This window comes from Microbacterium testaceum (genome assembly GCF_003075375.1).
GTDB classification, from domain to species: domain Bacteria; phylum Actinomycetota; class Actinomycetes; order Actinomycetales; family Microbacteriaceae; genus Microbacterium; species Microbacterium testaceum_E.
On record NZ_QDFT01000005.1, the window covers coordinates 1 to 112,431 of the forward strand.

Sequence of the window (112,431 nt, forward strand, 5' to 3'; positions counted from 1 at the left end):
GATCGCCGCGCTGCGCGGCCAGTCGGGCCGCCTCGGTCTCGAGCGCGCGGCGCAGTTCGAACAGTGCGCCGATGTCGTCGGCGTCGATGCCGGCGACCACGGTGACGCGCGCCGAGGCCTGGGCGACCAGTCCGTCCGAGGCGAGCCGACGCAGCGCCTCGCGCAGCGGCGTGCGACTGACGCCGAGACGCGAGGACTGCTCGACCTCGCCGAGGACGGTGCCGGGTGCGAGGGCGCCGCTCTGGATCTCGTCGAGAAGGGTCGCGTACGCGCGTTCACTCGCTCGCATGCGTCCCCCTCGTCATCACCCGACCAGTGTATGCACTGCGGCGCCGGAATGCGACGGATCGGTCGGAAAGACGCGCGTGGGTATACACAGCCCCCACCCGCTCGCCGAGACTGCATGTTGCTGACAACTCGGCGACATCCTGCAACCGAGTTGTCAGGCGGCAGCTGTCTCGTCGTTATCGCCGCACGCATCCTCGCGCGGCGACAGTCCGCCTCAGGCCGCGGTGCGTCCCCAGGACTCCAGCGTCGTCGGAACGGATGCCAGGGTCGCCAGCGCCGCGTCGCGGTCGGCGCGGGCGAGGGTCAGGCCGGCCACCACGAGCGAGGCGCACACCGCGGCGAGGGCGTCGACGGCATCCGGGGTCAGATCGGGCCGGCGGTCGCCGACGGCGGCGCGGATCGCGGCCCGCATCTCGGCCGCGTAGTCCGAGACGAGCGTGCGCACCTCGGCGTCCTCGCTGGCGAGCGGCGACGAGCCGGCGTTCAGCAGCAGACAGCCCAACCGGGCGCGGGGCGCGTCGGCGGCGATCGCCGCACTCATGTCGTCGACGTAGGCCTCGAGTGCACCGGGGTCTCCCCCTCCGAGAGGACGCAAGCGCGTGCGCACGACGCCGTCGAGGTAGGCGGACAGCACCGCGTCGAACAGGCCGCGCTTGCTGCCGAAGGCGTGGTAGATGCTCGAGCGCATGAGTCCGGTGGCCTCTTCGAGCTCGGCGATGCCCGCCTCGGCGTAGCCGCGCCGCCAGAAGACGTCACGCGCGGCGTCGACGACGGCGGAGCGGTCGAAGCTCGGCATCCTGCCCATGTTGTCTCCTCGGACTGACTCGTGACGTCGCGACCCTGCGTCGGGCGCGGAATCCTCGGGGGCGAGAGGCCGAGCCCGCCGACCCTGTTGCATCCGCGGCGTCGAGGTCTATATTAGACCGGTCGTTACAAAATAACCACGGAGGCATTCCATGCGCGCAGTCATCCACCACGAGTTCGGCGAGCCCGCCGACGTCCTCGGCGTCGAAGAGGTCGAGACCCCGACCCCCGGCCCCGGCGAGGTCCGCCTGCGCATCCTGCTCTCACCCATCCACAACCACGACCTGTGGACCATCCGCGGCACCTACGGCTTCAAGCCCGAGCTGCCGGCGCGTGCCGGAACCGAGGCGGTCGGCGTGATCGAAGAGCTCGGCGAGGGCGTCGAGGGCCTCACCGTCGGCCAGCGCGTTGCCACCGGCGGCACCTTCGGCGTCTGGGCCGAGCAGGTCGTCACCAAGGCCGCCGGCCTCATCCCGGTCGCTGACGGGCTGTCCGACGAGGTCGCCTCGCAGCTCGTGTCGATGCCCTTCAGCGCCATCAGCCTGCTGCACTCGCTCGACCTGAAGGCCGGCGACTGGATCGTGCAGAACACCGCCAACGGAGCCGTCGGACGCATGGTCGCGCAGATCGCGAAGGCCCGCGGCATCCACGTCATCGGTCTCGTCCGCCGCCAGAGCGCGGTCGCCGAACTGGCCGAGCAGGGCATCGACAACGTCGTGTCGACCGACGCCGAGGGCTGGCGCGACGCCGCCCTGGCGCTCGCCGACGGGGCGCGGATCGTCGCCGGCGTCGACTCGGTCGGCGGTTCGGCCAGCAACGACGTGCTGTCGCTGCTGAGCGAGAACGGCACCCTCGTCATCTTCGGCTCGATGGGCGCGGGCAAGCTCGAGCTGTCGGCGGGCGACATCATCTTCCGTCAGGCGACGGTCAAGGGCTTCTGGGGCAGCGTCGTCAGCAAGACGATGGATGCCGAGACCCGCGGCGCCCTCTTCGGCGAGCTGTCGCGCTACCTCGCCGACGGCACGCTGACCCTTCCGGTCGCGGCCACCTTCGGCCTCGAGGACGCCCGCGAGGCCGCCCGCGCGAGCGACTCGCCCCGCGTCGGCAAGGTCCTGCTGCGCCCGTGAGCTGAGCGTCCCCGCCGCTCGGTTCCCGCCCGCTCGGGCCCCGCCCGCTCGGTCGAGCGTCCACGACGCGCCGCCTCCCCGCCCCGCGGGACGGCGTGTTGTGGACGCTCGACGTCGCGTGCGCGGGGCGCCGCGGCGCCCGCGGCGCCCGCGGGGCTCCGCGGGGCGCCGCGGCGCCCGCGGCGCCCGCGGGGCTCCTCCGCGTCGCTCCTCGCGTCGCTCTCAGGCCGAGTGTCCAAAACACCCGGACGATCTCTCGAGACGTCCGGGTGTTTTGGACACTCGGTGTGTGCGGGGCGGGCGGGTGGTCGGGGCGGGCGCGGGGCGCCGGGGCGGGCGCGGGGCGCCGGGGCACGCGGCCACCCACCGTTGAGTGTCCAGGACATGCCGCGCGCAGGCAGGACCTTGCGGCGTGTCCTGGACACTCGACGTCGTTGTCGCAGCCGCGCGAGCGCGGACGCCGGTCAGCGGGACAGCCCGGCGAGCGCCTTCTCGAGCGCGTCGATCGCGGGACGCTGGCCCTTCACGAGCGCGTCGCGCGCGGCATCCAAGTCCATCCATTCCGCGCGATCGACCTCGGGGAACGACTGCGCCCGCCCCGACCGCGGCGGCCACTCCATCTCGAAGGTCCCGAACGCGAAGGCGGATGCCGAGAACCCCGCGCCGTCGCCGGCGAAGACGACCACTTTCTTGCCGGACGAGTACGCGAACGTGCCCAGTTCCGCCCATGCCACTTCGGGCGGCTCGACGCCGAGCTCTTCGCGGAACTCGCGGCGGGCGGCATCCAGCGCCCCCTCGCCGTCGGGGTCGAACTCGCCCTTGGGGATCGACCACGCGCCGGCGTCCTTCTTGGCCCAGAACGGCCCGCCCATGTGCGCGACGAAGACCTGCGGCACCGGCGTCAACCGGTACAGCAGCAGCCCCGCGCTCCAGACGGCCATCAGGAGACGGTCGCGGGCACGCGGTTCGCCTCGTCGGCGATGATGTCGGCGCGCTTGCGGAACGTCCGGGCCGAGACGCGGTCGAGGGCGATCTGCCCGCGCATCTTCTCGGCCTTCTCGTACAGCGAGGGCCCGCCGAAGCCGGTCAGCACCTTCACCAGCACCGGCAGCAGCTCGATCATGAAGAACAGCGCGGCGATCAGGTAGTGCGCCCAGCGGAGCACCGGTTCGCGGTCCGACAGGCGTTCGAGCGCGGTGATCTGGCTGAGCAGTCCCACCGCCCCGGCATTGCCGTCGGCGACCGACGAGGCGCGCGCGTTGTACGCGGCGAGAGCCGATTCGTACTGCGCGCGAGCCGCCGGGAGCTGGTCCTCGGCCTGCTGCTTGTTCGCGTCGGCGGAGGATGCCGCGGCCGCGGCCCCCGCGTTGTTGGCCGACGCGAGGGTGGACTGCGCCTGCTGCAGCTGCGCCGACAGCGAGTCGTAGCCCGACTGCGCCTGCTGCAGCTGCGCCTGCGCGGCGTCGGAGCTCGCACCGTCACCGGCGACACCCGTGCAGCCGGGGACCGTGCCCGCGCCCTGGCCGGTCAGCTCGCACTGGTACACCGCGCGGGCCTGGTCGATGACCGTCTGCTGCGCGGCGAGCTGCTGGGTGAGCTGGTCCACGGTCTGCTGCGCCGCGGCCGCCTCGGCCGAGGTCGACGAGGTGCCCGCGACGATGCCGGTCGCCGCCTGGTTTTCGAGCGCCGAGACCTGGGCGGTCGCGGCGTCGAGGGCCTGCTTCTCGGGGCCGTTGGTGACGGCATCCTGATCGGTCAGGGCCTGGGTGACGTTCGTGGAGTTGACCTCGCGGTTGATGTCGTTCTGGAAGATCTGCAGCACGAGCGGCTCGGCGACCACGATGCCGATCAGCGCGGCCATGATGACGCGCGGTAGCGCGAGGCCCAGCAGACGGAAGAGGTTCTTGGTCGAGCGCATCGTCGAGGTGAGGAAGCGGTCGAGGTTGAAGATGATGAGACCCCACACGATCGCCAGCGGGACCGCGAGCAGGATGCTCACGCGAACGCCCGTGAGCAGGGCGAACATCATCGACAGGGCCGAGACGAGGGCGGTCCCGGCGAGCACGAGGAACATCTGCACGAAGCGGGGCACCTCTTCGGGCACCTCGTCGAGCACGTCGTTGTCGGCACCGCCGAGGACGGCCATGCGACGGATGAGCGAGAGCTTGGGCCGACGGGGGTCGGAGCGGCGCAGGCGCGGCGGGCGCGGCTCGGCCAGGACGGGGACGGATGCCACAGCGGGGGCCGCGAGCGGCTGCTCGGGCTGCGGCGGGGTGTCGTCGGCGCGGGCCTCGCGGTCGATCACGACGGTGTCGTGCTCGTCCGCGGGGTCGGCGCGGGGGTCGTCTTCGCGGGGGTCTTCGTCGCGGGGGTCGTCGACGAACGGGTCGTCGACGAACGGGTCGAGCGGCTCGTCGTCGGCGGGCGGCGCGCCCCAGGGCTCGGACGTGCCGTCGTGGCGGTCGGGCGCGTCCGGCGGGGTCGGTTCTGACGCGTCGGTGTCGGACGCGTCGCGTTCGGCGAGGAACTCGTCGAGGTAGCGCTCGCGTTCCTGCTCCGTCGTGAACTCGATTCGACCGTCGGAACCGAAACGGCCGGGTCGGTGAGCGGAAAAGGACATCCGCACAGGGTACGACGCGTTTCCTGCCGGCTCCTGAGCGGGGCCTGAGGCCCGGCTGGGGGCGTACGCCCGGCGAGGGCCCGCGCGGAGGGTGCCGTGCCGGCGCCGCCGACGCGTGAGATCACGCGATCCGCGCGAGAGCACACCCCCTTGCGTGTGACCTCGCCCACATCACGTGATCTCGCGCGCGGAACCACGCCCTGGTCCGACGAACGTCCAGGCGCGGGACAGCGGGCCGGGGCGCGAACGCCCGGCCCGCTGAACGGACCGCGTCAGACCAGGCGCTTCTTGGGCGAGACCTCGTAGGTGTTCTCGGCGTCGGCGAACACCGCGTCGCCCAGCGCCGTGTCGATCGCGGCGAGCGCCTCGGCATCCAGGGTCACCCCCGACGCCTTCACGGTGTCGTGCAGCTGCTCGGGACGCGAAGCCCCCACGAGCGCCGCGGCGACGTTGGGGTTCTGCAGCACCCAGGCGATCGCGAGCTGGGGCATGGTGAGCCCGGCCCCGTCGGCGATGGGCTTGAGCCGCTGGACGGCCTCGAGCGTGTCGTCGTTCAGGAAACGCTTGATGAAGTTGGCGCCGCTCTTCTCGTCGGTGGCGCGCGAGCCCTCGGGCACGGGCTGGCCGGGCAGGTACTTGCCGCTGAGCACGCCCTGCGCCATGGGAGACCAGACGATCTGCGAGATCCCCAGCTCCTCGCTGGCGGGCACGACCTTGCCTTCGATCACGCGCCACAGCATCGAGTACTGCGGCTGGTTCGAGATGAGCTGGATGCCGAGCTGCTTCGCCAGCGCGTGTCCGTCGCGCAGCTGCTCGGCGGTCCACTCGGAGACGCCGATGTACAGCGCCTTGCCCTGGCGGACGATGTCCGCAAACGCCTGGAACGTCTCTTCGAGGGGCGTCTCGTAGTCGAAGCGGTGCGCCTGGTAGAGGTCGACGTAGTCGGTGCCGAGACGCTTCAGCGAACCGTTGATGGAGTCCATGATGTGCTTGCGGCTGAGCCCGGTGTCGTTGGGGCCGCCGGGACCGGTCGGGAAGTACACCTTGGTGAAGATCTCGAGCGACTCGCGACGCTGACCCTCGAGGGCCTTGCCGAGCACGGTCTCGGCCGCCGTGTTCGCGTACGTGTCGGCCGTGTCGAACGTCGTGATGCCCGCGTCGAGCGCGGCGTGCACGGTGGCGACGGCCGCGTCGTCACCGACCTGCGAGCCGTGGGTCACCCAGTTGCCGAGGGTGATCTCGGAGATCTTGAATCCACTGTTGCCGAGGTAGCGATAACCAACCATTCCTCCACGCTAGTCCCGGCCTCCGACACCGGGGCCGCGGCATCCCTCCCTCCCTCGATAAACGCGATCCATGCTGAGAAACGCGCACGGGACGCGTTTCTGGACACCGGGAGCGTTTATCGAGCGCGGGGCGAGCGGGGGCGAGCGGGGCGAGCGCGGGGCGGGCGGGGGCGAGCGGGGCGAGCGCGGGGCGGGGCGAGCGGGGGCGGGGGCGCGGGGCGGCCGGGGCCGCGGCATCCCTCCCTCTCTCGCGATAAACGCGATCCGTGCCGAGAAACACGCACAGGACGCGTTTCTCGACACGGGGAGCGTTTATCGCGCTGGGCGCGGGGCGCGCGGGGCGGGGCGCGGGGCGCGGGGCGGGCGGGGGTTCCGGCGCGCGGCGGGCAGGGGTGCCGGGACGGGGGCCGGCGCGGCGCCTCACGCGTCCTTGCGGATCCAGCGGAACGTCGCTCGAACCACAGCGAGACCCACCACCAACCACAGCAGCGTCACGAGCAGGATCAGCGGGTGGTCCCACGACCCCGACGGCTCTCCCGCCGCGAAGCTCTCGGGCAGGAACACCGACCGGAAGCCCTGCGCGAGCCACTTCAGCGGGAACACGCTCGCGACGTTCTGCAGCCACTCCGGCAGCGCGGCAAAGTTGATGTAGACGCCCGAGATGAACTGCAGCAGCAGCACGATCGGGATGACGACGCCGGTGGCGCTGCGCCCGGTGCGCGGCAGGGCCGACAGGCCGATGCCGAGGATCGCGCAGGTCGTGACCCCCAGCAGGAACACCCACGCGAAGGTCAGCCACCGCTCCGGGTCGGTCGGCAGCGGCACGCCGAAGAACACCGCCGCCACGACGATCAGCAGCACCGACTGCAGGAACCCGGTCACCAGCACCTGGCCGAGCTTGCCGATGAAGTACGACACCGGGCTCAGCGGGGTGCCGCCGAGACGTTTGAGGGTGCCGTCGCTGCGCTCCATCGCGATGTCGATCGACATGTTCTGCAACCCCGACAACAGCACGCCCGCGGCCAGCATCGCGGGTAGGTAGAACTGCGCGGCATCCACTTCGTCTCCGGGAGGGCCGAAGGTCTGGGCGTCGAACGCGACCGCGAAGATCAGCAGGATCATGACGGGGAACAGGAACGTGAAGAACACCGAGTCGCCCTGACGGAAGTACGAGCGCACCTCGAACGCGATCCGCGCGGCGCCCAGGCGCAGCACCCGGCTCACGCGAGGCCTCCCGCCGCGGTCGTGCGCCGCGCCTCGTCGCCCAGGAACGACAGGTAGACGTCCTCGAGGCTCGGCCGAACGACTTCGAGACGGTCGGGTTCGCCCAGCCGCGCGTGCAGCGCCGCCACCACCCCGCCGGGGTCCTGCGTGCGTTCCTCGCGCACGACGCCGTCCTCGCGCCAGCGCACGAGGGGCACGCGCGCCTCGGGGCCGCCCAGGTCGTCGATCCGACCGACGGATGCCATGAGCCCCCCGACGATGATCGCCGCGCGCTCCGCCAGCTCGGCGGCCTCGTCGAGGTAGTGGGTGGTCAACAGGATCGTCGTCCCCTCGCGCTGCAGGCTGCGGATGAGGTCCCAGAAATGCCGGCGGACCTCGGGGTCGAAGCCCGTCGTGGGCTCGTCGAGGAAGAGCAGCTCGGGCCGGCCGATGATGCCGAGGGCGACGTCGACGCGGCGGCGCTGCCCGCCCGAGAGCTTGCGGACGCTGATCTTGGCCTTGTCGGTGAGACCGACCGCGGCGATGGTCTCGTCGACGTCGCGCGGCCGCGGGTAGAACGAGGCGAAGTGGGCGAGCAGCTCGCGGACGGTGGCGGTGGGCGCCTCGCCCGTATTCTGCAGCACGATGCCCAGGCGCGCCTTCCAGTCCAGGCCGCCGCGATGCGGATCGACACCGAGCACGCGGACGTCGCCGCTCGTGCGATCGCGGTATCCCTCGAGGATCTCGATGACGGTGCTCTTGCCGGCGCCGTTGGGTCCGAGCAGGGCGAAGGTCTCGCCTCGCCCGATGTCGAACGACACGCCGCGCAGCGCCTCGAGCCCGCCCCGGTAGGTCTTCCGCAGGTTGTCGACGCGCACGACGGTTTCGCTCATGAGCCCAGTCTGGCGGCGCCGCGGGCGCCGCGGAACGGCTTACTGCAGCGGCATCCGCATGCATCGGCGGCCCGACGAGGCAACGTGGGAGTGACCGCAAAGCTCCCTGGCAAAACCCTGACCGCTCCAAACCATCCCCCCACCTCGCCCCGGATGACCCCCGTGCGCTGATCCCCCGCCCTCTCTCCGCACCTCCCCCTTACCGCCCTCGAACCGTCCACGTGGACGCTGGAGGTTTTTTTGTCGTTCCCGCTGACCCCCCGGTCCGTCGCCGCCCCCGACCCGACGCCCGAACCGCTCCTCACGCCCGTCGCGCCCGCCCCCGGTCAGGGGTCGACCGGCGTGACCGACGTCCCCGTCCCCGCCCAGCCCGGAACCACCGTGTCGGGCGGCTTCCTGCCCGACTGGTCGATCGGCGAGTGGCTCGGCTACAGCGGCGTCATCGTCCTGGCGCTCGCCCTGACCGTCGTCGCGACGACGACGCTGTGGTGGATGCTCCACGCCTGGCGTTCCGCCGACGATCTGCGCGCCACGCAGTTCAGCTCCTCGCCGCGCCCCGCGCGGCACCGCTTCACGCTGCTCGTGCCCGGGCGGCACGAAGAAGAGGTGATGGGCCAGACGCTCGACCGCCTCGCGCAGCAGGATCACCCCGATTTCGAGATCATCGCCATCGTCGGCCACGACGACCCCGGCACCGAGCTGGTGGTGCGTCAGGCCGCCGCACGGCATCCCGATCTCATCAAGGTCGTCGTGGACGACAGCGTCCCCAAGAACAAGCCCAAGGCGCTCAACCGCGCCCTGCAGATCGCGACCGGCGACATCGTCGGCGTGTTCGACGCCGAGGACGAGGTGCACCCCGGCCTGCTGACGGTCGTGGACTCCAAGTTCCAAGAGACCGGTGCCGACGTCGTGCAGGGCGGCGTGCAGCTGATGAACTTCGAGACCAGCTGGTGGTCGCTGCGCAACGTCCTGGAGTACTACTTCTGGTTCCGCTCGCGCCTGCACTTCCACGCCCGCTCCAAGTTCATCCCCCTCGGCGGCAACACCGTGTTCGTCACCCGCGACCGCCTCGCGTGGTCGAAGGGGTGGGACGACCAGTGCCTCGCCGAGGACTGCGAGCTCGGCGTGCGGCTGTCGAGCGACGGCGCGAAGGTCGTCGTCGCCTACAACCCCGAGTACGTCACGCGCGAAGAGACCCCGCCGACCCTGAAGTCGCTCTACAAGCAGCGCACGCGCTGGAACCAGGGCTTCCTGCAGGTCCTCGGCAAGGGCGAGTGGAAGGCGCTGCCGACGCTGCGCCAGCGCATGTACGCCCGCTATCTGCTGAACATGCCGTTCCTTCAGGCGGCGACCGGACTGCTCATCCCCATCTCGCTCGTGTTCATCCTGCTCGTGAAGGTGCCGACCCCGGTGGCGCTGCTGACCTTCCTGCCCCTCGTGCCCACGATCATCACCCTCGTCGCCGAGGCGGCGGGACTGACCGAGTTCGGGCGCGTCTACGGCAAGAAGGTGCGCGTGCGCGACTACGTGCGCCTGGTGCTGGGACTCGTGCCTTACCAGGTGTTCCTCGCCGCCGCCGCCGTGCGCAGCGTCGTGCGTCAGCTGCGCGGCGACGGCAGCTGGGAGAAGACCGAGCACACCGGCGCCCACCGCGACGCCGCACCCGCGACCCCATCCGCCGAGCCCACCCTCGTGGGCGCCGGCTCGGAGGTGACCCGATGACCTCGACGATCGACCGCGTCCCCACCGGGACCATCCCCTCCGGTCCCCCGGCGGGCCTGCGCCGCCGCGTCTCGCCCTGGCGCGCCCGGCTCGGCGACGCACTGTGGCTGCTTCCCCCCCTCGTCCTCGGCCTGGTGGTCAACGCCCTGAACCTCGGCGGCTCCCCGCAGCGCATCGACGACGAGGGCACGTACACCGCACAGGCGTGGAGCATCGGCAACCTCGGCGAGCTCACGCACTACACGTACTGGTACGACCACCCGCCCCTCGGGTGGATGCAGATCGCGGCCTGGGTCGGTCTGACCGACGGCTGGAACCGCTACGACGTCGCCGTGATCGCCGCCCGCGAGGCGATGCTCGCGGCCACCGCAGCGGCCGCCGTTCTGCTGTGGTTCGTCGTGCGCCGCATCGGCTTCGCCCGGTTCACGGCATCCGCGGCGGTCGCGCTGTTCCTGCTGTCGCCGCTCGCGGTGCAGTTCCACCGGCAGGTGTACCTCGACAACATCGCCACCGCGTGGCTGCTCGCCGCGCTGCTGCTGGCGATGAGCCGCCGCGCCCAGCTCGCCGGGTACATCGGCGCCGCGGCCGCGTTCGGCATCGCCGTCCTCACGAAAGAGACGTACCTGCTCGCGCTGCCGCTCGTGGCGTGGTTCATGTGGCGCGGCGCGGACCGCACCACGCGCCGGTACACCCTGTCGGTCGCCTCGGCCGTGCTGGGACTGATCGGCCTCGCCTACGTCGCCTTCGCCCTGGTCAAGGGCGAGGTCGCTCCCGCTCCCGGGCGCGTGAGCCTGTGGGACGGTCTCGCGTTCCAGCTGGCCTCGCGCGAGGGCAGCGGATCGCTGTTCGACCCCGAGAGCCTCATGTCGCGCACCGTCGGACTGTGGTGGCAGCTCGACGCCGTCCTCATCGTCACGGCGCTCGCGGCCGCCGTCGCGGCGCTGTTCGTGCGTCGCCTGCGCCCCTGGGCGATCGCCCTGCTGGCCCTGACGGCGTTCATGTTCCGCGGCGGGTACCTGCCCGTGCCGTACGTCATCATGCTGCTGCCGTTCGCGGCCGTGGTCGTCGCCGGAATGGGCCAGGTGGCCGTCGAGGCCCTGCGCTCCCACGGCGCCCTGCGACGCATCGGCGGCGTCGCCACCGCCGTCGGACTCATCGTCGCCGTGCTGGCCGCGGGTCCGCTGTGGGCCGCGCAGCTGCGCGGATTCCTGCTCGCCGACCTCGACCGTCCGCTGCGCGACGCCGAGGCGTGGATGTCGCAGAACGCCCCCGCCGACTCGCGCATGCTCGTGGACGACGCGATGTGGGTCGACCTGGTGCGCGCCGGCTTCGAGCGCGAGAACGTCGTCTGGTACTACAAGGCCGACACCGACACCGACGTGCAGCAGCTCGCCCCCGACGGGTGGCGCGACTACGACTACGTCATCACGACGGACTCCATGCGCACCTTCCCGACCGAGTTCCCGACCGTGCGCCAGGCGATCGAGAACAGCGCCGTCGTGGCGTCGTTCGGCGAGGGCGCGCAGAAGGTCGACGTGCGCCTGGTCGACACCGCGCAGGCGGCGCTCGCGCAGGCCGCCGACGACGGCCTCTACGCCGCCCGATCGGTGGCCGGGCAGCAGGTGCTGCAGAACCCCGACGTCGGCGTCCCCGGCGAGGAGCAGGACCTGCTCACCTCGGGCGTCGTCGACGGACGCATCCTGCTGACCCTCGGCCAGCTCTCGTCGCAGGGCCGGATCGACGTGGCCGACATCACGCAGCTCGAGGGCGACCCCTCGGGCGTGCACCGTCAGCTCATCGTCAGCTCGTTCGCGGGTCAGGACGCCCGGGGGGATGCCGCCGGGGCCGACGCCCTGCTGCGCTTCTACGAGTCGCTGACCGGCCCCCTGCGCCCGGTCTCGGTCGAACGCGGTGACGCGGGCGTGGTCATCACGTTCTCGCCCGACGAGCCGGTCGACCTGCTCCCCCGTCCCACCTCCTGATCCTCTCCTCCCCCCAACGAAAGGACCGCCATGTTCCGTTCCACCCCCTCCCGTCGTCCCGCTCGGCTCGCCGCGATCGGCGCCGCCGCTCTGCTCACCGCCGGAATCGGCGTCGCCACCGCCCCCGCCGCCTCCGCGGCCACCACCGCCCCCGGCGGGTGGGCGCGCGTGGCGCACCTCTCCCCCGACACGAAGTCCGTCGACGTGCAGCTGACGGCGCTCGCCGGCGGGGCCGTGGTGTACGAGCTCGACGACGTCGCCTACGGTGCGGTGAGCCCCTACATCCCCCTCGCCGACGGCACGTACGTCGTGTCGATGGTGCCCTCGGATGCCACCGACGGCACGCAGCCGGTCGTGCAGCAGTCGATCGACATCGCCGAGGGCGAGCCGCTCACGGTCGCCGCGTACGGCCGCAACGCCGACCTGAAGACCACGGTCTTCGAGGACGACCTCTCGGCCCCCGCCGCCGGCCAGGCGCGGGTGCGCGTCGTGCAGGCCTCGACGGTCGAGCCGACGGTGAACGTCGACACCGCCCAGGGTCGTCCGATCGCCCGCGACGTGCCCGCGGGCTCGGCGACGGACTACGCCGCGGTCCCGGCGGGTTCGTGGGACCTCGAGCTGACGGGAGCGGACGAGTCCGCGACCTCGGCCGTCGATCTGCCGGCGGGGTCGGTCTCGACCCTCTTCGTGCTCGATGACGCCCAGGGCGCGCTGACGGCGCAGACCATCACCGACTCGGCGACCCTCGCCGACATGCCGGTCGGCGGCATCCACACCGGTGGCGGCGGAACCGCCGCCGCCACGACCGCGCCCTCGGGTGCCGTTGCGGCGGGCGCCGGTGCGGCGGCGGTGGCGCTGGGCGCGGTCGCGCTGATCGCGGTGCGCCGACACCGCCGGGGCGAGGCGGGCGCGTGACGTTCGCACGTCGAGCGTCGACGGTCGGCGCGGTCGCGACCGTCGTCGCCCTGACGATGGCGGCGTGCAGCACCGCGACCGAGCCCGAACCCGACACCGCCGACCGCACCACCGCGACGGCCGAGGCCTTCCTCGACACGTACGTCGACGCCGGTCGCGTGGTGCGCACGGACCAGGGCGGCGACACCGTCAGCGAGGGGCAGGCGTACGGCCTGCTCCTCGCCGTGGCCGCCGACGACCCGTCGCGCTTCGACAGCATCTGGGAGTGGACCACCGCGAACCTGCAGCGCGACGACGGTCTGCTGGCGTGGCAGTGGAAGGACGGCGCCGTCGTCGACGAGCAACCCGCCTCGGACGCCGACCTCGACGCGGCGCGCGCCCTGGTGCTCGCGGGCGACGCCTTCGACCGCGATGATCTCCGCGAGCAGGGCGTGGCCCTGGGCGCGGCCGTCCTCGACGAGATGACGGCCGAGACCGCGCTCGGACGCATCCTGCTGCCGGGGCCGTGGGCGACGGCATCCCCCCACGCCTACAACCCCTCGTACGCGTCGCCGGCCGCGTTCGACGTGCTCTCGCGCGCGTCGGGCGACCCCCGGTGGGAGGAACTGGCCGCGGGCAGTCGAGCGGTGACGAGTGCCCTGATGGATGCCAACACCCTGCCGACCAACTGGGCCACGGTCGCCGACGACGGCGCCGTCGCGCTCGCGGGTTCCGCGGGCGGCGGGGGCGAGCCGGCGTACGGCTACGACGCCGCGCGCACGACCATCCGGTTCGCCGAGTCGTGCCGGGACGACGACCGCGCCCTCGCCGCGCGGGTGGCGGCGGTGCTCCCGGGCGGCGACGAGCTGCCCGCCGAGCTCGACGCGGGGGCGGGCGCCCTCACGTCGGATCGGCATCCGGTCGCCTACGCCGCGCGAGCGGCTGCGCTCGCGGCGAGCGGGAGCGACGACGAGGCGCGAGCCGACCTGCAGCGCATGGCCGACACCGCGGCATCCACCCCCACCTATTACGGTGCCGCGTGGACGGCGCTCGCGACGGCGATGCTCACCGACGACGTGCTCGACGGCTGCCCCGCGCTCGCGGGTGACGCGGCCGCGGACGACGCGGCCCCGGCCGGCGCGGCGGGCGCCGCGGCGACGACGGCGCCGGGCGTCGGCGCGGCGAGCGGGTTCCAGGACCCGGTGGCCCCCGCGGCGGCCAACACCGCCGCGCCCGTCCACATCTCGATCCCGGCGATCGGGGTGGACTCGGACCTCATCGGGCTCGACCGCGGGGCCGACGGGTGGATCCAGTCCCCTCAGGACTACGACGCGGTCGGTTGGTACGAGAAGGGCGTCCTGCCCGGAGAGATCGGTCCCGCGGTCATCGCGGGCCACGTCGACTCCCCCACGGGTCCGGCGGTGTTCTACGACCTGCCGCGGCTGACGCCCGGCGACACGGTGTCGGTCCGCCGCGCGGACGGGTCGACCGCCGACTTCGTGGTGACCGGGCTGCAGACCGTCGAGAAGAACAGCTTCCCGACCGAGTCGGTCTATGCGCCGACGCCGACGCCGCAGTTGCGGCTGGTCACGTGCGCCGGTGCGTGGGATCCGGACAGCGGCCACTACGTCGACAATCTCGTCGTGACGGCCGTCGCCGTCTGACAGTCGCCCCGGCCGCGTGCGGGTGGTACGCCACCCGCACGCGGGGATGCTCACGGACATCGCTCGCGAGCTCAGGCCCGCTGCTCACCCAGGCGTTCGAGCACCCGACGGGACGCGTCCGACATCTCGGACGCGACGCCCAGCGAGCCCAGGTAGTCCACGACCGACTCCATCTCGTGCGCGCGGCGCACCGCGTGCTTGCGGCTGCCCGTCTCGTAGCGGTCCATCTTGGCCTCGGCGTCGCCCGACAGCTGCGCGGCGATCTGAGCGCGCACCCACGGCTCGCATCCCGCCGCGCGGCCGGCCTCGAGCGCCTCGATGACGATGGCGGCGAGGCTCTTCATCAGCACGCTGCGCAGCAGCTTGCGCGACGTCGCCGCCCCGGCCGGCCCCTCGATGACCTCGACGTCGGCGCCGAAGCGTCGCAGCACCTCGGCGACGTCGCCCGCGGCGGTCCCGCTGACGATCGTCTCGGTCGCGGCGCCCTTCGTCGGCACCGGCCCGAGGATGGCGACGTCGGCGAACCGCGCCCCGGCCTTCTCGACGAGCGCGGCGACGTCGACCATCACGTCGGGCGAGGCCGTGGTGAAGTCGGCGTAGACCGCACCCGCGCGCAGGTGGGGGGCGGCGTCGGCGGCGATCCGCGCACTCAGAGCGGCGCCGGTGAGCACGATGACGAGGTCGCTCGCGGCCACGAGGTCGGCGAGCGACGCGGCGCGCTGCACTCCCTCGGGCGTCGGGGTGGGAGCGGGGTCGAACCCGCGCACCTCGTAGCCCGCCTCGACCGCGCCGCGCGCGTAGAGCGAGCCCGCCTCGCCGAGTCCGATGATGCCGATCACGCGCATGATGTTCCTTTCGAGATGCGCGGATCGAGACCCGCGCTAGCGACCGACGGCCGCTGCCGCCCGTCGGAGTTCCGGAGCCCAGTCGGGCAGGGTGTCGGGGTCGGTCGACTCGACCGGTCCCGAGGCGGAGAGGGAGGCGATGATCTCCCCCGCCGATGAGAAGACGGGCACGCTGATGGATGCCACCGCGGTGTCGCGTTCGGCCACCGAGACGTGGAATCCGTTGCGGCGGACGGCGGCGAGCTCGGCATCCAATCCCTCGGTCGAGACCGTGAGCCCGCCCGCGGTGCGCGTCTCGCCGAGGCCGCCGAGGATACGCGCGACCTCGTCGGCCGGCAGGTGCGCGAGGATCGGCTTGCCCGCGCCGAGGTGCAGGGCGAGCCGGCGGCCGAGCGGCAGCTGATAGCGCAGGGGGTGCTGTCCGTCGACGCGGACGGCGAGGATGCGCTCGTCGCCGCTGCGCACGTACAGCGAACTCGTGAGCCGGGTGGTCTCGGCGAGCTGCTGCAGGTGCGGCCGCGCCCGGTTGCTGAGCGCGTCGGTCGAGATGTACCCGTGCGCCATGCCGAGGGTCGCCACCCCCAGGCGGTATTCGCCGCCGCTGTTCGAGACCAGATCGCGTCGCTGGAGCACGCCGAGCAGGCGGAGCGTCGTGGCGGTCGAGAGTCCCGTCCCGCGGCCGAGGTCGACGAGTCGTAGCGGCCGGTCGGCGCGCTCGAGCAGCTCGAGCAGGTCGAGCGCGCGTTCGACGCTGCGGACCGTGGGCTGACCGGAGGTGTCTTCACGACTCGAGCTCATCCATCTAGTGTGTCGGATCGCTCAGGAGGCCAGGATGCCGCGCCGCGTCTCGGCCTCGTCTTCGTTCTTGCGACGGGCGCGCTCCAGCACGGCCTCGGCCTCGGCGGCGGGGACGACGGCGAGGCCGTCGCGGTCGCCGACCACGATGTCGCCCGGGCTGACGACGACCCCGCCGAGCGCGATGGGCACGCCCACGCGGAAGGGACCGTTCTTGTACGGTCCGGCGGGGCTGCTCGAGCGCGCGAAGACGGGGAAGCCCATCTCTTCGAGGTCTCCCACGTCGCGCACCGCGCCGTCGACGACGAAGCCGATGCAGCCGACCTTGCGCAGACGCTCGGCGATCAGCTCGCCGATGAGCGCGCGGTCGGTCACGCCGTGGCCGTTGACGACCAGCACCGCGCCGGCGGGGACCTGCGAGATGGCCTCGTGGATGCCGGCGTTGTCGCCGCCGGCGACCTCGACGGTGAAGGCCGGGCCGGCGAGGGCGGCTCCGTCCCAGACGGCGTGGATGCCGGCATCCACGACACCCAGTCGGTCCATGGAGTCGCCGATGTTGGCGACGGGCAGGGCCGCGAGACCCTCCACGACCCGACGGTCGACCGTAGCGATAGCAGTCATGTCACTCATCCGTTCTCGAGGGCCGACGTCAGTCGGCGGGCTTCCATCCGTGGGCATACGACAGCAGCAGGGTCCAGATGCCCAGGGCACCGCCGATCCCGAAGGCCCAGGGGTTCAGGGCATCGGCGACGCCGGTGACGAACGAACCGTTCCCGATCAGCAGCCCGGCGATTTGCAGCAGCACCAGCACGGTGCCGACGAGGAGCATGGATGCCAGCAGCACGACGAACACGGGGGTCATCAGCGCGATCGCACGGCGACGGGCGGGCCCGTGCGGGTTTTCGGCGGGGGTCTTTTCTTCGGACATGATCTTCTCCGTTGAGGACGCGGGCTAGAACGACACCGGCAGCCAGCCGGGACCGATGAGGGCGGCGATGGCGAGGATCGGCAGCACGTACCAGACGATCAGGGGGACGAAGGTCTTCACCGGGTTCACCTGGGCGATACCGGTGGCGATGTAGATCGCCGACGCGCCGGGAGGAGAGGCCCCCTCGGTCGAGGCGGCGACGAGGACGACGCACGCGGCGAGGATCGGGTCGACGCCCGACACCATCAGCACGCTGAAGCCGATGCCGCCGATCGTGGCGATCGTCGCGGTCGAGCTGAGCGGACCGGCGACCAGCACGACCATGACGGCGACGATGATCGACATGATCACGGGCGAGGCGTTCAGTCCGTTCAGCACCGAGGACAGCTGGTCGGCCAGGCCCAGCTCGGTGAGCACGGCGCCGCCGGCGAAGGCGAAGACGAGCGTCGCGCCGATGTCGCGGTAGCGCGGGGCCGTCTTGGCGATGAAGTCGTACCAGGCGCGGCCCCCGCGGGGCAGACCCTTCCAGCCCAGGATGACGGCGAAGATCATCAGCAGCACGGGGATCCACACGATCACGCTGACGGCGTCCATCGTGTCCTCGCCCAGGGCGGCGACGAGGGCGTCGCCGGTGGGCCCGAGGGTCACGGCCACGGGGATGACGATGCCCAGGAACACCAGCAGCGAGGTCCAGCCCTGCCGGAACGAACGTCCGAAGGGCAGGATGTCGGCGGCGGCGACCCGGTCGATCTTGTGACGGCGCACGAAGATGAAGATCACGATCAGGCGCCACAGCACGCACCAGCCGGCCGCGGCGAACATCGCCAGCAGCAGCTTGTCGATCGTGACGTAGGGCGCGACGGTCGCGGTGCCGATGAGGATGAAGAACGACGCGCTCGGCGGGATGACGGTGCCGTTGCCCGCGTTTCCGGCGATCACGGTGGCCGAGACGTGCGCCGGCCAGTTCGAGCGCTTCATCCAGGGGATCGCGACGGAGCCCATGGTGGCGGCGTTCGCCGAACCCGAGTGCGCCACCGAGCCGAACAGGGCCGAACCGACGGTCGCGACGTAGCCCGCGCCACCGCGCAGGCGACCGAGCATCGAATTGAGGATGTCGACCTGCTTGTCGATGACACCCGTGGATGCCAGGAGGAAGCCGATGAACGTGAACGCCAGCGCGGCGAAGACGATCTCCTGCGTGAAGGCCGCTTCGAGGCCCACGGCCAGCAGCCGCAGAACATCCGCGCCGCCGAACGCGCAGACCACGACGAAGCCGACGACCATCGCCTCTCCGATACCGCGCTTGACCAGCACGCTCCAGATGACGATCACGCCGATGTAGGCGATCAGCGCCCAGACAGCCAAGCCCATAGTGCTCTCCATTGAGGTGGGGGGTTCATCAGATGAACTAAACGTTCACTTAGTGAAACCGTAACCCGACTCGGGACGGTCCGTCAACACGCGTCACGTCCCCGTCGCCGGGAACGACGAATGCCCCCGGCCACTCGGGCCGGGGGCATTCGTTCGAGAAGAGGTCAGCCGACGGGGGTCGCCTCGGCGGCCGCCTCGTCCTCTTCGGTGGCGACGAGCTGGCCGCACGCCCCGTCGATCTCTTTGCCGCGGGTGTCGCGCAGGGTCGTCGGGATGCCCGCGTCATTGAGGCGGCGGACGAACTCGTTCTGCACCGGCACCTCGGATGCCGTCCAGATCGACCCCGGCGTCGGGTTCAGCGGGATGGGGTTCACGTGCACCCATCCCCGGCCGCGGGCGTTGAGCTTGTCGGCCAGCAGGTCGGCGCGCCAGGCGTGATCGTTCATGTCCTTGATCAGGGCGTACTCGATCGACACGCGGCGCCCGGTCTTGTCGAAGTAGGCGCGCGCGGCATCCAGGGCCTCGTCGACCTTCCAGCGCGAGTTCACCGGGATGAGCTCGTCGCGCAGGCCGTCGTCGGGCGCGTGCAGCGACAGGGCGAAGGTCACCGGGATGTCCTCGTCGGCGAGCTTCTTGATCGCGGGCACGAGACCCACCGTCGACACGGTGATTCCGCGCGCGCTCATGCCGAGCCCGTGCTCCTTGTCGACCATGACGCGCACGGCCTGCATCACGCGGGCGTAGTTGGCCAGCGGCTCGCCCATGCCCATGAAGACGATGTTCGAGACGCGGTCCAGCGAGTGGTCGTCGCGCTTCTTCCCGCCCAGGCCGCCGGCGGCGATAAGGGAGTTGGCGCGCACGATCTGCTCGACGATCTCGGCGGCCGACATGTTGCGGGTGAGCCCCGCCTGACCGGTCGCGCAGAACGGGCAGTTCATGCCGCAGCCCGCCTGCGAAGACACGCACAGCGTGATGCGGCCGGGGTAGCGCATGAGCACCGACTCGACGAGCGCGCCGTCGTGCAGCTTCCACAGGAACTTGATCGTGTCGCCGCGGTCGGTCTCGAGGCGGCGCACCTCGGTCAGCAGCGGCGGCAGCATCCCCGCGACGAGTTCTTCGCGGCCCGCCGCCGGCAGGTCGGTCATGTCGGCGGGGTCCGAGGTGTAGTGCGTGAAGTAGTGCTTCTCGAGCTGCTTCGCGCGGAAGCCGGGCAGGCCCAGCTCCTTCACCTTCGCGACGCGCTCGTCCGCGGTCAGGTCGGCGAGGTGCACGGGGGGCTTGCCGCGCTTGGGGCTGGCGAACTGCAGCAGCGGGCGGCCGGTGTCGTCCTTGGCCTGCTGCCAGCCCTCGGTCTTCGGCCGCACCTGGCGGACGCCGGTGTTCTTCGGCCGCGTCTCGCGGACGGCGGTGTCGGCCGGGGCCCCCGCGGGGCGCACCGGCGGCGTGGTCGTGCGCGCGGGGGGCTGTTCGGTCATGGTTTCCAGGGTACCGGGCGCGTCTGCGCCGCGGCTGGGCGCGCACCTCCATCGCGTGAGGGGCCGGGAATCGCCGCCTCGCGGGGCCGCAGGCGACGGTTTCCGACCCCTCACCCGAGCCGGCACGTCGGTGCCGGGCCGCAGGGTGCACGTGAGGGGCCGGGATGCCGGGCGTCGGGGGGTACACCCGGCGCGGCCCCTCACGCGATCGGGTCAGGCGGCGTCGAGATCCTGCTCGAGCAGCGCCTGAAGTTCGTCGGCCACGCGGTCGGCCTCGGGACCGTCGACCTCGAGGGCCACCTCATCGCCCGTCTTCACGCCGAGCTGCAGCAGCGCGAGGATGCTGCGCGCGTCGACGGAGGTATCGCCGGCGGCGAGGGTCACGGAGTGCTGGGATGCCGCCGCCGCGCGGGCGAAGCTGGCGGCGGGACGGGAGTGCAGGCCGGAGGAGGAGCCGAAGACGGCGGTGCGCTGTGCCATGGGGGACCTTTCGGGTGTTCAGCTCGACTGAGCGCGAGCGATGTGCAGGGCGAGGTAGCCCACCTCTTCATCGGAGATGGCGACCTCGTGCTCAGCGAGGACGAACGCGCGGATGCGTTCGGCCGTCGCGACGGCGCGCGGGTGCTTAGCCGTCATGGTCGCGAAGAGAAGGTCTTCGTCCTGCCCGGCGAGGCGGTCGCTGAACAATCTCTCCGCGAAGAACTGCAGATGCGTGAGGAACCGACGGGTGTGCAGGTCATCGGCATCCAGGGTCACTCCCCCGGCGTGCGTGACGATCGTCGTGATGTCCGACACGAGCCCGACCACCCGCATCGAGTCGACGGACGGGCGCCCCACCTCCGAATTCACCAGGTGGAAGGCGATATTGGCCGCCTCTTCGTCGGGGAGCGCCACCCCCGTTCGGTCGCGGAGCAGTCCGAGGGCGCGCAGACCCACCTCGTATTCGCGCGGGTAGACGGTGCGCACCTCCCACGCCAGGCGGTTGGTGACCTGCAGGCCCCGCCGTTGGCGCTCCACCGCGAAGTGCAGGTGATCGGTGAGCGTGAGATAGATGTGCGCGTCGAGTTCGATGCCCGCCTTCTCGGCATCCATCACGATCGCCCTGGTGAGTTCGACGAAGCCTCCGGGGATCTGAGCGAGCAACTCGACGAGGTTCCGCTGGTCGGCGTCATCGAGCGCGACGAACACCCGGTCGGTCGAACCCGGGGCGACCTGATCTCCCGGACGCGCCGCGAAGCCGATGCCCTTGCCCAACAGCACGCGCTCCACGCCGCGCTCGTCCTCGACGAGCACGACACTGGAGTTCAGAACCTTCTTGATGATCTGCATGGGTGTCTCCGTCGACCCCGGCGGACGCGCAGCGAGTGCGGTCGTCACGCCAGGTCGGCCCCGTTCGAGGCGATGACCTTCTGGTACCAGAAGAACGAGTCCTTACGACGTCGTTCGCCGGTGCCGTTGCCGAGGTCGTCCTGGTCGACGTGGATGAAACCGTACCTCTTCGAGATCTGCGACGACGACGCACTGATGATGTCGATCGGCGCCCAGCTCGTGTAGCCGCGCAATTCCACCCCCTCGTCGACCGCGCGGATCATCTCCGCGAAGTGCGACCGGAAGTAGTCGATGCGGTACGGATCGTGGATGCGGCCGTCCTCGGTCAGCTCGTCGCGCATGCCCAGACCGTTCTCGACGATGAACAGCGGCTTGCCGTAGCGGTCGTAGAGGTCGATCAGGGAGATCCGCAGGCCCACGGGATCGATCTGCCAGCCCCACTCGCTCGACGGCAGGAACGGGTTCTTCACGCCCAGCACCGTATTGCCCGGGGTCCGCTCGGCATCCGGTCGTACCGACTCGGTGAGGGTCATGTAATACGAGAACGAGATGTAGTCGACCGGGTGCTCGCGCAGCAGCTCGACGTCGCCGTCGACGAAGGGGATCGCGATGCCCTTGACCTCGAGCGCTTTCAGCGCCAGCCGCGGGTACGCCCCTCCGGCCTGCACGTCGGTGCACAGGTACAGCAGTCGTTCCTTCGCCTGGGTCGCGGCGACGTCGTCGGGGTGGCACGTGTTCGGGTAGGTGGTGAGCATCGTCAGCATGCACCCCATCTCCGACTCCGGCCACATCTCGTGCAGCATCCTCGTCACCGACGCGGAAGCCACGAACTGGTGGTGCAGTGCCGTGTAGCAGGCCTGTTCCAGCGAGCCCTCGACGGTCTCGTCGATGATGCCGCCCGAGGTGAAGGGGTGCCGGATGATGCCGTCGATCTCGTTGAACGACAACCACAGGTCGACGAGGTGGCCGAAGCGCTCGAAGCACGTGCGCGAGAAACGTTCGAAGAGGGCGATGGTCCCACGGTCGACCCAGGCGTTGTTCTTCAGCGCGAGCGCGAGCGGCGGGTCGTAGTGCGACAGCGTCACCAGCGGGCGGATGCCGAGGCGGCGCATCTCGCTGAAGAGGTCGAGGTAGAAGGCGATGCCCTCTTCGTTCGGCTCGAGCTCCTCACCGGTCGGGTAGAGGCGCGACCACGCGATGGACACGCGCAGCACCGAGAAGCCCATCTCGGCGAACAGCGCGAGGTCTTCGCGGTAGCGGTGGTAGAAGTCGATCCCGCGCCGCTTGGGGTAGTACGCGATGTCGTCGTCGGCCATCGCGGCAGCGATGGACTCCAGCGTGTGCTGGTGGTGCACCGCGTACTCGCGCGGGTCGACGTGCGGGCGGTACTTCGCGACGTCCGAGACCGCGGGACCGCGCCCCCCTTCGTTCCAGGCACCCTCGGCCTGGTTGGCGGCGAGCGCACCGCCCCAGAGGAATCCGTCAGGCAATCCCATTCGCGGTCTCCTTCGCATCGGTCGACAGCAGAGCGGCGCCCGCGGCGACGCGTCCGGTGACGAGGGGGGCGACGTCGTAGGCGTCGCCGTTGAGCACCACGACGGGCGTCGTGATGTCGAGTCCGGCGGCCTCGATCGCCGCCAGGTCGGCGGTCAGCACGTGCTGGCCGGCTTCGACGCGGTCGCCCTGGGCGACGTGCGCGGTGAAAGGTGCCCCCTCGAGGCGGACGGTGTCGAGGCCCACGTGCACGAGCACTTCGAGGCCGTCGTCGCCCAGGATGCCGAGGGCGTGACGCGAGGGGAGCAGGCTCGACACGGTGCCACTGATGGGGGCCCGGACCTCACCATCGGTGGGGCGGATGGCGACGCCGGGTCCGAGGATGCCTCCCGAGAACACCGGGTCGTCCACCTTCTCGAGGGCGAGCACCTCGCCCGTCATGGGGGCGACGATCCCGCCGGCGGCGGCGGGGGTCGCCGTCCCCGCCTGCTGCTCGAGCAGACGCACGGTGGCCGAGTCGGAGTCCTTCCAGATCACCAGCGACACGATGAACGAGGTGACCATGGCGACGAGGGCGCCGATGACCGCGTGCAGCAGATTCCACGGGTTCGCCATGTCGATGAACATCGAGATGGATGCCGCACCCGGGCTGACGAGCGCGAAGGCCGAGATCGCCGCGATGCCGAGGTACGAACCACCCACGAATGCGCCGATGACGACCGAGACGATCGCACGACGGTTCTGCAGCGTCACGCCGTACAGGGCCGGCTCGGTGATCCCGAAGAAGGCCGAGATGCCCGACGAGATCGCGGTGCCGCGCAGCGTCTTGTTCTTGGTGCGCACCGCGATGGCGAGGCTCGATCCCGCCTCGGCGAGGTTGTGGGCGAGAGAGGCGACGAGGTAGAAGCTCTCCTTGCCCGCGGAGGCCATGGTCGCCACCGTCGGCGGAATGAACGCCTTGTGCATGCCGACCGAGACGATGAAGGGCAGGGCGGCGGCCATCAGCGCCACAGCGATCCAGCCCAGCGTGCCGTAGAGCCACAGCATCGCGCCGGTCAGCAAGGTGCCGAGGAAGAAGCCGAGCGGACCGAGCAGGAAGATCGTGGCGGGCGCCACGACGACGAAGCAGATCAGGGGCACGAGGAAGGTGCTGATGACGCTCGGGCTGATGCGGCGGGCGAAGCGCTCGACGACGGCGAGCAGCAGCACGGCGAGGATCGGGGGGAACACCTGCGCGTTGTAGGCGATCGCGGGCACCGTCAGTCCGAACAGTGCGACGCCGCCTTCCTGGGTGAGAAGACCCGCGAAGGTCGGGAACACCAGCAGGCCGACGATGCCGAGCGCGAGCGGGATGTTCACGTCGAGCTTCTTCGCGGCGGTGTAGGTCACCAGCAGCGGAAGGAAGAAGAAGACCGCGTCGGGGATCGCGGTGAGCACCTGATAGGTCTGGTCGGTCGTCTGCAGCCAGCCGAGCGCGACGGCGAGGATGAGGAACGACTTGAAGATTCCTGCGCCGGCGACGGCGGGGATGATCGGGGTGAAGACGCCGACGACGAAGTCCATGAACACCGACCCGGCGCGCTTGAGGGTCAGCTTCGGTGTGGCGGAGTCGACGCGCGCCGCGGCGCGCGTGCCGCTCCCGGTGCGGATCTTCTCGATCTCGCGGAAGTAGTCGTTGACACCCGAGCCCACGATGACCTGGGTCTGGGTGCCCAGCACCACGCCGATGACGCCGGGCGTGGCCTTGAGGGCGGCCTCATCGGCCTGCGAGTCATCGGCGAGAGTGAAGCGGAGGCGGGTCGAGCAGTGGTGGAGCGAAGCCACGTTGGCCGCCCCTCCGACGTGCTCGAGGATCGCGCGGGCGCTGTCCTGAGTGGTCATCGAAGTCCTTCCTTGGATCGAAGGACACGCGTCGCGACGTCGACTGCGATGCCGCCCGGGCGAACAAAAAAGGACCCGAAGGCGGCGCTCTCGCACTGCGTTCGGATCCTGCCTGCATGACCAGTCACATGTCCGTCGGCGACTCTACACGACGATTCCCGGATGTCGAATCGCGGCGTCGAACGCGCGGACCGGACGAGTAGCGTGACGGTGTCGTCGGTTCTCCCGAGACCGGGAACGATGGCCATCGACGTGGCACCCGCCGCCGATCCCCCGACCTGATCCGCGCTCCGGCGCCGCTCGCCCTGGAGGGCACATGACCCGCATCGCCTTCCTCGACGTCGACGGCACGATCCTCGAGCACGGCTCGGCGATCGCCCCGTCGACGGTGACCGCCGTGCGGAAGGCCCGCGAGAACGGCCACCTCGTGTGGCTGTGCACCGGGCGTTCGGCGGGCGACATCCATCCCGACGTGCGGGCGATCGGCTTCGACGGGGCGATCACCAACGGCGGCGCCTACGCCGATCGCGACGGCGAGCTGGTCGTCGAGCACCCCATGCCGCGCGCCGACGTCGAGACCCTCGAGCGGTACTTCGAGGGGCACGGCATCCACTACTTCCTGCAGACGCACGACGCGGTGTTCGCGTCCGCGGGGATGGATGCCGTCATGCGCGACTTCCGCCGCGCCCGCGCCGAGTGGCGGGCGGCGGAGCTCCGCGAGCGCGGACTGCCCGCCGAGGAGCCGCTGTGGCGCGAGCCGCGCCCCGTGTCCGAGGTCGATCGCGACGTCGTCGCCAAGGCCGTGTTCGTCAGCTCCGCCGACGACACCGTCGCGCACGCCGCCGCGACCCTGGGCGAGGGGTTCTTCGTCATCCCGGGCTCGATGCCGTTGCCCGGTGGGTCCAACGGCGAGATCGGTCAGGCGGGCGTCGACAAGGGCTCGGCGATCCTCGAGGTGCTCGCTCTGCTCGGGCGCGATCCCGCGGATGCCATCGGCATCGGCGACAGCTGGAACGACGTCGAGATGTTCGAGGTGGTGGGCACCCCGGTCGCGATGGGCAACGCCATGCCCGAACTGCAGCGTCTCGCCGGTCGCGTCACGACCGCCGTGCTCGACGACGGCGTGCACAACGCGTTCGCGGAGCTCGGCCTGATCTGAGCCCCGGCCCCCGCCCCCGGCTCCCGGCACCCGCACCCGGCTCCGGCTCCGGCTCCGGCTCCGGCTCCGATAAACGCTGATCCTGCCGAGACACGCGGCTGCGTGGCGTGTCTCGGCAGGCGCAGCGTTTATCGAGGCGCGGGAGGCGAGGGGCGTCACCGCCGCCCGGACCCGCCCCTCAGTCCAAGAAGATGTCCGGGTACATCGCCTCGTCGGGCGTGCCCGGCACCGCGGCGTACCCCGAGAAGTCGGTGACTCCGGCCGCGCGCAGCACGTCCTCCACGATCAGCGTCTCCCCGGTGCGCTCGCGCGACGGCGCGGTCAGCACCTCGTACGCGGCATCCGCGTAGATCTCGGGCGTCCGCGAGACGCGCATGAGCCGGTCGCCACCGATGACGTTCTGCACGGCCGCGGTCGCGATCGTCGTCCGCGGCCACAGGGTGTTCGCCGCGATCCCGGCGTCGGCGAACTCCGCCGCCAGCCCCAGCGTCGCCATGGTCATCCCGAACTTGGCCAGGCTGTAACCCGTGTGCGCCCCGAGCCACTTCGGCGTGACGTTCAGCGGGGGCGACAGCGAGAGGATGTGCGGGTTCGACGCCTCGCGCAGGTGCGGCACGGCCGCGCGCGAGAGCAGGAAGGTGCCGCGCACGTTGACGTCCTGCATGAGGTCGTACTTCTTCGTGGCGAGCTCGAGCGAGCCCGACAGGTCGATGACGCTGGCGTTGTTGACCACGATGTCGATCCCCCCGAACTCCGCGACCGTGCGGCGGACGGCCTCGGCGATGGAGTCCTCGTCGCGCACGTCGCCCACGATCGGCAACGCCCGTCCGCCGGCCGCGCGGATCGCGTCGGCGGCGGTGTGCACCGTCCCCTCGAGCTTCGGGTGGGGCGTGTCGGTCTTGGCGAGCATCGCGATGTTCGCGCCGTCGCGTGCGGCGCGCAGCGCGATGGCGAGGCCGATGCCGCGGCTGCCGCCCGACATCAGGATGGTCTTCGCAGAGAGCGTCATGAGCGGCGTCCTTTCGCGGAGGCGGCGGCGAAGGCCGCGACCCGGGCCTTCGCGTCGGGGGTCTCGAAGGCGGCGCCGATCGTGGCGGCCTCGTCGTCGAGGTTCTCGGCCAGGGTCCGTCCGGCTCCCAGGCGCACGAGGCGCGTGGCCTGTCCGAACGCGGCGGTCGCCCCCTCCAGCCAGAAGGACGCGATCTGCTCGACGCGCGCCGAAAGATCCGCGGATGCCACGACCTCGGCGACCAGTCCCCACTCGAGCGCCTCGGCGGCATCCAGCATCCGGTCCTGCAGCAGCAGCTGCAGTGCGCGGCGCTGCCCGATCGCCGCCGGGAGCAGGGTGGAGACGCCCAGGTCGGGGGTGAGCCCGACGTTGGCGTACCGGCTGACGAAGCGGGCGTTCTCGCTCGCAACGACGTAGTCGGCGGTCAGCATGAGACCGAGTCCTCCGCCCGCGACCGCGCCCTGGACGGCGGCGACGATCGGCAGGGGCGCCTCGGCGAAGGTGCGGATGCCGTCGTGGATCGCCGCGGCGGTCTGGGTGACCTCGGCGCCCGTCGCGCCGGTCGTCGCCATCGCCACGACGTCGCCGCCCGCGCAGAAGGCGGGGCCGTTGGCATCCAGGATCACCGCTCCGACGGACGCGTCGGACGTCACCTCGTGCGCGACATCGCGCCAGCGGCGGGCCATGGGGAAGTCCATCGCGTTGAGCGAGGCGGGCCGGTCGAAGGTGACCCGGGCCAGCCCGTCCCGGATCGAGAGCAGGATGCCGTCGGTCATTTCGGCGCCATCCGGATCGCGCCGTCGAGGCGGATCGTCTCGCCGTTGAGGTAGCCGTTGTCGACGATCGCGAGGACGAGCCGCGCGTACTCGTCGGGGGCGCCCAGACGCGAGGGGTACGGCACCTGCTGTCCGAGGGAGTCCTGGGCGGCCTGCGGCAGCCCCTTGAGCATGGGCGTCTCCATGATGCCGGGGGCGATGGTGGCGACGCGGATGCCGTGGCGGGCGAGCTCGCGGGCGATCGGAAGGGTCATCGCGTGCACGCCGCCCTTGCTCGCCGAGTAGGCGGGCTGGCCGATCTGCCCGTCGAAGGCCGCGACGCTCGCGGTGTTGACGATGACACCGCGGTCGCCGCCCTCGGTGGGATCGGTCTGCGCCATGACGGCGGACGTCTGCGCGATGACGTTGTACGTGCCGATGAGGTTGACGCGGACCACCCTCTCGAAGTCGGCGAGCGACGAGGGGGTGCCGTCGCGCTCGAGCACCTTGGCGGGAGGGGCGATCCCGGCGCAGTTCACGACCACGCGCAGGGGACCCGCCTCGGCGGCGCGGGCGGCTGCGGCGGCGATCTGCTCGGCATCCGTCACATCCGCGGCGACGAACGAGCCGCCCAGCTCCTCGGCGATCGACGCTCCCGCGGAGGAGGGCAGGTCGACGATCGTGACGTGCGCCCCGGTATTCACGAGGCGGCGCGCGGTGGCCAGGCCCAGTCCCGAGGCGCCCCCGGTGACGAGGGCCGAGGCTCCGGTGATGTCCATGCGTTCTCCTTCGAAGCTGAAACCGGGTCCCACCCTAGCCGAGACTCAGACTCGTGCGCGGCGGCGCAGACGCCGCTGCCAGACCCGCACCGGGTGCGTGCGGATCGCGGCCGTCGCGGCGCCGTCGACCAGCAGGATGACCTCTTCGGGCTTCCACCGGTAGGCCGCGGCGAGGTGCTGCCCCACCGCGTCGAGGGCGTCGGGGATCGACAGCTCCGCACCCCGCGGCACGTCGACGGCGTCGGGGTCGAGGTCGCGGGCGGCTGCGCGCAGCTCGGTGACGAGCCCCCGCAGGCGCTCGGGACCGTAGGCCGCCGAGGCGAGGTCCCAGTCGCCGACGACGACCGCGGACCCGGCCGGGCACACGAGCGGCGACGGAGGCGAGGGGGCGGCGAAACGCAGACGAATCACGGCCGCCCCGACGACGATGACGGCCACCCCTCCCAGCACCGTCGCGGGTGCGAACGAGAAACCGGCGCGGAACAGCCCCGAGTCCCATCCGGCCGCGAGTCCCACGGCGACCCGGGCCACGCAGTACAGCGCGAACACCGCCGTGGTGATCCCGATCACGCGCAGCGGGCCGTAGGGCTCGATGCGCGCGCGGGCGCACGCCCACGCGCAGGCCCCCGAGGTCACGGCGAGAGCCAGCGCCTTCACCGCGAGCGACGCGGGCAGCGGCACGGTCGCCGTCACGATCGCGACGATCAGGGTCACCGCCAGCACGGCCGCTGAGGTCACGCGGGCGCGGCGGCCGTCGAGGACGGCGACCGCCACCGCGAGCAGCGCGGGCGAGAGCACCATCGCGACGTCGCCGAGAACCAGGGGCAGGATGCCGCCCCCGGCCGTGTAGATGAAGTACATCGCGCTGGAGCCGACGGCCGTCACCCCCGACACCGCCACGAATCGCAGGAAGAGGATCATCGGCGCGGGCGTGCCGATGCGCGGCAGGGCCACGAACGACACCACCGATGCGACGCCGGCGCAGACCGCCAACAGCCCCCATGACAACTCCATCGCACCTCCCCTCCGCTCATTCTGCCCCCGGCCGGCACCGGTCGGGGACGGCGGGGCGCACGTAGGCTCGGAGAGTGATCACAACCGGCTACCGGATCGAGAGCGTGCAGGTCGACGACCCCCGCGCGGTGCAGCTGCGCAGCATGCTGGATGCCGACCTCGACGAGCGCTACCGCGACGCCGACGCCGACGACACCCCGGCGTTCGCCGCGAAGCGCGCGGCCGCTCTGGCGGTGCATCCCGAGCAGATCGTCGCCACGCTGCTCGCGGTCGACGACGACGGCACTCCGCTCGGCCATGTGATGCTGCGCCGGCTCGGCGCGGAGTGGGAGCTCAAACGCCTCATCGTCGTACCCGCGGCCCGGCGCCGGGGCGTCGGTCGGGCGCTGACGGCCGAGGTCGTCGACCGCGCCCGCCGCGGCGGAGCCGCACGCGTGATCCTGCAGAGCGGGCGCATGCAGCCCGAGTCGCTGCGCATGTACGCGGCATCGGGTTTCACGCCCATCCCCGTCTACGAGCCCTACGTCGAGACGATGCCGCGCTCGCTCTGCTTCGAGTACGTGTTCTGACCCGGGCGCCCGCCCGGCGCCCGCCCGGCGCCGAGACCGCAGCCTTTCGCCGAGACCGTGGGGCTATGGCGCCGAAGAGAAGCGGGCTCGACGATCACGTGCGGTCTCGACGGCCACCTCAACGGGGTCGGGCGAGGCGGGGCGTCACGTCCCGACGATGCGGAACGCCCCCGTCGCCACCGCGGCGCCGAGTGCCACGGCGACGAGCACCGCCGCCCCGGCGAGGGCCACGGCATCCCGCGTCGACACGGTCGACGGGCGCGCCCACGTGCGCTCGACGTCCGCACCGAAGCCGCGGGCCTCCATCGCCGTGGCGAGCGCGGTGCCGCGACGCACGGCGAACACGAGCAGCACGAAGGCCATGCCGAAGAAGCGGCGGATCGCACCGCGGTCGCCGAGCCCGCGCGCGCGGCGGGCGAGGGCCATCGTGCGCCAGTCGTCGACGAAGAGCCCCACCGTCCGCGCCCCCGCGAGGACCCCCAGCACGAACCGGCTCGGCAGCTTCGCGACCTGCGCCAGGGCGTCGGCGAGCTCGGTCGGGTCGGTGCGGGCGAACAGCAGGATGAGCGGGAGCGCCAGGGCCACCACGCGCAGCATCACCGCGAGCGACAGGGCGATCGAGTCATCGCTCACCGTCGCGAACAGGAAGGTGCCGTAGACGGTCCCCCCGGGGCGGGCGTACAGCAGCATGCTCAGGCCGGCGACGGGGGCGAACACCAGCACCGGCACCAGGCGCTTCAGCACGGTGGCGGCCGCGACGCCGGTGAGCGGCACGCACAGCAGCTCGAGCGCGATCGCCGCTCCGGCGCTGACCGCGTCGAGCGACACGAGCAGCGGGACGGCCAGCACCAGCACCATCGCGACCTTGGTCACCGGGTTGACCCCGTCGAGCCACGCGCGCGCGGTGGGCGCGGGGGCGGTCAGCCGTGTCGCGCCGCTCACGCGGCATCCCCCATCTCGATCCGATGCTGGCCGAGGTGACGGATCACGTCGGCGTCGTGCGTGACCGCGACGATCGTGCGTCCGCGCGCGACCTCGCGCTGCAGCAGGGCGACGAGCTCGCGCCAGCCGCGGCGATCCTGCCCGAAGGTCGGTTCGTCGAGGACGATCACCGCGGGCGAGGCGGCGAGGACCGTCGCCACCGACAGGCGGCGCTTCTGTCCCCCCGAGAGCGTGAAGGGGTTGGCGAGGGCGAGGGATGCCAGATCCAACCGTTGGAGCAGCTCGTCGACGATCTCGTCGACCTGCGCCGCCGACATCTTCAGCGCCCGCGGGCCGACGGCGAGTTCGTCGCGCAGGGTCGCCGCGAGGAACTGGTGCTCGGGCTCCTGGAAGACGGTGCCGATACGCGTGAGCAGCTCGGTGGAGCGCCACCGCGAGGGGCGGGTGCCCCCGCGCGCGGCGAGCATCGGGCCGGCGACGACCTCGCCCGCCAGCTCGGGGAGCAGTCCCGCGAGAGTGAGGGCCAGGGTCGACTTGCCCGCGCCGTTGGGTCCGGTGACGACGGTCCCCGCCCCGGCGGGCACGGTCAGGTCGAGGCCCGCCGCGACCACCGTGCGCCGCTCGCGGCCGATCGCCAGCGACGTCGTCGAGAGGGCGGCATCCATCGATCCGTGCTCCGGCGGCAGGGCGAGATCGACGGGCCGCCCCGGCACCCAGACGCCGGCCTCGGCGAGCGCGTCGCCGTGCTCGCCGAACACCCGCGCGGGCGGTCCGTCGGCGAGGACTCCCCCGCCGGGCGCCAGCACGATCACGCGCGTCATCAGGTCGGCCCAGACCGCGGTGCGGTGCTCGATCAGCACCAGGGTCGTGCCCTCGCGGGCGAGGACCGCCTCGACGGCGGCGCGCACCTCGGCGACGCCCTCGGGGTCGAGGTTGGCGGTCGGTTCGTCCAGCAGCAGCAGTCCCGGGCGCATCGCGAGCACCCCGGCCAGGGCCAGCCGCTGCTTCTGACCGCCCGACAGGGCCTTGGTGGCGCGGTCGGGGGGCACGGACAGACCCACGGATGCCACGGCCTCGGCGACCCGGGCGGGGATCTGCGCCGCCGGGACGCCGAGGTTCTCGCACCCGAAGGCGACGTCGTCGCCCACCTTCGACAGCACGATCCCGGCCTCGGGGTCCTGCAGCACCAGCCCGATGCGACCGCGCTGGGCTTCGGGCGCCTCGCCGTCGACTAGGATGCGGCCGCTGCGCTCACCCTCGTCGCTGCCGCCGAGAAGACCGGCGAGGCCCGCGAGCAGTGTCGACTTGCCGGCGCCGGACGCGCCCAGCAGCAGGACGCGCTCGCCCGGTTCGATCCTCAGCGAGACGTCACGCGTCGCGGGCAGCTTGCGGCCGGCGTAGCGCCATCCCCATCCCTCGACGTCGACGCGCGCGGGGCCCGCCATCAGACGTCGCGGCGCGCGTCCCGCCCGGAGGCGAAGCGGCTGAGCGCCCCCGTCGCGGCGAGCGCGCGTACCAGCAGCCAGCCGACGAGGCCGGCGAGAAGGGCACCCGAGACGATCAGGCTGCCGAGGTAGATGAGGTTGAACTCGACCGTCTTGGCGAGGTTGGGGGTGAGGAACAGCTCCAGCACCCATGCGCCGATGCCCGCGCCGGCGCCCGCGAGCATCGCGACGGGCAGGGTGAAGCGCAGGTAGAGGAAGGCGAGGAAGATCAGCTCGGCGCCCAGGCCCTGGGCCAGGCCCGAGAAGATCGTCGTCACACCCCAGACGTTTCCGATGAGGGCCGAGACGATCGCGGCGATCAGCTCGACCAGCAGAGCCGCGCCGGGCTTGCGGATGACGAGGCCGCCGACGACGCCGCCGAGCAGCCAGATACCGACGGCGAGGCCGCCGAGGCCCGGCGTGAGGCCGTCCATCGCGACGAACCAGAGGCCGCCGACGGTGTTCCAGCCCCAGAAGACGAGGCCGATCGCGACGCCGAGGACCGCGGCGACGACGATGTCGACGACGCGCCAGCGGAAGCGGTCCCCGGGGTGCACGGCCGAAGCGGCGGTCGCGCGGGCAGACGTGGACGTGTGCATGTGTTCTCCTCCCTGCGCCGGCATGATCCGGATCAGGTTCGACGGTCGAAGCGTGGATTCGCTTCCTCTCAGCCCGGTTCACCGGACTCCCGTGGGTGGTGCTGATGAGTATAGACACCAGAGCCGGGGTAGCGTGGGCGGGTGCACGAGCAGAACCCGGCCACGCGGCGCGCGCGACGCCTCCGGAACGCTGCGACCCCCGGCGAACCGCCGCGGGATGCACCCGACGCCCAGCCCCTCGGGCCCGCACTGTCGCTCGACCCGGCGCTTCCGCTGGGGCCCGCGCTGTCGACGTCGGGCGATCTGAGCGCGGTCCGAGAGCCGCGGGATGCCATGGCCCCGGCCGTGCGCGAGGACGCGGGCGCATCGAACGGCACGTCCTCGGCGGGCGACGCCCCGGCGGATCCGGCCGCGCCCGTCGTGATCGGCGCGCTCGCCTGGGTCGACCCCGAGGACGCCGGAGGACCCCGCCCCGCCCCCGCGTTCGTCGTGTCGGGCGCCACGGCCCGCCAGGCCGATCTGCTCGCGGGCGCGCGGCGCCGGCGACTGCGCCCCGCGACCGTCATCCCGCCCGTCCTGCTCGTGCTGCTGCTGGCCGCCTACGCCGCGACGACCCTGCTGTGGCCGCTGAACGCCGTCGCCCCGCAGGCGCGCGCGGTGGTCGTGCAACCGGCGGTCGCGCCCGCAGCGCAACCCGCGTGGCCCGCCCAAGGCGAGGCGGCGATCGCGATCGACGGCGTGACCGGAACCCTGTCGTCCTCCGCCAGCGCGCCCGAGTCCATCGCGAGCATCACCAAGGTCGTCACGGCCCTGGTCGTGCTCGACCGCCTCCCCCTCGCCCCCGGCGAGCAGGGCAAGTCCTACGCGTTCACCCAGGCCGACAGCGCCGACTACTGGCAGTATCGCGCCCGCGGGGAATCCTCTCTCGACGTCCCCGTCGACGGCAGCCTGACCCAGCTGCAGATGCTGCAGGGCATGCTCATCGCCTCGGCGAACAACTACGCCCAGCGGTTGGCATCCGATCTCTTCCCCTCGGATGCCGAGTTCTCGGCCGCCGCGAACGCCTACCTGGCGGAGCGCGGGATCGAGGGCATCACGATCGTCAACCCGACGGGCATCGAAGCGGGCAACACCGCCACCCCCTCGGCCCTGATCGCCCTGGCCGAACGGGCCCTCGCCAACCCCGTGATCGCCGAGATCGTGCGCACACCCGAGCTCACCCTGCCGGGGGCGGGAACGTTCTCGAACGGCAACGCCCTGCTGTCCGATCCGGGCGTGATCGGGGTCAAGACCGGCACGCTCGACGCCTGGAACCTGCTCACCGCCAAGGACATCACCGTCGGCGATGCCACGATCCGCGCCTACGCGGCGGTGCTCGGCCAGCCCGGTCCCGATTCGCGCAACCAGGCCGCGCGCGACCTGTTCTCGCGCCTCGAGCAGGAACTGCAGCCCCGCCCGTCGGTGACGGCGGGCACCGTCGTCGGCAAGGTCGAGACGCTGTGGGGCGACGACATCGACATCGTCACGGCATCCGACGCCACCGTGGTGCTGTGGAACGGCGGCAGCGCGAACACCTCGACGCGCTTCGACCTGGGCGATCGCACGCAGCCCGGCGACACCGTCGGCACGCTCACCGCGACGGGCCCCGTCGACGCCGCGACCGTCGACGCGCAGCTCGTGGGCGAGATCGAACCGCCCGATCCGTGGTGGCGCCTCACCCACCCCCTCGATCTGTTCGGTCTGAACGACTGAGGGTGTGATGGATCTCTCCCTGGATGCCGCCTCCCCCACGCCGCCCTTCGAGCAGGTGCGGGCGCAGATCATCGCCCGGATCGACGACGGGTCGCTCGTGGTCGGCACGCGCCTGCCGCCCGTGCGCGCCCTGGCGACGCAGCTCGAGCTGGCCGCCAACACCGTGGCGCGGGCGTACAAGGAGCTCGAAGAGGCGGGCTACGTCGAGACGCGGGGTCGCGCCGGCACGTTCGTGAAGGGCGTCGATGCGGCATCCGCTCGGGCCGCCGGGGCCGCGCGCGCGTACGTCGACACCGTTCGTCGGCTCGGGGTCTCGACCGAGGACGCCGTCGAGCTCGTCCGGGCGGCGCTGCGCGACCGGTGACGCTCGCGGGGCGCGCCCCCTCGCGCACCCACGCGGCGGGGTCCGTCGAAGCCGCCGGCCCCGCGGGCCAACTGGCCCCACTTAAGGCCGCCGCGCGACATCGCTCCTCCCCACCCCTCTGACCTAGAAGGTCATCCCCACCTCACCCCCACCGTTCTGACCCGACGCCCGGCGCTCGACCGCGCCCGAATCCCGGCCGTCCGCGCACCCCGAACTCAACCCGCTCACCCACGCGCGCTGGCCCGCGCCCGTATCCCGACCCACCGCGCACCCCCACCGCAGCCGCTCACCCATCCACATCGACCCGCGCGCCGGTCCCCACCGCGGTCCGCGCCGTACGCTCGACCTCATGCCCCTCGCTCTCGTCACCGGCGCCGCGCGCCCCGACAGCATCGCCGCGCGCATCGTCCCCCGCCTCCGCGCGGACGGCTGGCTCGTCGTGACCAGCGACCTCGCCGCCGGCGACTATCCCTGCGACCTGGCCGATCCCCACACCCCCGGCGAGCTGATCGACAGGGTCCGCGCCGACCACGGACCGGTGCACGCCCTCGTCCTGAGTCACGCGCACGGCGTCGAGTCCGGCATCCTCGACACCACCGCCGAGAGCTTCGACCGCCACGTCGCCGTCAACGCGCGCGCGAGTTTGCTGATGATCGCGGCCTTCGCGCGCCAGGTCGACGAGACGGGCGGCGCCATCCTCGCCTTCACCAGCGATCACACGAACGGAAATCTCCCGTACGGCGCCTCCAAGGGAGCCCTCGACCGCATCGTCATCTCGGCGGCGCGCGAACTGGGCCCGAAGAACATCTCGGCGAACGTCGTGAACCCCGGCCCGATCGACACCGGATGGATGGATGCCGAGACCCGCACCGCCCTGACGGCCCACCAGCCGCTCGGCCGCCTCGGGACGCCGCAGGACATCGCCGACATCACGGCCTTCCTGCTCTCCGACGCCGGCCGCTGGATCAGCGGGCAGCTCCTGCACACCGACGGCGGCTTCTCGGCCTGACCACGACCGTCGCGACACGCGCGTGCCATATGCGGCCGTCGTCCGTAGACGCCCGGGGCACCCTCCCGGAATGAGGACGCACCCGTCGAACCCCGATGCGCTTGCACGAGCGAGGGGATGTCGCGACTACCTGTTCGCACGTCGTCATCCCGTCCGCCCCCACGCGTGCGTTTGGAGCGCTCCGCCAGGCACCGCCGCTCGAGCAGGCGTTCTTCGAGGCGCCGCTGGGCGTCCCCCGCCCGGCGTGAACCGCGCGGGGGACGAGGGACTCAGCCGCTCTTGCGGCGGAACTCCCGCTTGGTGACGGCGCCGTGCGTGCCCTGGACGGCGGAGTGGCCGTCGAGGTGCGCCTGACCCGACCGCTGCTGACCGTTCTTCTTCTCGAGTGCTTCTTTGAACTTGCGCTTCATGTCGTCCGACGCCGAAGCGCCCGGGGTGTCGTCGGTACTCATGGCCCCACCCTAGGCACGTCGGACGCGCGAGCGCGAGCGCTCAAACGTGGCGGACGCGCTGCTGCAGGCGGGTGCGGATGTCGAACAGCTCGGTGCCGCCGACCTCGCGACCGCCCGTGATCCCGCGACGCAGCAGCGTCGTCAGGGCGCTGCGCGTGACCAGGGCGACGGGGGTACCGCGCACCTTGCCGAGCTCGGTGATGGCGTCGAGCACGTCGTCGTCGGGGAGCACGACCAGCGCCCCGCTGAAGCGCACCCCGGCCGCGCGGGCGATCACGCGGGCGCGCGACACGAGCTCGGTCACGGGAGATCCGATGACGTTCGGGCCGCTGATCTCGCCGCGACGCACACCGACGGGACCGCCGAAGTCCTCGCTCAGCAGCGCGTAAAGGCCGCTCGGCCCGAGGACGAGGTGATCGATCTTCTGCTCGGGGTCGATGCCGTCGCGGTCGGCGAGCACGTCGTGCCACACGGTGTATCCCATGCCGAGCTCCGAGACGAGGCGTGCGGTCTCCTCCTCGGCGAGCGCGTCGGCCAGGATGTGACGGATCTCGGGGGGCGCCGACCGGACGAGTGCCGGGTCGTACGGGTCGGCGATCTCGACTCCGCGGCCCACCCATTCGCGGATCAGGCCGAGGTAGCGCTCGCGGCGCCACCCGCCGGGCTGTCCGTGCGATCGCGCGCGCGGCCGGGTGTCGGTCTGCCGAGGAGCGGGGGATGCCGCCGACGCGCCGCCCCACTCGGGTGACGACGACCCGCGGCCCCGGTCGTAGGCGCTGCGCGCCTCGGGCGTTCCGACGAGCTCCCACGCGCGCTGCACCTGGACGAACTGCGCGGCGTCGCCGCCCGTGTCGGGGTGCGTCTCGCGCAGGCGCACCCGGTAGGCGCGGCGCAGACTCTCGTCGTCGGCGTCGGCGGCCACGCGGAGCACCTCGTACGCCGATGACGACATGGGGCTGTCGAACACGTCCGTTCATCCGTTCTGCCGCGATCTGGTGCGGGCGCGGCGTCTTTCAGGCTAACGCGGCGCGCCGGGGGGCAGTCCCGCGCGTCGCTGGGAACGCGCCGAGCGCCCCGCGCGCTCGCGCCGTCGCCCGTGCCGCGCGCGCGGCCGGCGAGCGTAGGCCGCGGCATCCCTGCTCGACAGCGCGAGCAGCACCAGGATGTCGAGCGCCAGGGTGGTCAGCGTCGTGCGGATCGAGATCTCCTGCCCGAACTCCCACCACCCCACGAAACTCGCCGAGATCGACGCCACCGAGATCAGCATGACGAACACGCGCGACCGGTTTCCGCCGAACAGGATCCGGATGCCGAGCACCACCTGCACCGCGCAGACGCTGCCGAGAATGGCGAGGAACACGGCCGTCCCCACGCCGAGGTCCGACGCGCTGACGTCCGGGGCCTCGCTGGCGTCACCGCTCCAGGCCCCGGCGACATCGCGGAGCCAGGGCGGTAGCGCGAAGGCGACGCTGACGGCCCACAGCGCTCCGGCCGCGGCCCGCAGCAGGACCAGCACGGCTCCGGCGACGATCGCGAGGGGGCGATGATGCGCGGCCTCCGCGGGGGCGGGCTCGAGCGGGGGCTCGAAGGCGACGCGCTTGCGGGGCACGCGTTCGCGCCGGGAATCCGCCCGGCTCATCGTGGCGTCTCCGGGCCGCGGGTGACGGGAGCAGCAGCGTCCACGCCCCGCACGTCGATGATGGGCAGATCGCCGTCGGTCGAGATGCTGTCGCCACCGCCGTTGCGCGAGTGGTACCCGGTCGCGAAGTCGCGGATGACGTCGACGGCGACCCCCGGCATCCCCTCGATCGTTCCGACGATGTGATCGCGTTCGATGTCGGTGTCGGCGTCGATGCGGTGGGTCACCTGCAGAGTGAACAACGACAGGCCGACCGCCCGGTCGAAGGTGCCCGCGGCGAGCCAGTCGACCCGTCGCCCTCCGGGCAGCAGCCAGCCGTCGGGGCACCGCCACAGACGCACGTGGTGGCGCTGCGCGGGAGAGCCGGCGACCTCCTGCTGGTAGGCGAGGTCCTGCATCCGACCGAAGAGGAACAGCGGGCTCACAGGAGCGCGCGGATAGCTGCGGCGACGGAGCGTCGACGACACGATCCGCCAGGACGAGCGCAGGCTCACCGGGTCCGCCGGGATCCACCCCGCGGCCGCCATCACCGCCTCCACCTGCGCGCGCTCGCCGAGAAGCGCGAGGTTGACGGGGTCGCCGAGCAACCCGTCCGAGGTGCGCGTGCGCCCCATGAAGTAGTCGGGCACGTAGATCGCGGTGAGGATGCGATGCAGCCGCGGCAGCACCAGATAGGCCAGCAGCACCCAGAACGCGACCGCCATGAGCACCCCGGCCCAGCCGAGCGAGAACGACTGCGTCAGGCTCAGGTAGGCGAGCCAGACCGCGGCGAGACCGGCGAAGACGAAGAAGAACCCGTCGAGGGCCCTGCCGAACGACCAGCGGCGCCGCCGTGCGGTCATGGCCGGCTCGAACGCCCGGGCGTCACCACAGCGCCGGCTCCGGTGCGAAGGCGAAGGCCTCGGCGACCCGGTCCTCGGGCAGATCGGCCAGACGCTCGGGCGACCAGCGCGGCGAGCGGTCCTTGTCGACGACCTGCGCGCGGATGCCCTCGACGAGGTCGGGTTGGGTGAGGGCGAACCACAGCACCAGCCCGTATTCCTGGGCGAGCGCCGCCCGCAACGACGGCAGGCCGCGAGCGCGCCGCACGGCCGCGAGCGTCACGGCGAGCGCGGTCGGGGCGGAGGCTGCCAGCAGCTCGGCGGTCTCGACCGCGTCGGGCTCGGGCCGCGCCCGCAACCGGTCGATGATGCCCGCGACGTCGCTCGCGGCGAACGCGTCGTCGATCCAGGCGCGCTTCTCGATCAGGCGCGAGGGCTCCGGGCTCTCGTCGAAGAGCAGCACCAGCTCGGTGGGGCTCGACGGATCGGCGCGGTTCTCGAGCGCCTCGTACAGTGCCTCGAGGTGGGCGGTGGGCACCATGTGGTCGGCGAACCCGGCGTACAGCGCGTCCGCGGCATCCATCTCTCCGCCCGTCAGGGCCAGGTACTCGCCCAGGCGACCGGGAGCACGGGCCAGCAGCCACGAGCCGCCGACATCCGGGGTGAAACCGATGCGCGTCTCGGGCATGGCCAGGCGCGAGCGCTCCGTCACGATGCGGATGGCCGCGTGCCCGGCCAGACCGATGCCGCCACCCATGCACACGCCGTCGGCGATCGCGATCACCGGCTTGGCCGAGGTCGAGATCGCGTGGTCGAGCGCGTACTCCTCGCGGAAGAAGGCGTGCACCTCGTCCACCCGACCGGCGGTGACCATGCCGTGCAGCGCCCGGATGTCGCCGCCCGCGCAGAACCCCCGCTCGCCCGCGCCGTCGAGCAGCACCACGTCGACGTCGGCGTCGCGCTGCCAGCGGTCCAGCGTCACGTGCAGCGCGCGGATCATGTCCAGGTCGAGCGCGTTGATCGCGCGAGGGCGGTTCAGCGTCAGGTGGCCGAGGCCGCGGCGGCTCGAGACCAGGACGCTGTCGGCGTCGGAGTGGGGGGCGTGCACGGTGCCACGTTACACACGGGCGGCGGGGTCGCCGAGATGCGTTTTCACCCCCGGATCGGGGAAGATGGAGAGAACGCCCGCCCAACGAAAGGTGCCGTATGCCCGACGGACAGGTGATCGAGCTCGCCGGACTCACCAAGCGCTTCGGGGCGGTGGCGGCGGTCGACGACCTCACGGCGCGCATCGAACCCGGTCGGGTGACCGGCTTCCTCGGCCCCAACGGCGCGGGCAAGACCACGTCGCTGCGCATGCTGCTCGGGCTCGTCCGCCCCACCTCGGGTACCGCGACGATCGGCGGGCGCCGCTTCACCGACCTGACGTCGCCGCTGCAGACGGTGGGCGCGGCCCTCGAGGCCTCGAGCTTCCACCCCGGGCGTTCGGCCGCCAACCATCTCAAGGTCTCGGCGCGCGCGGCGCGCATCCCGACGACGCGCATCGACGAGGTGCTCGGCCTGGTCGGTCTCGCCGATGTCGCCGGACGCCGCGTGGGAGGCTTCTCACTCGGCATGCGGCAGCGTCTGGGCCTGGCGACCGCCCTTCTGGGCGACCCCGGCGTGCTCGTGCTCGACGAGCCGACCAACGGCCTCGATCCCGAGGGCATCCGCTGGATGCGCTCGCTGCTGCGCCACCTGGCCGAAGAGGGACGCACCGTCCTCATCTCCTCGCACCTGCTCGCCGAGGTGCAGCAGACGGTCGACGCTCTGCTGATCATCTCGGGCGGCCGACTGGTCTTCCAGGGCGGCATCGAAGACCTCGCCGACCCCGACGAATTCGCCACCGTCGTCGACTCCCCCGATCGTGCCGCCCTGTCCCGCGTGCTCGACGAGCGGGGCATCGACTACCAGTTGCTGCGCAACGGCTTCACGATCCGTCACCACGAGCCGGTCGAGATCGGCGGCCTGGCCGCGGCGTCCGGCATCGCCCTGTCGCACCTGCAGAGCAAGGGCGCGAGCCTCGAGGACATCTTCCTCGAGCTGGTCAGCGGCGTGCGCGTGCACGCGAGCGCGGGGGGAGGGACGGTTCCGGATGCCGGGTCCCCCGCCGCGGACGCCACCCCGGCCGCCGCGTCGACGGGCGACCCCGACCACGCTCCCGCGTTCTCGGCCGAACCCGCCCTGCGGACGCCGTCCTCGGCGGGCGCACCCGATCTCACCGAGCCGGCGCTGAGCGAGGAGCCGCAGCCGTCCACAGCGCTGGTCGCGGTCGTCACCCCGGCCCGGAACCGCCCCGCCGCCTCAGAAGCCGCTGCCCCCTCGCCCGACGCGCCGCGGCAGTCCTATGCGGTCGCCTCGACGGGCGTCATCGACATCGTTCCTCCCGCGCACCGGATCGACGGGCCTGCCGTCCGTCCCGCGGGCGATCTCGACGACACCTCCCCCGGCGTCCCCGCCTCGGGTTCCGTCCCCGCACAGTCCAGCCCGGAGGTTCCGCGATGACGCTCCTCGCCGCCACGCGGTCCGAGTACACCAAGCAGTTCTCCACCGCCGGCTGGTGGGTCCTGGGGATCGTGCTCGTGGTGTACGTCGCCTTCACGGCCGGCGTCCTGGCGTTCGTGTTCGGCGGAGTGGCATCCGGTCGTCTCACCGGCGCCAGCGGACCCGCCCCCGCCACCGACGGCATCCCCGAGCTCGTGTACAGCTCGGCCACCGCCGTGGGCTACGTCTTCCCCCTGCTCATCGGCACGCTCATGGTCACGACGGAGTTCCGTCACAAGACCCTGACGCCGACGTTCCTCGCCACCCCCCGTCGCGGCGTCGTCCTGGTCGGCAAGTTCGTCGTCGGCATCCTGATCGGCCTTCTCTACGGCGTCCTGGGTTCGGCGGCCTCGATTGCCGCGGGGGCCGGGGTCCTGGGCTTCTTCGGGATCGACACCGCCCTGGACTCCCCCGACACGTGGACCCTCGTGGGTCGCATGCTGCTCGCCTACGCGCTGTGGGCGCTGGTCGGCATCGGCGTCGGCACCGTCGTGCGCAATCAGGTCGCCGCGATCGTCATCGTGCTCGCCGTCACGCTCTTCGTCGAGCCGATCGTGCGCACGGTCGGCGGCGTCGTCGAGGGGTTCGCGGACGTCGTCACGTGGTTCCCGAGTGCGGCGAGCGACGCCCTCGTGGGGCAGACGATCTTCGGTGCGATCGGCTCGGGCGGCGGAGGGACCCTCGAGTGGTGGGCCGGCGGTCTGGTGCTGCTCGGCTACGCGGTGGTGCTGCTCGTGATCGGGCTGTTCACCACCTGGCGTCGCGACATCGACTGAACGCCCCGCGGGGGCGAAGCGCAGCCGCATTTGGCCCGCCCGCGCCGACCGGCGAGAATCAACCGTGCTCGATGGACCGGTGATCGCCGAGTGGCTGCCCGTGTCGGTGTCGGCGCTCCTGCTGCTGCTCGTGGCCGCCGGCGTGGCCGGGTGGGTGGACGCGGTGGTCGGCGGCGGCGGGCTCATCCAACTGCCGGCGCTCGTGATCGCCGTCCCCAAGGACGTCGCGACGCCGTTCATCCTGGGCACCAACAAGCTCTCGTCGTTCTTCGGCACGCTCTCGGCGAGCGGGGTGTACCTCCGCAGGATCCGGGTGCAGCTCATCCTGCTGATCCCCCTCGTGGCCGGGGCGTTCGGCGGGTCCACGGTCGGGGCGGCGCTGTCGCGCTTCGTCCCGCGCGAGGTGCTCACCCCGATCGTGCTGGTCGCCGTCGTGGCCGTCGGCGTCTACACGCTGATCAAGCCCAAGATGGGCCTGCACCACGAACCGCGTCACGACCGCCCCGCCGCGGTCGCCTGGCGGGCGGGGGCGATCGGTCTGCTCGTGGGGTTCTACGACGGCATCCTGGGTCCGGGAACGGGCTCGTTCTTCGTGATCCTCATCGTGGGCGTGCTGGGGTACGGCTTCCTGCAGGCGAGCGTCAACGCCAAGATCGCCAACCTCACCACGAACCTCGCGGCGCTGATCGTGTACGGGGTGCACGGCGAGGTCATCCTCGTGCTGGGCCTGGCGATGGCGGTGCTCAACATCACCGGCGGCTTCATCGGCGCCCACATGGCGACGCGGCGCGGCAGCGGCTTCGTGCGGATCGTGTTCCTCGTCACGCTGTCGCTGCTGGTCGTCAAGCTCGCGTGGGACACCGTGGCGCAGTTCGCGGGCTGAGCGCGTCGTCCGCACACCCGGTCGCGGCGCACGCTCGAGTGTCCAGAACACCCGGACGGCGCCGAGAAACGTCCGGGTGTTCCGGACACTCGAGAGGCGCAGGCCGGCCGGGGCCGACCCCCGCAGCCGCGCTCAGGCGACGATGTCGGCGACGTCCTCGGGTTCGGATGCCACGTCCAGCCGCAGCGCCTTGAGCAGCGCGACGCCGTGCTTGGTGGTCAGCACCAGACGCTCGAACTCGTCGTGGCCCGCCAGGTCGATCACGACGCTGGGCTTGCGGCCGCGGATGATGACGAAGTCATCGCCGCCCGCGGACTTCCACGTCCCGGCGCCGACCACGACCGGCAGGTTGATACCGGGGTTGGGCACGCCGCGGATCCACGTCCAGGCGTCGTCCGTCAGCTGCACGCGGTCGATGTGCTCACGGGGGACGACGATGTTGCTCTTGCGGAAGGACAGCGCACGCTCGGTCGGCGAGAGCACGACCTCGAGCTGCGTCGAATCGAGCAGCAGGGTCACCATGTCCTCCATCCTGCCAGCGTCCGCGACACCCCATCCGCCCCGCACCTCACAGGACGGCAACGATCGGCTCCCCGCCTCGGCCCGGGGCAACCCGGCCCCGATGTCGGAGCCGAGGGATAGCCTGGAGCGATGAGCACGGGCAGCGCTGCGCCGAGAGTCGCACCGGCCCGAGGCATCGACATCCACGACCTGGTCGCACGCGTCCGGGCGGGACTCCGCCCCGACGTCGACCAGACCGAGGCCCTGCTGGGCGCGCCCCTCGACGTGCTCCTGCCCGCCGCGTCGGCTTTGCGCGACGAGGGCCTCGCGCTCGCGGGCCGCCCGGGCGTCATCACCTACTCGCGCAAGGTGTTCGTGCCGCTCACGACGCTCTGCCGCGATCGCTGCCACTACTGCGTCTTCGTCGACACCCCCGGCCAGCTCGCCCTGCTGCGCAAGCCCGCGTACATGAGCCCCGAACAGGTGCTCACCGTCGTCCGACAGGGCCAGGCCCTCGGCTGCAAAGAGGCCCTGCTGACCCTGGGCGACCGCCCCGAGGAGCGCTGGCCCGAGGCGCGCGCGTGGCTCGACGAGCACGGATTCGCGTCGACCATCGACTACGTCGCGCACATCGCCCGGCTGATCACCGCCGAGACCGGCATGCTCGTGCACGCCAACCCCGGCGTGATGCACCCCGACGAACTCGCCGCGCTCCGGCCCGTCTCGCCCTCGATGGGCATGATGCTCGAGACGACGTCGCGGCGCCTGTACGAAGAGCCCGGCCAGGTGCACTTCGGTTCGCCCGACAAAGACCCCGCGCTGCGCCTGAGGGTGATCGACGACGCCGGGGCGGCCGGCATCCCGTTCACCACCGGGATCCTCGTGGGCATCGGCGAGACGGTGCGCGACCGCGCCGAGTCGCTCGTCGCCCTGCGCGACATCGACGAACGGCACGGTCACGTGCAAGAGGTGATCGTGCAGAACTTCCGCGCGAAGCCCCGCACCGCCATGCAGGGTGCGCCGGATGCCGACATGACCGAGTACCTCGCCGCGGTCGCCGTCGCGCGCCTGGTGTTCGGCCCCGACATGCGCATCCAGGTGCCGCCCAACCTGTCCGACCCCCGCGAGCTCGGGCTGCTGGTCGCGGCGGGTATCGACGACTGGGGCGGGGTGTCGCCCCTCACGGCCGACCACGTCAATCCCGAGCGCCCGTGGCCGCAGATCGACGATCTCGCCGCCCACACGTCCGCGCACGGCTACACGTTGCGCGAGCGCCTGACCGCGCACCCGGAGTACGTGGCAGCGGCCGCGCGCTGGATCGACCCGGCGTTGCACGCTCCCCTGACGGCTCTGGCGGATGCCGAGGGCCTGGCGGCCGACGTCTCGCCCGCCGGGGCGCACGCGGCGCCTGCGCGCCGGAGCGCCGCCCCCGGCGCGAGCGACCCCGGCGTCCGCCGCCTCGCCGAGAGCGCCGCCGCCGACCCCCTGGCGCTCGACGACGCCGACTGGGAGCGCCTCCTGCGCGCGAGCGGGGCCGAGCTCGACGACCTCGCCGCCGCCGCCGACGACGCCCGGCGGTACACGGTCGGCGAGCCCGTCACCCTGGTGCAGAACCGCAACCTCACCTCGAGCGGGTTCCGACGCGCCGGTCGCGCCGCCCCCGGAGAGTTCGATCTCGACGACGCCACCGCCATCGCCGCGGATGCCGCCGAGCTCGGCGCGACCGAGATCTGCATCCAGGGCGCGCTCGACGCCGCCGAAGACCCGGCCTCGTATCTCGACCTCGTGCGGGCCGTGAAGCGCGGGGCCCCCGGCATCCACATCCACGCGTATCGCCCCCTCGACGTGCACGACCTGGCCGACCGCGGCGGCCTCGGCCTCGAGGGAGCCCTCGCCGCGATGCGCGACGCGGGCGTCGACACGGTGCCGGGCACGGGCGTCAAGATCCTCAGCGAGCGCGTACGCGCCCTCGTCGCCCCCGGCGACCTCCAGATCGATCGCTGGGTCGAGGGCATCACCGCCGCCCACCGCGCCGGGTTCCGCTCGACGTCGGTGCTGTTCTACGGTCACGTCGAGACCGCCGCCGAGCGCATCGCGCACCTGCGCCGCCTCCGGGCGATCCAGGACGACACGGGCGGTTTCGCCGAGTTCGTCCCGATCCCCCTGCCCGGCGGCGACGTGCCACTGGTCGCGGAGCGGGCTCCCCTCGACGAGCATCGCGCGATGGTCGCGGTGTCGCGGCTGCTGCTGTCCGGCAGCATCCCGCACGTGCAGATCCCCTGGACCCGGGTCGGACGCGAGAGCGCCGCGGTGCTGCTGCGCGCGGGCGGAGACGACCTGGGCGGAACGCTCTACGACGGCCGCGTCCTACCCGACACGGGCATCGAGCACGGGCAGGAGCTCCCGGTCGACGCGGCCGAGCGCATCGCGCGCAGCCTGATGCGCCCGTTCCGTCTGCGCACGACGGACTACCGCGTGGCACCGACGCCTCTGACACGGGGATCCCGATGACCGCGCGCATCGTCGACGTGGTCGTCGTCGGCGCGGGCTTCGCGGGGCTGGCGATGGCCGGCGCTCTGCGCCGAGCGGGACGCGACGACATCCTCGTCCTCGAGCGCGCCGGCGACGTCGGCGGCACGTGGCGCGACAACACCTACCCCGGCGTCGCGTGCGACGTGCCGGCGCACCTCTACAGTCTCGCGGCGCACCCGAACCCCGACTGGTCGCGCACCTTCGCCTCGGGGAGCGAGATCCAGGGGTACCTGCGCGACGTCGCGGCCCGCGAAGGCCTCGGCGACCGTCTGCGCCTGCGCACGCCCCTCCTCGGAGCGCGGTGGGATGCCGACGACTCCGTCTGGCGCATCGACACCGGCGCCGAGCCGGTCGTCGCCCGCTCGCTGGTCCTCGCGTGCGGCCGCCTCACCGAACCGCACGTCCCCGCGATCTCGGGGCTCGAGTCCTTCGACGGGCCGTTGTTCCACTCCGCACGTTGGGACCACGACGTCGACCTCACCGGAAAGCGGGTCGCCGTCGTCGGCACCGGGGCGAGCGCCGTGCAGCTCGTCCCCGAGCTCGCCCGCCGGGCCGCCCACGTCACCCTCTTCCAGCGGACGCCCGCGTGGATCGTCCCGCGCGGCGGCGGCGCCATCGCGCCGGCCGAGCGCGAACGCCTCGCCGCGCACCCGGGAGAGCTGGCGCGCCTGCGCGCCGACCTGTACGCCGAGGGAGAGCAGCGCTTCGCCTCGCGTTCGGGGGATGCCGTGGCATCCGCCGCCGCCCGCGACGCCGCGCTGCGGCACCTGCACGCGCAGGTCGCCGACCCGGCGCTGCGCCGGGCGCTCACCCCCGACTACGCGTTCGGATGCAAGCGCGTCCTGCTGTCGGACGCGTTCTATCCCGCCGTCGCCTCGGACGCGGTGTCGCTCGAGCCCACGGCCCTCACCACCGTCGAGGGCTCGACCCTCACCGCCGCGAGCGGCGCCCGCCATCGGGCCGACGTCCTCGTGCTCGCCACCGGCTTCGCCGCGGCCGAGCAGCCCTACGCCGATCTCGTCCACGGCGAGAGCGACACCCTCGCCGCGCACTGGTCGCGGGGCATGACGTCGTTCGGCTCGACCGTGGTCGCGGGCTTCCCCAACCTGTTCGTCCTGAACGGCCCCAACGCCAGCCTCGGCCACAATTCCGCCGTCCTCATGGCCGAGGAGCAGGCGGCCTACGTCGTGCGCACGCTCGCCGAACGCGACCGGCGGCCCTCGCGCGTGCTGCGCGTGCGGCCCGAAGCCGAGGCGGCGTACACCGAAGAGATCGCCGCGGCCGCGGCATCCACCCCCTGGCTGACCGGGGGATGCCGCAACTGGTACGTCGACGCGCGCTCGGGGCGGCTCACGCTGCTGTGGCCGGGCACCGTCCAGGCGTTCCGCGAGCGACTGACCGGCGCCGACGGAGCCGAGTTCGAACCCGCGCACACCCCCGTGCGCGGCTGTGAGGTTGGAGGAGAGAGATGAGCGTTCCCCTGCGTTTCGGCTACAAGGCCTCGAGCGAGCAGTTCGGGCCGAACGAGCTGCTGGAGTTCGGCGTGCTCGCCGAAGAGGTCGGCTTCGATTCGGTCTTCCTCTCCGACCACCTGCAGCCGTGGATGCACGACGGCGGGCACGCCCCCAACGCCCTGCCGTGGCTGGGTGCCCTCGGCGCCCGCACCTCGCGCGTCATCATCGGCACGAGCGTGCTCACCCCCACGTTCCGCTACCACCCCGGTGTCATCGCGCAGGTGTTCGCCACCCTCGGCGTGATGTACCCCGGCCGCGTCGTCCTGGGCGTCGGGACGGGCGAGGCGCTCAACGAGGTCACCCTCGGGCTGGACTGGCCCGAGCCGCCCGAGCGCTTCCAGCGCCTCAAAGAGGCCATCACCATCATCAACGAGCTGTGGGCCGACGAGCGCGTCACCTACGAGGGCACGTACTACTCGGTGAAGGATGCCACCATCTACGACCGCCCCGCGCAGAAGGTGCCGATCTACATCGGCGCCTCGGGGCCGGCCGCCACGCGCCTGGCCGGCCGCATCGCCGAGGGCTACATCACCACGAGCGGCAAGGACCCCGAGCTCTACACCGACAAGCTGCTGCCCGCCCTCGACGACGGACTCTCCAAGGCCGGGCGCACGCGCGACGACGTCGACACGCTCATGGAGGTCAAGGTCTCGTACCACCCCGACCACGACACCGCCCTCGAGAAGACGCGCTTCTGGGCCCCGCTCGCCCTCACGGCCGAAGAGAAGATGAGCGTGCACGACCCCATCGAGATGCAGCGGCTCGCGAACGAGCTGCCGATCGAGCGCGCGGCATCCCGCTTCATCGTGTCGACCGATCCCGACGAGCACGTCGAACGCATCGCGCGCTACGTCGACCTGGGGTTCCGGCACCTGGTGTTCCACGACCCCGGCCACGACCAGCGCGAGTTCCTGCACATGTACGGCGAAGAGATCCTGCCGCGCCTGCGCAAGCGCTTCGGCTGACGCGGGGCGCGGCGCCGACATGCACACCGTCCGGCGCCGCGCCACCCCCATCCGCTGATGTCGGCGGTTCGACGCACAATGGAGACGATGAGAACCCCTGACACCTCCGGCTGGACGATCATCGTCCCGGTCAAACCCGCCGCCGTCGGCAAGTCGCGCCTGATCGACGTGGGCACCGACCGCGAGGCGCTCGCCCGCGCGATCGCGCTCGACACGATCACCGCCGCGGCGGCCGCCGACCGTGTGACCCGGGTGATCGTCGTCACCGACGACGCCGGGGTCCGCGCCGAGCTCCGGCGCGTGCGCTCCGTCGACGTCGTCCCCGAGGGCGACACCCGCGGACTCGACGCCGCGATCGCCCTGGGCGCCGACGCCGCGGGTCTCGGTGTGCCGCGCGCCGCGCTGCTGGGCGATGTCCCGGCCCTCCGTCCCGCCGATCTCGACGCCGCGCTCGCGCTCGCGGCATCCGTCGAACGGGGTCTGGTTCCGGATGCCGAGGGCACCGGCTCCACCTTCATCACCGCCCGCGCGGGAGCCGTCTGGGTCTCGGCCTTCGGCGAGGACTCCGCCGCGCGCCACCGCCTGCTCGGCTGCACCGACCTCGCGGTCGAGCGCGGCTCGACGCTGCACCGCGACGTCGACACCGCCGCACAGCTGTCGGAGGCCGTGGCCCTGGGGGTCGGGCGGCACACGTCCGCGGTGCTGGCCTCGGCCGCCGCCTGACGCGTCGCGGCGGCGGGGGCTTGCCGCGCCTTCGCGCGGGTGGCGGCGGGTGGCGTTGCCGCGGCCCCGGCCGCTGGCGGTGGTCGACTGCCGACCTTTGCGCGGGCCTCGCCGAAAGCCCGGGCATCCGCCGACGCCACCGAGCTCGGAGAAACGCGCGAAACTCGGACATTCTCGCGCGCAACATCCGAGTTTCGCGCGAAAGTCCGAGCCGACGACCGCCAGCCCGGGACCGCGCCCCCCGCGCCGGCCGACGCTCCGGCGCTCCGGCGCTCCGGCGCGGGCGCACCCCACACCCCACCACCGAGCTCGGAGAAACGCGCGAAACTCGGACATTCTCGCGCGCAACATCCGAGTTCCGCGCGAAAGTCCGAGCCGGTGACGCCGAGCGCCCGCACACGACGCCCCCGCGCGCGGCGCCCCGCAGCGTGTCCCGGCGCCTACGCCCGCAGCGCCGCCTCGGCGATCGCCGCGGACGTCTCTTCGTCGCGCATCCACAGCGGCGCCACCACGGCGCGCACCCCCGCCGCCTCGACCTCGGCCGCCGCGTCCGCGTCCTCCTCGGCGAGCAGCCACGCGTCGAGCACCCCGTCCGCCGATCGCGCGCCGTAGTGCCGCGCCACGGCCGCGGCCGAGGTATCCACGCCGATCGCCGTCAGACACACGTCCGCCATGCCGCGCACCACGCGGCCGCCGATGATCGGCGAGACGCCCACCACCCGGGCCGCCGTCGCCCGCAGCGCTTCGCGCACGCCCGGCACCGCCAGGATCGGGCCGATCGACACGACCGGATTCGAGGGGGCGAGCAGCACGACGTCGGCCGAGGCGATGGCCTCCTGCACACCGGGCGCCGGCTCGGCATCCGTGATTCCCGGGTTCTCGAACGCCCGGGGAGTCAGCTGCGCGCGATGGCGCGTCCACCACTCCTGGAAGTGCATCCGCCGACCGTCCTCCAGCAGCACGTGCGTGTCGACCTCGCTGTCGGTCATCGGCAGCAGATGGATGCCGAGCCCCCACCGCTCCCCCATGCGGGCGATCACGTGGGTCGGCGTCAGCCCCTCGCGCAGCCAGCCGGTGCGGGCGAGGTGGGTGCCCAGGTCGAGGTCGCCGAGCGTGAACCACGGCCAGCCGGCGCCCCACGCCTGAAGTTCCTCGTTGACGCGTTCGGTGTCGCCCGCGCGGCCCCACCCGCGCTCGGTGTCGTTCACCCCGGCGAGGGCGTAGGTGATCGAGTCGACGTCGGGTTGCAGACGAACCCCGGAGAGCCACAGGTCGTCGCCGGTGTTGACGACGACGGTCGCCTCGGGCGCGCCGAGCCGGCGCAGCGCGGCGCGAACGCCGAGAGTGAACTTCGACCCCCCGACTCCACCGGCGAGAACCACGACACGGGGCTGAGGAGGACGCATTGGTTCAGTCTTTCACCCTGTGGAGGGACGTGAGAATGTTCACATCTTCCCTCCGACGGAGGGGAGCGCGACTGCCATCACCCGAGTGACAGATCTCTTCTCCTCTCGTGAAGCCGAGGCGGCGATCGCCCGTATCGAGCAGCAGGTCGCTGAGGCGCAGGTGCGTGCCGCGCAGGCGCAGCAGGTGCAGGCGGACATCGATGCGGTGCGGGCGACGGCGACGGCGCCGCGACGTGAGGTGGCGGTGACGGTGGATGCAACGGGCCGATCCGACCAGCGACCTCCCGCCGACTCTCAACGACCTGATTACTCTGGTGAACGACGTAGTGAGGTCGGCGCAAGCCCTCGAGCCGGCACCGGTCACCACCCCGGGTAGATTCGTCGAACCACTCTTCTTCCTCGACGACCGCGCCGCAGAGAACTCGAGTACCTCCTGAGCGAGGTGGACGGCGCGCGCCACCGCAGAGCACAACGCCGAACGAGCGGTGGGTTGGCTCGGTGAGCTCAGGGAAGGACGCACCATGACCCTCGACACCGCCCTCACCGCCTACATCTGGGCCGACGACTCCGCCATCCCCGGCCGGCATCCCGAGGCCGTCCCCGATCGAGCCCTTCGCACCCACGTCGAGGGCCTGATCGACCGGATGGATGCCGTCACCCCCGGCGACGACGCGACAGACCTGGCCGCGTGGGCTGACCGCACCGTCCGCGCGCTCGTTGCAGAGCGCGATGACGTGGGCGAAGCCGGCATCCGGGCTCTCTCCGCTCTCCTCAGCTGGACGTGGCGCTGATCTCAGACCTGACCACGCGGGCACGGCTGCCACGTCGCGCGACGGCGCCGAGGTACCATCGACATCGGCCAGCACGCCACGAGTCTCGAGAACAGCGGCGAGAAGGTGGACGGCGCGGGGCGTGCGGGCAGCATGACTCCAGCCTTCCGGCCGCACCTGCCCCGCGCATCATCGCGAAGGACGAAACATATCCTCCGCGAGCATTATCCCCGCTACTGAGCCAGCAACGTCGGATCCAGCGCCTCCGCGGCCGCCTTCGCCGCGACCGGCAGCGCCTCGAGCACGCGGTCGAGGGCGACGCCGTCGTGGGCGGCGGTGAGGAACCAGGCTTCGAACACGCTCGGCGGCAGCGAGACACCGGCATCCAGCATCGCGTGGAAGAACGGGGCGTACCGGTACGACTGCTGCGTGAGGGCCGTGGCGTAGTCGCGGGGCACCTCGGGCAAGAAGGCGACGCCGAACAGCGATCCCGCGCGCGGCACGGCGTGGACCACGCCCTCCGCGGTGAGCGCAGCGTCCAGCGCCTCCGACACCTGAGCGGCCGCGGCGTCGACCGCCGCGTAGACCTCGGGCGTCGCCAGGCGCAGCGTCGCGAGGCCCGCGGCGACCGAGAGCGGGTTCCCCGACAGCGTGCCCGCCTGGTACACCGGGCCCAGCGGCGCGAGGTGGTCCATGATCTCGGCGCGGCCGGCGAGGGCCGCGAGCGGCATCCCTCCGCCGATGACCTTGCCGTACGTGAGGATGTCGGGCAGGTACCGCTCGCCCCGCGAGGCCTGCAGGCCCCAGAACCCGGCGGGGTGCACGCGGAACCCGGTGAGCACCTCGTCCATGATCAGCAGCGACCCGTTGGCGTGCGCGATGTCGGCGAGCGCGGCGTTGAAGCCGGGCAGCGGCGGCACCACGCCCATGTTCGCCGAGGCGGCCTCGACGATGATCGCGGCGATGTTCTCGCCGTGCACGGCGAACACCTCGCGCACCGCGTCGAGGTCGTTGTACGGCAGCACGAGCGTCTGCGCGGCGATCGGCGCCGGAACGCCCGCCGAACCGGGCAGCGCGAGTGTCGCGACGCCCGAGCCGGCGGCGGCCAGCAGGCCGTCGGAGTGGCCGTGGTAGTGCCCCGCGAACTTGATGAGCAGGTCGCGACCGGTCACCCCGCGGGCGAGGCGGATCGCCGTCATCGTCGCCTCGGTGCCGGTCGACACCAGGCGCACCTTCTCGATCGGCTTCAGATCGCCCACCTGCACGCGCTGCGCGACGAGGTCGGCCAGCTCCACCTCTGCCCCCGTGGGAGCACCGAAGGACAGACCCCGGGATGCCGCCGACTGCACCGCCCCGACCACCTCGGGGTGCGCGTGGCCAAGAAGTGCCGGTCCCCACGAGGCGACCAGGTCGACGTACTCGCGGCCCGCGGCATCCGTGATCCGAGGTCCCGAGGCCGACTGGACGAAGCGCGGCGTGCCACCCACGGAGCCGTACGCGCGGACGGGCGAGTTGACGCCGCCCGGGATGACGTCCTTGGCGCGGGCGAACCACTGGTCGTTGAGATCGGTCATGGCATCCATTCTTCCGGGCGCGCGCGGGTATCGGCTCCGCGCAGGGCGCACTCACCCGCGTGAGTCACGGGGATCCGTCGCCTCCGAGGTGGTCGAGGCGACACATACCCACCGGGCGAGGAATCGGGCTTAGAGCTCCTCGCGGAGCCAGCGGGCGGCCTCGAGGGCCCAGTACGTCAGGATCGCGTCGGCGCCGGCACGACGGATGCCGAGCAGGCTCTCGAGGATCGCACCACGCCGGTCGATCCAGCCGTGGGCCGCGGCCGCCTCGACCATCGCGTACTCGCCCGACACCTGGTACGCCCACACGGGGACGTCGACCGAGGCCTTCACCTCGGCGAGCACGTCGAGGTACGGCAGCGCCGGCTTGACCATGACCACGTCGGCACCCTCTTCGACGTCGAGCAGCGCTTCGCGCACGCCCTCGCGGCCGTTGCCGGGGTCGAGCTGGTACGAGCGACGGTCGCCCTTCAGCTGCGAGTCGACGGCCTCGCGGAAGGGGCCGTAGAAGGCACCGGCGTACTTGGCGGAATAGGCCAGGATCAGCGTGTCGGTGAAGCCCTCGGCATCCAGCGCCTCGCGCACCGCACCGACCTGGCCGTCCATCATCCCCGACAGTCCCAGCATCGCCGAGCCGGCGCGCGCCTGCGCCAGGCCCATCGCCGTGTAGCGCTCGAGGGTGGCGTCGTTGTCGACGCTGCCGTCGGCCTGCAGGACTCCGCAGTGCCCGTGGTCGGTGAACTCGTCCAGGCACAGGTCGGTCTGCACGACCAGGGCGTCGCCCACCTCGGCCACGACCGCCTCGGTGGCGCGGTTCAGGATGCCGCTCGGGTCATCCGCTCCCGACCCCACCGCGTCGCGCACCTCGGGCACGCCGAACAGCATGACCCCGCCGATGCGCTGTTCGGCGGCCTCGGCGACCGCGCGACGCAGTGAGTCCATCGAGTGCTGCACGATCCCCGGCATCGACCCGATCGGGCTCGGCTCGGTGATGCCCTCGCGCACGAACATCGGCAGCACCAGCTGCGACGGCACGAGGTGCGTCTCGCGGGCGAGGCGACGGACGGCGGGGGTGCGGCGCAGGCGCCGCGGGCGGTGCTCGGGAAAGCTCATGGGGTCGATTCGTCGATGGAGAGAGGGAAGCGGGCGACGGCGTCGATGAGGGAGTCGACGGTCTGGGTCTCGGCCACGACGTCGACGCCGAGTCCGGCGCGCTTGGCGTCTTTCGCGGTGCGCGGGCCGATGGCGGCGATGACGGTGGATGCCGGGATCTCGGGGAACTGCTCCACCACCTGCTCGGCGACGGAACCGCTGGTCACGAGGATGGCGTTGATGCGGCCCGAGTGGACGTCGGTGGCGATCTTGTCGGTCACCGGGACGCCGACCGTGCGATAGGCGACGACGCTGCGCACGTCGTGACCGGCCTCGATGAGCAGCCGCGTGAGCACGGGCTTGGCGATCTCGCTGCGCAGGGTCAGCACCTTGCGGGGCTGCGTCTCGAGCGCGATCATCTGCTCGGCCATGCCCTGGGCGGAGTTGTCGCGCTCGGGCACGAGGTCGACGCGGTAGCCGACGGCCTGCATCGCCGCTGCCGTGGTCTCGCCCACGACCGCGACCTTCGTCTCGGCGGGGATCTCGGCCTTGTACGCGTAGAGGACGTCGACGGTGGTGGCGCTGGTGAGCGTGAGCCAGTCGAACGCGCCCGCGGCCAGGTCGGCGAGGGCCTCGTCGAGGGTCGCCTGGTCGTTCGTCGGCGCGAAGTTGATCAGCGGCGCGATGACCGGAACGGCCCCGAGCTGCCGCAGGCGCGCGGCGACACCGTCGCCCCAGGGACCCCCGCGCGGCACGAGCACGCGCCGCCCCGCGAGGGGCTTGGGCACGCTGCCCGTGGTCGGGTTCGGCGTGTGCCAGTGGCCTTCATTCATGTGGTCGACTCTCGTGGTACCAGGTCGGCCGCCCCGCGTTCGAGCAACCGACGCGCGGCTTCTCGGCCCGCTCGCGTCGCTCGCGCGATCGGCCCCCCGTCGTCGGCAGCATTCGCCCCATTGCCACTGCCCGTTTCCCCACCATACCCCGGGGACAGACGCACGGTCCGGTCGATTCCGATCCTCTGGCTCCCGTCGAGGGCGTAGACGACCGCCCGCAGGCGCAGATCACCGTCGACCAGCGCGGCGTGGGTGCCCACGGGTGCGCTGCATCCGGCATCCAGGGCATTGAGGACGACGCGCTCGGCGGTGATCGCCACGCGCGTGTCCTCGTCGTCGAGCGCGGCGAGGGCCGCATGGATCTCGGGGGCGATGTCGTCCCGGGTCTCGACCGCGAGGGAACCCTGGCCCGGCGCCGTCGGCCACTCGGCCAGCCCCAGCGCCTCGGCGTGCAGGCCGCCCAGGTCGCCGCCCAGGCGCGAGATGCCCGCGGCGGCGAGGATGACGGCATCCAGTTCTCCCTCGCGCACGCGCGCGAGCCGCGAGTCGACGTTGCCGCGGATGTCGCGGATGTCGAGGCGCGGGTTGTGGCGACGGGCCTGCGCGATACGACGCGGAGAACCCGTTCCCACGCGCGAACCCGGCGCGAGAGCTCCCAACGGCGTGCCGTCGCGGGTGACCACGACGTCGCGCGCGTCCTCGCGGGGCGGGGTCGCGGCGATCACCAGGCCCTCCGGCTGCACCGTCGGCAGGTCTTTGAGCGAGTGCACGAGGAAGTCGCAGCGGTCGGCGGCGAGCGCCTCGCGCAGACCGTTCGCGAACACGCCGCGCCCGCCCAGCTGCGACAGCGACGCGCGGTTGACGTCGCCCTCGGACACGATGGGCACCAGTTCGACCGGACGACCGGATGCCGCGGCGACCGCGTCGGCCACCATCTGCGACTGCGCCATCGCCAGGGTGCTGCGACGCGTACCGAGCCGCAGAGGCGCCGTCACTGGAGGATCTCGGGGATCTCGTCGAGCGTGACGAGACGGCCGGTGTAGAACGGCACCTCCTCGCGCACGTGGCGTCGGGCCTCGGTGTAGCGCAGGTCGCGCATCATGTCGACGAGGTCGGTGAGGACGTCGGACTCCATCGGCAGCAGCCACTCGTAGTCGCCGAGGGCGAAGGATGCCACGGTGTTCGCGATCACGCCCCGGTACTCGGAGCCCTTCTTGCCGTGCTCGATGAGCATGTCGCGACGCTCGGCCTCGGGCAGCAGGTACCACTCGTAGCTGCGCACGAACGGGTACAGGCACAGCCATTGCTTCGCGTCGATGCCGCGCAGGAACCCGGGAACGTGCGAGCGGTTGAATTCGGCGTCGCGGTGCACGCCCATCGCGTTCCAGGTCGGCAGCAGGTTCTTGAGCACCTCGGTGCGGCGCAGGCGACGCAGGTCGCGCTGGAGCGCCTGGGGGTCTTCGCCGTAGAGCCAGACCATCAGGTCGGCGTCGGCGCGCAGACCGCTGACGTCGTAGAACCCGCGGACGGTGACGCCGTCGGCCTCGATCAGTGAGACGAGGTCGGCGAGCTCGGTCGCCTCGGAGGCGGTGACGGGGTTCTCGGGATCGCGGCGGAAGACCGCCCACAGCGTGTACACGGAAGAGGAGCTGTCATCGGACATGACTCCTAGTCTCGTCCGGTCGCCGCGACGGGCCAAACCGGTTGACTCGCCGCCGAACCACCCCTCGCATCAGGAACGGCACCCGGGAATGACGAAGCGGCCCGCCCCGGCGAGGGGGACGAGCCGCTCCGAGCCTTCTCAGCGCGTATAGGCGCGGACGATGCCCCAGACCGCGACACCCACGAGGGCGGCGACACCGGCGACGACCGCCGCGGCGGCGGCGGGGTTCTTCTGCGCCTTCGCGCGCACCTCGTGCACTTTGCGGTCGACGGTCTCGCTCGCGCGACGCGGGATGTTCGCCTTGACCTCGAGGGCCGCCAGAGCGGCCTTGAGCTCGGCGCGCGCCGACTCGACGGGGTCGGTGATCCCCAGCGGCACGGCCGTGCGGGGCACGGGGACGGGTCGATCAATACTCATCGCGGGCCTCCTTGACGATGCGGACGTCTTCGGCGATGGCCTTGCCCGGGTTCTCGCGGTTCGACAGCTTCTTGAACCGCAGATAGCCCAGCAGCGCCAGGATCGCCGTGATCACCACCATCACGCCGAACACCACGAGCGCCGACAGCCACACGGGCCACCAGGACGACAGCCCCGCGATGACGAACGCGAAGAACACCGGAATGGCCCAGAAGAGCACGATCAGGGCGCCGACGAACCAGCCGGCGCCGATCCCGGCGTCCTTCGCCGTGCGCTGCGCCCACGCCTTCGCCCCGTTGATCTCGGCGACGACGAGGTTGCGCACGAGCTCCGGGATGTCGCCGATCAGCGTGAACAGACTGTCGTCGGAGCGATCGCGGAATCCGCGCGGAGTGGTCATGCGGTCAGCTTCCGGACGCGTCGGAAGCGCTCTGGGCGGCCTTCGCACGCGTGGTGGCGGTCTTCTCGGCGCGCTTGGCGTCGTCGACGGAGTCCTCGACCACGTCGGCGACCTCGTGGGCCGACTGCTTGGCGGCGCGTCCCGCGCGCTCGGCGCGCTCCTGCACGGTGCCGGACTGCGACGCGGCGCCCGTGACGGACTTCGCGCCCTTCCACACCACGCCGGGAACGGACTTGAGGGCCGAGACGCCGAACGCCTTGACCTTCTCGACCTGTCCCTGGACGACGGGCTGGTCCCAGACCTTGCCGGCCTGCGTCTTGATCTGCTCGTACCGCTGGCGGCCGGCGCGTGCTCCGAGCACGTAGCCCGCCACGAGTCCGACGACGAGTGCTGCTTTGCCCCTCATGGGGTCTCCTCACGCTCGATCGAGTGGGTCGAGTCTCACAGTAGTCATGTATGCCGTCTCGGGCATCCGCCCTTGACAGCGCGACGCAGACGGGCGACCCGTCCCGGTCAGCCGCGCCAGAGCGCCGCGCTGCGGACGCGGTCGGCTTCGTCGCGCGCGTCCGGGATCACCTGCGCGAGACCCGTGCCCGAGACCCAGGCCCCCGTGACGCCCAGACCGGGAACCGCGCGCACCGCACCGCGGGCGGCGGCCGTCACCGCGGCCCGACCGATGGTCGCCGCCGGCTGCGATTGCACGTACCGCGAGCGGTGACTGTCTCTCAGAGCGGATGCCGACAACTCCACGCCCAGCATCGCCGAGGCCTCGGCGAGCGCGAGGCGGGCGGCGGCGGCATCGTCGAGGGACGCGGTGGCGGGCTCTTCACCCTGCGCCCCGAACGACACGCGCACGACGTGGACGCCGGGCTCGGTGGCATCCCGCACCCACTCCCATTTGGCACTCGAGTGCGTCAGCGCCTTGGCGACGTGGCTGCCGGGCACGGTGAGCACGCCGGTCCCCCGCGGGGCGGCGTCGAGCTCGGGCGCGTTCACCACGAGCGTCACCACCTCGACCACAGGGGCGACCGGTTCGCCTTCGTCGAGGCCCGGGACGACGGGAGCCAGCAGCGCCCGCGCCGGACCCTCGGGAAGGGCGACGACGACCGCGCGCGCGGCGATCGGCTCGGCGTCGGCCGAGGTCGAGACGCTCCAGCCGTCGTCCGTGCGGTGCAGGCCCTCGGCGCGGACACCCGGGCGCAGGTCGGCACCGGCGTCGGTCAGTCCGGTCACGAGCGCGTCGACCAGGCGCGACATGCCGCCCGCGATCCCCTCGACCGCTCCTCCGGGCGCGGGCGCCTGCGGAGCCGCACCCGCGACGACCGGGACGTCCGAGGCCGGGGCGTCGGCGGGACGCGTCGAGGCGCGTCGCGCGCGCAGCTCGGCCACGGCCCCGGTCAGCGACCCGGTGCGCGTCAGCGCCGCGTTCAGGCCCGGGGCGGCGAGGTCGACGTCGATGTCGTCGGGCCGCGCCGAGTAGACACCGCTGGTGACCGGGGCGACCAGGCGATCGAGCACGCGCGCGCCCAGGCGCGAGCGCACGAGCTTGCCGAGGCTCAGCGTGTGGCCGATGGTCAGCGGCGGCCGCAGGCGGTCGACGTAGGCGCGCCATGCACCCGACCAGCCGATGATGCGGCGGACGGCGGGGTCGAAGGGATTGTCCGGGATGCCGAGCACCCCGCCCTTCGGCAGGGGGGCCGCACCGACCCCGGGGACGCCCGCGACCCACGCTCCCGCGGGGTTCGGGGTCACGACGGCGTCGGCCAGGCCAAGCTCGCCGAGGAGGCCGCGCACGATGCCGCCGCGGGTCGCGTAGCTCTCGGCGCCCACGTCGAGGACGATGCCGCCGACCTCGGCCGTGCGCAGGACGCCGCCGAACACGTCGGACGACTCGAGCACGGTCACCTGCAGGCCCACCTTGGCGCACTCGCGCGCGGCGATCAGGCCCGAGACCCCGCCGCCGACGACGACGACGCGGGTCTCGTGCGCGTGCTGGATCAGGCGGTCGAGGGGCTCGCTCACTCGCCCTCCCCGTGGGCGTGCGCCACGATGCGCGTCAGCTGGTCGGGATCGGTGTCGGGCGGAACGCCGTGGCCGAGGTTGAGCACGTGCGCGCGCGCCGCGCGACCGCGGGCGAGCACGTCGTCGACGTGGGCGCGCAGCACCGGCCACGGGGCGCCCAGCAACGCGGGGTCGATGTTGCCCTGCAGGGTCGTGTCGGGGCCGACGACCGCTGCGGCCTCGTCGAGCGGCATCCGCCAGTCGACTCCCACCGCGTCGGCGAGCCCGCCCAGGCGCATCTCGTCGAGGAAGGCGCCGGTGCCCACGCCGAAGTGGATGCGAGGAACCTCGATGCCCTCGAGCGCCGCGGTCGAGTGCGGCGCGATGAACTCGCGGAACGTCGCCGTCGACAGCGACCCGGCCCACGAGTCGAACAGCTGCACGGCCTGGGCGCCGCCCTCGATCTGGGCGTCGAGGAACGCGCGCGACACCTTCGCCAGCCAGCCGGCCAGGCGGTGCCACGACTGCGGGTCGGCGTGCATCATGCCGCGGGCGCGCAGGTGCTCCTTGGACGGGCCGCCCTCGACCAGATACGCCGCGAGGGTGAAGGGGGCGCCGGCGAAACCGATCAGCGGCACCCGGTCGCTCAGCTCCGCGGTCACGCGGCGAGCGGCCTCGCGCACGGGCTCGGCGGCCGCGGCGACCTCGGCCGGGTCGATCGCCGTGACGCGGGCGACGTCGTCGGCCGTGCGCACGGGGTCGGCGAACACCGGACCGCGACCGGGTTCGATGACGACGTCGACACCGGCCAGACGCAACGGCACGACGATGTCGCTGAAGAAGATCGCGGCATCCACGTCGTGACGACGGATGGGCTGCAGCGTGATCTCGGCGGCGAGATCGGGGGTCAGGCACGCATCGAGCATGCGCGTGCCCACGCGCAGCTCGCGGTACTCGGGGAGCGAGCGCCCCGCCTGCCGCATGAACCACACCGGCTGACGCTCGGGGCGTTCGCCTCGGAGGGCGCGGAGAAGGGGAGCGTCGAGGGAGGCCATGGCATCCATCCTCCCATCCGCGTCCTGTGAGACAGGAGGGGCGGCACGGTCCCGGGCCGTCGGAGAACGGATGCCTTGATGTCGAAGGGCCGCCCGGAATACCCCGAGGGAGCCGGGCGTAGAATATGAGCGTGTTGTTGTGCGTCAGCGCGAGTCACAAGACCGCGCCCTTCGAGCTCCTCGAGCGGCTCAGCGTACCCCGCACCCCCGTCGCCCCCCTGATCGCCGAGCACGACGAGTGCGTGCAGGGCGCCGTCGTCGTCGCCACGTGCAACCGCTTCGAGGCCTACGTCGATATGGACGAGCCCGTCACCGCCGCCGTGGCCCTGGGCATCGATGCCACGCTCTCGGCCATCGAGGCCGCCACCGGCGTCCCCGCCGCCGAGCTCGAGGGCTCGTACACCGTGCTGGGCGGCGACGACGTGGCCGAACACCTGTTCTCGGTGGCATCCGGTCTCGAATCCGTCGTCGTCGGCGAGGGCGAGATCGCCGGCCAGGTGCGTCGCGCGCTGACCGAGTCGCGTCAGCTGGGCACGACCTCGGCCGAGCTCGAGCGCCTCTTCCAGCGCGCCTCCGAGGCGCAGCGCGGCGTCAAGAACTCCACCGCCATCGGCCGCGCAGGCCGCTCTCTCGTGCGTCTGGGCCTCGAACTGGCCGACAGCCGCATCGCCGACTGGTCCACGCAGCGCGTGCTGCTGGTGGGCACCGGCGCGTACGCCGCCGCCACGGTCGCCGCGCTCCGCGACCAGGGCGCCGAGGACATCTCGGTGCACTCCCCCTCGGGCCGCGCGGCGAAGTTCGCCGCAAAGCACGGCCTGCGCGCGGTGTCGGCCGAGACCTTCCCCGCCGCCGTGGCGCACGCCGACCTCGTGATCACCTGCACCACGAGCGAGAACCACGTCGTCAGCGCCGCGACCTACGCCGCGGGACGCACGGGTTCCGAGACGACGGCCGCGGCCGGCTGCCCGGTCGACCACACCGGACGCCGCCTGATCATCGACCTGGGCCTTCCCCGCAACGTCGACCCCGACGTCGCGACCGTCCCGGGCGTCGACCTGCTCGACCTCGAGACCATCCGCCTGCACGCCCCGCTCGAAGAGCTGCAGGCGACCGACGCGGCGCGCGACCTCGTGCGCGACGCCGCCAAGCGCTTCGCCTCGGTCGGCGAGCGCAAGAACATCACCCCCGCGGTCGTGGCGCTGCGCGCCCACGTCTTCGGCGTTCTCGACACCGAGGTGGCCCGCGTGCGCGCCCGCGGCGACGAGGGCGGGCAGACCGAGCAGGCGCTGCGCCACCTGGTCGGCGTGCTGCTGCACACCCCCACGACGCGTGCGCACGAGCTGGCCGAGTCGGGTCGCGCCGACGACTACATCGACGCGCTGTCCGCGCTGTTCGGCATCGAGGTCGCGGACCCCGCCGCCCCCGCGCTCCCGCGCGACATCGCCGACGCCGGCTGAGCGGGCGTCGCACGGTCGTCCCGCAGCGCCGTGCCGACCCGCGAGACTGCATCCCGCTGACGACTCGGCGACAGGATGTCGCCGACCTGTCAGCCGCGTGCAGTCTCGGCGAGCCTCGGCGCGTCTCGGCGCGTCCCGGCGCGTCTCGGCGTGCGCGGGCGACGGGGCGAGCCGGGGCCGACCCGCGCGCGGGAGAATGAACGCATGAGCCTGCGCATCACCGACGACCCCGCCGCCGACGACCTGCTGTCGACGAACCCGCTCGCGCTGCTGATCGGCATGCTGCTCGACCAGCAGGTCCCCATGGAGACCGCGTTCGCGGGCCCGCTCAAGATCCAGGAGCGGACCGGATCGATGGATGCCGCGGCCATCGCCCACCAGGACCCCGACGACTTCACGGCGGCGTTCTCGCAGTCGCCCGCGGTGCACCGTTTTCCGGGGTCGATGGCCACGCGCGTCCAGACGCTGTGCGCCGCGATCGAGAAGGACTGGGGCGGAGCGGCCGAGAACCTCTGGACCCGCGACGACCCCGACGGCGCCACGGTCCTGAAGCGCCTCAAGGCCCTCCCCGGCTTCGGCGAGCAGAAGGCCAAGATCTTCCTCGCCCTGCTCGGCAAGCAGCGCGGCTTCGACGGCGCCGGATGGCGCGAGGCCTCTGCGCCCTACGGCGAGGACGGCTCGTACCGCTCGGTGGCCGACATCGTCAGCCCCGAGTCGCTGACGAAGGTGCGGGAGTACAAGCGCGCGGCCAAGGCCGCCGCGAAGAACGGCGAGTGAGCCCCTGCTCGGCAGGGGCCCGGTTGAGCACGCCCCGTCGGGGAGGCGTGGACGCGCACCTGCGCTGACCGCGCAAGCGGCAGAACGAGCAACCGGATGCCACGACCTCGAGGCCGTGGCATCCGGTATCGACTCAGAGCGGGTCAGGCCCCGCGCAGCCGCTCCGCCAGGTAGCCGTGCAGCGCGTCGAGACCGATGCGCTCCTGGCCCATCGTGTCGCGGTCGCGGACGGTCACGGCGTTGTCGTCGAGCGAGTCGAAGTCGATCGTGACGCAGAACGGCGTGCCGATCTCGTCCTGACGGCGGTAGCGGCGGCCGATCGCCCCGGCGTCGTCGAAGTCGACGTTCCAGCCGGCGCCGCGCAGGGTGTCGGCCACCTCGCGCGCGAGGGGCGACAGGCGCTCGTTGCGCGACAGCGGCAGGACGGCGGCCTTGACGGGCGCGAGGCGCGGATCGAGCTTGAGCACCGTGCGGGTGTCGGTGCCGCCCTTGGCGTTGGGCACCTCTTCTTCGCGGTACGCGTCGACGAGGAACGCCATCATCGCGCGCGTCAGACCGAACGACGGCTCGATGACGTACGGCGTGTACTTCTCGCCCGACGCCTGGTCGAAGAACGTCAGCGACTGGCCCGACGCCTCGGAGTGGCTCTTGAGGTCGTAGTCGGTGCGGTTCGCGACGCCCATGAGCTCGCCCCACTCCCTGCCCGGGAAGCCGAAGCGGTACTCGACGTCGATCGTGCCGGCCGAGTAGTGCGCGCGGTCGTCCTCGGGCACGTCGAAACGCTTCATGTTGTCGGCGTCGATGCCGAGGTCGATGAACCAGTTCCAGCAGGCCTCGACCCAGTGCTCGAACCACTCGTTCGCCTCGGCGGGCGGGGTGAAGTACTCGATCTCCATCTGCTCGAACTCGCGCGTGCGGAAGATGAAGTTGCCGGGCGTGATCTCGTTGCGGAACGCCTTGCCGACCTGGCCGACGCCGAACGGGGGCTTGCGACGCGATGCCGTGAGCACGTTCGAGAAGTTCACGAAGATGCCCTGCGCGGTCTCGGGGCGCAGGAAGTGCAGGCCCGACTCGTCGTCGACGACGCCGAGGTAGGTCTTGACCAGGCCCGAGAACGACTTGGGCTCGGTGTACTGGCCCTTGGTGCCGCAGTTGGGGCAGGGCACGTCGGCGAGGCCGTTCTCGGCCTTGCGGCCCTTGCGCGCCTCGAAGTCCTCGATGAGGTTGTCGGCGCGGAAGCGCTTGTGGCAGCTCAGGCACTCCACGAGCGGGTCGGTGAAGGTCGCCACATGACCCGAGGCCTCCCACACCCGCTTGGGGAGGATGACGCTGGAGTCCAGCCCCACCATGTCGCCGCGACCGCGGACGAACGTCTGCCACCACTGGCGACGGATGTTCTCTTTGAGCTCGGTGCCGAGCGGGCCGTAGTCCCACGCGGAACGCGAGCCGCCGTAGATCTCACCCGCCTGGAAGACGAACCCGCGGTGGCGGGCGAGGGCGATGACCTTGTCGAGGCGGGACTGTTCGGCCATGGCGGCTCCAATGGTCGGGAAAGTTGTGGGGATCGAGCGCGAGGGCGCGGCATCCAGTTTATCGAGAGCGGCCTGCTCTCACCGCGTGATGCGCTCGCGCCGCACGGTGACCGCCTCGAGCGCGGCCCAATCGATCTCGACGCCCAGGCCCGGGCCGGTGGGGACGCGCACGTGCCCGTCCTCGATCACGGCCGGCTCGGTCACAATGTCGCGCGTGTAGAAACGGGCGGATGCCGAGATGTCGCCCGGCAGCGTGAAGCCGGGCAGGGCCGCGAGGGCGGCGTTGGCCGCGCGGCCGATGCCGGTCTCGAGCATGCCGCCGCACCAGACGGGGACCCCCGCCGCGAGCGCGCGATCGTGGATGGCGACGGCCTCGAGGTAGCCGCCGACCCGGCCGGCTTTGATGTTGATGATCGCCGCGGAGCCGAGCGCGAGGGCGTCGGCGGCGGCCTTGTCGCTCACGATCGACTCGTCGAGACAGACGGGGGTGCGCAGTCGCTTCGCGAGGGTCGCGTGATCGACCAGGTCGTCTTCTTGCAGGGGCTGCTCGATCAGCAGAAGCTCGAAGCGGTCCAGTTCGGCGAGGGTGTCGGCATCCTGGAGCGTGTAGGCGGAGTTGGCATCCACCTGAAGAGGGATGCCGCCGAACGCCGCACGGACGGCGGCCGTGTCGTCGACGTCTCGACCGGGCTTGATCTTGATCTTGATCCGCACGTAGCCCTCGTCCAGGTAGCCGCCGACCGCGTTCACTAGCGCATCGGGGTCGCTCTGGATGCCGACCGAGACGCCCGACGGCACCCGATCCTTCACGGCGCCGAGGTACGCGCCGAGGCTGCGCCCCTCGGCGCGGAGGGCGGCGTCGAGCACGGCGAGCTCGAGACCCGCTTTGGCCATGCGGTGGCCGACGACGGGGCTCAGGATGCCGGCGACCCCCTCGGGCGCGAACGTCCGGCGCTCGAGCAGGGCGGGCACGAGGAAGCGCGACAGGACGTCCCACGCCCCCTGCGTGTACTCGCTGGAGTACGACGGCTCGGACTGCGTCACCACTTCTCCCCAGCCGCGCCCGTCGGGCGTCTCGGCCGTCACGATGATCACCTCGCGCACCGTCTCGGTGCCGAACGAGGTGGTGAACGGCGACACGAGCGGCATGTGCAGCACGCGCAGCTCGACGGCATCGAGGGTCACGGGCGTGGCGGGGCGGATCAGCGGCATGACGGCAGGCTAGCGGGGGCGGCGCCCGGGCGGGGGCGGCGGCCGAGCGGGGGCCGCACAACGGCCGGGCGACCGTAACGCGCGCCGCGCGCGGTGGCAAGGGACCGGGAACGCGGGGCCCGCGCGCGTAGCGTCGCCCGCATGAGCGACGACTTCACCCCCCGCCACGCGATCGTCACCGGCTCCGACTCGGGCATCGGTGCGGCCACCGCCCTCGCCCTCGCCGACGCCGGCATCGACGTCGCGATCACCTACCACTCCGACAAGGACGGCGCCGAAGAGGTCGCCGCCGCAGCCCGCGCGCGCGGTGTGAACGCGATCGTCGCGCAGTTCGACGCGACGGACTTCGACACGGTCCCGGATGCCGTCGACGCCATGGCCGACGAGCTCGGCGGCCTCGACGTCTTCGTCAACAACGCCGGCGGCGGCATCGGCGGCAGCTTCCTCGACCTCGACTTCGAGACCTGGCGCACCGACATCGCTCTCAACCTCGACGGCGCGTTCCTCGCCCTGCACACCGCCGCCCGCCGCATGGCGAAGGCCGGCCGCGGCGGCCGCCTGATCGTCGTCTCGAGCGTGCACGAGCACCAGCCGCGCGTCGGCTCGGCGCCGTACGTCGCCGCCAAGCACGGCGTCGGCGGTCTGATCAAGACGATGGCCCTCGAGCTCGGCCAGCACGGCATCACCGTCAACGCGGTGGCGCCCGGCGAGATCGCCACGCCGATCAACGACATGTCGGCCGAGGACGCCGACCGCATCCACCGTCCCGGCATCCCGCTCGGACGACCGGGCAAGCCCGACGAGGTCGCCGACGTCATCCGCTTCCTCGCCTCGCCCTCGGGGTCGTACGTGACCGGCGCCAGCTGGGTCGTCGACGGCGGCATGCTGCAGATGGGCCCGCAGGCCGGTTCGCACATGGAGTCGGACGCCTGGCGGTCCGCGGGCGAGAAGGAGTGACGACGGTGAGCGACGACAAGAGCTTCGACGAGAACCGGCACGACCAGCTCACCACCGCCCCGAACGCGACCGAGGCCGACGCGGCTCCCCGCATCGACGTGAGCGAGCACGACGGCGTCACCCGTATCGACATCCGCGATGACGCCGAGGTGCGCCCGGGTCCCGGGCAGGGGATGCCGGAGGCGGACGGCTCCGACGGGTGACCGGGGGCGTGCGGGGCCCGCGACGGTTCCGCACGCTCAGGATCGGCCCCCTTTCCGGGGCTCCCGAGGCGTAAGGAGCCCCGGAGATACCCCTGTGTCAAAATCGACGGTTCTTTCGGCGAAGAAGGCTCTCGCGCCCGTTCCGGGGATGCCTACAGTCGCTCAAGGCTCTCCGCCTCCTTCACCGACGCACCGCCGCCCACCGTCGAGCGGCACGCGCGTCACGGCCCCCACCGGAGCACGACATGGACGCATTCCTCCGCACGATGGAGTACCCCTGCACCAAGGACGACCTGCTGCGCGAAGCCGAGCGCGCCGGCCTGGGCGAGCGCACCGTGCAGCGCCTGGTGGCCCTGCAGGACCGCTACTTCCACGGTGCCCGCGACGTCTTCGTCGAGCGTCCGCGCCTGGTGATGGGCACCGCCCCCGCGTGACCGTCGTGCGGGTTCACCCGGTGATCAGGTAGCCGCGGCGGTCGAACCCGCCGATCCGACGACCGGATGCCAGGTGCCCCCGCAGTTCGTCGCGCACGCGGACGCGCCACGCAGCCGCGGCCGCCGGGTCGCTGCGCCGCAGGGTCTCGACGTCGCCCGGCACGGCCACCACGCCCGTGATCTCGGCATCCTGGGGCTGCGGAGCCGCGGGCTCGGCGAGCGCCCACGACACCATCAAGCGGTCGGATTCGTCGCCGCGGTTGACCTCGTCGTCCATCTCGCCGTACTGGTTGACCAGGTACTCGGTCACGCGCGCGCCCAGCACGGCCAGGTTGAAGTGGGCGTTGCGCGGGATGAGCGGGTCGAAGGTCCAGGTGATGCGACCGACGCCGCGCTCGAGCGCCCAGTCGCGCTGGTGCAGCTTGAGCAGACGCCCCAGTCCGCGCCCCTGGTGGCCGTCGACGATGCCCGTGATGTGCGAGTGCAGAGACCGCGCGGCCGGGGGTCCGAAGAACGCCGCGGACGCGCCGATCATCTCGTCGCCGTCGTAGAGCCCGACGACGTAGTTGCCGGCGTGCTCGAGCGCCCGCAGGATGTTCGCCGGCATGGTGCCGCGCTCGCCCCACACCCGGTCGAGCACGCGCGCGGCCTCGTGGATCGCGTCGACGGTGTCGAGGGTGCGGATGTCGATGGATGCCATGACTCCGAGTCTCGCAGGACCCGTCGATCAGCGCGGCAGCACGCCGCCCACGTGACGGATCGTGCGCCCGCGTTCGATGACGATGGCGATCCCACCGACGAGCCACAGCGGCACCTGGGTGAGGAAGGCCAGCCGGAACGCGTCGAGCGAGTACGTGTCGGGACTGCCCGCGCCCTGCACGTCCATCGCGATACCGATGAACAGGATCGCCAGCAGCGCCGCGAGGAACCCGCCGCCGTTGACGATGCCCGTGGCCGTGCTGAGCCGGTGACTGGGGGTGAAGGTGCGCGCGTGGTCGAAGGCGATCATCGACGCCGGTCCGCCGGTGGCGAGGGCGAACATCAGCACGATGAGCAGCCACAGCGGTGCGGGTCCGGGCCAGACCACGACGACGATCCACACGACCGCCTGGAACACCACGGTGGGCAGCACGAGCCAGCGCGAACGCCGGCGCGGGTGCCGGCTGCTGAGGGCCCCGATGACCGGACCGCTCAGGATGCCGAAGAACACGAACAGCGTCATGATCGCCGACGCCGTGGCCGGCTCGAGTCCCTCGCCCGCGGTGAGGAAGGGGAAGCCCCACAGCAGCATGAACGCGGTGCCGGCGAAGGGCGTGGCGAAGTGCGACCAGAAACCGAGACGCGTGCCGGGGTGCGCCCACGACTCGCGGAACCCCTGACGCAGGTCGGGTGCGGACCGCACCACCCGGATCGCCCCGGTCTCGGTGTTGACCGAGGTGTCGACCGGGTCGTCCCGCCGCTCGGGCGGCCGGTTGCGGATGATCAGGAACGTCAGGATCGCGAAGAGCACGCCCAGGCCCGCGACGCTGCCGAAGGCGACGCTCCAGCTGGCGGCGTGCAGCAGGGCGGCGAGCGGCACGACCGCCACGATCTGACCGAGCTGGCCGATGATGCCCGTCAGCTGCACGAGCAGCGGCGCACGCTGCGCGGGGAACCACGTCGCGATCACGCGCAGCACGCTCGGGAAGATGGCGGCGTCGCCGGCCCCGATCAGCACACGGGCCAGGATGCCGATCCCCACGGCATCGGCGAAGGCCATCACGAGTTGTCCCACCGCCATCAGCACCATGCCGATCGCGATCATCGGCCGCGCCCCGAAGCGGTCGAGCAGCAGGCCGACGGGGATCTGCATGGCGCCGTAGACGAACAGCTGGATGACGGCGAACATCGACAGCGCCGAGGCATCCGCCCCGAAGCGCACCGCGGCATCCACTCCCACCGCCGACAGCGACGTGCGGTTGACGATGGAGACGACGTAGGCGAGCACGCCGACGATCCACAGCGTCCAGGTGCGCCAGCCCGGCCGATCGAGGCTCAGGCTGCTGGTCACGCGTTCCAGGCTATCCCCGCCCACCGACATCGGCCGCGGGGCCGGCGGGCGCGGCGGGCCGCGACTGTGCGGCGACGTCTCCGCCGAGGACGGCGGCCATCTCGGCCCGGACGCGCTCGAGGTGGTCCTCGAGGGACCCGCCCGCGTCATCGGTCGCCCACTGCTCGAGCGCCGTCTGCCACAGCTCGATCGCGACGCCGGCGACCACCCGCGCGCGCAGGGCATCGACCCCGCGGTCCCGGTACCCCTCGATCAGAACCTCTCGCAGATCGGCCTGCTTCTGCAGGTCGCGCTCGCGCAGGGCGGGCTCGGCCGCGATGAGGCGCCGCGCGGCGACGATCTCGGTGCGGCGGGGCTCGAAGCGCTCGGTCGCGAGGGTCAGGAACCCGGTCCAGGCGACGGCGAAGGGCGAGAGGTCGGCGGGGGTCGCGGCCAGCATCGAGGCCGCGAGGCGCGGGATCTCGTCGCCCGCGAAGAAGACCTCGCGTTTGTCGCCGAAGTGCCGGAAGAACGTGCGCCGCGTCACGCCGGCGCGCTCGACGATGTCGGTCACGGTGGTCGCGTCGAAGCCGCGCTCGACGAAGAGCGCGAGGGCGGCTGCGCGCAGTCGGTCGCGGGTGTCGGGCGCCCATCTGGCCATGCCGTGATCCTATGCGACGACACCCGGTGTCATCACGCTTATCGTGAAGACACTCCGTGTCATCACGAGGAAAGGCCACCCATGCCCACGCACTCCGCCGCGACGCTCGCCACGCCCCGCGCCCCGCTCACCGTCGCCTCGAACGACACCCCCTCCCCCGCCGCCGACGAGGTGCTCGTCCGTGTGCGCGCCGTGGCGATCAACCCCGTCGACTGGGTGATCCAGGGCACCGGACCCGTCACGTACCGCTGGTTGCGCACCCCGGCCGTGCTCGGGTCCGACCTCGCCGGAGAGGTCGTCGCCGTCGGCGCCGACGTGACGCGCTTCCGCGTCGGCGAGCGCGTCTTCGGCCTCGCCACCGGCACCGACCGCGGTCGCGATCCCCTGCGCGAGGGGGCGTTCCAGGAGTACTCGACCCTGTTGGAACGCCTCACTTCCCCCATGCCCGACGACCTCGGCGACGAACAGGCCGCCGTCCTCCCCCTCGGGCTCTCGACGGCCGCGTGCGCGCTCTTCCAGCCGCAGCACCTCGGATTGCGGATGCCGGGCACCCCGTCATCCGCTACCGCGCCCGGCGTGGTGGTGGTCTGGGGCGGCTCGACCAGCGTGGGGATGAACGCCATCCAGCTGGCGCGCGCCGCTGGCTACGACGTGGTGAGTACGGCATCCGCGAAGAATGCCCAGACCGTCCGCGCCCTCGGTGCCGAGACGGTCGTCGATCACCGGTCTCCGACGGCGGTCGCGGACCTCGTCTCCGCCATCGACGGGCGCGCCGTCGTCGGGGCCGTCGCGCTCGGCGCCGGCTCGACCGACGCCTGCCTCGACGTGATGTCGCGCACCGGCGGGGCGCGCCTCGCCATGGCGAGCACGCCCCTCTCGCTCGACGCGCTGGCCGGGCGGCGCCGCCTCTTCCCGGCGATGCTGCCCGTGTTCACCCGCATCGGGCTCGCGACGCTGCGCTCCACCCTGCGCGCCCGGCGTCTCGGCATCCGAGCCGCATTCGTCTGGGGCAGCAGCCTGCGCGACGACGAGATGGGCCCGCGGCTGTGGCGCGAGGTCGTCCCGCGCCTGCTCGCCGACGGGTCGCTGCGCCCCCTGCCGGCCCCGCTCGTGGTCGGCGAGGGCCTCGGCGCCGTGCAGGGCGCCCTCGACCGCCAGCGCGCGGGCGTCTCGGCGCAGAAGGTGGTGGTCCGCCTCTGACGCGACACCTGGTCGGCGAGGCCACCCGCACACGGCAGAATGGTCCGATGGTCTCCGCGAGCCCCCACCTGCAGCCCGATCACGCCTGCCTCATCGTGCACGGCAGCGACACCCCCGGCATCATCGCCGCGGTCTCGGCGCTGATCGCCCGCCAGGGCGGCAACATCGTCGCCTTCGACCAGTACTCCGACGACCCCCGCGGAGGCGCGTACTTCCAGCGCGTGGTGTTCCACCGTCCCGACCTCTCGGCGGCCCTGCCCGAGATCCGGGCCGACATCGCCACCACCCTCGGCGAGGGATTCGAGCTCGAATGGACGCTCACCGACCTCTCCACGCCCAAGCGCATGGCGATCCTGGCCTCGAAGCAGGACCACTGCCTGCTCGACCTGCTGTGGCGTCACCGCCGCGGCGACCTGCCCGTCACCATCCCCATGGTGGTGTCGAACCACACGACCGCGGCCGACGACGTCCGCTCGTTCGGCGTGCCGTTCTTCCACGTGCCGTCGACCCCGGGTCCCGACAAGTCGGCGTCCGAGGCGCGGATCCTCGAACTGCTCGTCGGCAACGTCGACTTCGTCGTTCTCGCGCGCTACATGCAGATCCTGTCGGCCGACTTCCTCGAGAAGATCGGCGTCCCGGTGATCAACATCCATCACTCGTTCCTGCCCGCCTTCATCGGCGCCGAGCCGTACAAGAAGGCCAAGCAGCGCGGCGTGAAGCTCATCGGGGCGACCTCGCACTACGTCACCAGCGACCTCGACGAGGGCCCGATCATCGAGCAGGACACCGTCCGCGTCACCCACGCCGACTCCTCCGCCGAGCTCGCGCGCCGCGGCGCCGACGTCGAGCGCCAGGTGCTCTCGCGCGCGGTGCTCTGGCACGCCGAGGACCGCGTGATCCGCCACGGCAACCACACGATCGTCTTCTGACCCCGGGATGCCGAGACCCGGCATCCCGTTCGACTTCGACCCTGCCTCATCGGCGTCGAGGCCGCCGAACACCGCGAGACTGCAGCTGGCTGACGAGTCGGTTGCAGATTGCAACGGTTTCGTCAGCCAGCTGCAGTCTCGGCGTCAGAGGGGCCTCGGGGACGTCACTCCGGGTCGGTCGCCCGGCTGAGCGGACCCGAGCCGCCGCGCGGCGGTTGCTTGCGCTGACGCGCGAACTCTCCGCCCTGCCGTCCGCCGTAGGGGCGGCCGTGGTCGGCGAACTCGGCGCGGAAGTACGCCAGCCGCCAGTCGCCCAGCTCGATGCGCGCGCCGGTGCGCAGGATGCGCCCCCCGCCGTCGCGCCCGGGTCCCTGGTCGCGAGCCCCGCCGCCGCCGATCTGGTCGAAGCCGTACAGCACGTACTCGTCGTCGCCCTCGTGACGGATCTCGGCATGGACCGGAGCGAGCCCCGGCAGCCGCAGGTCGGCCTCTTCGCCCGACCCGATGACCGTCTTGGTGGGCAGCAGGTCGAACTCGCGCGGCCGCGACCCATCCCACGACGAGTCGCCCACGGCGAAGATCAGCCGCGGCCGGCCGGATCCGGGCGTGTAGTGCGTCGTCGTGATGCGACGCCGCACGGTGCGGTTGATCGTCGGCACGAGCGGCAGCGGTGTCTCGGGCGGAACGGGGAACGTCAGCGTCCGGTCGCCGTTGCGCCGCACGAGCAGCGGAGCGACCGCCGCCACCGAACCGAGTCGGATGTGCTTCGACCCGGTGATGACTCGCTGCAGAGCGCCGCTCTTGACGTCGCCGAGCTGCAGGATCGGCCCGTCCGGCCCCTCGAGCTTCACGGAGATGCCCCGGGATGCCAGGGCCTCGGCGACCGTGGACAGCTCGGCGAGCGTGCGGCGGCCGTTGCCGGGCAGTCGCGAGGGGTCGCTCACGACGATGCGCACCTCGGTGCCCGCGGCCGTGATCGTCCCCTCGAACGGCGGGACGTCGGCATCCCGCCCCTCTTCGTGCTCGGAGAAGGCCAGGTCGATGTCGAGGCGCACCATGACGGCGCCGCCTCTCAGTTGCCGCGGTACGGGTCGGACCCGGCCGCGGTGTCGTCGCTGGTGGTGACGCGCAGGGTGCCGTTGAGCTTCCAGGTCGCGCGGGGGGCGTCCGGACCGATGTCGCGGGGCACCTCGACCGTCATGTCGACGAAGGAGTAGTTGACGGCGGCACCGCGGCCCGTGAGGTACGACCACATCTCGCGGCCGAGGTCGGTCCAGTCGGTGATCGAGTGGCCCTCGGGGCCGCTGTTGTTGGCGAACGGGTCTGTGGTGGCAGGAGAGTCGGACATGGCTTCGGTCCTTCCTTTCGTATCGTGGCCACCAGCGTCCCAGTGCACTGCGCCGCAGACGAGGGATTGCGTTCGCGCCCCGGTTGGGGCACGATTCCGATACCGCGGCGCCCCACCGCTCAGTACACGTACTCCATCAGCTCGACCCCGAGCACGCGGAAGGCGTCGTGCGCCCGCAGCCGGTGCGCGATCGACAGGTCGTCGAAGTTGGCGACGAGCGCGTACGCCACCCCCGCGCGGGGCCCGCCCAGCACACCCGCCTCGGCGCGCACGCCGGCGGCGCGACCGGTCTTGTTGACGAACAGCAGCCCGTGCTGGTCGTTCTCGTGCGAGAACGGATCCAGGCCGGTGGCGGATGCCACGAGCGAGAGGTCGTGATTCAGGCTCAACCACTCGGCGACCTGGGCGCTGACGCCGGGCGACACGATGGTCGAGTTCACCAGGCCCGCGAACACCTGGGCCATCTCGCGCGCGGTCGACAGCGCGACGTGCGGAGCATCGTCGGGACCGCGGTCGTCGCGGAAGCGGTCCAGCAGTGCCGTGCGCCGCAGCCCCAACTGCTCGATGCGCGCGCGGACGGACTGCAGCCCCGCGCGGTGCAGCAGCGCATTGGCCGCGAGGGCATCGCCCGTGGACGCGGCGAGCATCGCCAGGTCGGTCAGCGGCAGCGCCGGGGCCTTGAGGTGCTGCCAGGTTCCCCCGTGGGCCGCGCCCGGGACGGCGGCGCGGTCGATGATCTCGAGCGGGTCGAGCCGACCCGACTCGAACGATGCCGCCACCTCGATCAGCAGCGGCACCACACCGAGTCCCGCGACGGGCAGCGTCAGGAAGTCGTCGCCCGCCAGCACCTCGGACCCGCCGTCGAGGTCGTCGATGCGCACGGCCACCTTGGCCCCCGAGGCGGCCAGCTCGTCGAGCGCCCGCAACGTCGCCGTGAACGACCGTCGCCCCGCGGCAGCCCGTCGAGGCAGCCGCTTCGGTCCCTTGCGCCCGGCTCCGCGCAGGGCCGGGGAGTCGCGACGAGGCGACTCCACCGGCCCGCCGACGGGATCGGACGGCGCGGGCTCGGGAACCGGGGGCATGCCCACGAGCGTGGCTCCTTCGGTGTCAGCAGGACAACAAACGCGACCTCACCAGATGGTGACGCGCTGGTCGGCGTCGAGCCACAGCGCGTCGCCCTCGTTCACGTCGAACGCCGCGTAGAACGCGTCGATGTTACGCACGATCTGGTTGCAGCGGAACTCGTTCGGCGAGTGCGGGTCGATGGTCAGCAGGCGGATCGTCTCGGCATCCCGGCCCTTCTGCTGCCAGATCTGGGCCCAGCTGAGCAGGAGGCGCTGGATGCCGGTGTACCCGTCGACGACGGGACCGTCACCCTCGGTTTCACCCTGCTCCGCCAGGTACAGGCGGTACGCGGCGATCGCGATGCCCAGGCCGCCCAGGTCGCCGATGTTCTCGCCGATGGTGAGCTTGCCGTTGACGTGATGCTCTTCGCTCAGGCCCTGCGGCACGAGGGCCTCGTACTGGGCGATGAGCGCGCTCGTGCGCTCTTCGAACGCCGCGCGGTCGGCATCCGTCCACCAGTCGCGCAGCGAGCCGTCGGCGTCGAAGCGGCTGCCCTGGTCGTCGAAGCCGTGGCCGATCTCGTGCCCGATCACAGCGCCGATGCCCCCGTAATTGGCGGCGGCGTCGCGGCCGGCGTCGAAGAACGGGTACTGCAGGATCGCCGCGGGGAACACGATCTCGTTCATGAGCGGGTTGTAGTACGCGTTGACCGTCTGCGGGGTCATGTACCACTCGTCGCGGTCGATCGGCTGGCCGACCTTGGCGAGCTGGCGGTCGTGCTCCCACACGTGGGCGCGGCGGACGTTGCCGACCAGATCGTCGGCGTGCACCTCGAGGTCGGAGTAGTCCTTCCACCGGACGGGGTAGCCGATCTTCGGCACGAAGGTGTCGAGCTTGGCCGTGGCGCGCTCGCGCGTCTCGTCGGTCATCCACGTCAGCTCGCGGATCGACGAACGGTACGCCTCGATCAGGTGGGCGACCAGACCGTCCATGGCGTCCTTCGCGTCGGCGTTGAAGTGCCGCTCGACGTAGACCTTGCCGATCGCTTCGCCCAGGGCCGCCTCGGCGAGGCTGACGCCGCGCTTCCAACGCTCGCGGTTGACGGGGACGCCGGTCAGCTGCGTGCCGTAGAACGCGAAGTTCTCGGACACGAAGGCCTCGGTCAGAAAGGCCGCCGCGGCGTGGACGATCTTGAAGCGCAGCCACGCCTTCCAGTCGTCGAGACGCTCCTCGACGAGCAGCGCGCCGAGCGACTCGATGAAGCTCGGCTGGTACACGACGACCTCGGCGAGCGCGTCCTCGTGCCCGGGGGCCACTCCCGCCCGCCAGGGCTCGAGGTCGACGCCGGCGAGGCGGACGGTGTCGTCCCAGCTCTTGAGGTTGTACGTCTTGACGGAGTCGCGGCTGTCCTCGCGGCTCCAGTGGTGCGCGGCGAGGTCGGTCTCGAGGGCGAAGATGCGATCGGCGGATGCCGCGGCCTCGGCGACCCCGGCCAGGCCGAGGATGCGCTCGATGTGGCCGCGGTAGGCGGTCCGGGTGTCGTCGAAGTTGTCGAGGCGGTAGTAGCTCTCGTCGGGCAGCGAGATGCCGCCCTGGTAGACGACGGGGACGTAGCGCGTCGGGTCGCCCGGGTCGGGCTCGACGAAGAGCGTCAGCAGGCCGCTGATGCCGTCGCGCTCGAGCTCGCCGATGAGCCGGAGCAGGGAGGGGACGTCGGAGACGCCGTCGACGCGCTCGAGCTGGGGGTCGATGGGCGCGTGGCCCTGCGCCTCGATGCGGTCGGTGTCCATGAAGCTCGCGAACAGGTCGCCGATCTTGCGGGCTTCGCTGCCCGGCTCGGCGTCCTGCGACTCCTGGACGATGGTGCGCACGTCCGCCTCGGCCTGCTCGGCGATGAGGTGGAACGAGCCCCAACGGGCCTTGTCGTCGGGGATCTCGGTGCGCTCCAGCCAGCGTCCGTTCACATGGCGGAACAGGTCGTCCTGCGGGCGGATCTCGTCGCTGAGCTCGTCGAGCGCGAGACCGGAGCGGGGGGTGTCGGTCATGCACACAGGATAAGTGCCGCGTCTCCATGCGGGCTCGGAACGGCGCCGCTCCCGCCCGTGTCGGAGGTCCGCCCTAGGCTCTCAAACGTGACGACCAGCCCGCCCGAGACGCTGAACCGCTCGATCCTGCGGCTCGCGGTGCCGGCCCTGGGCGCGCTGATCGCCGAGCCCCTGTTCCTGATCGTGGATGCCGCCATGGTCGGCCACCTGGGAGTGGCCCCGCTCGCGGGACTCGGCGTGGCCGGCGCCGTGCTGCAGACGATCGTCGGGCTCATGGTGTTCCTCGCGTACTCGACGACGCCCGCGGTGGCGCGGCGGTTCGGCGCCGGAGAACCGGGACGCGCGGTGTCGGTCGGCATCGACGGCATGTGGCTGGCCCTGGCGCTCGGGGCCGTGCTCGCGGCCGCCGGGTCGCTCGCCACGAGCGGGATCGTCGACCTCTTCGGCGCCGCGCCCGACGTGGCCGAGAACGCCCGCACCTACCTCGCGATCTCGATGTGGGGGCTGCCGGCGATGCTCGTCGTATTCGCCGCGACCGGACTGCTGCGCGGTATGCAGGACACCGTCACGCCGCTGTGGATCGCCGGCCTCGGCTTCGGCGCGAATGCGCTGCTGAACGCCCTCTTCATCTACGGCTTCGGCTGGGGCATCGCCGGATCGGCGATCGGAACGGTCGCCGCGCAGTGGGGCATGGTAGGCGCGTACGTCCTGGTCGCCCGGCGTCTCGCGCGCCGGCACTCGGCGTCCCTGCGCCCGCAGCGCGAGGGCCTCAGCGGCACCGCCCGCTCGGGCGGGTGGATGTTCCTGCGCACCGTGAGCCTGCGCGTCGCACTGCTGGCGACGGTGGCCGTGGCGACGGGCCTCGGCTCGGCCGAACTGGCGGGGTGGCAGATCGCCTTCACCATCTTCTCGACGGCGGCCTTCGCCCTCGACGCGCTCGCGATCGCCGCGCAGGCCCTCGTCGGTCGGGCGCTCGGCGCCGAACAGAACGACACCGTCGACCGGGTCCTGCGGCGGACCAGCGCGTGGGGCGTCTGGTTCGGCGTGATCGTGGGCGCGGTCATCGCGGCCGCCTCCGGCGTCATCGGCCTCGTCTTCACGGGCGACGCCGCGATCGCCGCGCTCATCCAACCGGCGCTGCTGGTGCTCGCCGTCGCGCAGCCGCTCGCGGGATTCGTCTTCGTCCTCGACGGGGTGCTCATCGGGGCCGGAGACGCGCGCTACCTCGCCCTGGCGGGGGTGCTCAATCTCGTGCCCTACGTGCCCGCGCTCGTGCTCGTCGCCCTCTTCGCCGGGGGCGGGCCCGCCGGGCTCGCGTGGCTGGCGGCGGCGTTCTTCGGTGTGTACATGCTCGCTCGGGCCCTCACGCTGGGCCTACGCGTGCGCGGGGCGGCCTGGATGACAGCCGGGGCCTGACGGCCCGCCTCTTCGGCACTTCGCCCGCGTCGGGGGTCACGCCCAGCGGCGACACCACTCGTACATGATCACGGCAGCCGCCGACGCGGCGTTGATCGACCTCGTCGAGCCGTACTGCGTGATCTCGATCACCCCGGTCGCGGCGGCGATCGCCTCGGCCGACAGCCCCGGCCCCTCCTGCCCGAACAGCAGCACGCACTCCCGCGGCAGATCGGCCCGATCGACCGGAACCGAACCGTCGACGTTGTCCACCGCGACGACGGCGAGGCCCGCCTCCCGGGCCCAGGCCGCGAAGGCGGCGACGTCTTCGTGGTGGCGCACGTGCTGGTAGCGGTCGGTCACCATGGCACCGCGGCGGTTCCATCGCTTCTTGCCGATGATGTGCACCTCGGCGGCGAGGAACGCATTGGCACTGCGCACGATGGAGCCGATATTGAGATCGTGCTGCCAGTTCTCGATGGCCACGTGGAACGAATGCCGCTTCGCGTCGAGGTCGGCGACGATGGCATCCATCGTCCAGTAGCGGTACGCGTCGACGACGTTGCGGCGGTCGCCCTCGGCGAGCAGCTCGCGGTCGTACCGGGGATCGTCCGGCCAGGCCTCGGGCCCACCCGGCCAGGGACCCACCCCGTGCGTCGCTACCGCGGAGTCCGGCGGCGACGCCTCGGACACCGAGGCGGCATCGCGCTGCGGCTGGGGGTCGTCGGCATCCATCACCGATCCAGGCTAATCGTGCAGCGCTCCGGCTCCGGCCGTAGCTTTTCGGGTACCCGAAAAATAGATACAGTTTCGGCATGCCGAAAACAGCGGATGCCACCACCCGCCGCCACGCGCCCGGTCGCGCGCTGTGGCTTCTGGGTCCGGCGCTGGTCGCGGGCGTGGCCTACCTCGATCCCGGAAACGTCGCGAGCAACCTGACGGCGGGGGCGACGTTCGGGTACCTGCTGGTGTGGGTGGTGGTGCTGGGCAACGTCATGGCGTGGCTCATCCAGTACCTCTCGGCCAAGCTCGGCATCGTCACCGGAGAGAGCCTGCCGCAGGTGCTCGGGCGCCGCATCCGCCGACCCTGGGCCCGGCGCGCGTACTGGCTGCAGGCCGAGTTGGTCGCAATGGCCACCGATGTCGCCGAGGTGATCGGCGGAGCCGTCGCCCTGCACCTGCTGTTCGGCATCCCCCTCGTCTGGGGAGGAGCGATCACGGGGCTGGTGTCGATGGGGCTCCTGCTCGTGCAGACGCGTCGCGGGGCGCGGGCCTTCGAGACCGTGCTGATCGCTCTGCTCGTGATCATCGCGGTCGGGTTCTCGGCGGGACTGCTCTTCGCCCCGCCCGACGCCGCCGGGGTCGCGAGCGGACTCGTCCCCCGCTTCGAGGGCACCACCTCGGTGCTGCTGGCCGCCTCGATCCTGGGGGCGACGATCATGCCCCACGCGATCTACGCGCACTCGGCGCTCGCGCGCGATCGGTTCGCTCCGGCGGCGGGGGTCGTGGCGGGTGTCGGGGACGCGTCGAACGCGGAGGTCGCGGCGGGGGCGGGGACAGCGCTGGGTGCGGGGGGGACGGGGGTCTCGGCCGGCAAAACGAGAACGGCGTCGCGCGCGGAGCCGACGGACGCGACCGTCACCGAGAGCCCCGACGCCGCGAACCGCGCCCTGGAGCGCGCGCGGGGCCTCTCGACCCCGCGCCTGCTGCGGGCGACCCGCTGGGATGTCACGATCGCCCTCGCCGTGGCCGGCACCGTCAACCTCGCGATCCTCCTGCTGGCGGCGGCGAACCTCGCCGGGGTCGAGGGCACCGACAGCCTCGAGGGGGCGTACGCGGCGCTGCGCGACGGACTCGGCGCGGCCGTCGCGACCCTGTTCGCCGTCGGCCTGCTCGCGAGCGGACTCGCCTCGACCTCGGTCGGCGCCTACGCGGGAGCCGAGATCATGAACGGCCTGCTGCGCGCGCGGGTCCCCCTCGTCGTGCGTCGCCTGGTCACGCTCGTGCCGGCGCTGCTCATTCTCGCGGCGGGCGTCGATCCCACCCTGGCGCTGGTGCTCAGCCAGGTGGTGCTGTCGTTCGGCATCCCGTTCGCGCTGGTGCCACTGGTCGCGTTGACCGCTCGCGCCGAGGTGCTCGGCATACATCGCAATCGCCGCGTCACCACGATCGCGGGGGTGCTGGCATCCGCGTTCCTCATCGCCCTCAACGTCACGCTCCTGTGGCTGGTGTTCAGCGGCGGATAGGCTGACGGCGTGGAATCGCCCGTGGCCGACGACTATCTCAAGGCCATCTACCACCACACCGAGTGGCAGGATTCGCCGATCACCCCGTCGCAGCTCGCCTCGGGACTCGGGCTCGCCCCGTCGAGCGTGACCGAGATGGTCAAGAAGCTCGCGTCGCAGGGCCTGGTGACGCACCGCCCGTACGGCCCCGTGTCGCTCACCCCCGCGGGGCAGAGGCGAGCGGCCGGGGTGATCCGCCGCCATCGCCTCATCGAGACGTGGCTCGTCCGCGAGTTCGGCTACGCGTGGGACGAGGTGCACGACGAGGCCGAGGTGCTCGAGCACGCCCTGAGCGACCGCCTGCTCGAGGGCATCGACGACCGCTTGGGCCGACCGCGCTTCGATCCGCACGGAGATGCGATCCCGGATGCCGAGGGCTCGGTGCACCGCGAGCCCTTCGTCCTGCTGGCCGAGGCGGCGCCGGGGCATGCGGGGCGCGTGCTGCGGGTGAGCGACCGCGACCCGGAGCTGCTGCGGGCGCTGGTCGCGCGACGCATCGACGTCGGCCACGAACTGGAGGTCGTCTCGGACGAGGTGGTGCGCGCGGACGGCGTCGAGGTCACGCTGCCCGTGGGTGCGGGCGGCTCGGTGTGGCTGACCCGCTGAGCGTCGAAGGCTAAGCGGCCGGCGGGGCGTTGCGCGCCTCGGCCCGGGGGCCGGTCTCTGTCCGCACGGTCGCGTGGGCGGCGGGCTCCGTGGGACGGAACCACCGGCGCGCCCGCCCGGGGATCCAGACCGCGGCGATGACCGCCACCGCCGCGGCGAGGGCGACCACCAGCACCGGATCGAGTTCGGTCAGCGCCATCGCGACGGCCTGCAGCACGATCAGCACCGCGAGGTAGCCCGTCAGCAGGGCGCGCGCGAGGATGCTGCCCCGCGACAGCGCCGATCCTCCGGCGACCGTCAGCAGCCCGAGCAGCACGGTCGCGGTGCCGACGAGCGACACCGGCAGCACCAGATCGGGTGTCACCGCGTATCGCGCGAGCAGCACGACGACACCGAGAGCGGTGTTCAGCAGCCCGCCGACGTAGACGAGCACGATGGCCGCGGTGACCACGGCGGGGCGCCGGCGGGTGTCACGGACGGCCGCGCCCGCCGCGGGGTCGGCGTGCGCGCCGGGGGTCGCATCCGCGGCGGGGGCGGCATCCGCGCCGGGGGCGGCGCCCGCGCCGGGGGCTTCAGCCGCACCGGGGGCGGCACCCGCGCCGGGGGCGAGGGCGGCGAGCGAGCGCCGCACGAACCGCCGATGCCCGAACCGCACCGCTTCGATGGCCGCGAGGGCGAGCACCACCACGAGCGTCACGAGGACGGACCCGTCCGCACCGGGGTCCTGCAGCTGGAAGAACTCCCCGAGGGGCGGCACGGTGAAGATCGCGGTGAGCGCGACGAACATCGCTCCGATCACGAGCACCTTGACGCGCGTGACGGGCCGCGACAACACGGTGAGCACCCAGATCGCGACGATCGCGAGGATGATCGTCGCCCCGGTGCGCAGCTGCTCGACGCTCAGGCCGAGCCCCATCGCGAGCCGCGTGTACACCGTGAGTGCGACCGCGATCACGATGCCGGCGGGGACGGCGAAGCTCAGCGAGCGCCGGAGGAAGCCGGGGACGTAGCGTTGCGCGTTCGGCAGCAGGGCGAGGAAGAAGGCGGGGATGCCGATCGTCAGGCCGTCGGTGATGGACAGCTGCCGCGGAAGGAACGGGAACTCCATCACCAGCGCCCCGAAGAGCACCGCGAGCCCCGTGGCGTAGACGGTTTTCGTGAGGAACAGCATCGAGACCCGCTCGATGTTGGCGATGACGCGCCGACCTTCGGCGACGACCGACGGCAGGTGCGAGAACCGCCCGTCCAACAGCACGAGACGCGCGACCGCCTTTGTCGCGGCGGCTCCCGAGTTCATCGCGATGCCGATGTCGGCGGTCTTGATCGCGAGGGCGTCGTTGACCCCGTCGCCGGTCATGGCCACGACATGACCGCGGGCCTGCAGAGCGGTCACCATGCGCTTCTTCTGGTCGGGCGTGACGCGACCGAAGACCGTGTGCTGCTCGAGCAGCGCTCCCCACTCGGCATCGTCGTCGGGAAGGCGCCGTGCATCGAACCCCTCGTCGACCTCGAGACCGACCTCGCGAGCGATCGCGGCCACGGTGCGGGGGTTGTCGCCCGAGATGACGCGCACGCCCACGCCCTGCGCCCGGAAGAACGCCAGCGCCTCGGCGGCATCGGGGCGGACCGCCTCGACGAAGGTGAGCACCGCCACCGCGGCGAGGTCGGCGGGCAGCCGCTCGGCGGAGACGTCGTCGTCGGTCAGCGCCGACGGCGCGTGCGCGAGCACGAGGGTGCGACGACCCGACGACGCCAGGCGGGTGACGGCGGCGCCCAACGGCGTCGACGCGTCGCTCGCATCGTCGCCGAACACCATCTCGGGGGCGCCGAGCACCCACGTCCCGCGAGGTCCATCCGAGAACGAGACGGCGCTCCACTTGCGCGCCGACGAGAACGCGATGCGCCGCGCGGCCTCGATCGGGCGCTCCACCGGGAACGGTTCGCGCAGGCATCGGGCGGTGGCGTTGGCGTCGGGCGCGGCCCCGTACCACCCGAGGGCGTCCTGCCAGCCGCTCTGCTCGTCGAGCGTGAGCGCCGCGTCGAAGCGGATCTCGCCGGCCGTCAGCGTGCCGGTCTTGTCGAGACAGATCACGTCGACACGGGCCAGGCCTTCGACCGCGGGCAGTTCGTTGACGAGCACCTGCTGCCCGGCCAGGCGGGCCGCACCGACGGCGAACGCGATCGAGGTCATCAGCACCAGCCCGAGCGGGATCATCGCGGTCAGGGCCGCGATCGTGTTGACCACGGCCTGCGACCACGTGCCCTGCTGCCAGGCCTCGGCCCATCCGCCGGCGACCATCATCTGCGCGTTCAGCACGAGCAGCCCGATCGGGCCGATCCCCCATCCGACCCACGTCAGGACGCGGTCGATCGACGTGCGCAGCTCGCTCGAGACGAGCTGGAACCGCTTCGCCTCGGCCGCGAAGGTGTTGGCGTGGGACTCCGCCCCGACGCGCACCACGCGGGCCGTACCCTCGCCGGCGACGACGATCGAGCCCGACAGGGCCTCGTCGTCGAGGCGCTTGTCGACGGCATCCGACTCGCCCGTCAGCATCGACTCGTCGATCTGCAGGCCGCTCGATGAGACGACCACGGCGTCGGCGGACACCTGGTCGCCCGCGCGCAGCACGAGGACGTCGTCGCGCACGACCTCGGCCGGGGCGATCTCGGCGTCGGTCCCGTCGCGGCGCACCCGCGCCAGGGGTGCGTTCAACAGGGCGAGACGATCGAGGGCCGCCTTGGCGCGGAACTCCTGCACGCACCCGATGACCGCGTTCGACAGGGCAGCGACGCCGAACAGGGCGTCCTGCCAGCGCCCCAGGAGCAGCAGCACGAGGAAGCAGGCCGCCACGATGCCGTTGAAAAGCGTGAAGACGTTGGCGCGGACGATGCTGCCGACGCTGCGGCTGCTGTCGGCCGTGAAGGCGTTGGTCCGCCCGGCGGCGACGCGCTCGGCGACCTCGGCCGCGGTCAGCCCGCGGTCATCTGCCGCCGTGTTCTCGTCGGCCGTCGCCTGCTCCATGCGATCACTGTAGGGTGCGGCTCCGACATCGCGAGGGGTGGATCAGGATGCCGTGCGCCGCACCCGATCGAAGGGCCAGCGCACGTGGGTCGCCGTCTCGCAGGCGCGCCACAGGTCGGCGCCCAGCTCGCTGCGCCGCGTCGCCCGCGCCGGCTTCGCCGGGCGAGGAGCCCCGCGCGCGATCAGGGCGGGGCCGAACATCTCGCCGCCGTCGGCCGAGGCGTCGACGAGGGCGCGCACGAGCGACCACGCACCCTGCTCCTTGGACTGCGTGATCGGCGCCTGCAGGTTGTCGACGAAGCGCGAGAGCCGCGTGGGCTCGTTCACCCCGCGCACCCCCCGCGTGCGACCGCTCGTCGAGTACCCGGGGTGGGCGACGAGACTCGAGACGGGCACCCCGTGCGCGCGCAGACGCCTGTCGGCCTCGAGGGCGAGCGCCGTGGTGGCGGCCTTGGACTGCACGTACGCCTTCCACGGGGTGTACCCCTCGCGCAGTTCGGGGTCGGTCGGCAGATGCCGCCAGATCGACGTCGACATGCTGCCGACCCAAACCATCCGTCCGCGCGCCGACGCGAGCGGCTTGAGCAGCTCACCCGCGAGCGCGAAGTGACCCAGGACGTTCGTCGCGAAGACCAGCTCGTGCCCGCCGGCGGTCTCGCGCTGCTTGGGCGGGTGCACGACGCCGGCGTTCAGGAGCAGACCGTCCAGGCGCCCGCGCGCGCGGGCCGTCGCCGCCGCGGCCCGCACCGAGCCCATGTTGCTGGTGTCGAGCAGGAGGGTCTCGATGTCGGCATCCGGAACCGTGCGACGCACCGCGGCCTTGGCCGCCGCAAGACTGTGGGGATTGCGGCCGGTGAGCAGCACGTGGGCGTTCGCGGCGGCGAGCTGCTCGCACGCGAAGTAGCCGAGTCCACGGGTCGCACCGGTGACGAGGTAGGACTTTCCGGAGAGGTCGGGGAGGTTCTCGGGGTCCCACTCGGCGCGCGTCACTCTACGACCCTAACCAGAACCCGCCCCCGCGTCACGGGTGCATTCCGCGAACGGAATACGGAGGTGCGCGAAAAGTTTTCCGCGGATGCGCGTGACGAATGCCGCTCGGCCTCCGTCTCATCTGCGAGCACGACGCTCCGTCTCGACGCGAACCTTCCGCCGACGACGCCGACACGACAAGAAGGAGTCAGATCATGGGTCTCGACGACAAGATCAAGAACGCCGCTCAGGACATCGTGGGCAAGGCGAAGGAAGCCATCGGCAACGCCACCGACAACGACAAGCTCGCCGCCGAGGGCAAGGCCGACCAGGTGAAGGCGGATGCCAAAAAGGCCGCCGAGAACACCAAGGACACCTTCAAGTAAGCAGCCGCCACCGCGGACGGGCGGGCCACGATCAGGCGATCGGGCCCGCCCGCGCACTTTTCCGAGGCGGTGTCGGGGGTCGGGTCTAGGCTGGCCGCATGCGGACCCGTGGCGACATCGAGTGCTGGCTGACCGACATGGACGGCGTCCTCGTCCACGAGAACACCCCCATCGCCGGCGCCTCCGAGCTGCTCGCGCAGTGGCGCGCCGAGGGCACCCCGTTCCTCGTGTTGACGAACAATTCGATCTTCACCCCGCGCGACCTCAGCGCTCGTCTGCGCGCATCGGGCCTCGAGGTTCCCGAAGCCTCGATCTGGACCTCGGCCCTCGCGACCGCCGACTTCCTCAAGTCGCAGATGCCCGGGGGCTCCGCCTTCGTCATCGGCGAGGCGGGGCTCACGACCGCCCTGCACGAGGCGGGGTTCATCATGACCGAGACGACGCCCGACTACGTCGTGGTCGGCGAGACGCGCAACTACTCGTTCGAGGCCATCACCAAGGCGATCCGCTTCATCCGGGGCGGCGCCCGCTTCATCGCGACGAACCCGGATGCCACCGGCCCCTCGACCGAGGGCGTGCTGCCCGCGACGGGCGCCATCGCCGCGCTCATCACCAAGGCGACCGGCAAAGAGCCCTACATCGTGGGCAAGCCCAACCCGATGATGTTCCGGTCGGCTCTGAACCGGATCGGCGCCCACAGCGAGAACACCGGCATGATCGGCGACCGCATGGACACCGACATCGTCGCCGGCATCGAGGCCGGACTGCACACCGTCCTCGTGCTGACGGGCATCAGCGATCAGCGCGAGATCGAGCGCTACCCCTTCCGCCCGGACGAGATTCTCTCGTCGGTCGCCGAGCTCGTCCGCGACGAACCCCTCGAGACCGATCTCGCCGACGGTGAGGACGGACTGAGCGAAGGCCTCTGACCGTGGGCGCGCTCGACGACGGCGAGAGGGTCCGCGCGGCCGACGCGGCCGCCTGGAGCGCGTGGCTCGAGCGGAACCACGCCACCTCGACCGGGGCCTGGCTCGTGCGCGGCCGGGGCGCCGACGCGAGGCGGTACGTCGACTACGAGGACGCCATCTGCGAGGCGCTGTGCGTCGGATGGATCGACGGTCCCGTCCGGGTCTTCGACGACGTCAGCTCGGGGCTGTGGTTCGCGCCCCGACGGGCGCGCAGCGGCTGGGCCGCGACCAACAAGGCCCGCATCGCCCGGCTCGAGGCCGAGGGGCGATTGCGCCCGGCCGGGCGGCGCGCTCTCGAGGTCGCGCGGGCCAACGGAGCGTGGGAGATGCTCGACGACGCCGAAGCCGGGATCGAACCGGCCGAGCTCACGGCATCCCTCGACGCGGTCCCCGGGGCACGCGCGAACTGGGACGCCTTCCCTCCGTCGAGTCGCAAGTTCGGTCTCACGCAGATCGCGACGGCGGTGCGGCCCGCCACCCGGGTCGCGCGCATCGCGCGGATCGTCGCGGACGCGGCCGAGAACCGTCGGCCCTCCTGAGACCCGGCCGACACGACGTCGGGGAGGATGGGCGCATGGACGACCGCACCCTCTGGCTCATCACCGCCTTCTTCATCACCGCCGGCACGCTCGTGGCGTTCATCGTCCAGTGGCGGCGGTCGCGACGCGGCGGCGGCCGCGACCCCTTCGACGGGCCGGGGCCCGACGACCGGTGACCCGCGGGCGCACCCCTCGGCACGCGGCGGGGCGGCGGCATCCCTCCCCTCGTCACCGGAACAGGAGGGTGGCACCGGAACAGGGCGTTTCGGCGCGGATCCGCCTGTTCTCGTGACGGAGCCTGTTCTCGTGACGGCGCCTGTTCTGACGACGTCGTGGACGCCTCGCGACGCCTACTGCGGCGCGAGTCCCAGGTCGTCGAGATCGATGGATGCCAACCACTGCAGACCCTCGGCCTCGATAGCCGCCTGCGCACCGGTCTTGCGGTCGACGATCACGGCGACGGCGACGACCTCGGCGCCCTCGCGCCGGAGGGCCTCGACGGCCTTGAGCGCGGACTGGCCGGTGGTCGAGGTGTCCTCGACGACGACCACCCGCTTGCCGGCGACGTCGGCACCCTCGATCTGGCGTCCGCGGCCGTGGTCCTTGGGCTCCTTGCGCACGACGAAGGCGTCGAGCGGGGTCCCGGCGTGCACCGACTCGTGCATGACGGCGTTGGCGATGGGATCGGCGCCGAGCGTCAGACCGCCGACGGCCACGACCCCGTCGAGATCCTTCACCAGATCGAGCACGAGGCGGCCGATGGCCGGGGCCGCGCGGTGGTCGAGGGTGAGCTTGCGCATGTCGACGTAGTACGTCGCCTTCTTGCCGCTCGAGAGGGTGAAATCACCGTGGAACACCGCCTCGTCGGAGATGAGGCCGATGAGGGCCTGGCGGTCGGCTTCGAGCTCGGGCGTGGAGGCGGTGGTCACGGCGTCGAGTCTATTGCTCCACCCCACGGCATCCATCTGCGCACGACGGCGGGCCACGCGCGCGACACGCCGCCCTGCGGGTCCCGGACGACGGCGTGTCGCCCACGACTCCCGCCGCTGTGCACGACGCGGGCGGGCGGCGCGCGAAAGTAGGCTGGATGCCATGCGCCTGGCCACCTGGAACGTCAACTCCATCCGCGCCCGCGTCACCCGTACCGTCGAGTTCTGCGTGCGTGAGCACATCGACGTGCTGGCGATGCAGGAGATCAAGTGCAAGACGGAGCAGTTCCCGTACGCCGCCTTCGAAGAGGCCGGCTACCACGTCGCCGCGCACGGGCTGAACCAATGGAACGGCGTCGCGATCGCGAGCCGTGAGCCGCTCGAAGACGTCGAGATCGGCTTCCCCGGCATGCCCGGGTTCGAGAAGGGCAAAGAGGGTCCCGACCTGCCGCAAGAGGCGCGCGCCATCGGCGCGACCGTCGACGGCGTGCGCGTGTGGAGCCTGTACGTGCCCAACGGCCGCGGTCTCGACGACCCGCACTACGCCTACAAGCTGGACTGGCTCGAAAAGCTGCGCCAGTACTCGTCCGACACCCTCGCGGCCCACCCCGACCTGCCCCTGGCCCTGACCGGCGACTTCAACATCGCGCCCACCGATGACGACAACGGCGACCCGACCGTGGTCGAGGGCGCCACGACGCACGTCTCGCCGGCCGAGCGCGCCGCCTTCCGGGCGTTCGAGGGGGCCGGACTGACCGACGTCGTGCGCCCGCTCATCCCCACCGGCTACACCTACTGGGATTACAAGCAACTGCGCTTCCCCCGCAACGAGGGCCTGCGCATCGACTTCATCCTCGGCTCGCGGGCCTTCTCCGACGCCGTGCACGGCGCCGAGATCCACCGCGACGAGCGCAAGGGCGAGGTGCCCAGCGACCACGTCCCCGTCGTCGCCGACCTCGACCTGTCGGGCGGCGACGACGATGACGATCTGCCCATGATCTTCGGCTGAGCGCCGGGCGGGTGGCATCCCGAGACTTTTCTCCGGCGCCCTGTCGATTCCGCTCGCCGCCGTTCGACGCGATAGTAGGGGAAGCATTCGCTCCCCTCAGATCGCTCGACAGAGCACCGACGAGAAGAGTCCACGATGAAGTTCATGCTGATCATGCGCGGCACCGACGAGGCGTACGCGGCGTACAAGAAGCTCCCCTTCGAGCAGATCATCAACGAGATGGGCGCCTACAACGAGGCGATGATGACGGCCGGGGTGCTCGTCGCGGGCGATGGACTCGCCGAGGACGGCAGCCAGAACTTCGTCGTCGAGTTCGGCGGCGAGGAGCCCCTCGTCACCGACGGCCCCTACGGCGAGACGCACGAGCTGTTCAACGGCTTCTGGATCATCGAGGTGTCGACGCGCGACGAGGCGATCGAGTGGGCGCGGCGGGCGCCGCTCATCGCCGGCAACAAGCTCGAGGTGCGTCGCGTCACCGACGAGACGGACTTCGCCGCATTCGCCGACAACGAATACATCCGCAAAGAAGAAGGCTGGCGCGAGGAGCAGGCCTCGCGCTGACCTCGGGTGAGCAGCGACCTCTCGCGACGCGTCGCGGCGATCTGGCGCATCGAGGGCGCCCGCATCGTCGCGACGCTCGCGCGCATCGTCGGCGATCTGGCGACGGCCGAGGATCTCGCCCAGGATGCCGTCGCCGAAGCCCTCGTGCAGTGGCCCCGCGAGGGTGTTCCCCACAATCCCGGCGCGTGGCTCACCGCGGTCGCCAAGCGGCGCGCGATCGACGGGTGGCGGCGCGCGCAGAACCTCGACGACAAGTACCGGCTCATCGGCGCCGACCTGACCGAGATCGTGGATGCCGACTGGCAGCCGATCGACGATGACGTGCTGCGCCTGGTCTTCGCCGCCTGCCATCCTGCACTGGGACGGGAGGCTCAGGTCGCCCTCACGTTGAAGGTCGTCGGCGGCCTCGACACCGAGTCGATCGCGCGGCTGTTCCTCGTCTCGGTGCCGACGATGCAGCAGCGCATCGTGCGGGCGAAGAAGGCGCTGTCGGCCGCCCGCGTGCCGTTCGAGGTGCCGGAGCCGACCGAGTGGGCCGCGCGGCGGGACGCGGTTCTGAGCGTCGTCTACCTGATCTTCACCGAGGGGTACTCCGCCAGCGGGGGCGACGTAGTGCTGCGGACCGAACTCGCGCACGAGGCCATCCGACTGGGGCGCGTGGTGAACAGGCTCCTCCCGCGGGAGCCCGAGGCTCTGGGCCTGTCGGCGCTCATGGAGCTGCAGGCCTCGCGCTTCGCCGCTCGCGTGAACGCCGACGGGGATGCCGTGCTCCTCGCCGATCAGGACCGTCGCCGATGGGACCGCTCGGCGATCAGCCGCGGGTCGATGCTGCTCGACCGGGCCGACGCCCTCGCGCGCGGACGCGGCCCGTACCAGCTGCAGGCCGCGATCGCACGCTGTCACGCCGAGGCGACGAGCGTCGAGACGACCGACTGGGAGCACATCGTGCTGCTGTACGAGGCGCTCGGGCGGGCGGCGCCGAGTCCCGTGGTGGAGCTCAATCGCGCGGTGGCCGTGTCGATGGCATCCGGTCCCCTCGAGGCCCTCGCGATGGTCGATCGACTCCGGGACGCCGGGGCGTTGAGAGGCTCGCATCTCCTCCCCTCGGTCCGCGGGGAGCTGCTGTCGAGGCTCGGACGCACGGACGAGGCCCGTGCGGCGCTGCTCGTCGCGGCCGAACGCACGCGGAACGAGCGCGAGGCGGCGCTGCTCCGGCGGAAGGCCGCCGCCCTGGGCTGAACGGTTCTCGGAGAAACGCGCGTATCTCGGAGCATTCGCGCAGAAAGCTCCGAGCGCAGACGCGTTCTCCGAGATCCGGTCGCCGGACGCACGATCGCGGGGCCGGGGCGGACCCCGGCCCCGCGAAACGCGTGCCTCAGGCCGCGGGGACCTCGGCGGGTGCCGTGCGCGCGATCAGCGTCACGAGCGCCTCGATGATCGAGCGCAGGAACGCGGCGGTGCCCTCGTCGTTCACGGTGCCGTCCTCGTCGAACAGACCGGGGGTGGACTGGATGTAGCCCTCGGGCTGGCCGAGCACCAGGGCGTTGTAGTGCAGCAGCACCGCGCGCAGGTGCTGCTGACCGGCGGCGGTGGCGATGCCGCCCTGCGAGGTGCCGACGACCGCGGTGGGCTTGTCGTTGAAGGACGCCTCGCCGTAGGGGCGCGCCGACCAGTCGAGGGCGTTCTTGAGCACGCCGGGGATGGAGCGGCTGTACTCGGGGGTCGCGATGATCATGCCGTCGGCATCCTCGATCGCCTTCTTGAAGTCCTGCGCGACCTGGGGGAAGTTCCCGTCGTGGTCGGGCGAGTAGAACGGCAGGTCCTTGATGGGGATCTCCTTGAGGGTCACGCCCTCGGGCGCCACCTTCTCGAGCGCCTTCGCCAGGACGCGGTTGATCGAGGTGCTGGAGATGCTGCCGACGATGTAGCCGATCGTGTAGTCGGTCACGATGATCCTTCCGGGATGACGGAGCGCTGCGCGCCGCATGTATTCACGTGCAAGCGTCGCTGCCCCCGTCCTATTCCGCGGGGGGTTGACTCCGTCGCGCGGGGGATGCGGGTATCGGGGGTCGCCCCTAGCGTGGAGGGATGCCGAAGCCCACCGCCTCCCAGCAGAGAGCCGACCTGGTGCTCGCGCTGGTGCTGTTCCTCGGCGGGCTGCTGAGCGCCGTCCTGTCGTCGATCTCGGGGCTCTACGGCGACCAGCAGGGCTCGCTCGCGATCGCCCTGGTCTACGTGGCGGTGCTCGCCCTGCCCATCGCCGTGCGGCGACGCTGGCCCTCGACGGCGGCGGTGGTGGTCTCGATCGCCTACTTCTTGGCGGTGACGTTCCGCATCCCCGAGCTGTACGCCGGCAACATCGCGATGTTCATCGCGCTGTACACCGTCGGCGCGTGGGAGCCGAACCGCCGGCGCGCGACGATCGTGCGCGTCGCCATCATCGTCGGCATGTTCGCGTGGCTGTTCGTGGTGATGTTCCAAGAGGCCACGCAGCCCGTCGACGCCTCGCTCGAGGGCGCCTTCTCGCGCGCGGGAGCCTTCTCTCCCTTCGTCGCCTACCAGCTGCTCATGATCGGCGTGAACGCGCTCTTCTTCGGCGGCGCGTACTACTTCGGCGACCGCTCCCACCAGCAGATGCGCGAGCGCGCGGCCCTCGAGGAGCGCACCGCCGAGCTCGAGGCCGAGCGCGAGGTGACGGCCGCGCAGGCGGTCGCCCTGGATCGGGTGCGCATCGCCCGCGAACTGCACGACGTCGTCGCCCACCACGTCTCGCTGATGGGCGTGCAGGCCGGCGTCGCCCGATCCCTGCTCGATCGCGACCCCGAGGCCGCCCGCGAGGGGCTCACCGGCATCGAGGGCTCCGCGCGCACCTCGCTGCACGAGCTGCGCCAGCTGCTCGAGACGCTGCGCACCCCGGGCGCGGACTCCTCTCCCGACACCGCCCCCACCACGCACGGACTCACCTCGATCCGCGCGCTCGTCGACGAGGCCGACGCCGCGGGACTCGCGACGACCTTCACGGTCATCGGCGACCCGCCGTTCGACCCTCCCCCGCTCGTGCAGATCAACCTGTACCGCATCGCCCAAGAGGCCCTGACCAACGCCCGGCGACATGCCGGCCCCGACGCCACCGCCGACGTGCGTCTGCGGTTCACTCCGGATGCCGTCGAGCTCGAGGTCTCCAACACGGGTCGCCGCGGATCGTCGACCCCCGGTCTGGGGCAGCTCGGCATGCGCGAGCGCGCGGCCGTGTCGGGCGGCTCGATCGAGATCGGCCCGCGCACCCGCGGGGGCTACCTCGTGCGGGTGCGGGTCCCCCTCACCGCCGCGGAGGCCGTCCGTGTCTGAGCTGCGCGTCCTTCTCGTCGACGACCACGCGATGATGCGGGCCGGGTTCCGCACGATCCTCTCGCTCGAGGACGACATCACCGTCGTGGGCGAGGCGGCGACGGGTGCCGAAGCGCTCTCGGCCGCCGCGCGCCTGCGCCCCGACGTCATCTGCATGGACGTGCAGATGCCCGACATGGACGGCCTCGAAGCGACCCGCGTCCTCACCGCCGACCCGGCGTCGCAGGCCGCGGTGCTGATCGTGACGACCTTCGACCGCGACGACTACCTCTTCGCGGCGCTGTCAGCCGGCGCGAGCGGCTTCCTGCTGAAGAACGCCGGGCCCGAAGAACTGGTCTCGGCCGTCCGCATCGTGGGGGCGGGCGATGCGCTCCTCGCGCCCGAGGTCACCCGGCGCGTGATCGAACGGTTCACCTCCGCCGCGCCCGCACCCGTGGCATCCGTGCCCCCTCCCCTTCCCGTCGCCGAACCGCTGACCGAGCGCGAGGCCGAGGTGCTGCGTCTGGTCGCCGAGGCCATGAGCAACGGCGAGATCGCGGCGCGGCTGTTCATCGGCGAGGCCACCGTCAAGACGCACGTGTCGAACGTGCTGCAGAAGCTCGGGGCGCGGGATCGCGTGCAGGCCGTCGTGCTCGCGCACCGGCACGGCTTGGCGTGAGCCGGGGCGGCTCCGTCGACGCGCTCACCGATCGAGGCGAGTCCGGCAGGACGACGACTCCACCCCGCGGGGGAGCGACCACCCGCCCCGCGGCGGAGGCGCCCCGGCCGTCGCGTCCCTAGCGTGGGACCAACGACAAGAAGGGATGCATCGTGCTCGAACTGAACGGCATCACCAAGAGCTACGGCGGACGCCGCGTGCTCGACGACGTGGGGTTCGTGGTGGCCCCGGGCCGGCTGACCGGCTTCGTCGGCGGCAACGGCGCCGGCAAGACCACGACCATGCGCATCGCGCTGGGCGTCCTCGCGAAGGACGCCGGAACCGTCGCGCTCGACGGGTCTGCGGTGACCGCCGCCGACCGCCGCCGGTTCGGATACATGCCCGAGGAACGCGGCCTGTATCCCAAGATGAAGGTCGCCGAGCACATCGCCTACCTGGCCCGCCTGCACGGTTTCGGCAAGGCCGAGGCGACGAAGAAGGCCACCGCGCTGCTCGAGCGGCTCGGACTCGGCGAGCGCCTCGGCGACCTGGTCGAGACGCTCTCGCTCGGCAACCAGCAGCGCGCCCAGATCGCGGCATCCCTCGTCCACGAACCCGACGTGCTCATCCTCGACGAGCCGTTCTCGGGCCTCGACCCGCTCGCGGTCGACGTCGTCGCCGGCGTCCTGCAGGAGAAGGCGGCGCGGGGAGCCGCCGTGCTGTTCTCGTCGCACCAGCTCGACGTCGTCGAGCGCCTGTGCGATGACCTGGTGATCATCGCGGGCGGCACGGTCCGCGCCGCGGGCACCCGTGACGAACTGCGCGCTCAGCACGCCACCCACCGCTACGAGCTCGTGTCCCGCGCCGACGCGGGCTGGCTGCGCGACGAGCCCGGCGTGAGCGTGCTCGATTTCGACGGCGGTTACGCCCTCTTCGACGCCGCCGACGACACCACCGCCCAGCGCGTGCTGCGCGGCGCCGTCGAGCGCGGCGACGTCGCCAGCTTCGCCCCCCAGCGTCCGACCCTGGCCGAGATCTTCAAGGAGGTCATCCAGTGAGCACCTCGACCCCCACCCGCCCCACTCCCCCTGCCGCGCGCCGCGCACCGGGCGAACTGCAGGGCATCTGGCTCGTCGCCGAGCGCGAGATCGGCTCCAAGCTGCGCAGCAAGGCGTTCGTCATCTCGACCGCGATCCTCATCCTCGCCGCCCTCGCCTCGGTCGTGTGGGGCGGGTTCGCCGCGAACGATTCCTCGGGCGAGGGCATCCCGGTCGCCGTCACGTCGCAGACGCAGTCCGCCGTATCGGGCCTCGACGGTCTCGACCTCACGACCGCCGACAGCGACGACACCGCGCGCGCCCTCGTCGAAGACGGAACGGTGGATGCCGCCCTGGTCGCCGGGTCGTCCGACGCGGCCTTCGCCTACACCGTCGTCGTGAAGGACAGCGTCCCACCCGCCCTGCTGCAGCTGCTCAGCGAGACCCCGCCGGTGCAGATGCTCGACCCCGGCGCGGGAGCGGCCGATGCCCTGCGCTACCTCATCGCGCTCGGTTTCGGGCTGGTGTTCCTCATCGCCGCGTCGACCTTCGGCGGGACCATCGCCCAGAGCGTGGTCGAAGAGAAGCAGACGCGCGTGGTCGAGATCCTCATCTCGGCGATCCCGGTGCGGGTGCTGCTGGCGGGCAAGGTGCTCGGCAACACCGTGCTGGCCATGGCGCAGATCGTGCTGCTCGCCGCGGTGGCGGTCGTAGGTCTGGCCGTCACGGGACAGACCGGGGTGCTCGACACCCTGGGCGCGCCGATCGCGTGGTTCGCGATCTTCTTCCTGTTCGGTTTCGTGCTGCTGGCCTCGCTGTTCGCCGCGGCCGCGGCGATGGTCTCGCGGCAGGAGGACATCGGGGCGACCACGACGCCGATCACCATGCTGGTGATGGCGCCGTACTTCCTGGTCATCTTCTTCAACGACAACCCCGTGGTGCTGACGATCATGTCGTACGTGCCGTTTTCGGCGCCCGTCGGGATGCCGCTGCGCATGTACCTGGGCGACGCGCAGTGGTGGGAGCCGGTGCTGTCGCTGCTGGTGCTGCTGGCCTCGTGCGTCGCCGCGATCGCGGTCGCCGCGCGCATCTACCGCAACTCGCTGCTGCGGATGGGCGCCCGCGTCAAGCTCGCCGAGGCTCTGCGCGGCTGAGCGTCGGGGAGGTGAGGAGCGGATGGATGCCACGGGCTCGGCATTCATCCGCTTCGTCGTCCTCAGCGGGCCACGTACGCCGTCACGCTGTCGGACAGGCGGATGGGGATACCGGTGACCGTCGACGGCGAGGCGGTGCCGATCGCGACGGTGAGGGAGTCGTCGACGCCGAACACCGCGGCCCCCTCCTGGGCGCCGCTGACGCACCCGGCCGACCAGGGCCGGTTGTCGGCCGAGGTGAAGGTGGCGATGCAGCGCCCGTCGCCGTCGTCGGGAACGGCGAGGTAGATGCGGAAGTCGCTGACCGTCGCGATGTAGCGCGTGCTGGCGGGGTCGATGCCGCTGTCGCGCAGGATGTCCGCCGAGATGACGTCCTCGACGGTCTGCGGGAACGTGAGTTCGGGCAGCTCCGCCGCGGCCGGATCGGCCGAGGCCGCCGGGGTGGGCGCGAGGCTGGAGCCGATCGCGATCCCGATCCCCACGAGCGCGGCGGCGCCGAGGGCGGTCAGCGTCCAGCGCACGGCACGCCGGGCGGGTGCGGGGCCCGGGGACCCGTCGTCCGGCACCGGGGCCGCGGCGTCGTCACCGGGCCGGTCGACGGCATCCCGTCCCCCAACAGCCTGCTGCTCGGCCGCGGGCGCCGCACGACCGCCCCCGCGCTGACGCTCCTCGAGCTCGCGCAGCCGGGCGATCTCGGCGGCCGAGGCGCTCGCCCCGTCGACGCCGTAGATCCGCTCGCGGAGGCGGTTCAGCTCGGCGTCTTCGTCCATGCCATGACTCTAGAACCGCGCGGATCCCCCGCGGGCCCTCGTGTCATGTCGGGTCGGGAGCGGTCCTGCGCAGGGCGTCGGCGGCTCCCACCAGGGCCAGGTGCGAGAGGGCCTGGGGGGTGTTGCCCGCCTGGCGTCCACGGGTGGGGTCGTACTCCTCGGACAGCAGGCCCAGGTCGTTCACGACCGCCGTCAGGCGATGCATGAGCGCCGTCGCCTCTTCGCGCCGACCGCTGTGCGCGTACTGCCCCACCAGCCAGAACGAGCACACGAGGAACGGGTGCTCGTCGCCGCTGAGGCCGTCGACCCCGGTGGTGCGGTAACGCAGCAGCCACCCGTCGGGCATGAGGGTCTGCTCCATCCGCGCGACGGTGGCGAGCATGCGCGGGTCGTCGTACGCGCAGAACCCGACCTGCGGCAGCACGAGGAGCGAGGCGTCGACCTCGTCCGTCTCGAAGTGCTGGGTGAACCATCCGCCCGCGTGCACGCCGCGCTCGTCGATCTGCGCCCGCACGCGGTCGCGCAGCGCCCGCCAGGTGTCGACCTCGCCCTCGTGGCCGCCGTGTTCGACGGCCCGGATGCCGCGATCGAACGCCGCCCACACCATCGCCCGAGAGTGGGTGAAGAAGTGCGGGTCGCCGCGCATCTCCCAGATACCCAGGTCGGGGCGGTCCACCCACGCGGCGAGCTGGTCGAGCAGCGCGCGCTGCAGCGACCACGAGAATGTCGTCTCTTCGACGCCCGCGTCGCGCGCGGCCTCGAGCGCGACCATCACCTCGCCGATCACGTCGGCCTGGTACTGATCGACCGCGCCGTTGCCGATGCGCACGGGCGCGGCCCCGCCGTAACCGGGCAGGCTCGTGATCTCGCGCTCGGGCAGGTCGCGCTCGCCCGCGATGCCGTACATGATCTGCACGTCGGCCGGGTCGCCCGCGATCGCGCGCAGCAACCAGTTGCGCCAGCGGTGGGCGGCGTCGAGGTAGCCGTGCTCGATGTAGGCGCTCAGCGTGAGGGCGGCGTCGCGCAGCCACACGTACCGGTAGTCCCAATTGCGCGACCCGCCGAACGCCTCGGGGAGCGAGGTCGTGGCGGCCGCGACGATGCCGCCCGTCTCGGAGTGGGTCAGCGCCCGCAGCACCATCAGGGAGCGCGTGACGAGCGCGGCGTGGTCGCCGGTCGCCTGCACCCGGTCGGCCCACGCCGCCCACCACTCGCGCGTGCGTTCGAGGGCCGCCTCGACGTCGAACGCCGCGGGGGCCTCCTTCCAGGACGGCCCCCACGCCAGCACCGAGTCGACGGCGCGACCGGCCTGGGTCGTCCACCGACCCCGGTGCGCCGTGTCGACGGCGATCAGACGCGGTCCGCGCAGCACCACGGCATCCGGACCCGCCACCGCCAGGATCGCGTGGGCGTCGCCATGGCCCACCTGGCGCACCCACGGCACGGCGCGGGCGTAGTCGAATCGCAGCCGCACCTCGCTCACGAAGTCGACGGCGCCCGACACCCCCACGACCCGGCGCACGAGCGCCTCGACGCCCTCGTCGATCGGCATGGCGTCGTAGACGTCGGCGACGCCGGTGGCGGTCTCCCACCGGGTCACCAGTACGAACGTGTCGCCGTCGTAACGGCGGGTGGCGCGCGCGTCGGGATCGTCCGGCCGCAGCGACCACGAACCGTGGGACTCGTCGCCCAGCAGCGCCCCGAACATCGAGCCGCTGTCGTAACGCGGCAGGCACAGCCAGTCGACGCTGCCCGCGGTGGAGACCAGAGCGGCGGAGCGGCAGTTGCTGAGGACCGCGTAGTCCTCGATCGGAGTGGTCACCCTCGGATCATGGCAGGTGGGACCGACATCGTCACCGGGCATCCCGTTAGTGGCATCCCTGCACCCGCTGCAAGCCGCGAACCGGTGTCGGAGCGGAGCGCTACGGTGGCCGCATGGCCGCGGACACCACCCTCATCATCCTGGGCGCCTCGGGCGACCTCACGTCTCGCTTGCTGCTGCCGGCCCTCGGCCAGCTGCTCACGCGCGAATCCGGTCGTTCGGTGCGTCTGCACGGTGCCGGCATGGAGGACTGGACCGACGAGCACTGGCGCGAGGTGGTGAAGAAGTCCTTTTCGACCACGGATGCCGACGAGGCCTTCGCCGCGGTGTCCGAGACCACCTACTCGCGCGCCGACATCACGAAGCCCGCCGACCTGCAGAAGCTGCTCGACGACGCCGAGGGACGACCCGCGCTGTACTTCGCCGTCCCCCCGGCCGTGGCCGAGAAATCGTGTCTCGCGCTCAGCGACGTAAAAATTCCCGAGGGCACCGTCCTCGCCCTCGAGAAGCCGTTCGGCACCGACGAGGCCAGCGCCCACCGGCTCAACCAGCAGCTCGCGAAACTCGTGCCCGAAGATCAGGTGTTCCGCATCGACCACTTCCTCGGACGGTCGACCGTGCTCAACCTGCTCGGGGCACGTTTCGCCAACCGCCCGTTCGAGAGCGTCTGGTCGGCGGACGACATCGCCTCGATCCTCATCGACTACCCCGAGCCCCTCGGCCTCGAGGGCCGCGCCGGATACTACGACGGCGCCGGCGCGCTGGTGGACATGATCCAGAGCCACCTGCTCCAGGTCATGGCCTTCGTCACGATGGAGCCGCCGGCATCCCTCAACCAGCTCGACCTGCGCGACGCGACCTCGGCGGTCCTTCGCGCCACGCACGTGCTCGGCGATGATCCCGTGCACAACTCCCGCCGCGCCCGGTACACCGCCGGGGACGTCGGCGAGCGCCACTTCTCGTCGTACGTCGACGAGCCGGGCGTCGACGAGGCGCGCGGCACCGAGACGCTCGCCGAGATGACGGTCGAGGTGCGCAACACGCGCTGGCAGGGGGTGCCCATCACGCTGCGGTCGGGCAAGGCGCTGCGCTCGTCGGACCGAGCCGTCACGGTGACGTTCAAGCCGGTACGGCATCTGCCCGGCGGCTTCCTCGGTGAGAGCGAGCCGTCCGTGCTGGTGTTCTCGCTCGGCCCCGACACCATGAGCCTCGGTCTCAACGTCAACGGCGCCGACGACCCGCTCGAGCTCGAGCGGGTGACCCTCGCCGCCGACCTCGGCGACGGGGCGCTCAAGGCCTACGGCGAGGTGCTGTCGGGCATCCTCGACGGTGACGCCATGCTGGCCGTGCGCGGCGACGCCGCCGAACAGTGCTGGCGCATCGTGCAACCGGTCATCGACGCGTGGCGCGCGAACGAGGTGCCGCTCGACGAGTACCCCGCCGGAACCGCCGGCCCGGCATCCTGGACCGACTGACCGGGTCTCGTTCCTCCGCCCCGTGCTCGGCCCCGCCGGGCCGTTTGCAGGGCCTTTGCCTGGGCACAACGGCGGGAACTCGGGCCGACACGCCGCTCCACCGCCCCTGACCGCGGCATGTCATGGCATCCACCCGCCGTTGTGCACGATCCCGACGCGGGACCGAAGACGACGCAGGGCGTCATCCGGGAACACAGCAGCCTGCCGAGGCGTTGACTGATGCGGGTCAATGGCGTCCCGGCACTGTCATCCGTCCTCAGGAGTCCCCATGTCCCTCGTTCTCGACCGCACCGCCCGCACCGACGCGCCCATCCTCGACGTGCTCGCCGAGCGCTGGAGCACCCGCGTCTTCGACCCCGAGACCCCCATCGACGAGGCCGCCCTGCGCTCCGCGCTCGAGGCCGCCCGCTGGGCTCCCTCGGCGATGAACTACCAGCCGTGGCGCTTCATCGTCGCCCGCCGCGGCACCGAGGCGCACGAGCGTCTCGTCGGCGCCCTCATGGGCTTCAACCAGGCCTGGGCCCCCGCCGCCGGGGCACTGGTCGTGATCCTCGCCGAGACCGAGACCGCCGACGGCGAAGCCCGCGCGTGGGCGCAGTACGACGCCGGTCAGGCCGCCGCGCACTTCACCGTGCAGGCGCACGCCGAGGGCCTCGCCACCCACCAGATGGGCGGCTTCGAGGCCGAGGCCCTGCGCGCGGCCTTCGACGTCGAGGCGCGCTTCACCCCCGTCGCGGTCATCGCCGTCGGCACGCTCGGCGACGTCGACGCCGCCGAAGAGGGCCTGCGCCAGCGCGAGCTCGCCCCGCGCGAACGCCGCACCGTCGCGGAGTCGCTGCTCGCCGACGCCTGAGTCCCGGCATCCCACCCGAACGCCGTTCTCCGGCGCACCGCCCGCGGTGCCGGGGGACGGCGTTTCGCGTGACCGGCGCTCAGCGCTCCACGAGCACGCCGTCGGAGTCGGCCCAGACGTGCCGGCCGGGGGCGAAGACGACCCCCGCGATCGTCACGGGCACGTCGACCTCGCCGACGCCGTCCTTGGCGCTCTTGCGCGGGTTGGTCCCGAGGGCCTTCACGCCGAGGGCGAGCGTTCCGATGGCGTCGCGGTCGCGCACCGCGCCGTTCACGATGACACCCGCCCAGCCGTTCTGCACGGCCGACGCGGCGATCATGTCCCCCACCAGCGCCGACTCGAGCGACCCCCCGCCGTCGACGACCAGGACCGCCCCCTCGCCCGGCGTCGCCAACAGCTGCTTGACCAGCGCGTTGTCGCGATGGCAGCGCACCGTGCGGATCGGGCCGTCGAACGCGACCCGCCCGCCGACGTCGATCAGCTGCAGCGAGAGGGAATCCAGCGCGTCGCCGCGCTCGTCGTACAGGTCGGCGGTCGCGATCGTCATGCGGCCAGGGTAACCGGCGGGTCCGAGGGGAGGGATGCCACGCCCCGGCGCGGCATCCCCCGTCGTCACTCGACGATCTCGGCGTCGATCACGTCGTCGAGGTCGTCGTCGGGCGCGGCCGGGCCGTCGCTGGCGAGCACGAGCGACTCGCCGTCGCTGGCCACGTCGACCCGCACCACGTCGCCGTCGTGCACCGTGCCGGCCAGGATCGCCATCGCGAGGCGGTTCTGCACCTCGGTCTGGATGAGCCGACGCAGCGGGCGCGCTCCGTACACCGGGTCGTACCCGCGTTCGGCGAGCCACGAGCGGGCGTCGGGGGTCACCGCGAGGGTGAGTCGGCGCTCGCGCAGCCGCTTGTGGAGCGCGTCGACGGCGAGCTCGACGATCTGGGCGAGGTCGTCCTGACTGAGCGCCTGGAAGATGACGATGTCGTCGAGACGGTTCACGAACTCGGGCTTGAACGCCTGGCGCACCAGCGCCTGCACCTGGTCGCGCTTGGCATCCATCGACAGCGTCGGATCGATGAGGATCGGCGAGCCGAGGTTGGACGTCAGGATCAGGATGACGTTGGTGAAGTCGACCGTGCGCCCCTGACCGTCGGTCAGGCGACCGTCGTCCATGACCTGCAGCAGGATGTCGAACACCTCGGGATGGGCCTTCTCGACCTCGTCGAGCAGCACCACCGAGTACGGCCGACGGCGGACGGCCTCGGTCAGCTGGCCGCCCTGCTCGTACCCGATGTACCCCGGAGGGGCACCGACCAGTCGCGAGACGGAGTGCTTCTCGCCGTACTCCGACATGTCGATGCGCACCATGGCGTGCTCGTCGTCGAACAGGAAGTCGGCGAGCGACTTCGCCAGCTCGGTCTTGCCGACACCGGTGGGACCGAGGAACAGGAACGACCCGACCGGCCGGTGGGGGTCGCTGATGCCCGCACGCGAGCGGCGCACCGCGTCGGACACCGCCTTGACGGCATCCCTCTGTCCGATCAGGCGCTTGCCGAGCTCGCGCTCGAGGTGCAGGAGCTTCTCGGTCTCGCCCTGCAGCAGGCGCCCCACGGGGATGCCGGTCCACGCGGCGATGACGGCCGCGATGTCCTCGTCGGTGACCTGGTCGTTGACCATGCGGTCGCCCGCGGGCTCCTCGCGCTCCGCGGTCATCAGCTCGCGCTCGAGGGCCGGGATCTCGGCGTAGAGCAATCGGGATGCGCGCTCGAGGTTGCCCTCGCGCTGGGCCCGTTCGGCGTCGACGCGTGCGGCGTCCAGGCGGGTCTTCAGGTCGCCGACGCGGTTGAGCGAGGCACGCTCGCGCTCCCACCGGGCCTGCAGTTCGTCGAGCTTGGCCTGCTCGCCGGCCAGCGTCTCGCGCAGCGTCGCGAGCCGCTCCTTGGAGGCGGCATCCTTCTCTTTCTTCAGCGCGAGCTCCTCGAGCTTGAGCCGGTCGACGTGCCGGCGCAGCTCGTCGATCTCGAGGGGTGCGGAGTCGATCTCCATGCGCAGGCGCGATGCCGCCTCGTCGATGAGGTCGATGGCCTTGTCGGGCAGCTGACGCGCCGGGATGTACCGGTTGGAGAGGGATGCCGCCGCCACGAGCGCCGCGTCCGCGATGGCGACCTTGTGGTGCGCCTCGTAGCGCTCCTTGAGGCCGCGGAGGATCGCGACGGTGTCCTCGACGGTGGGCTCGCCGACGTACACCTGCTGGAAACGCCGCTCGAGGGCGGCATCCTTCTCGATGAACTCGCGGTACTCGTCGAGCGTGGTCGCGCCGATGAGCCGCAGCTCGCCGCGGGCGAGCATCGGCTTGAGCATGTTGGACGCGGCGACCGAGCCCTCGCCGCCGCCCGCGCCCATGAGCACGTGCAGTTCGTCGATGAACGTGATGATGCGCCCGTCGGACTCGGTGATCTCTTTGAGGACGCTCTTGAGCCGCTCCTCGAACTGGCCGCGGTACATGGCGCCGGCGACCAGCGCCGAGATGTCGAGCGCGACGAGCTCTTTGTTCTTGAGGCTCTCGGCGACGTCGCCCGCGACGATGCGCTGGGCGAGCCCCTCGACGACGGCGGTCTTTCCGACGCCGGGCTCGCCGATGAGGACGGGGTTGTTCTTGGTGCGGCGGGTGAGCACTTGAGACACGCGTCGGATCTCGCCGTCGCGGCCGATGACGGGGTCGAGCTTGCCCTGGCGGGCGCGGTCGGTGAGGTTGATGCCGAACTGCTCGAGGGCGCTGCGCGCGTCCTCCTGCCCCGGCTGTTGCGTGGCGTTCATGGGGCCTCCCGGACGTCTGTTCGCTAACTTGAGTTGCGTTGACTCAAGTTTAGCGCGGCACCCGGGGGTCGGCAATGGGCGGCGGGGCGCCGGGCGCCCGCCGCCGAGCGCGCGCTCACCCGCGGGCGGCCACCATCCAGTCCGACAGCTCCGCAACGCGGGAACGGATGCCGCGGTGCCAGGGTCGCAGGGCGCGATAGGTCTCGGCGGCGGGGCCGGGCAGCACGGGCGCGCCGGTGCCGGACAGGGCGGCCACGGCGGCATCCCAGTCCGGGAAGACGCCCGCGCCGACGGCCGCGCAGATCGCGGCGCCGATCCCCGCGGCGTCATCGACGAGGGCCCGTCGCACGGGGCGTCCGAGCACGTCGGCGACGATCTGCACGAGCAGTGCGGACTGCGCCCCGCCCCCGGTCACGATCACGCCCCGCGCGGTGACGCCGCGCTCGCGCTCCATGTCGTCGATGTGGTCGGCCATCGTGAACGCGATCGCCTCGAGAACGGCGCGGTACAGGTGCCCGCGGCCCTGGGCGCCCGAGAAGCCGACGAAGGCCCCTCGACGGTTCGGCTCGTCGCCGGGAGCGAGCCAGTCCAGCACCGCCGCGACCCCGTCGCACCCGGGCGCGACGCCCTCGGCCTCGATGCCGAGACTGCGGTCGAACGCGTAGATGTCGTCGTCGGGGGCGACCGGGTGCAGCAGGTCGCGCAACCAGCTCACGGTCCACATGCCCCGACGGATGCCGGTCGACTCGGCGAGATACTGCCCGGGCCGCGAGCCGAAATTGACCCAGTGCGCATCTCCCCCACCGGGGGCATCGGCCACGGTCATCGCCGCGATGTACGTGCCGAACGACAGCAGCACGTCCTCGGACGAGGCCAGGCCCGCCCCGAGCGCCTCGACGGCCTTGTCGTTCGACGTCGCGAACACCGGCACGCCGGCGGGCAGGCCGGTCGCCGACGACGCCTCCGCGCTCACGCGGCCGAGCTCGGCGCCCGGGTCCACGAGCTCGCTCAACAGCGAGGGATCCATGCCGGTGGCAGCCGTGGCATCCGGGTCCGAGGACCACCGCCACGAGCCCTGGTCGATCGGCCACACGCCCTGATAGTTGCCGGCGGCGTCGCGGAACGCACCGGTGAGACGGTGCGCGATGTACCCCGACGAGGTCGTCACGTGCGCCACGTCGGGCGCGGCGACGTGCGGGCGCGCGACCCGCTCGTCCATCCAGCTCAGCAGCGGTTCGGCGAGCGTGCCGTCGGCGCGCAGCAGGGCGCGGCAGAAGCGGATCGTGCAGAGACCGATGCCGACGATCTCGGCGGGGTCACCGTCGAAGCGCTCCATCGCCCGGCGGCACGCGCGCACGATCGAGTCCCACACGTCGTCGTCGGGGTGGACGCTGCGCCCGGGGGCGGGCGTCGCGTAGGGTCGCAGCCCCACGCGCGCCTGCGCCCGGACACGACCCGTCTCGTCGACGACGAGCACCTTCGTCGACTGCGAGCCGTTGTCGATCGCGACGACGACCGGCATCAGCGCCCCAGGGCGAAGATCGTGCCGGGGTTCATGATGCCGTTCGGGTCGAGCGCGGCCTTCATGCGCTCCAGCAGCACCACGGCGCTGCCGTGCTCCTCGTCGGTCCAGGCGGTGCGGTACTTTCCGATGCCGTGGTGGTGCACCATCGACCCGCCCAGGCGCAGCGCCTCTTCGACGACGATGGCGTTGAGCGGCTCGTGGTACTCGGTGATCTCATCCCGGGGATCGCACCGGATGTCGTAGTCGTACACGAAGTACAGGTTCGTGCCGGTCTGGTAGCTGTGCGAGGAGTGCGCGCCGAGCATGGTCAAGTCGGCGGCGCGGGGGAACTCGCGCCGCACGCGGTCCATCACCGACTCGTACAGCTCGACCACGCGCGACCAGTCCACCGAGACCTCGGTGGTGTAGCCGAGGTGGGCCTTCTCGAGCATCTCGCGCTTCTCGCGGTCGATCTTGTCCTGGCCCCAGTTGAGGTTGTCGAACCACCGCTCGATGAGGGCGTCGTCGACGCGCTCGAGGGGCTTGCCCTCGGCGGCTTCCGCGATGGCCTCGGCGGTCGCCTCGGCGAGACGGCGGGGCCCCTCGGCGACCAGCACGACGACGCTCTTGCCGTCGTGGAAGTGCGCGAAGTGCTGGCGCGCGTCCTCGGGCGAGTACACGCGCGCGACCGAGGGGCGGTAGCCCTGGGTCACCAGCTCGCGCAGCAGCTCGATGCCCGCACCGAAGTCCTCGGTGACGAAGCCGAAGAAGCGGTTGTTCTCGGGCGTGTAGGGCCAGATCTTGACGGTCACCTCGGTCACGAACGCCATCGCGCCCTCGTTGCCGATGATCAGGTGGCGGATGTCGGGACCGGCGGCGCGACGCGGCACGTTCTTGATGCGGGTCACGGTGCCGTCGGCGAGCACGGCCTCGAGCCCGACGACCATGTCCTCGATCCCGCCGTAGAGGGTCGAGAACTGCCCGATCGAGCGCGTGGCGACCAGACCGCCGTACTGCGCGAGCGGCTTGGACTGCGGGGAGTGACCGGTCGTGTACCCCTGCGCGCGGAGCTCGTCCTCGACGCGCTGCAGCCCGGCGCCGCACTGGACGGTGACCATCATGTCGACGGTGTCGACGTTCAGGATGCCGTCCATCCGCGATCCGTCGAGCACGATCGTGTCGGCGATCACCGTCTCGAGGCCGCCCTCGGTCGCGGTGCGGCCGGTGCGCGGCACCACGGCGATGCGGTTGTCGTCGGCGAAGCGCAGCACCCGCGAGACCTCGTCGGTCGAACGCGGGTACACGATCGCGGCGGGGAACGGTCCGTCGAAGATGCCGTGCACGGCGGAGTACTTCTTGAAGCGGTCGACGCTGGCGTCGCGCAGCTCGGCCTCGCGGGTGTCGACGGCCTCGGCCCCGAGCAGGTCGGTCAGCCGGGCGGCGATGTCGGAACGGGTCAACGGGGAACGGGAATCGGCCATGTCGGTCTTCCTGGATCGGTGGGGAATCGGGTCAGCGCAGCAGGTAGCCGCCGTCGACGACGAGCGTGTGCCCGGTGACGTAGTCGCTGGCGCGGCTGGCGAGGAACACGACCGCGCCCATGAGGTCGGCGGGGTCGCCCCACCGTCCCGCGGGGACGTGGTCGACGATGCGGGCGTTGGCCACGGCATCCGATCGGGTCTTCTCGGTGAGCGCCGTCGCGAAATACCCGGGCGCGACCGCGTTGACCTGGATGCCGAATCCGCCCAGTTCGTCGGCGTACGCCTTGGTGAACCCGACGATGCCCGCCTTGGATGCCGCATACGCGGGCGACTGACGCCCGCCGAGGAACGAGAACAGCGAGGCGATGTTGATGATCTTGCCGCGGCGGTTCGGAATCATGACCTTGGCCGCGGCGCGGGCGAAGTCGAAGGCCGCGGTGAGGTTGACCGCGATCATCGGGTCCCATTTGGCGCGGTCGAACGCGACGACGTCCTCGCTGAGCAGGTTGATGCCCGCCGAGTTGACGAGCACGTCGACCCCGCCGAAGCGCTCGACGCACGCCCGGACGACCCGCTCGGGCTCGCCGGCGGCCGTGATGTCGGACTGCACGAACGCGTACTCCCGCCCGCGCGCCTCGATCAGCCGCGCCGTCTCGCCGTCGTCGTCGGCGAGCGAGGGGACGAACACGTTCGCCCCGGCCGCGGCGAGCGCGACCGAGAACGCACGGCCGAGTCCGCCGTTGCCGCCCGTGACGATCGCGGTGCGACCGGCGAGAGAGAAGAAGTCGGTGGAGAAGTCGGTGATGTCCATGCGGTCAGGCGCTCCGGGAGGCGAAGGGGTCGGCGATGCCGACGTAGACGGTCTCGAGGTATTCGTGGATGCCCTCGGCTCCGCCCTCGCGGCCCAGGCCCGATTGCTTGACACCGCCGAAAGGCGCGGCGGGGTTCGACACGACGCCGGCGTTCAGACCCAGCATCCCCGTTTCGAGGCGCTCGGCCAGGCGCAGGCCCCGGTCCAGGTCGCGCGTGTAGGCGAAGCAGACCAGGCCGAACTCGGTGTCGTTGGCGAGGCGGACGGCCTCGTCCTCGTCGCGGAAGGTGAGGATCGGGGCGACGGGGCCGAAGATCTCCTCGCGCAGGATGTCGGCGTCGGCCGGCACGTCGACCAGGACGGTCGGCTGGTAGAAGTATCCCGGTCCGGGGATCGCGCTGCCGCCGACGGCGACGCGGGCACCCTGGGCGACCGCCCCCTCGACGAGCGAGGCGACCTTGTCCCGCGTGGCGGCGTCGACCAGGGGTCCCACCGTCGACGACGGGTCGGTGCCGCGCGCGGGCACGAAGGCGCCGATACGTGCCGCGAAGCGCTCGGTGAACTCCTCGGCCACCGACTCGTGCACGAGGAAGCGGTTCGCGGCGACGCACGCCTCGCCGCCGTTGCGCATCTTCGCCAGCACGGCGCCGTCGACGGCGGCATCCAGGTCCGCGTCCTCGAAGACGAGGAAGGGCGCGTTGCCGCCGAGCTCCATCGAGACGCGCAGGACCTGCGCGGCCGAGTCGGCGATCAGGCGCTGCCCGACGCCGGTGGAGCCGGTGAACGACAGCTTGCGCAGGCGCGGATCCTGCACGAGCGGGGCGGTGACGGCGCCGGCGTGGGTGGTGGGGATGACGTTGAGCACGCCGTCCGGCAGCCCCGCCTCGCGCAGCACCTCGGTCAGCAGCAGGGCGGTGAGGGGCGTGAGCGCGGCGGGCTTGAGCACCATGGTGCACCCGGCCGCGATCGCGGGGGCGATCTTGCGCGTGGCCATCGCGAGGGGGAAGTTCCACGGCGTGATGAACAGGCACGGGCCCACCGGGCGCTGCACCACCAGCAGGCGGTTGCGGCCATCGGGGGCGACGGCGTACCGACCCGAGATGCGCGGCGCCTCTTCGCTGAACCAGCGGAGGAACTCGGCGCCGTAGGCGACCTCGCCCCGCGCCTCGGCGAGGGGCTTGCCCATCTCGAGCGTCATGGCGAGTGCGAAGTCCTCGGCGCGCGCGGTGACGATCTCGAAAGCCCGACGCAGGATCTCGGCGCGCTCGCGCGGAGCGGTGCGCCCCCACGACTCCTGCGCGCGATGGGCGGCGGCCAGGGCCGCGTCTCCGTCGGCGACGCTCGCGTCGGCGACCGTGGCGAGCGTGTCGCCCGTAGAGGGGTCGATCACGTCGAAGCGGTCCCCGGTGGATGCCGGGCGCCAGGCGCCGTCGATGAAGAGGTCGGTGGGCAGCGCGTCGACGAAGGCGCGTTCGTCGGTCATCGCGAGACCTCCGCGGCGGCCCGGGCGCGGCGCAGCGGCTCGCCGAGCAGGTCCTCGTACAGGCGGAAGGGCGTCATCTCGCCGGCGCGCTCGCCGTACATGGCCTTGGCCCGGCGGAACTGCTGGTCGACGAGGCCCGACAGCTCGTACGGCATCCCGACCGAACGGGCCAGGTCGGACGACAGACCGAGGTCCTTGCAGGCGAGGGCGAGGGCGAAGCCCTCGTCGTAGTCGCCGTGGTCGAGGATCGACAGCACGTCGTACTCGACGAAGTTGCTGTTGGCGGGGCTGGCGACCAGGGCGCGGCGCAGCACCTCGAGGTCGACGCCGGCCTTGACGCCCACCGAGAGCACCTCAGCCGTGGCGATGAGGTGCGAGAACCACAGCTGGTTGATCATGAGCTTGACCGCGTAGCCGGCACCGTGCCCGCCGACGTGCAGGATCCGCTCGGGCTCGCCCATGGCCTCGAACACCTCGCGGAGACGCTCGACGTCGTCGGCCTCGCCGCCGATGAAGATCTGCAGCGTGCCGTTGGCGGCGCCCACCGACATCCCGCTGACCGGGGCGTCGAGCACGCGCAGGTCGGGACGGTCGGCGCGGGCACGCTCGGCGACCTCGGGAACCGAGGTCGACATGTCGACCCAGGTACCGCCCGACGGGAGGGCGTCGAGCAGGCCGTCCGGCCCGCGCAGCACCTGGTCGACGTGCCGGGGGGTGGGCAGCATCGTGATGACCAGGTCGGCGCGGGATGCCACCTCTGCGGCGGTGTCGACCCAGACGGCGCCGCGCGCGACGGCGTCGGCCGCCGCCTCGGGGCGGACGTCGGTGACGACCAGGGGGAAGCCGGATGCCTGGAGGTTGCGGGTCATTCCGCTGCCCATGCTGCCCAGGCCGATGAATCCGACGGTGAGTGTGCGCTTCGTCACGGGACCAGTCCTTGAGATCGTGGATCGGGGGCGGTGCGCTCCTGCGGCTCTCGTCTTCGAGCCCGCCAGTGGCGACCGCACGGCCACGATAGAGCCAGGATGCCGTGTGAGCATCCCTTGATGTGAATATGGCAACTGGGTAGGGTTCCGGTCCATGACAGATCCCACGGCAACCCCGCGTCGCAACTCCTCGGGCCTGGCCCGCGATGTCGAGATCCTCGAGATCCTCGGATCCGCAGAGGCGGTCGCGGCCGGCGGCCTGGGTGTGTCGAGGGTCGCGCAGATCACCGGCCGCGACAAGGCCGTCGTCTCGCGCACCCTCGCGACCCTGGGCGACGCCGGCCTCGTGGACCGCGACGACAACACGCTGGCGTATCGACTGGGGGCGCGCCTGTACGCCCTGGCCGCCCTGACGGTCGAGAGCACGCTCACCCGCGAGTCCCAGCCGATCCTGCGCCGGGTCGCCCAGCGCGCCCGCGAGACGACGCACCTGTGCGTGCTGCGCGGCGGCAACGTGCTCACCATCGCGAGCGAGCTGAGCCCGCACGAGTTCCGCACCACCGGGTGGGAGGGCATCACCACCGCCGCGTGGCGGACCCCCTCGGGTCGCGTGCTGCTCAGCGACTGGGACGACGACTCCCTCACCCGCTGGTACGCCGAGCACGGTCAGGACCAGGCGATCGTGGGACCGGTGCCCCCGCACGCGGCGGGATTCTCGGTGCTGCCGAGCCCGCCCGCCGACCGGCAGGTGGTCTCCGACCTCGACAGCCTGCGCGCCGAGCTCGCCCGCATCCGGGCGAACGGGTACGCGCTGCTCGACGAGGAGCTCGAACTCGGCGTCGTCGGCGCGAGCGCCCCGGTGCGGGATTTCACGGGTCGCATCGTCGCCGCGCTGAACGTCAGCGCTCCCAAGACCCGCATCGGCGATCGCCTGGACGCCCTCGCCCGCTTCGTGGCATCCAGTGCCAAGGATCTTTCGCGGGCCGTGGGCTTCGAGGCGATCACCTCCGGATCGCGGTAATTGCCATATGAACAACAACGGTTGAGGATAAGAACCCCCCAGCCGTACAGTCAGCCGCAGCCGTGAACCGCGGCCCATCTCGATGAGGAGAGGAGTGCGACGCATGTCCGACTTCGACCTCGGCGGACTCCTCACCTTCTGGGGCCGCCGCAGCGACGACATCGCCGAACTCGTGCTCCAGCACGTCGCCGTCGTCGTGCTGAGCATCGCCATCGCCGCCGTGATCGGCATCGCGATCGGCATCGCCGTATGGAACCGTCCGGTCTCGCGATCGGTCACGATTGCCGCCGCCGGCGTCGCCCTGACCATCCCGTCGCTCGCCCTGCTGGCCCTGCTGACGCCCGTCCTCGGCCTCGGCTGGACGCCCACGGTGTTCTCGCTCGTGTTCTATTCGCTGCTGCCGATCGTGCGCAACACCGTGGTGGGACTGCGCGAAGTCCCCCCCGCGATCATGGAATCCGCCAAGGGCATGGGCATGTCGCCCGCGCGCATCCTGCTGTCGGTGCAGCTGCCGATCGCCTGGCCGATCATCCTCACCGGCGTCCGCGTCGCCGCGCAGCTCACCGTGGGCATCGCCGCGATCGCCGCCTACGTGGCGGGTCCCGGGCTCGGCCAGTTCATCTTCATGGGCCTGTCGTCGCTCGGTTCGCGCAACGCCCTCAACTTCGCGCTCACCGGAACGCTCGGCGTCATCGTCCTGGCCCTGCTCCTGGATGCCGCCTTCGTCTTCATCACCCGCGTCACCACCTCAAGGGGGCTCCGTGTCTGACACCACCACCACTTCCCGACCGGCCGCCGCGGGCGACTCCTCGGGGGTCGGCATCCGCCTCGAGAACGTGACCAAGGTCTACCCCGGTCAGCCCACCCCGGCGGTCGACGCCTTCTCCATGACCGTCGAGCCGGGCGAGCTCATCATGTTCGTCGGCCCCTCGGGGTGCGGCAAGACCACCACGATGAAGATGATCAACCGCATCATCGAGCCCACCTCGGGCACGATCTCGATCGACGGGCGCGACGTGCTCTCGCTCGATCCCAACGAGCTGCGCCGTCACATCGGCTACGTCATCCAGCAGATCGGCCTCTTCCCGCACATGACGATCGGCGAGAACATCGCCGTCGTCCCCAAGCTCCTCGGCTGGTCCAAGAAGCGCACCGCCGACCGCGTCGAGGAGCTGCTCGAGACCGTGCAGTTGAGCGGAGACTTCGCCCAGCGCTACCCGCGGCAGCTCTCGGGCGGCCAGCAGCAGCGCGTCGGTGTCGCACGCGCCCTCGCGGCCGATCCGCCCGTCATGCTCATGGACGAGCCCTTCGGCGCGACCGACCCCATCACCCGGGAGCGCCTGCAGGCGGAGTTTCTACGGCTGCAGGAGTCGATCGGCAAGACCATCATCTTCGTCACCCACGACTTCGACGAGGCCATCCGCCTCGGAGACCGCATCGCGGTGCTGTCCGAGCGCAGCCGCATCGAGCAGTTCGACACGCCCGCCGCGATCCTCGCGGCCCCGGCCAACGACTACGTCCGTTCGTTCATCGGCCACGGCGCGGCCCTCAAGCGTCTCGCCCTGATCCCCGTCGGCGAGGCCCCCCTCGGCCCGATGACGGATGCCGGAGCCGTCGCCGTCTCGGTCGCCGACAACCTGCGCGACGCCCTCGACCTGCTCGTGGTCAACGGTTCGCCGACGATCGCCGTCGTCGATCGCGACGGACGGGCGCTCGGTTCGCTCTCCATGGAGCGCATCTCGGCCGCCCTCGGCGTCGAGGTCGCCGACATCTCCCGCCCGGGCGGCGCGCGATGACCACCGTCACCACCGAGACGCAGAGCATCGGCGCCGCGCGACTGGCGGCCACACGGCGCCGGCGCGGCGGACGCCGCCTGTGGAAGCGCTTCGTCACCCCCGCGGTGGTCGTCGCACTCCTCCTCGCCCTGTACCTCTGGGTCTCGTCGCTGCCGCTCGACTCGATCGAGCAGCGCACCCTCAACGCCGACTACCTGTTGCTGCGCATCGGCGAGCACCTCAGCCTCACGGTGGCGGCGTCGGCGCTCGTGGCCGTGCTGGCGATCCCCGTCGGCATCCTGCTGGCGAAGACCCCCTCGCGGACCGTCAAGGCGATCGTGCTGGCTCTGGCCAACATCGGGCAGGCCA

General features: G+C 72.0%; 109 protein-coding genes and 1 riboswitch (1 of these 110 only partly in view). Of the genes, 45 read left to right on the forward strand and 64 right to left on the reverse strand.

The features are described 5' to 3' along the window. A partial coding sequence (locus tag DC432_RS02955) for a GntR family transcriptional regulator (protein ID WP_133177874.1) occupies positions 1–289 on the reverse strand: 289 nt, incomplete at its 3' end. Between the two features lie 213 nt (positions 290–502). Next, the gene (locus DC432_RS02960) at positions 503–1,093 is read right to left on the reverse strand and encodes a TetR/AcrR family transcriptional regulator (protein ID WP_116536619.1); all 591 of its coding nucleotides are present in this window, start codon (positions 1,091–1,093) and stop codon (positions 503–505) included. 151 nt (positions 1,094–1,244) lie between these two features. Here DC432_RS02960 and DC432_RS02965 point away from each other — a divergent pair, with 151 nt between their 5' ends. Beyond that, on the forward strand, positions 1,245–2,219 hold the full coding sequence (locus DC432_RS02965) for a zinc-binding dehydrogenase (protein ID WP_116536620.1): 975 nt from the start codon (positions 1,245–1,247) through the stop codon (positions 2,217–2,219). 464 nt (positions 2,220–2,683) lie between these two features. On the opposite strand, the gene DC432_RS02970 is transcribed toward DC432_RS02965, so the two are convergent. The 5 genes from DC432_RS02970 to DC432_RS02995 form a co-directional block, all read right to left on the reverse strand. After that, positions 2,684–3,160, reverse strand: a complete 477-nt coding sequence (locus DC432_RS02970; protein ID WP_116536621.1) for an NUDIX domain-containing protein — start codon at positions 3,158–3,160, stop codon at positions 2,684–2,686. After that, on the reverse strand, positions 3,160–4,839 hold the full coding sequence (locus DC432_RS02975) for a DUF4407 domain-containing protein (RefSeq protein ID WP_116536622.1): 1,680 nt from the start codon (positions 4,837–4,839) through the stop codon (positions 3,160–3,162). Before DC432_RS02975 ends, DC432_RS02970 begins: the two co-directional genes overlap by 1 nt. 272 nt (positions 4,840–5,111) lie before the next feature. Beyond that, complete coding sequence (locus DC432_RS02980) at positions 5,112–6,125, reverse strand: aldo/keto reductase family protein (protein WP_116536623.1); 1,014 nt, start codon at positions 6,123–6,125, stop codon at positions 5,112–5,114. A gap of 420 nt (positions 6,126–6,545) precedes the next feature. Beyond that, complete coding sequence (locus tag DC432_RS02990) at positions 6,546–7,349, reverse strand: ABC transporter permease (protein ID WP_243393003.1); 804 nt, start codon at positions 7,347–7,349, stop codon at positions 6,546–6,548. Further along, on the reverse strand, positions 7,346–8,221 hold the full coding sequence (locus tag DC432_RS02995; RefSeq protein WP_116536624.1) for an ABC transporter ATP-binding protein: 876 nt from the start codon (positions 8,219–8,221) through the stop codon (positions 7,346–7,348). Before DC432_RS02995 ends, DC432_RS02990 begins: the two co-directional genes overlap by 4 nt. Positions 8,222–8,563: 342 nt before the next feature. Here DC432_RS02995 and DC432_RS03000 point away from each other — a divergent pair, with 342 nt between their 5' ends. From DC432_RS03000 to DC432_RS03015, 4 genes are read left to right on the forward strand one after another with little or no spacing between them, the layout of a single operon-like run. Next, positions 8,564–9,943: a glycosyltransferase gene (locus DC432_RS03000; RefSeq protein ID WP_243393004.1), complete on the forward strand. Its 1,380-nt coding sequence runs from the start codon at positions 8,564–8,566 to the stop codon at positions 9,941–9,943. After that, a complete protein-coding gene (locus DC432_RS03005; protein WP_116536625.1) occupies positions 9,940–11,925 on the forward strand; it encodes a glycosyltransferase family 39 protein in 1,986 nt (661 codons plus the stop codon). Before DC432_RS03000 ends, DC432_RS03005 begins: the two co-directional genes overlap by 4 nt. A 30-nt stretch (positions 11,926–11,955) precedes the next feature. Continuing rightward, the gene (locus DC432_RS03010; RefSeq protein ID WP_116536626.1) at positions 11,956–12,840 is read left to right on the forward strand and encodes a DUF4397 domain-containing protein; all 885 of its coding nucleotides are present in this window, start codon (positions 11,956–11,958) and stop codon (positions 12,838–12,840) included. Further along, a complete protein-coding gene (locus DC432_RS03015) occupies positions 12,837–14,483 on the forward strand; it encodes a class F sortase (RefSeq protein ID WP_116536627.1) in 1,647 nt (548 codons plus the stop codon). Before DC432_RS03010 ends, DC432_RS03015 begins: the two co-directional genes overlap by 4 nt. A 71-nt stretch (positions 14,484–14,554) precedes the next feature. On the opposite strand, the gene DC432_RS03020 is transcribed toward DC432_RS03015, so the two are convergent. From DC432_RS03020 to DC432_RS03065, 10 genes are all read right to left on the reverse strand, one after another. After that, entirely contained in the window at positions 14,555–15,328 is a 774-nt protein-coding gene (locus tag DC432_RS03020; protein ID WP_116536628.1) for an NAD(P)-binding domain-containing protein, read from the reverse strand. A gap of 36 nt (positions 15,329–15,364) precedes the next feature. Then, positions 15,365–16,126: an IclR family transcriptional regulator gene (locus DC432_RS03025; RefSeq protein ID WP_116536629.1), complete on the reverse strand. Its 762-nt coding sequence runs from the start codon at positions 16,124–16,126 to the stop codon at positions 15,365–15,367. Positions 16,127–16,147: 21 nt separating this feature from the next. After that, positions 16,148–16,744, reverse strand: a complete 597-nt coding sequence (locus DC432_RS03030) for a methyltransferase (protein WP_116536630.1) — start codon at positions 16,742–16,744, stop codon at positions 16,148–16,150. A gap of 28 nt (positions 16,745–16,772) precedes the next feature. Further along, positions 16,773–17,051, reverse strand: a complete 279-nt coding sequence (locus tag DC432_RS03035; RefSeq protein WP_116536631.1) for a hypothetical protein — start codon at positions 17,049–17,051, stop codon at positions 16,773–16,775. A 24-nt stretch (positions 17,052–17,075) separates the two neighbouring features. Beyond that, a complete protein-coding gene (locus DC432_RS03040; protein WP_116536632.1) occupies positions 17,076–18,422 on the reverse strand; it encodes a TRAP transporter large permease subunit in 1,347 nt (448 codons plus the stop codon). Between the two features lie 164 nt (positions 18,423–18,586). Beyond that, entirely contained in the window at positions 18,587–19,897 is a 1,311-nt protein-coding gene (rlmN, locus tag DC432_RS03045; protein ID WP_207770733.1) for a 23S rRNA (adenine(2503)-C(2))-methyltransferase RlmN, read from the reverse strand. A gap of 213 nt (positions 19,898–20,110) precedes the next feature. After that, positions 20,111–20,377 (reverse strand): HPr family phosphocarrier protein, encoded by a 267-nt coding sequence (locus DC432_RS03050; protein ID WP_116536633.1) that lies wholly within the window; start codon positions 20,375–20,377, stop codon positions 20,111–20,113. 18 nt (positions 20,378–20,395) lie between these two features. Then, on the reverse strand, positions 20,396–21,226 hold the full coding sequence (locus DC432_RS03055; RefSeq protein ID WP_116536634.1) for a PRD domain-containing protein: 831 nt from the start codon (positions 21,224–21,226) through the stop codon (positions 20,396–20,398). 44 nt (positions 21,227–21,270) lie between these two features. Continuing rightward, the gene (locus DC432_RS03060) at positions 21,271–22,722 is read right to left on the reverse strand and encodes a glycoside hydrolase family 1 protein (RefSeq protein ID WP_116536635.1); all 1,452 of its coding nucleotides are present in this window, start codon (positions 22,720–22,722) and stop codon (positions 21,271–21,273) included. After that, complete coding sequence (locus DC432_RS03065; protein WP_116536636.1) at positions 22,709–24,601, reverse strand: beta-glucoside-specific PTS transporter subunit IIABC; 1,893 nt, start codon at positions 24,599–24,601, stop codon at positions 22,709–22,711. The genes DC432_RS03060 and DC432_RS03065 overlap by 14 nt, the downstream gene beginning before the upstream one ends. A gap of 316 nt (positions 24,602–24,917) precedes the next feature. On the opposite strand from DC432_RS03065, the gene DC432_RS03070 reads away from it, so the two are divergent. Then, a complete protein-coding gene (locus tag DC432_RS03070; RefSeq protein WP_116536637.1) occupies positions 24,918–25,760 on the forward strand; it encodes a Cof-type HAD-IIB family hydrolase in 843 nt (280 codons plus the stop codon). A gap of 178 nt (positions 25,761–25,938) precedes the next feature. Here the strand turns inward: DC432_RS03070 and DC432_RS03075 are convergent, their stop codons facing one another. The 4 genes from DC432_RS03075 to DC432_RS03090 are packed head-to-tail and all read right to left on the reverse strand — an operon-like array spanning position 25,939 to position 29,317. Continuing rightward, positions 25,939–26,769 (reverse strand): SDR family oxidoreductase, encoded by an 831-nt coding sequence (locus DC432_RS03075; RefSeq protein WP_116536638.1) that lies wholly within the window; start codon positions 26,767–26,769, stop codon positions 25,939–25,941. After that, positions 26,766–27,545: an enoyl-CoA hydratase/isomerase family protein gene (locus DC432_RS03080; RefSeq protein WP_116536639.1), complete on the reverse strand. Its 780-nt coding sequence runs from the start codon at positions 27,543–27,545 to the stop codon at positions 26,766–26,768. Before DC432_RS03080 ends, DC432_RS03075 begins: the two co-directional genes overlap by 4 nt. Next, on the reverse strand, positions 27,542–28,303 hold the full coding sequence (locus tag DC432_RS03085; protein WP_116536640.1) for an SDR family NAD(P)-dependent oxidoreductase: 762 nt from the start codon (positions 28,301–28,303) through the stop codon (positions 27,542–27,544). Before DC432_RS03085 ends, DC432_RS03080 begins: the two co-directional genes overlap by 4 nt. Before the next feature lie 45 nt (positions 28,304–28,348). After that, positions 28,349–29,317, reverse strand: a complete 969-nt coding sequence (locus tag DC432_RS03090; protein ID WP_133177875.1) for a hypothetical protein — start codon at positions 29,315–29,317, stop codon at positions 28,349–28,351. A gap of 74 nt (positions 29,318–29,391) precedes the next feature. On the opposite strand from DC432_RS03090, the gene DC432_RS03095 reads away from it, so the two are divergent. Beyond that, positions 29,392–29,886: a GNAT family N-acetyltransferase gene (locus DC432_RS03095; protein WP_243393005.1), complete on the forward strand. Its 495-nt coding sequence runs from the start codon at positions 29,392–29,394 to the stop codon at positions 29,884–29,886. A 144-nt stretch (positions 29,887–30,030) separates the two neighbouring features. On the opposite strand, the gene DC432_RS03100 is transcribed toward DC432_RS03095, so the two are convergent. The 3 genes from DC432_RS03100 to DC432_RS03110 form a co-directional block, all read right to left on the reverse strand. Further along, the gene (locus DC432_RS03100; protein WP_279304073.1) at positions 30,031–30,828 is read right to left on the reverse strand and encodes an energy-coupling factor transporter transmembrane component T family protein; all 798 of its coding nucleotides are present in this window, start codon (positions 30,826–30,828) and stop codon (positions 30,031–30,033) included. Further along, positions 30,825–32,273, reverse strand: coding sequence for an ABC transporter ATP-binding protein (locus tag DC432_RS03105; protein WP_116536642.1), 1,449 nt, complete (start codon positions 32,271–32,273; stop codon positions 30,825–30,827). Before DC432_RS03105 ends, DC432_RS03100 begins: the two co-directional genes overlap by 4 nt. Beyond that, entirely contained in the window at positions 32,273–32,911 is a 639-nt protein-coding gene (locus DC432_RS03110) for an ECF transporter S component (protein WP_108318044.1), read from the reverse strand. Before DC432_RS03110 ends, DC432_RS03105 begins: the two co-directional genes overlap by 1 nt. Then, positions 32,904–33,014: riboswitch (TPP riboswitch) on the reverse strand. Its footprint overlaps the gene before it by 8 nt. A 38-nt stretch (positions 33,015–33,052) precedes the next feature. Between DC432_RS03110 and DC432_RS03115 the strand changes: the two genes are divergently transcribed. From DC432_RS03115 to DC432_RS03125, 3 genes are all read left to right on the forward strand, one after another. Next, on the forward strand, positions 33,053–34,663 hold the full coding sequence (locus DC432_RS03115; RefSeq protein WP_243393006.1) for a D-alanyl-D-alanine carboxypeptidase family protein: 1,611 nt from the start codon (positions 33,053–33,055) through the stop codon (positions 34,661–34,663). Between the two features lie 7 nt (positions 34,664–34,670). Further along, positions 34,671–35,027 (forward strand): GntR family transcriptional regulator, encoded by a 357-nt coding sequence (locus DC432_RS03120; protein WP_116536643.1) that lies wholly within the window; start codon positions 34,671–34,673, stop codon positions 35,025–35,027. A 349-nt stretch (positions 35,028–35,376) separates the two neighbouring features. Continuing rightward, a complete protein-coding gene (locus DC432_RS03125; RefSeq protein WP_116536644.1) occupies positions 35,377–36,036 on the forward strand; it encodes an SDR family oxidoreductase in 660 nt (219 codons plus the stop codon). 269 nt (positions 36,037–36,305) lie between these two features. Here DC432_RS03125 and DC432_RS03130 read toward each other — a convergent pair whose 3' ends face one another. The 5 genes from DC432_RS03130 to DC432_RS03150 are packed head-to-tail and all read right to left on the reverse strand — an operon-like array spanning position 36,306 to position 40,056. Next, positions 36,306–36,488, reverse strand: a complete 183-nt coding sequence (locus DC432_RS03130) for a DUF5302 domain-containing protein (RefSeq protein WP_116536645.1) — start codon at positions 36,486–36,488, stop codon at positions 36,306–36,308. Between the two features lie 40 nt (positions 36,489–36,528). Continuing rightward, positions 36,529–37,455, reverse strand: coding sequence for a DnaJ domain-containing protein (locus DC432_RS03135; RefSeq protein WP_116536646.1), 927 nt, complete (start codon positions 37,453–37,455; stop codon positions 36,529–36,531). A 51-nt stretch (positions 37,456–37,506) separates the two neighbouring features. Continuing rightward, positions 37,507–38,127: a hypothetical protein gene (locus tag DC432_RS03140; protein WP_133177876.1), complete on the reverse strand. Its 621-nt coding sequence runs from the start codon at positions 38,125–38,127 to the stop codon at positions 37,507–37,509. After that, positions 38,124–38,969, reverse strand: a complete 846-nt coding sequence (locus tag DC432_RS03145; protein WP_116536648.1) for an LssY C-terminal domain-containing protein — start codon at positions 38,967–38,969, stop codon at positions 38,124–38,126. The genes DC432_RS03140 and DC432_RS03145 overlap by 4 nt, the downstream gene beginning before the upstream one ends. A 22-nt stretch (positions 38,970–38,991) precedes the next feature. After that, a complete protein-coding gene (locus DC432_RS03150; protein ID WP_116536649.1) occupies positions 38,992–40,056 on the reverse strand; it encodes an enoyl-CoA hydratase/isomerase family protein in 1,065 nt (354 codons plus the stop codon). A 98-nt stretch (positions 40,057–40,154) separates the two neighbouring features. On the opposite strand from DC432_RS03150, the gene DC432_RS03155 reads away from it, so the two are divergent. The 3 genes from DC432_RS03155 to DC432_RS03165 all read left to right on the forward strand — a co-directional run bounded on the left by DC432_RS03155 (position 40,155) and on the right by DC432_RS03165 (position 43,190). Next, positions 40,155–41,492 carry an ABC transporter ATP-binding protein gene (locus tag DC432_RS03155; RefSeq protein ID WP_116536650.1) on the forward strand — a complete coding sequence of 446 codons (1,338 nt, stop codon included), beginning with the start codon at positions 40,155–40,157 and terminating at the stop codon, positions 41,490–41,492. Continuing rightward, positions 41,489–42,307 carry an ABC transporter permease gene (locus tag DC432_RS03160; RefSeq protein ID WP_116536651.1) on the forward strand — a complete coding sequence of 273 codons (819 nt, stop codon included), beginning with the start codon at positions 41,489–41,491 and terminating at the stop codon, positions 42,305–42,307. The genes DC432_RS03155 and DC432_RS03160 overlap by 4 nt, the downstream gene beginning before the upstream one ends. 64 nt (positions 42,308–42,371) lie before the next feature. Continuing rightward, entirely contained in the window at positions 42,372–43,190 is an 819-nt protein-coding gene (locus DC432_RS03165; protein WP_116536652.1) for a sulfite exporter TauE/SafE family protein, read from the forward strand. A gap of 132 nt (positions 43,191–43,322) precedes the next feature. Here the strand turns inward: DC432_RS03165 and DC432_RS03170 are convergent, their stop codons facing one another. Then, positions 43,323–43,721 (reverse strand): hypothetical protein, encoded by a 399-nt coding sequence (locus DC432_RS03170; protein WP_243393007.1) that lies wholly within the window; start codon positions 43,719–43,721, stop codon positions 43,323–43,325. A gap of 120 nt (positions 43,722–43,841) precedes the next feature. Here DC432_RS03170 and cofG point away from each other — a divergent pair, with 120 nt between their 5' ends. The 4 genes from cofG to cofC all read left to right on the forward strand — a co-directional run bounded on the left by cofG (position 43,842) and on the right by cofC (position 49,425). Beyond that, complete coding sequence (gene cofG / locus DC432_RS03175; protein WP_116536653.1) at positions 43,842–46,202, forward strand: 7,8-didemethyl-8-hydroxy-5-deazariboflavin synthase CofG; 2,361 nt, start codon at positions 43,842–43,844, stop codon at positions 46,200–46,202. Then, a complete protein-coding gene (locus DC432_RS03180; protein ID WP_165801167.1) occupies positions 46,199–47,695 on the forward strand; it encodes a flavin-containing monooxygenase in 1,497 nt (498 codons plus the stop codon). Before cofG ends, DC432_RS03180 begins: the two co-directional genes overlap by 4 nt. Next, positions 47,692–48,702: a glucose-6-phosphate dehydrogenase (coenzyme-F420) gene (fgd, locus tag DC432_RS03185; RefSeq protein WP_116536654.1), complete on the forward strand. Its 1,011-nt coding sequence runs from the start codon at positions 47,692–47,694 to the stop codon at positions 48,700–48,702. Before DC432_RS03180 ends, fgd begins: the two co-directional genes overlap by 4 nt. An 87-nt stretch (positions 48,703–48,789) precedes the next feature. Then, positions 48,790–49,425: a 2-phospho-L-lactate guanylyltransferase gene (gene cofC / locus DC432_RS03190; RefSeq protein WP_108318559.1), complete on the forward strand. Its 636-nt coding sequence runs from the start codon at positions 48,790–48,792 to the stop codon at positions 49,423–49,425. A gap of 440 nt (positions 49,426–49,865) precedes the next feature. Here the strand turns inward: cofC and cofD are convergent, their stop codons facing one another. Then, positions 49,866–50,831, reverse strand: coding sequence for a 2-phospho-L-lactate transferase (gene cofD, locus DC432_RS03195; RefSeq protein WP_116536655.1), 966 nt, complete (start codon positions 50,829–50,831; stop codon positions 49,866–49,868). A gap of 521 nt (positions 50,832–51,352) precedes the next feature. On the opposite strand from cofD, the gene DC432_RS03200 reads away from it, so the two are divergent. Beyond that, on the forward strand, positions 51,353–51,622 hold the full coding sequence (locus DC432_RS03200) for a hypothetical protein (RefSeq protein WP_116536656.1): 270 nt from the start codon (positions 51,353–51,355) through the stop codon (positions 51,620–51,622). 212 nt (positions 51,623–51,834) lie between these two features. On the opposite strand, the gene hemL is transcribed toward DC432_RS03200, so the two are convergent. The 10 genes from hemL to hemE all read right to left on the reverse strand — a co-directional run bounded on the left by hemL (position 51,835) and on the right by hemE (position 60,636). Continuing rightward, a complete protein-coding gene (hemL, locus tag DC432_RS03205) occupies positions 51,835–53,175 on the reverse strand; it encodes a glutamate-1-semialdehyde 2,1-aminomutase (RefSeq protein ID WP_116536657.1) in 1,341 nt (446 codons plus the stop codon). A 129-nt stretch (positions 53,176–53,304) separates the two neighbouring features. After that, positions 53,305–54,288 carry a porphobilinogen synthase gene (gene hemB, locus DC432_RS03210; RefSeq protein WP_116536658.1) on the reverse strand — a complete coding sequence of 328 codons (984 nt, stop codon included), beginning with the start codon at positions 54,286–54,288 and terminating at the stop codon, positions 53,305–53,307. Then, the gene (locus tag DC432_RS03215; protein ID WP_108318529.1) at positions 54,285–55,100 is read right to left on the reverse strand and encodes a uroporphyrinogen-III synthase; all 816 of its coding nucleotides are present in this window, start codon (positions 55,098–55,100) and stop codon (positions 54,285–54,287) included. Before DC432_RS03215 ends, hemB begins: the two co-directional genes overlap by 4 nt. Then, a complete protein-coding gene (gene hemC, locus DC432_RS03220) occupies positions 55,097–56,095 on the reverse strand; it encodes a hydroxymethylbilane synthase (protein ID WP_116536659.1) in 999 nt (332 codons plus the stop codon). The genes DC432_RS03215 and hemC overlap by 4 nt, the downstream gene beginning before the upstream one ends. Beyond that, on the reverse strand, positions 56,092–56,763 hold the full coding sequence (gene hemQ / locus DC432_RS03225) for a hydrogen peroxide-dependent heme synthase (RefSeq protein ID WP_108318525.1): 672 nt from the start codon (positions 56,761–56,763) through the stop codon (positions 56,092–56,094). The genes hemC and hemQ overlap by 4 nt, the downstream gene beginning before the upstream one ends. A 138-nt stretch (positions 56,764–56,901) precedes the next feature. Next, a complete protein-coding gene (locus tag DC432_RS03230; protein WP_108318523.1) occupies positions 56,902–57,180 on the reverse strand; it encodes a hypothetical protein in 279 nt (92 codons plus the stop codon). After that, positions 57,170–57,580 carry a phage holin family protein gene (locus DC432_RS03235; protein WP_108318521.1) on the reverse strand — a complete coding sequence of 137 codons (411 nt, stop codon included), beginning with the start codon at positions 57,578–57,580 and terminating at the stop codon, positions 57,170–57,172. Before DC432_RS03235 ends, DC432_RS03230 begins: the two co-directional genes overlap by 11 nt. Positions 57,581–57,584: 4 nt before the next feature. Beyond that, a complete protein-coding gene (locus DC432_RS03240) occupies positions 57,585–57,986 on the reverse strand; it encodes a hypothetical protein (protein WP_181373533.1) in 402 nt (133 codons plus the stop codon). Between the two features lie 107 nt (positions 57,987–58,093). Beyond that, positions 58,094–59,602: a protoporphyrinogen oxidase gene (hemG, locus tag DC432_RS03245; protein WP_116536660.1), complete on the reverse strand. Its 1,509-nt coding sequence runs from the start codon at positions 59,600–59,602 to the stop codon at positions 58,094–58,096. Further along, positions 59,599–60,636, reverse strand: a complete 1,038-nt coding sequence (hemE, locus tag DC432_RS03250) for a uroporphyrinogen decarboxylase (RefSeq protein WP_116536661.1) — start codon at positions 60,634–60,636, stop codon at positions 59,599–59,601. Before hemE ends, hemG begins: the two co-directional genes overlap by 4 nt. A gap of 131 nt (positions 60,637–60,767) precedes the next feature. Here hemE and DC432_RS03255 point away from each other — a divergent pair, with 131 nt between their 5' ends. Together DC432_RS03255 and DC432_RS03260 are read left to right on the forward strand one after the other, a co-directional pair. Further along, positions 60,768–62,093: a glutamyl-tRNA reductase gene (locus DC432_RS03255; protein WP_108318557.1), complete on the forward strand. Its 1,326-nt coding sequence runs from the start codon at positions 60,768–60,770 to the stop codon at positions 62,091–62,093. 204 nt (positions 62,094–62,297) lie between these two features. Then, positions 62,298–62,870: an HhH-GPD-type base excision DNA repair protein gene (locus DC432_RS03260; protein WP_116536662.1), complete on the forward strand. Its 573-nt coding sequence runs from the start codon at positions 62,298–62,300 to the stop codon at positions 62,868–62,870. Positions 62,871–63,013: 143 nt separating this feature from the next. Here the strand turns inward: DC432_RS03260 and DC432_RS03265 are convergent, their stop codons facing one another. Beyond that, the gene (locus tag DC432_RS03265; protein ID WP_116536663.1) at positions 63,014–64,402 is read right to left on the reverse strand and encodes a glycine--tRNA ligase; all 1,389 of its coding nucleotides are present in this window, start codon (positions 64,400–64,402) and stop codon (positions 63,014–63,016) included. 78 nt (positions 64,403–64,480) lie between these two features. After that, positions 64,481–65,614, reverse strand: a complete 1,134-nt coding sequence (gene menC, locus DC432_RS03270) for an o-succinylbenzoate synthase (protein WP_116536664.1) — start codon at positions 65,612–65,614, stop codon at positions 64,481–64,483. 141 nt (positions 65,615–65,755) lie between these two features. Between menC and DC432_RS03275 the strand changes: the two genes are divergently transcribed. The 3 genes from DC432_RS03275 (at position 65,756) to DC432_RS03285 (ending at position 67,208) form a co-directional block, all read left to right on the forward strand. Further along, the gene (locus DC432_RS03275; protein ID WP_116536665.1) at positions 65,756–66,571 is read left to right on the forward strand and encodes an SDR family oxidoreductase; all 816 of its coding nucleotides are present in this window, start codon (positions 65,756–65,758) and stop codon (positions 66,569–66,571) included. 5 nt (positions 66,572–66,576) lie between these two features. Then, on the forward strand, positions 66,577–66,774 hold the full coding sequence (locus tag DC432_RS03280; RefSeq protein ID WP_116536719.1) for a multidrug transporter: 198 nt from the start codon (positions 66,577–66,579) through the stop codon (positions 66,772–66,774). Between the two features lie 245 nt (positions 66,775–67,019). After that, positions 67,020–67,208, forward strand: coding sequence for a DUF2795 domain-containing protein (locus DC432_RS03285; RefSeq protein WP_108317656.1), 189 nt, complete (start codon positions 67,020–67,022; stop codon positions 67,206–67,208). Positions 67,209–67,221: 13 nt separating this feature from the next. Here DC432_RS03285 and DC432_RS03290 read toward each other — a convergent pair whose 3' ends face one another. Genes DC432_RS03290 through DC432_RS03300 form a run of 3 tightly spaced genes read right to left on the reverse strand, consistent with a single transcriptional unit; the run spans position 67,222 to position 69,898 of the window. Beyond that, positions 67,222–67,908: a GNAT family N-acetyltransferase gene (locus DC432_RS03290; protein WP_116536666.1), complete on the reverse strand. Its 687-nt coding sequence runs from the start codon at positions 67,906–67,908 to the stop codon at positions 67,222–67,224. A 27-nt stretch (positions 67,909–67,935) separates the two neighbouring features. Continuing rightward, the gene (locus tag DC432_RS03295; RefSeq protein ID WP_207770734.1) at positions 67,936–69,258 is read right to left on the reverse strand and encodes an MFS transporter; all 1,323 of its coding nucleotides are present in this window, start codon (positions 69,256–69,258) and stop codon (positions 67,936–67,938) included. 10 nt (positions 69,259–69,268) lie between these two features. After that, positions 69,269–69,898, reverse strand: coding sequence for a TetR family transcriptional regulator (locus DC432_RS03300; RefSeq protein WP_116536668.1), 630 nt, complete (start codon positions 69,896–69,898; stop codon positions 69,269–69,271). A gap of 81 nt (positions 69,899–69,979) precedes the next feature. On the opposite strand from DC432_RS03300, the gene DC432_RS03305 reads away from it, so the two are divergent. Together DC432_RS03305 and purU are read left to right on the forward strand one after the other, a co-directional pair. After that, complete coding sequence (locus DC432_RS03305; protein ID WP_116536669.1) at positions 69,980–71,098, forward strand: zinc-binding alcohol dehydrogenase family protein; 1,119 nt, start codon at positions 69,980–69,982, stop codon at positions 71,096–71,098. A gap of 47 nt (positions 71,099–71,145) precedes the next feature. Continuing rightward, complete coding sequence (purU, locus tag DC432_RS03310) at positions 71,146–72,027, forward strand: formyltetrahydrofolate deformylase (RefSeq protein ID WP_108317416.1); 882 nt, start codon at positions 71,146–71,148, stop codon at positions 72,025–72,027. 164 nt (positions 72,028–72,191) lie between these two features. Here the strand turns inward: purU and DC432_RS03315 are convergent, their stop codons facing one another. The 4 genes from DC432_RS03315 to DC432_RS03330 all read right to left on the reverse strand — a co-directional run bounded on the left by DC432_RS03315 (position 72,192) and on the right by DC432_RS03330 (position 76,485). Beyond that, complete coding sequence (locus DC432_RS03315) at positions 72,192–73,085, reverse strand: FHA domain-containing protein (RefSeq protein ID WP_243393008.1); 894 nt, start codon at positions 73,083–73,085, stop codon at positions 72,192–72,194. Between the two features lie 14 nt (positions 73,086–73,099). Continuing rightward, the gene (locus DC432_RS03320) at positions 73,100–73,375 is read right to left on the reverse strand and encodes a hypothetical protein (protein ID WP_108317417.1); all 276 of its coding nucleotides are present in this window, start codon (positions 73,373–73,375) and stop codon (positions 73,100–73,102) included. A 119-nt stretch (positions 73,376–73,494) separates the two neighbouring features. Next, positions 73,495–74,463 carry a serine hydrolase gene (locus tag DC432_RS03325; RefSeq protein WP_243393009.1) on the reverse strand — a complete coding sequence of 323 codons (969 nt, stop codon included), beginning with the start codon at positions 74,461–74,463 and terminating at the stop codon, positions 73,495–73,497. A gap of 42 nt (positions 74,464–74,505) precedes the next feature. Continuing rightward, positions 74,506–76,485 carry a M13 family metallopeptidase gene (locus tag DC432_RS03330; protein WP_116536671.1) on the reverse strand — a complete coding sequence of 660 codons (1,980 nt, stop codon included), beginning with the start codon at positions 76,483–76,485 and terminating at the stop codon, positions 74,506–74,508. An 87-nt stretch (positions 76,486–76,572) separates the two neighbouring features. Between DC432_RS03330 and DC432_RS03335 the strand changes: the two genes are divergently transcribed. Continuing rightward, complete coding sequence (locus tag DC432_RS03335) at positions 76,573–77,901, forward strand: MATE family efflux transporter (protein ID WP_116536672.1); 1,329 nt, start codon at positions 76,573–76,575, stop codon at positions 77,899–77,901. A 36-nt stretch (positions 77,902–77,937) separates the two neighbouring features. On the opposite strand, the gene DC432_RS03340 is transcribed toward DC432_RS03335, so the two are convergent. After that, positions 77,938–78,615: a TrmH family RNA methyltransferase gene (locus DC432_RS03340; protein WP_116536673.1), complete on the reverse strand. Its 678-nt coding sequence runs from the start codon at positions 78,613–78,615 to the stop codon at positions 77,938–77,940. Between the two features lie 80 nt (positions 78,616–78,695). On the opposite strand from DC432_RS03340, the gene DC432_RS03345 reads away from it, so the two are divergent. Then, positions 78,696–80,126, forward strand: coding sequence for an Nramp family divalent metal transporter (locus DC432_RS03345; protein WP_116536674.1), 1,431 nt, complete (start codon positions 78,696–78,698; stop codon positions 80,124–80,126). 9 nt (positions 80,127–80,135) lie between these two features. After that, a complete protein-coding gene (locus tag DC432_RS03350; protein ID WP_116536675.1) occupies positions 80,136–80,771 on the forward strand; it encodes a metal-dependent transcriptional regulator in 636 nt (211 codons plus the stop codon). Positions 80,772–80,781: 10 nt separating this feature from the next. Here the strand turns inward: DC432_RS03350 and DC432_RS03355 are convergent, their stop codons facing one another. Both DC432_RS03355 and DC432_RS03360 read right to left on the reverse strand, forming a co-directional pair. Continuing rightward, positions 80,782–83,793, reverse strand: coding sequence for an HAD-IC family P-type ATPase (locus DC432_RS03355; RefSeq protein ID WP_116536676.1), 3,012 nt, complete (start codon positions 83,791–83,793; stop codon positions 80,782–80,784). Between the two features lie 42 nt (positions 83,794–83,835). Continuing rightward, the gene (locus tag DC432_RS03360) at positions 83,836–84,783 is read right to left on the reverse strand and encodes an SDR family NAD(P)-dependent oxidoreductase (RefSeq protein WP_116536677.1); all 948 of its coding nucleotides are present in this window, start codon (positions 84,781–84,783) and stop codon (positions 83,836–83,838) included. Between the two features lie 194 nt (positions 84,784–84,977). Between DC432_RS03360 and DC432_RS03365 the strand changes: the two genes are divergently transcribed. The 4 genes from DC432_RS03365 to DC432_RS16320 all read left to right on the forward strand — a co-directional run bounded on the left by DC432_RS03365 (position 84,978) and on the right by DC432_RS16320 (position 86,831). Then, complete coding sequence (locus DC432_RS03365; protein WP_108320457.1) at positions 84,978–85,148, forward strand: CsbD family protein; 171 nt, start codon at positions 84,978–84,980, stop codon at positions 85,146–85,148. A 98-nt stretch (positions 85,149–85,246) separates the two neighbouring features. After that, on the forward strand, positions 85,247–86,077 hold the full coding sequence (locus DC432_RS03370) for an HAD-IIA family hydrolase (RefSeq protein WP_108320456.1): 831 nt from the start codon (positions 85,247–85,249) through the stop codon (positions 86,075–86,077). Positions 86,078–86,079: 2 nt separating this feature from the next. Continuing rightward, entirely contained in the window at positions 86,080–86,655 is a 576-nt protein-coding gene (locus DC432_RS03375) for a YdeI/OmpD-associated family protein (RefSeq protein WP_116536678.1), read from the forward strand. A gap of 35 nt (positions 86,656–86,690) precedes the next feature. Next, complete coding sequence (locus tag DC432_RS16320) at positions 86,691–86,831, forward strand: hypothetical protein (RefSeq protein ID WP_165801168.1); 141 nt, start codon at positions 86,691–86,693, stop codon at positions 86,829–86,831. 174 nt (positions 86,832–87,005) lie between these two features. Here the strand turns inward: DC432_RS16320 and pyrE are convergent, their stop codons facing one another. Beyond that, positions 87,006–87,584 (reverse strand): orotate phosphoribosyltransferase, encoded by a 579-nt coding sequence (gene pyrE, locus DC432_RS03380; protein WP_108320454.1) that lies wholly within the window; start codon positions 87,582–87,584, stop codon positions 87,006–87,008. A gap of 163 nt (positions 87,585–87,747) precedes the next feature. On the opposite strand from pyrE, the gene DC432_RS03385 reads away from it, so the two are divergent. From DC432_RS03385 to DC432_RS03395, 3 genes are all read left to right on the forward strand, one after another. Further along, positions 87,748–88,593, forward strand: a complete 846-nt coding sequence (locus DC432_RS03385; RefSeq protein ID WP_116536679.1) for an exodeoxyribonuclease III — start codon at positions 87,748–87,750, stop codon at positions 88,591–88,593. A gap of 135 nt (positions 88,594–88,728) precedes the next feature. Then, a complete protein-coding gene (locus DC432_RS03390) occupies positions 88,729–89,154 on the forward strand; it encodes a YciI family protein (RefSeq protein ID WP_116536680.1) in 426 nt (141 codons plus the stop codon). Between the two features lie 6 nt (positions 89,155–89,160). After that, complete coding sequence (locus tag DC432_RS03395; protein WP_116536681.1) at positions 89,161–90,393, forward strand: RNA polymerase sigma factor; 1,233 nt, start codon at positions 89,161–89,163, stop codon at positions 90,391–90,393. A 136-nt stretch (positions 90,394–90,529) separates the two neighbouring features. Here DC432_RS03395 and DC432_RS03400 read toward each other — a convergent pair whose 3' ends face one another. Continuing rightward, complete coding sequence (locus DC432_RS03400) at positions 90,530–91,102, reverse strand: NADPH-dependent FMN reductase (RefSeq protein ID WP_108320452.1); 573 nt, start codon at positions 91,100–91,102, stop codon at positions 90,530–90,532. Positions 91,103–91,242: 140 nt separating this feature from the next. Here DC432_RS03400 and DC432_RS03405 point away from each other — a divergent pair, with 140 nt between their 5' ends. From DC432_RS03405 to DC432_RS03420, 4 genes are all read left to right on the forward strand, one after another. After that, positions 91,243–92,502 carry a sensor histidine kinase gene (locus tag DC432_RS03405; protein WP_116536682.1) on the forward strand — a complete coding sequence of 420 codons (1,260 nt, stop codon included), beginning with the start codon at positions 91,243–91,245 and terminating at the stop codon, positions 92,500–92,502. Continuing rightward, positions 92,495–93,160, forward strand: a complete 666-nt coding sequence (locus DC432_RS03410; protein ID WP_116536683.1) for a response regulator — start codon at positions 92,495–92,497, stop codon at positions 93,158–93,160. Before DC432_RS03405 ends, DC432_RS03410 begins: the two co-directional genes overlap by 8 nt. Before the next feature lie 152 nt (positions 93,161–93,312). Next, positions 93,313–94,197, forward strand: coding sequence for an ABC transporter ATP-binding protein (locus DC432_RS03415; RefSeq protein WP_116536684.1), 885 nt, complete (start codon positions 93,313–93,315; stop codon positions 94,195–94,197). Beyond that, complete coding sequence (locus tag DC432_RS03420; RefSeq protein ID WP_431739671.1) at positions 94,194–95,330, forward strand: ABC transporter permease; 1,137 nt, start codon at positions 94,194–94,196, stop codon at positions 95,328–95,330. Before DC432_RS03415 ends, DC432_RS03420 begins: the two co-directional genes overlap by 4 nt. Before the next feature lie 62 nt (positions 95,331–95,392). On the opposite strand, the gene DC432_RS03425 is transcribed toward DC432_RS03420, so the two are convergent. After that, on the reverse strand, positions 95,393–96,100 hold the full coding sequence (locus DC432_RS03425; RefSeq protein WP_116536685.1) for a hypothetical protein: 708 nt from the start codon (positions 96,098–96,100) through the stop codon (positions 95,393–95,395). A gap of 43 nt (positions 96,101–96,143) precedes the next feature. Next, positions 96,144–97,922 (reverse strand): glycoside hydrolase family 15 protein, encoded by a 1,779-nt coding sequence (locus DC432_RS03430; RefSeq protein WP_243393011.1) that lies wholly within the window; start codon positions 97,920–97,922, stop codon positions 96,144–96,146. 113 nt (positions 97,923–98,035) lie between these two features. Between DC432_RS03430 and DC432_RS03435 the strand changes: the two genes are divergently transcribed. After that, the gene (locus tag DC432_RS03435; protein ID WP_116536687.1) at positions 98,036–99,397 is read left to right on the forward strand and encodes a glucose-6-phosphate dehydrogenase; all 1,362 of its coding nucleotides are present in this window, start codon (positions 98,036–98,038) and stop codon (positions 99,395–99,397) included. A 268-nt stretch (positions 99,398–99,665) separates the two neighbouring features. After that, on the forward strand, positions 99,666–100,250 hold the full coding sequence (locus DC432_RS03440; protein ID WP_116536688.1) for a nitroreductase family protein: 585 nt from the start codon (positions 99,666–99,668) through the stop codon (positions 100,248–100,250). 79 nt (positions 100,251–100,329) lie between these two features. Here the strand turns inward: DC432_RS03440 and rraA are convergent, their stop codons facing one another. The 7 genes from rraA to DC432_RS03475 form a co-directional block, all read right to left on the reverse strand. After that, positions 100,330–100,797 (reverse strand): ribonuclease E activity regulator RraA, encoded by a 468-nt coding sequence (gene rraA, locus DC432_RS03445; RefSeq protein WP_116536689.1) that lies wholly within the window; start codon positions 100,795–100,797, stop codon positions 100,330–100,332. Between the two features lie 65 nt (positions 100,798–100,862). Next, the gene (locus DC432_RS03450) at positions 100,863–103,061 is read right to left on the reverse strand and encodes an ATP-dependent Clp protease ATP-binding subunit (protein WP_116536690.1); all 2,199 of its coding nucleotides are present in this window, start codon (positions 103,059–103,061) and stop codon (positions 100,863–100,865) included. A 115-nt stretch (positions 103,062–103,176) separates the two neighbouring features. Next, positions 103,177–104,583 carry an FGGY-family carbohydrate kinase gene (locus DC432_RS03455; RefSeq protein ID WP_116536691.1) on the reverse strand — a complete coding sequence of 469 codons (1,407 nt, stop codon included), beginning with the start codon at positions 104,581–104,583 and terminating at the stop codon, positions 103,177–103,179. After that, a complete protein-coding gene (locus tag DC432_RS03460; protein WP_116536692.1) occupies positions 104,583–106,046 on the reverse strand; it encodes an FAD-binding oxidoreductase in 1,464 nt (487 codons plus the stop codon). Before DC432_RS03460 ends, DC432_RS03455 begins: the two co-directional genes overlap by 1 nt. 31 nt (positions 106,047–106,077) lie before the next feature. Continuing rightward, entirely contained in the window at positions 106,078–106,857 is a 780-nt protein-coding gene (locus DC432_RS03465; RefSeq protein ID WP_116536693.1) for an SDR family oxidoreductase, read from the reverse strand. 4 nt (positions 106,858–106,861) lie between these two features. Continuing rightward, complete coding sequence (locus DC432_RS03470) at positions 106,862–108,340, reverse strand: NAD-dependent succinate-semialdehyde dehydrogenase (protein ID WP_116536694.1); 1,479 nt, start codon at positions 108,338–108,340, stop codon at positions 106,862–106,864. Further along, entirely contained in the window at positions 108,337–109,266 is a 930-nt protein-coding gene (locus tag DC432_RS03475) for an NAD(P)-dependent oxidoreductase (RefSeq protein ID WP_243393012.1), read from the reverse strand. The genes DC432_RS03470 and DC432_RS03475 overlap by 4 nt, the downstream gene beginning before the upstream one ends. A gap of 154 nt (positions 109,267–109,420) precedes the next feature. Between DC432_RS03475 and DC432_RS03480 the strand changes: the two genes are divergently transcribed. The 4 genes from DC432_RS03480 to DC432_RS03495 all read left to right on the forward strand — a co-directional run. Further along, positions 109,421–110,287 (forward strand): IclR family transcriptional regulator, encoded by an 867-nt coding sequence (locus DC432_RS03480; protein ID WP_116536696.1) that lies wholly within the window; start codon positions 109,421–109,423, stop codon positions 110,285–110,287. A 103-nt stretch (positions 110,288–110,390) separates the two neighbouring features. Further along, complete coding sequence (locus DC432_RS03485; protein WP_116536697.1) at positions 110,391–111,056, forward strand: ABC transporter permease; 666 nt, start codon at positions 110,391–110,393, stop codon at positions 111,054–111,056. Then, complete coding sequence (locus DC432_RS03490) at positions 111,049–112,083, forward strand: ABC transporter ATP-binding protein (protein WP_116536698.1); 1,035 nt, start codon at positions 111,049–111,051, stop codon at positions 112,081–112,083. Before DC432_RS03485 ends, DC432_RS03490 begins: the two co-directional genes overlap by 8 nt. Further along, positions 112,080–112,431 carry the start of an ABC transporter permease gene (locus tag DC432_RS03495; protein ID WP_116536699.1) on the forward strand. It continues 443 nt past the right edge of the window, so 352 of the gene's 795 nt are visible here — the first part of the coding sequence; the start codon lies at positions 112,080–112,082; its stop codon lies beyond the right edge, outside the window. The genes DC432_RS03490 and DC432_RS03495 overlap by 4 nt, the downstream gene beginning before the upstream one ends.

What these genes read in the sequence shown, in the direction of transcription:
- DC432_RS02960 (WP_116536619.1), bottom strand. Translation starts at nt 1,093, where the DNA reads ATGGGCAGGATGCCGAGCTTCGACCGCTCCGCCGTCGTCGACGCCGCG.
- DC432_RS02965 (WP_116536620.1), top strand. Translation starts at nt 1,245, where the DNA reads ATGCGCGCAGTCATCCACCACGAGTTCGGCGAGCCCGCCGACGTCCTC.
- DC432_RS02970 (WP_116536621.1), bottom strand. Translation starts at nt 3,160, where the DNA reads ATGGCCGTCTGGAGCGCGGGGCTGCTGCTGTACCGGTTGACGCCGGTG.
- DC432_RS02975 (WP_116536622.1), bottom strand. Translation starts at nt 4,839, where the DNA reads ATGTCCTTTTCCGCTCACCGACCCGGCCGTTTCGGTTCCGACGGTCGA.
- DC432_RS02980 (WP_116536623.1), bottom strand. Translation starts at nt 6,125, where the DNA reads ATGGTTGGTTATCGCTACCTCGGCAACAGTGGATTCAAGATCTCCGAG.
- DC432_RS02995 (WP_116536624.1), bottom strand. Translation starts at nt 8,221, where the DNA reads ATGAGCGAAACCGTCGTGCGCGTCGACAACCTGCGGAAGACCTACCGG.
- DC432_RS03005 (WP_116536625.1), top strand. Translation starts at nt 9,940, where the DNA reads ATGACCTCGACGATCGACCGCGTCCCCACCGGGACCATCCCCTCCGGT.
- DC432_RS03010 (WP_116536626.1), top strand. Translation starts at nt 11,956, where the DNA reads ATGTTCCGTTCCACCCCCTCCCGTCGTCCCGCTCGGCTCGCCGCGATC.
- DC432_RS03020 (WP_116536628.1), bottom strand. Translation starts at nt 15,328, where the DNA reads ATGCGCGTGATCGGCATCATCGGACTCGGCGAGGCGGGCTCGCTCTAC.
- DC432_RS03025 (WP_116536629.1), bottom strand. Translation starts at nt 16,126, where the DNA reads ATGAGCTCGAGTCGTGAAGACACCTCCGGTCAGCCCACGGTCCGCAGC.
- DC432_RS03030 (WP_116536630.1), bottom strand. Translation starts at nt 16,744, where the DNA reads ATGACTGCTATCGCTACGGTCGACCGTCGGGTCGTGGAGGGTCTCGCG.
- DC432_RS03035 (WP_116536631.1), bottom strand. Translation starts at nt 17,051, where the DNA reads ATGTCCGAAGAAAAGACCCCCGCCGAAAACCCGCACGGGCCCGCCCGT.
- DC432_RS03040 (WP_116536632.1), bottom strand. Translation starts at nt 18,422, where the DNA reads ATGGGCTTGGCTGTCTGGGCGCTGATCGCCTACATCGGCGTGATCGTC.
- rlmN (WP_207770733.1), bottom strand. Translation starts at nt 19,897, where the DNA reads ATGACCGAACAGCCCCCCGCGCGCACGACCACGCCGCCGGTGCGCCCC.
- DC432_RS03050 (WP_116536633.1), bottom strand. Translation starts at nt 20,377, where the DNA reads ATGGCACAGCGCACCGCCGTCTTCGGCTCCTCCTCCGGCCTGCACTCC.
- DC432_RS03055 (WP_116536634.1), bottom strand. Translation starts at nt 21,226, where the DNA reads ATGCAGATCATCAAGAAGGTTCTGAACTCCAGTGTCGTGCTCGTCGAG.
- DC432_RS03060 (WP_116536635.1), bottom strand. Translation starts at nt 22,722, where the DNA reads ATGGGATTGCCTGACGGATTCCTCTGGGGCGGTGCGCTCGCCGCCAAC.
- DC432_RS03065 (WP_116536636.1), bottom strand. Translation starts at nt 24,601, where the DNA reads ATGACCACTCAGGACAGCGCCCGCGCGATCCTCGAGCACGTCGGAGGG.
- DC432_RS03070 (WP_116536637.1), top strand. Translation starts at nt 24,918, where the DNA reads ATGACCCGCATCGCCTTCCTCGACGTCGACGGCACGATCCTCGAGCAC.
- DC432_RS03075 (WP_116536638.1), bottom strand. Translation starts at nt 26,769, where the DNA reads ATGACGCTCTCTGCGAAGACCATCCTGATGTCGGGCGGCAGCCGCGGC.
- DC432_RS03080 (WP_116536639.1), bottom strand. Translation starts at nt 27,545, where the DNA reads ATGACCGACGGCATCCTGCTCTCGATCCGGGACGGGCTGGCCCGGGTC.
- DC432_RS03085 (WP_116536640.1), bottom strand. Translation starts at nt 28,303, where the DNA reads ATGGACATCACCGGAGCCTCGGCCCTCGTCACCGGGGGCGCCTCGGGA.
- DC432_RS03090 (WP_133177875.1), bottom strand. Translation starts at nt 29,317, where the DNA reads ATGGAGTTGTCATGGGGGCTGTTGGCGGTCTGCGCCGGCGTCGCATCG.
- DC432_RS03105 (WP_116536642.1), bottom strand. Translation starts at nt 32,273, where the DNA reads ATGGCGGGCCCCGCGCGCGTCGACGTCGAGGGATGGGGATGGCGCTAC.
- DC432_RS03110 (WP_108318044.1), bottom strand. Translation starts at nt 32,911, where the DNA reads ATGCACACGTCCACGTCTGCCCGCGCGACCGCCGCTTCGGCCGTGCAC.
- DC432_RS03120 (WP_116536643.1), top strand. Translation starts at nt 34,671, where the DNA reads ATGGATCTCTCCCTGGATGCCGCCTCCCCCACGCCGCCCTTCGAGCAG.
- DC432_RS03125 (WP_116536644.1), top strand. Translation starts at nt 35,377, where the DNA reads ATGCCCCTCGCTCTCGTCACCGGCGCCGCGCGCCCCGACAGCATCGCC.
- DC432_RS03130 (WP_116536645.1), bottom strand. Translation starts at nt 36,488, where the DNA reads ATGAGTACCGACGACACCCCGGGCGCTTCGGCGTCGGACGACATGAAG.
- DC432_RS03140 (WP_133177876.1), bottom strand. Translation starts at nt 38,127, where the DNA reads ATGAGCCGGGCGGATTCCCGGCGCGAACGCGTGCCCCGCAAGCGCGTC.
- DC432_RS03145 (WP_116536648.1), bottom strand. Translation starts at nt 38,969, where the DNA reads ATGACCGCACGGCGGCGCCGCTGGTCGTTCGGCAGGGCCCTCGACGGG.
- DC432_RS03155 (WP_116536650.1), top strand. Translation starts at nt 40,155, where the DNA reads ATGCCCGACGGACAGGTGATCGAGCTCGCCGGACTCACCAAGCGCTTC.
- DC432_RS03160 (WP_116536651.1), top strand. Translation starts at nt 41,489, where the DNA reads ATGACGCTCCTCGCCGCCACGCGGTCCGAGTACACCAAGCAGTTCTCC.
- DC432_RS03170 (WP_243393007.1), bottom strand. Translation starts at nt 43,721, where the DNA reads ATGGAGGACATGGTGACCCTGCTGCTCGATTCGACGCAGCTCGAGGTC.
- cofG (WP_116536653.1), top strand. Translation starts at nt 43,842, where the DNA reads ATGAGCACGGGCAGCGCTGCGCCGAGAGTCGCACCGGCCCGAGGCATC.
- DC432_RS03180 (WP_165801167.1), top strand. Translation starts at nt 46,199, where the DNA reads ATGACCGCGCGCATCGTCGACGTGGTCGTCGTCGGCGCGGGCTTCGCG.
- fgd (WP_116536654.1), top strand. Translation starts at nt 47,692, where the DNA reads ATGAGCGTTCCCCTGCGTTTCGGCTACAAGGCCTCGAGCGAGCAGTTC.
- cofC (WP_108318559.1), top strand. Translation starts at nt 48,790, where the DNA reads ATGAGAACCCCTGACACCTCCGGCTGGACGATCATCGTCCCGGTCAAA.
- cofD (WP_116536655.1), bottom strand. Translation starts at nt 50,831, where the DNA reads ATGCGTCCTCCTCAGCCCCGTGTCGTGGTTCTCGCCGGTGGAGTCGGG.
- DC432_RS03200 (WP_116536656.1), top strand. Translation starts at nt 51,353, where the DNA reads ATGACCCTCGACACCGCCCTCACCGCCTACATCTGGGCCGACGACTCC.
- hemL (WP_116536657.1), bottom strand. Translation starts at nt 53,175, where the DNA reads ATGACCGATCTCAACGACCAGTGGTTCGCCCGCGCCAAGGACGTCATC.
- hemB (WP_116536658.1), bottom strand. Translation starts at nt 54,288, where the DNA reads ATGAGCTTTCCCGAGCACCGCCCGCGGCGCCTGCGCCGCACCCCCGCC.
- DC432_RS03215 (WP_108318529.1), bottom strand. Translation starts at nt 55,100, where the DNA reads ATGAATGAAGGCCACTGGCACACGCCGAACCCGACCACGGGCAGCGTG.
- hemQ (WP_108318525.1), bottom strand. Translation starts at nt 56,763, where the DNA reads ATGTCCGATGACAGCTCCTCTTCCGTGTACACGCTGTGGGCGGTCTTC.
- DC432_RS03230 (WP_108318523.1), bottom strand. Translation starts at nt 57,180, where the DNA reads ATGAGTATTGATCGACCCGTCCCCGTGCCCCGCACGGCCGTGCCGCTG.
- DC432_RS03235 (WP_108318521.1), bottom strand. Translation starts at nt 57,580, where the DNA reads ATGACCACTCCGCGCGGATTCCGCGATCGCTCCGACGACAGTCTGTTC.
- DC432_RS03240 (WP_181373533.1), bottom strand. Translation starts at nt 57,986, where the DNA reads ATGAGGGGCAAAGCAGCACTCGTCGTCGGACTCGTGGCGGGCTACGTG.
- hemE (WP_116536661.1), bottom strand. Translation starts at nt 60,636, where the DNA reads ATGGCCTCCCTCGACGCTCCCCTTCTCCGCGCCCTCCGAGGCGAACGC.
- DC432_RS03260 (WP_116536662.1), top strand. Translation starts at nt 62,298, where the DNA reads ATGAGCCTGCGCATCACCGACGACCCCGCCGCCGACGACCTGCTGTCG.
- DC432_RS03265 (WP_116536663.1), bottom strand. Translation starts at nt 64,402, where the DNA reads ATGGCCGAACAGTCCCGCCTCGACAAGGTCATCGCCCTCGCCCGCCAC.
- menC (WP_116536664.1), bottom strand. Translation starts at nt 65,614, where the DNA reads ATGCCGCTGATCCGCCCCGCCACGCCCGTGACCCTCGATGCCGTCGAG.
- DC432_RS03275 (WP_116536665.1), top strand. Translation starts at nt 65,756, where the DNA reads ATGAGCGACGACTTCACCCCCCGCCACGCGATCGTCACCGGCTCCGAC.
- DC432_RS03285 (WP_108317656.1), top strand. Translation starts at nt 67,020, where the DNA reads ATGGACGCATTCCTCCGCACGATGGAGTACCCCTGCACCAAGGACGAC.
- DC432_RS03290 (WP_116536666.1), bottom strand. Translation starts at nt 67,908, where the DNA reads ATGGCATCCATCGACATCCGCACCCTCGACACCGTCGACGCGATCCAC.
- DC432_RS03300 (WP_116536668.1), bottom strand. Translation starts at nt 69,898, where the DNA reads ATGGCCAGATGGGCGCCCGACACCCGCGACCGACTGCGCGCAGCCGCC.
- DC432_RS03305 (WP_116536669.1), top strand. Translation starts at nt 69,980, where the DNA reads ATGCCCACGCACTCCGCCGCGACGCTCGCCACGCCCCGCGCCCCGCTC.
- purU (WP_108317416.1), top strand. Translation starts at nt 71,146, where the DNA reads ATGGTCTCCGCGAGCCCCCACCTGCAGCCCGATCACGCCTGCCTCATC.
- DC432_RS03315 (WP_243393008.1), bottom strand. Translation starts at nt 73,085, where the DNA reads ATGGTGCGCCTCGACATCGACCTGGCCTTCTCCGAGCACGAAGAGGGG.
- DC432_RS03320 (WP_108317417.1), bottom strand. Translation starts at nt 73,375, where the DNA reads ATGTCCGACTCTCCTGCCACCACAGACCCGTTCGCCAACAACAGCGGC.
- DC432_RS03330 (WP_116536671.1), bottom strand. Translation starts at nt 76,485, where the DNA reads ATGACCGACACCCCCCGCTCCGGTCTCGCGCTCGACGAGCTCAGCGAC.
- DC432_RS03340 (WP_116536673.1), bottom strand. Translation starts at nt 78,615, where the DNA reads ATGGATGCCGACGACCCCCAGCCGCAGCGCGATGCCGCCTCGGTGTCC.
- DC432_RS03345 (WP_116536674.1), top strand. Translation starts at nt 78,696, where the DNA reads ATGCCGAAAACAGCGGATGCCACCACCCGCCGCCACGCGCCCGGTCGC.
- DC432_RS03355 (WP_116536676.1), bottom strand. Translation starts at nt 83,793, where the DNA reads ATGGAGCAGGCGACGGCCGACGAGAACACGGCGGCAGATGACCGCGGG.
- DC432_RS03365 (WP_108320457.1), top strand. Translation starts at nt 84,978, where the DNA reads ATGGGTCTCGACGACAAGATCAAGAACGCCGCTCAGGACATCGTGGGC.
- DC432_RS03370 (WP_108320456.1), top strand. Translation starts at nt 85,247, where the DNA reads ATGCGGACCCGTGGCGACATCGAGTGCTGGCTGACCGACATGGACGGC.
- DC432_RS16320 (WP_165801168.1), top strand. Translation starts at nt 86,691, where the DNA reads ATGGACGACCGCACCCTCTGGCTCATCACCGCCTTCTTCATCACCGCC.
- DC432_RS03385 (WP_116536679.1), top strand. Translation starts at nt 87,748, where the DNA reads ATGCGCCTGGCCACCTGGAACGTCAACTCCATCCGCGCCCGCGTCACC.
- DC432_RS03390 (WP_116536680.1), top strand. Translation starts at nt 88,729, where the DNA reads ATGAAGTTCATGCTGATCATGCGCGGCACCGACGAGGCGTACGCGGCG.
- DC432_RS03405 (WP_116536682.1), top strand. Translation starts at nt 91,243, where the DNA reads ATGCCGAAGCCCACCGCCTCCCAGCAGAGAGCCGACCTGGTGCTCGCG.
- DC432_RS03425 (WP_116536685.1), bottom strand. Translation starts at nt 96,100, where the DNA reads ATGGACGAAGACGCCGAGCTGAACCGCCTCCGCGAGCGGATCTACGGC.
- DC432_RS03435 (WP_116536687.1), top strand. Translation starts at nt 98,036, where the DNA reads ATGGCCGCGGACACCACCCTCATCATCCTGGGCGCCTCGGGCGACCTC.
- DC432_RS03440 (WP_116536688.1), top strand. Translation starts at nt 99,666, where the DNA reads ATGTCCCTCGTTCTCGACCGCACCGCCCGCACCGACGCGCCCATCCTC.
- rraA (WP_116536689.1), bottom strand. Translation starts at nt 100,797, where the DNA reads ATGACGATCGCGACCGCCGACCTGTACGACGAGCGCGGCGACGCGCTG.
- DC432_RS03450 (WP_116536690.1), bottom strand. Translation starts at nt 103,061, where the DNA reads ATGAACGCCACGCAACAGCCGGGGCAGGAGGACGCGCGCAGCGCCCTC.
- DC432_RS03455 (WP_116536691.1), bottom strand. Translation starts at nt 104,583, where the DNA reads ATGCCGGTCGTCGTCGCGATCGACAACGGCTCGCAGTCGACGAAGGTG.
- DC432_RS03460 (WP_116536692.1), bottom strand. Translation starts at nt 106,046, where the DNA reads ATGGCCGATTCCCGTTCCCCGTTGACCCGTTCCGACATCGCCGCCCGG.
- DC432_RS03465 (WP_116536693.1), bottom strand. Translation starts at nt 106,857, where the DNA reads ATGGACATCACCGACTTCTCCACCGACTTCTTCTCTCTCGCCGGTCGC.
- DC432_RS03470 (WP_116536694.1), bottom strand. Translation starts at nt 108,340, where the DNA reads ATGACCGACGAACGCGCCTTCGTCGACGCGCTGCCCACCGACCTCTTC.
- DC432_RS03480 (WP_116536696.1), top strand. Translation starts at nt 109,421, where the DNA reads ATGACAGATCCCACGGCAACCCCGCGTCGCAACTCCTCGGGCCTGGCC.
- DC432_RS03485 (WP_116536697.1), top strand. Translation starts at nt 110,391, where the DNA reads ATGTCCGACTTCGACCTCGGCGGACTCCTCACCTTCTGGGGCCGCCGC.